Source organism: Streptococcus sp. 116-D4 (assembly GCF_009731465.1).
Classification (GTDB): Bacteria; Bacillota; Bacilli; order Lactobacillales; family Streptococcaceae; genus Streptococcus; species Streptococcus pseudopneumoniae_E.
Genome location: NZ_AP021887.1, coordinates 756,473 through 869,796 on the forward strand (window position 1 = coordinate 756,473; position 113,324 = coordinate 869,796).

Below are 113,324 nucleotides of genomic sequence, written 5' to 3' on the forward strand. Positions count from 1 at the left end.
GTCAAATTCGGTATTTGACTTTTTAGACGATTTTGCGGATGTCATGCAGGTATTTGATGGGGAAGAAGGTCTCTACGAAGCTGAAAGTGGCGTCTATGATTTGATTTTGCTTGATTTGATGTTGCCTGAAAAAAATGGCTTCCAAGTATTGAAAGAATTGCGTGAAAAGGGGATTACGACTCCAGTTCTGATCATGACTGCCAAGGAAAGTTTGGATGACAAGGGACATGGATTTGAACTGGGAGCGGATGATTATCTGACCAAACCTTTCTACTTAGAGGAACTCAAAATGAGGATTCAAGCCCTTCTCAAACGTTCAGGTAAGTTTAATGAAAACACCTTGACTTATGGAAATATTGTAGTTAATCTATCTACAAATACAGTAAAAGTCGAAGATACTCCTGTCGAATTGCTGGGTAAAGAGTTTGATTTATTAGTTTATTTCCTTCAAAATCAAAATGTTATTTTGCCGAAGACTCAGATTTTTGATCGTCTATGGGGATTTGATAGTGACACAACGATTTCAGTTGTCGAAGTTTATGTTTCAAAAGTCCGTAAGAAACTAAAAGGAACCACTTTTGCAGAGAATTTGCAAACCTTGCGCAGTGTTGGGTATATTTTAAAAGATGTTCAGTAAACTAAAAAAAACATGGTATGCGGATGACTTTAGTTATTTTATCCGCAATTTTGGTGTCTTCACTCTGATTTTCTCTACCATGACCTTGATTATTTTACAGGTCATGCATTCGAGTCTTTATACTTCGGTGGATGATACGCTCCATGGTTTGAGTAAGAATCCTCAAGCAGTTATTCAGCTTGCTATAAATAGGGCAACAGAAGAGATTAAAGATTTAGAGAATGCCGCTACAGATACTAGCAAGACTGAAGTAAAACCCAATGTCAGTTCCAATACGGAGGTTATTCTTTTGGATAAGAATTTTACCCAACTACTTTCTGGAAACCGATTTTTGGGATTGGATAAGATTAAGTTAGAGAAAAAAGAACTAGGACATATCTATCAGATTCAAGTTTTTAATAGCTATGGACAAGAAGAAATCTATCGCATGATTTTGATGGAAACCAATATCAGTTCGGTTTCAACCAACATCAAGTATGCAGCTGTCTTGATTAATACGAGTCAGTTGGAGCAAGCCAGTCAAAAGCATGAGCAATTGATTGTGATTGTGATGGCAAGTTTCTGGATTCTGTCTTTGCTTGCCAGTCTCTATCTAGCTAGGGTCAGTGTTCGTCCTCTGCTTGAGAGCATGCAGAAGCAACAGTCCTTTGTGGAAAATGCCAGTCATGAGTTACGAACTCCACTTGCGGTTTTGCAAAATCGTTTAGAGACCCTTTTTCGTAAGCCAGAAGCAACCATTATGGAGGTGAGCGAAAGCATTGCATCAAGTTTGGAAGAAGTCCGAAATATGCGGTTTTTGACGACAAACTTGTTGAATTTAGCTCGTAGAGATGATGGAATTAAGCCTGAGCTTGCAGAAGTTCCAACCAGTTTTTTTAATACGACTTTCACAAACTATGAGATGATTGCTTCTGAAAATGACCGTGTCTTCCGTTTTGAAAATCGGATCCATCGAACGATTGTCACAGATCAGCTTCTTTTAAAACAACTGATGACCATCCTATTTGATAATGCTATCAAATATACTGAGGAGGATGGTGAAATTGATTTTATGATTTCAGCGACTGATCGAAATCTGTATTTACTTGTTTCTGATAATGGAGTCGGTATTTCCGCAGAAGATAAGAAGAAAATCTTTGATCGATTTTATCGAGTGGATAAGGCCAGAACCCGTCAAAAAGGTGGCTTTGGTTTAGGTTTATCCCTAGCCAAGCAAATTGTAGATGCCTTAAAAGGAAGCATTACTGTTAAAGATAACAAACCAAAAGGAACAATCTTTGAAGTGAAGATTGCCATTCAGACACCATCTAAAAAGAAAAAATAAAAATATCGCTCCAGCTGGGGCGATATTTTGGATTTATCTTCTACGTTTTCGTTTGATAATAGATCGTTGAACTTTTAAGACAAGTAAACTGGATCCGATTGCTGCAACAAAGGCAAGAGCAGTTGATAATTTTAATGCTAAAAAGATAAAACTAAAGATAGCAACACAAATACAAAAAACAGCGATATTAACAAAAAATAGGATTTCCTTGAGGTTGGCATCAGATTGCGCTTCAGGTGTATAATCTTGATAGCGAGGAACCTGATGGTTTAATTCTTCTTGATGGTCTACCTCATAGGATTGTAATTTTCTTACGGGCATTATTCTCTCCTTAACAGCACATACCTATTTTATCATTTTTTCAGCAGAGAATTATTACAGAAAGGTTACAAAAAGAATAAAGTCCCTTTTCAAAATAACTTTTCTTGACACGATAATGTGAAAATGATAAGATGGATGGACAGCAAATATTTATTAATATTCATAATTACTTATATTCGCAAGGAAATAGAGCTACTAAATGATTTTTTTACGAAAATTTATTTCATTATTTTCTTGATTTTATTTAATGTAATTAGTGAGATTTGTTTTGAATACAGAGACAGATTTTCTGTCTCCTATTTTTATAGTAGTGGGGTGTCTGATCGATACCTCTTGGCAACGTTAAAGGAGATAAGCATGTATCTTGCTATCAAAGAAATAGTACAAAACAAACTTCGATATAGTTTGATTTTAACTACCATTTTTCTTATCACTTTCATGGTCTTTTTTATGACCAGTTTAGCTCTTGGTCTTGTGCGAAACAACCGAGCCGCTATTGATAATTGGCAAGCGACAGGTGTGGTTTTATCTGACTACGCAAATGATAATTTGACAGCATCCTTTATTCCTGAAAAGGACTACAAGGATAAGAGTTCAGAAGAGGCTGCTCCATTGGGCTATATGTTCGCTGTAACCAATCTAGTCGATGGTAGTGAAAAGGTTAATGTTTCCATTTTTGCTCAAGACTGGGACGCTTTTATCTCACCTAGTTTGACGGAGGGTCGTTATCCTGAAAGAGATGATGAGGTTGTCGTGGATCAGTCCTTTGAGAATTATGGAATGAAGCTAGGTGATGCCATTCAACTCAATGGAAGCGAGACAGGTTACAAGATTGTAGGTCTGACTCAAGGAAATAAATTTTTCACTGAGCCTGTTGTCTTTACGAGTCTGACAACTTATTGGACCTTACAAGGAACCTTGAAAGCCAATCGTTCCATCTCTGCCTTAGTATTGAAAAATGATATAGAAGTGGCTGGCGATGGACTGAAACAGATTTCTATTCCAAAAATGATATCGAAAATTCCTGGTTATACACCTCAGGTTAATGTATTTTCAGGAATGATTCTTGCTATGATTGTTATCACAGGCTTGATTGTGGGGATTTTTGTTTATATCATTACCATTCAAAAACTAGGACTTTATGGAATAATGCGAGCTCAGGGAATACAGATCAAAACCATTGTATGGTCTCTGTTCTGTCAAATCTTCCTCCTAGCTGGTATGGGGATTGCTTTAGCCTTGCTGGCTATTGGCGGAGTGATTTTAGTCTTACCAGCTACCTTCTTTTTCTACCCAAGTTGGATAGCCTATTCTGTCCTAAGCTTGGTAATTTCCTTGATGGCCCTTCTAGGTGGTGTCATTTCACTTCCACGCTTGCTAAAGGTGGACCCGATTACTGCGATTGCAGAATGATAAGGAGAATAGTATGACAGCATTGATTGAAATGACTCAAGTGATAAAAACCTACGGGGAAGGAAAGATGAAAGTCGTAGCCCTGCATGAGACGAATTTTCAGCTAAATGCAGGAGAGTTCGTGGCTATCGTCGGACCTTCTGGCTCTGGAAAGACGACCTTTCTAACGACTCTAGGTCAACTTCAGGAAGCATCGAGTGGAAAGATTTTGGTAAAGGGGAAGGAAACAGGAAGTTTGACGGAGAAGGAGAAAACAGACCTCCGTTTTAGAGAGTTTGGCTTCATTCTTCAGGCTTCTAACTTAATTCCTTTTCTTACTGTCAAGGAACAGCTGGATTTGATTGACAGACTGGACAAAGGAAAAAATAGTAAAAGTGATCGAAAAGAGTTATTTGACTTGTTGGATTTAGAAAAGGTACAAGATCAGTATCCCAAGTCTTTATCAGGTGGAGAACGTCAACGGGCTGCAATTGCTAGAGCACTTTATAACAATCCAAGTATCGTGCTTGCAGACGAGCCAACAGCCAGTCTGGATACCCAGCGTGCTTACCAAGTAACGGAGATGTTGGCTGCCATTGCCCATGAACAAGGAAGAGGAGTTGTCATGATTACACATGATACACGCCTTCTTGATAAGGTTGACCGTGTTTATGTTATGAATGATGGCCACCTAGTTGAAAAAACACATGCATAAAATAAAGTGAACGGTGCTAGTTACTGTTCACTTTTTGATTGTAATACTCTTCGAAAATCTCTTCAAACTACGTCAACTTCCATCTGCAACCTCAAAACAGTATTTTGAGCAGCCTACGGTTAGCTTCCTAGTTTGCTCTTTGATTTTCATTGAGTATAAACTTTAAAAATGACTTTGACTTTTTAGAAAACTCCCAGTATTCATAGCTGATTTTTGAGAAATATGGTATAATTTTGCTTATGGAAAAGATTATCATTACAGCAACTGCTGAAAGTATTGAACAAATTGAACAACTACTCGAGGCTGGCGTAGACCGTATCTATGTCGGTGAGAAAGATTTTGGCCTTCGTCTGCCAACGACCTTTAGTCATGACCAATTGCGTGAAATCGCTGAGCTAGTTCATAATGCTGGTAAGAAATTGATTGTTGCAGTCAATGCCCTCATGCACCAAGATATGATGGACTGTATCAAGCCTTTCTTAGATTTCTTGGAAGAAATCAAGACAGACTATATTACAGTAGGAGATGCGGGTGTCTTTTACGTGGTCAATCGCGATGGTTATTCCTTTAAAACCATCTATGATGCTTCGACTATGGTAACTAGCAGTCGTCAGATCAACTTCTGGGGCCAAAAGGCTGGTGCGTCTGAGGCTGTTTTGGCGCGTGAAATTCCATCAGCTGAACTTTTCAAAATGCCAGAGATTTTGGAAATTCCTGCTGAAGTTTTGGTGTATGGCGCTAGTGTTATTCACCATTCCAAACGTCCGCTCTTGCAAAACTACTATAACTTTACGCATATCGATGATGAAAAGACGCGTAAGCGTGATCTTTTCTTGGCTGAGCCAAGTGACCCAGAGAGCCACTATTCCATTTTTGAAGACAATCATGGTACCCACATCTTTGCCAACAATGACCTTGATTTGATGACAAAATTGACAGAATTGGTAGAGCATGGCTTTACTCACTGGAAACTAGAAGGGCTCTACACTCCTGGTCAGAACTTTGTTGAGATTGCAAAACTCTTTATCCAAGCACGTAGCTCAATCCAAGAGGGTAACTTTAGCCATGACCAAGCCTTCTTGCTGGATGAAGAAGTGCGTAAACTTCACCCTAAAAACCGTTTCCTTGATACAGGATTTTATGACTACGATCCTGATATGGTTAAATAAAATAAATGGGTAGTTGAGAGAAGGAAGGTGCAGACATTTCTTCTCTTAATTTTTCTTATTTCTTCACCTTTTTCAAAAAATCATCAGGCTAGGATGCTCTGTTTGATGGAGTTTTTAAGAAAAGTGATCTCTTTGAGTTTGAAAATTATCCCATGTTTGTAGGTGCCAAATGGCCCTTTTTTTGGTATAATTTTTTATAATGAAAACGATTGGTAATCGCTATGTTGTGGTTGATTTAGAGGCAACTAGCACAGGTAGTAAGGCTAAAATTATCCAAGTGGGAATTGTTGTGATTGAGGACGGAAAAATCGTTGATCACTATACGACGGATGTCAATCCACATGAACCCTTGGATGCTCATATTAAAGAATTGACAGGGCTAACTGACCAACGTCTGGCCCAAGCACCTGATTTTTCGCAAGTTGCCAGAAAAATCTTTGACTTGGTGGAGGATGGGATTTTTGTAGCCCATAATGTTCAGTTTGATGCTAATCTCTTAGCCGAAAATTTATTTTTTGAAGGCTACGAGCTAAGAAATCCCCGTGTTGACACGGTCGAATTGGCCCAGGTATTTTTCCCTGAACTGGAAAAATATAGCTTACCGATATTGTGTCGAGAATTAGGAATTTCTCTAAAACACGCTCATACAGCCCTTTCAGATGCCCAAGCTACAGCAGAATTACTTCTTTTTTTACGAGAAAAAATGCTTCAACTTCCTAAAGGACTCTTGGAACGCTTGCTGGAAATGGCTGACGCTCTCTTATACGAGTCTTACCTGGTTATTGAAGAAATTTATCGCAGTCAATCTATCCTGAGTGCTCCAAACTTGGTAGAAGTTCAAGGACTCTATTTCAAGAAAACTGTAGCTCCTCTGGAGCCACGAAAACTATCGCAAGATTTTTCTAAAAATATTTCTTTGTTGAACCTTGAAGTGAGGGAACGACAAGAAAGTTTTGCTAAAGAGGTTGGCTCGCTATTGAAAGATGAACCTGTCTCTCTGATTCAAGCGCCGACAGGGATTGGAAAAACCTATGGCTATCTCTTACCCGCTTTATCTCAAGCCAAAGAGCGACAAATTGTTCTTAGTGTTCCGACAAAGATTCTTCAAAATCAAATCATGGAAGAAGAAGGTAAACATCTTAAAGATGTGTTCCATATAGATATCCATTCTTTAAAGGGACCACGCAATTATCTGAAGTTGGATGCCTTTTATCGTTCCTTGCAGGAAAATGATGAAAATCGCTTATTTAGACGTTTTAAGATGCAACTCTTGGTCTGGCTGACTGAGACACAGACAGGAGATTTGGATGAAATCGGGCAACTCTACCGTTACCAACATTTTCTGACTGATCTTCGTCATGACGGGAATTTATCCTCTGAAAGCTTATTTGTGACGGAAGATTTTTGGAAACGTAGTCAAGAAAGGGCACAAACTTGCAAGCTTTTAGTGACCAATCATGCCTATCTTGTAACCAGACTGGAAGATAATCCTGAATTTGTCAGCAACCGTTTATTGATTATTGATGAAGTTCAAAAGATTTTGTTGGCTCTAGAAAATCTGCTTCAAGAGACTCACGATATCCAGTCTATTATCGATTTGCTTGATAAGGCTTTACTGGAGGAGCAAAATATGGTTCAGCAACGAATACTAGAAAGTATTCGCTTTGAGTGCCTCTACTTGATAGAACAATTTCAGTCTGGAAAATCTAGGACAACTATCTTAGATTCTCTTGCCAATCTCAACCAGTATTTTTCGGAATTAGAAGTAGAAGGCTTTGAAGAGCTGGTTCGCTATTTTACAGCTGAACGAGATTACTGGCTTGAAGCAACTGAAACGAGTCAAAAGAAAATTCAGATTTCTTCTACAAAATCAGGTCGTATTCTTCTATCTTCTTTAGTACCTAATTCATGTCAAGTTTTGGGAGTGTCGGCTACTCTTGAGATTAGTCAGAGAGTTTCTTTAGCAGACCTTCTAGGCTATCCTGAAGCCAAATTTGTCAAGATTGAAGCTCGGAGAAAACAGGAGCAAGAAGTGGTCCTGGTCAAAGATTTTCCTCTGGTGACAGAAACCTCCTTAGAAGTTTACGCCAAAGAGGTAGCTAATTTGCTGATGGATGTTCAAGCTTTCCAACAACCGATCTTAGTTCTCTTTACTGCTAAAGACATGCTTTTAGCAGTTTCAGATATGCTTTCTGTAAGCCACTTGGCCCAGTATAAAAATGGGGATGTTTATCAGCTTAAGAAACGCTTTGAAAAAGGTGAACAACAAATCTTGCTTGGTGCAGGAAGTTTCTGGGAGGGAGTTGATTTTTCAAGTCATCCTTTTGTGATTCAAGTTATACCAAGACTTCCTTTCCAAAATCCTCAAGAGCCCTTAACGAAAAAGATTAATCAGGAACTGAATCAAGAAGGAAAAAATGCCTTTTATGATTATCAATTGCCAATGGCCATTATTCGTTTAAAGCAAGCTTTGGGAAGAAGTATGCGACGCGAACACCAACGTACCTTAACTCTTATTTTGGATAGGAGGATTGTCGGAAAACGATATGGCAAACAAATTGTGACTTCTCTAGCAAAAGAAGCGACTGTTAAAACCGTCTCTCAATCCGAAGTTGATGAGACAATTGATAAATTTTTAAATGAACTTTGATAAATAGTATAGTATGAAAGTATAAGGTTAGTATATATGAAACGTTCTCTCGACTCCAGAGTCGATTATAGTTTGCTCTTGCCAGTGTTTTTTCTACTGGTTATTGGCGTGGTGGCTATTTATATAGCCGTTAGTCATGATTATCCAAATAATATTTTGCCCATTTTAGGGCAGCAAGTTGCCTGGATTGCCTTGGGGCTTGTGATTGGTTTTGTGGTCATGCTCTTTAATACTGAATTTCTTTGGAAGGTGACCCCCTTTCTATATATTTTAGGTTTAGGACTTATGGTCTTACCGATTGTCTTTTATAATCCAAGCTTAGTTGCATCTACGGGTGCTAAAAACTGGATTTCAGTAAATGGAATCACCTTGTTTCAACCGTCAGAGTTTATGAAGATATCCTATATTCTCATGCTAGCTCGTGTGATTGTCCAGTTTACAAAAAAACATAAGGAATGGAGACGTACAGTTTCCTTGGACTTCTTGCTGATTTTTTGGATGATTCTCTTTACCATTCCAGTCCTAGTTCTTTTGGCACTTCAAAGTGACTTAGGGACGGCTTTGGTTTTTGTAGCCATTTTCTCAGGAATCGTCTTGCTATCAGGAGTTTCTTGGAAAATTATTATCCCAGTATTTGTGACTGCTGTAACAGGAATTGCTGGTTTCTTAGCTATTTTTATCAGCAAGGATGGCAGGGCTTTTCTCCATCAACTGGGAATGCCGACCTACCAAATAAATCGTATCTTGGCTTGGCTTAATCCATTTGACTTTGCCCAAACAACGACATACCAACAGGCTCAAGGACAGATTGCGATTGGGAGTGGAGGCTTGTTTGGTCAAGGATTTAATGCTTCGAATCTGCTTATTCCAGTTCGAGAGTCGGATATGATTTTCACGGTCATTGCAGAAGACTTTGGCTTTATTGGTTCTGTCCTTGTTATCGCCCTTTATCTCATGCTGATTTATCGTATGTTGAAGATAACACTTAAATCAAATAACCAGTTCTATACCTATATTTCCACAGGTTTGATTATGATGTTACTCTTCCATATCTTTGAGAATATCGGTGCTGTGACAGGCTTACTTCCTTTGACCGGGATTCCATTGCCCTTCATTTCTCAAGGGGGGTCGGCTATTATTAGTAACTTAATTGGCGTTGGCTTACTTTTATCGATGAGTTACCAGACCAATCTAGCTGAAGAAAAGAGCGGAAAAGTCCCTGTCAAACGGAAAAAGGTAGTATTAAAACGAATCAAATAAGGAGAAAATCATGGTTAAAGTAGCAGTTATGTTAGCTCAGGGCTTTGAAGAAATTGAAGCTTTGACAGTTGTAGATGTCTTGCGTCGTGCCAATATCACTTGTGATATGGTTGGTTTTGAGGAGCAAGTGACGGGTTCGCATGCAATTCAAGTCAGAGCAGATCGTGTCTTTGATGGAGATTTATCAGATTATGATATGATTGTCCTTCCTGGAGGGATGCCTGGTTCTGCACATTTGCGCGACAATCAGGCCTTGATTCAAGAATTGCAAAGCTTCGAGCAAGAAGGGAAGAAAATAGCAGCCATTTGTGCGGCACCAATTGCCCTCAATCAAGCAGGGCTATTGAAAAACAAGCAGTACACTTGCTATGATGGCGTTCAGGAGCAAATCCTTGACGGTCACTACGTCAAGGAAACAGTAGTCGTAGATGGTCATTTGACAACCAGTCGAGGTCCCTCAACAGCCCTTGCTTTTGCCTACGAGCTGGTAGAGCAATTAGAAGGAGACGCAGAGAGTTTACGAACAGGAATGCTTTATCAAGATGTCTTGGCTCTTTGTCAACTGTAGTGGGTTGAAGTCAGCTAAGCTCGAGAAAGGACAAAATTCGTCCTTTCTTTTTTGATGTTCAGAGCTATAAAAATTCTTTTTTTGAAGTTTTCAAAGTTCCGAAATCCAAAGGCGTTTCGTTTGATAAGTTTGATGAGATTATTGGTCGCTTCCAATTTTGCGTTGGAATAAGGTAATTGAAGAGCGTTGATGATTTTCTCTTTGTTCTTTAGAAAGGTTTTAAAGACAGTCTGAAAAATAGGATGAACCTGCTTCAGATTGTCCTCAATGAGTCCGAAAAATTTCTCAGGGTCTTTGTTCTGAAAGTGAAAAAGCAAGAGCTGATAGATCTGATAGTGGTGTTTCAAGTCTTCTGAATAGCTCAAAAGCTTGTCTAGAATCTCTTTATTGGTCAAGTGAATACGAAAAGTAGGACGATAAAAACGTTTATCGCTGAGTTTTCGACTATCCTGTTGGATGAGCTTCCAGTAACGCTTGATAGCCTTGTATTCATGGGATTTTCGCTCAAACTGATTCATGATTTGGACACGCACACGACTCATAGCACGGCTGAGATGTTGGATAATATGGAAACGATCCAACACGATTTTAGCGTTTGGAAAAAGCTGTTTAGCCAAGTCATAGTAAGGACTAAACATATCCATCGTAATGATTTTCACTCGACATCGAACGACTCTATCATATTTAAGAAAGTGATTTCGAATGATAGCTTGTGTTCTGCCTTCAAGAACAGTGATGATATTGAGCTTATCAAAATCTTGAGCAATGAAACTCATCTTTCCCTTTGTAAAGGAGTACTCGTCCCATGACATAATTTCAGGAAGACGAGAAAAATCATGCTTAAAACGGAAGTCATTGAGCTTGCGAATGACAGTTGAAGTTGAAATGGACAGCTGATGAGCAATATCGGTCATAGAAGTTTTTTCAATCAGCTTCTGAGCAATTTTTTGGTTGATGATACGAGGGATTTGATGATTCTTCTTGACGAGAGAAGTCTCAGCAACCATCATTTTAGAGCACTGATAGCACTTAAAACGGCGTTTTCTAAGGAGAATTCTAGAAGGCATACCAGTTGTTTCGAGGTAAGGGATCTTAGACGGTTTTTGAAAGTCATATTTCTTCATTAGACTTCCACAATCAGGACAAGAAGGGGCCTCATAATCCAGCTTAGCGATAATTTCTTTGTGGGTATCCATATTGATGATATCTAGAATCTTGATGTTTGGGTCTTTAATATCGAGAAGTTTTGTGATAAAATGTAATTGTTCCATATGATTCTTTCTAATGATGGTTTGATCGCTTTTCATTATAGATGATATGGAACTTTTTTTCTACAACAAAATAGGCTCCATAATATCTATAGGGGATTTACCCACTACAAATATTATAGAGCCGATGTCTTTGGCAAAAATCAGTAAAACGGGAGTCAAACTCTCGTTTTTTATGTGCTAAACTCAGGGAAATCATCGCTTTTTTAATGAAAAAATGGTATAATGAAAGCTATGAAATATCACGATTATATCTGGGATTTAGGTGGAACTTTACTGGATAATTATGAAACCTCAACAGCTGCATTTGTTGAAACTTTAGCGCTGTATGGTATCACACAAGACCATGACAGTGTCTATCAGGCTTTAAAGGTTTCTACTGATTTTGCGATTGAGACATTCGCTCCCAATTTAGAACATTTTTTAGAAAAGTACAAGGAAAATGAAGCCAGAGAGCTAGAACATCCGATTTTGTTTGATGGAGTTTCTGATTTATTGAAAGATATTTCAAATCAAGGTGGGCGTCATTTTTTGGTTTCTCATCGAAATAATCAGGTCTTGGAAATTTTAGAAAAAACTTCTATAGCAGCCTACTTTACAGAAGTGGTGACTTCTAACTCAGGATTTAAGAGAAAACCAAACCCTGAGTCCATGATTTATTTAAGAGAAAAGTATCAGATTAGCTCTGGCCTTGTCATTGGTGATCGGCTGATTGATATCGAAGCAGGTCAAGCTGCAGGACTAGCTACCCACTTGTTTACCAGTATCGTGAATTTAAGACAAGTATTAGACATGTAAGAAAAAGGAATAAGATGACAGAAGAAATCAAAAATCTGCAGGCACAAGATTATGATGCCAGTCAAATTCAAGTTTTAGAGGGCTTAGAGGCTGTTCGTATGCGTCCAGGAATGTATATCGGATCAACCTCAAAAGAAGGTCTTCACCATCTAGTCTGGGAAATTGTTGATAACTCAATTGACGAGGCATTGGCAGGATTTGCCAGCCATATTCAAGTCTTCATTGAACCAGATGATTCGATTACGGTTGTCGATGATGGGCGTGGTATTCCAGTCGATATTCAGGAAAAAACAGGTCGACCTGCCGTTGAAACTGTCTTTACAGTCCTCCATGCTGGAGGAAAATTTGGCGGTGGCGGATATAAGGTCTCAGGTGGTCTTCACGGAGTGGGGTCTTCAGTAGTTAATGCTCTTTCCATTCAATTAGACGTTCATGTCCACAAAAATGGTAAGATTCATTACCAAGAATACCGTCGTGGTCATGTTGTTGCTGATCTTGAGGTGGTTGGAGATACGGATAAAACGGGAACAACAGTTCACTTCATACCGGATCCAGAAATTTTCACTGAAACAACAACATTTGATTTCGATAGATTAAATAAACGGATTCAAGAGTTGGCCTTTCTAAATCGTGGCCTTCGAATCTCCATCACAGATAAGCGTGAAGGTTTGGAACAAACCAAGCATTATCATTATGAAGGTGGGATTGCTAGTTACGTTGAGTATATCAACGAGAACAAGGATGTTATCTTTGATACACCAATCTACACTGACGGTGAGATGGATGATATCACTGTTGAAGTAGCTATGCAGTACACAACGGGTTATCATGAAAATGTTATGAGTTTCGCAAACAATATTCATACCCATGAAGGTGGAACGCATGAACAAGGTTTCCGTACAGCCTTGACACGTGTTATTAACGATTATGCTCGTAAGAATAAGTTACTAAAAGACAATGAAGACAACTTAACAGGAGAAGATGTTCGTGAAGGACTGACTGCAGTTATCTCAGTTAAACACCCAAATCCACAGTTTGAAGGACAAACCAAAACCAAACTGGGGAATAGTGAAGTGGTCAAGATAACCAATCGCCTCTTCAGTGATGCTTTTTCTGATTTCCTCATGGAAAATCCACAGATCGCCAAACGTATCGTGGAAAAAGGGATTTTGGCAGCTAAGGCTCGTGTGGCTGCCAAGCGTGCGCGTGAAGTCACTCGTAAAAAATCTGGTTTGGAAATTTCCAACCTTCCAGGGAAACTAGCAGACTGTTCTTCTAACAATCCTGCTGAAACAGAACTTTTCATCGTCGAAGGAGACTCGGCTGGTGGATCAGCTAAATCTGGTCGTAACCGTGAATTTCAGGCAATCCTTCCGATTCGCGGTAAGATTTTGAACGTTGAAAAGGCAAGTATGGATAAGATTCTAGCTAATGAAGAAATTCGTAGTCTTTTCACAGCGATGGGAACAGGATTCGGTGCAGAATTTGATGTTTCAAAAGCTCGTTACCAAAAACTTGTTTTGATGACCGATGCCGATGTCGATGGAGCCCACATTCGTACCCTTCTTTTAACCTTGATTTATCGTTATATGAAACCAATCCTAGAAGCTGGCTATGTTTATATTGCCCAACCACCAATCTATGGTGTTAAGGTGGGAAGCGAGATTAAAGAATATATCCAGCCAGGAGTAGATCAAGAAATTAAACTTCAAGAAGCCTTAGCCCGCCACAGTGAAGGTCGTGCCAAACCAACTATTCAGCGGTATAAAGGTCTTGGTGAAATGGACGATCACCAATTGTGGGAAACAACCATGGATCCGGAACACCGTTTGATGGCTAGAGTTTCTGTGGATGACGCAGCTGAGGCAGATAAAATCTTTGATATGTTGATGGGGGATCGAGTAGAGCCTCGTCGTGAGTTTATCGAAGAAAATGCCGTCTATAGTACACTTGATGTCTAAAAAATCGGGAGAAGTAGTTCCCTTGGTCTAAAAAATATGATATAATCATTACGATTGTTTCAAGTAAAAAAGGAGTTTAATATGTCTGGTAGACTAGTAATTTATCTTGCAATTGCAGTTGCAGTTCTCTTAGTGATTGCCTATGCTATCGCAATCTACGTACGAAAACGCAATGAAAGTAAATTAGCAATTTTAGAAGAGAAAAAAGAAGAGCTGTACAATCTTCCAGTAAACGATGAAGTTGAAGCTGTAAAAAATATGCACTTGATTGGACAAAGTCAGGTGACTTTCCGCGAATGGAACCAAAAATGGGTTGACCTATCTCTTAATTCTTTTGCAGATATCGAAAATAATCTTTTTGAGGCAGAAGGCTATAACAATTCATTCCGTTTTTTCAAGTCCAGTCATAAAATTGACCAAATCGAGAGTCAAATTACCTTGATTGAAGAAGATCTCGCGGCAATTCGTAATGCTTTGGCAGATTTGGAGAAACAAGAGTCTAAAAATAGTGGACGTGTTCTTCATACCTTGGACTTGTTTGAAGAGTTGCAACACCGAGTGGCTGATCATTCTGAAGAATATGGCCAAGGTTTAGCTGAAATTGAGAAACAATTGGAAAATATCCAATCAGAGTTTTCTCAGTTTGTTACTTTAAATACTTCAGGTGACCCAGTAGAAGCTGCTGTGATTTTGGATAATGCTGAAAATCATATCTTGGCTTTGAGTCACATTGTTGACCGCCTGCCAGCGATTGTAAAAACATTATCTAACGAGCTACCTGATCAATTGGAAGATTTGGAAGACGGTTACCGTAAACTTTTAGATGCTAATTATCATTTTGCTGAAACGGATATTGAATCTCGATTCCAATTGCTTTATGAAGCTTTAAAGAAAAACCACGAAAATATTGCACAATTAGAGTTGGATAATGCTGAGTATGAAAATACTCAAGTTCAAGAAGAAATTAATTCACTCTATGATATCTTTACACGAGAAATCGCTGCTCAAAAAGTAGTAGAAGGCTTAGTTGCAACCCTTCCTACATATTTGAAACACATGAAAGATAGTAATGCTGTTTTAGTGGAAGATATTCAACGATTAAGTAACAATTATCTACTATCTGAAACGGATATTAGTCATGTTCATAGATTACAAGCTGAGTTAGAATCTTTAGAAGAATCGGTATTGGAATTAACTTCTGAACAAGATGAACATTCTGAACCTTATTCACTCCTTGAAGATCATTTGGAAAACTTACAAGCGACTTTGAAGGAAATTGAAGATGAACAAGTTGCGGTTAGTCAACGTCTTGCTCAGATTGAAAAAGATGATATCAATGCTCGTCAGAAAGCAAATGTTTATGTTAATCGTCTTCATACAATTAAGCGATATATGGAAAAACGCAATCTTCCAGGTATTCCTCAGAATTTCTTACAGTTGTTCTTTACAGCAAGTAACCATACTGAAGAGTTGATGGCTGAGCTAGAAGAAGCTCGGGTCAATATCGAAGCTGTGAACCGTATGCTTGAAATTACAACAAATGATATGGAAGCACTTGAAGAAGGAACCTATAATATTGTTCAATATGCAACATTGACAGAACAATTGCTACAGTATTCGAACCGTTATCGCTCATTTGATGATCGAATTCAAGAAGCCTTTAATGAATCATTAGAAATTTTTGAAAAAGAATTTGATTATCATGCTTCATTTGATAAAATTTCGCAAGCTTTGGAAGTTGCAGAACCAGGTGTAACCAACCGTTTTGTTACTTCATACGAAAAAACACGTGAAACGATTCGTTTCTAACATAATAAAAAAGATTTGGTTCTGTGAGATGCAGAACCAAATCTTTTTTATTTATTCTTTGTTTTAAAAATTCCTAGTTAGCAATTGATTTTTGAACCGTATTCTAGCTCAATAAACTCTAGTAGGACATAATCATTTTTTCGTAGAGTGAGGTATTTTTAGCTGTGCAGGTAATGAAAACCAAGTGCTTAGAGCCTTTTGATTTGACATAGGGTTCAATCCCATGTGTCAGAAAAGTCCTACCCCTTACTTGCTGTATCAACAGCTAAAGTCATCAGATACCAACCAAACTCTTCTGATTGTTCTAAATGTTTTTTGAACGTTTTATAAAGTCAAAGTATTTAAAAAGATTTCGTGGTTGAATGTAGCGAAAAATGTTTGTCCCACCATTTCGTAGATAGGTTAGTATACAGAAATTTTTTTGTTACAAAAGGGTAATTGCTTGTCATTACCCTTCTTGTTACGCAATTAAACAATGTCCCTTTTTAATATAGACTCCAGTGAGCAAAATTTGTAATGTTTCTACAAAACTAGGATTATAATCAGATTTCTTTAGGATATCAATTATAATCGTTAAAAAGGGAGAGTCAAGAAAGGAGTTGGCTTGTAGATTTCCAATGTTTTCGTATTCTTCAAGTCTTGCCTCTTGATATATCATGTCTCCCAGGCTTGTCTCCTTTGTTATCTATAAAATCGTGTATGATAGAATTTCAAGATAAACAATTAGAGACGATTTAAAAATCAAAATAAACCTATTTTTGTTCCATAAGGTTCAAAAGAATTTTTAATCTCTTCAAGATTTTATTTGGTTGGAATCGAAATTCCAATTAATTTTTCTGAATAGAGGGTTTTGATATTGGCCTCATCAATAGAGTCCTTATTAATTTTACGTTTCAAGAAAAATTCTTGAATAGCTTCGATTTCAGGTTCGCGAATAGCGCGGTGTTTGTTTGAGATGAGGATTTCATAGTGAAGTGGAGCTTGGGTAAAAATAACATCTGTATTACCTGCAGAATAAACTTCAACAAGGGTTGCATCTGTACTTTCTAGCTGGCTTTTTACAAGTTGCGAGTGTGAGTTTGTTGTATTGATAAGCTTCATAACATTTCCTCCGATTTTCTAATTCTATTATAGCACTTTTTAAATAAAGTAGCTTGATTTAGTCAATCTTATGCTGTTTTTTCCAAGATTGGATTGCCCATTTATGGCTACCACGTTTGAGATTTTCAATAGCCTCGTCAATAGGGAACCAGGCGATATGATTAAAGTCCTCTAGTGGCTTTTGCACTTCTTTGAAAGAAGTCGCTTCATAGAGGTAGGCAGGATTGTAGTAGTAGGTGTCACGGTGACGAGAGTAGAAATATTCGTCAGCTTGTCCGTAATAGGTACCAATTTCAGCTGTGAAACCAAGCTCTTCAATCAATTCACGCTTTAGGGCTTCCTGATGATTTTCACCTGCTTCGATTTCGCCACCTGGTAAGAACCAAGCGCCATTAGGCGCTTGAACTAAAACTATTTGTTTTTTTTCTGGATCAGGAATAACTGCGTAGACACCATAGCGGTGCTGGTAGGTCACATTCTCTTTTTTTTCTCCGAAAGTTGGGGTTGCCATTGCATTTTCCTCATTATCTAATATCTTTATTATTATCTTAATGGACAAAGGCTGAGCTGTCAAGAACTTATTGTTATTTTAGTAAAAAAGAGTAGAAAATTTTCATTTTCTACTCTTTTTCTATAGTATTTATACTTCTTTTTCAGAAGTTTCAACTTCAGCTTTTTTGGCAGACTTAATTTGAATCTTGCCCTTGCTAGTCATAACTGCTTTTAGGTCTTTTTCGCTTGGATTTTCAAGGTAGTAATCAGTGATTGCGTCCTCAATATAGTCTTGAATAGTACGACGAAGTGGGCGTGCTCCCATTTTTGGATCATAGCCTAGGTCAACCAATTTTTCCTTGACCTTGTCAGTTACATCTAAATGAATGTTGTTGTTAGAAAGGCGTTTGTTAACATCTGCTAGCATGAGCTCGACAATCTGAAGGAGGTTGTCCTTGCTGAGAGCCTTAAATTCGATAATCCCATCAAAACGATTCATAAACTCTGGGCGAAAGAAGTTACCGAGTTCACTGAGAACAGAGTTGGTACGTCCTTCTCTAGCAGCTCCAAATCCAACGCTAGCTTCGGCTTTTCCAGTCCCAGCATTTGAAGTCATGATGATGATGGTATCCTTGAAGCTAACGGTGCGTCCTTGCCCATCTGTCAAACGACCATCATCCAAGACCTGGAGGAACATGTGCATAACATCTGGATGGGCTTTCTCTACTTCATCCAAGAGAATAAGAGAATATGGATTACGGCGGACTTTTTCAGTTAATTGCCCAGCCTCGTCGTAGCCGACATAACCTGGAGGGGCGCCGACTAATTTAGCCACACTGTGTTTTTCCATATATTCACTCATATCAAAGCGAATCATACTGTCAGCAGAACCAAAGAGTTCGATAGCTAGTTGTTTGGAAAGTTCTGTCTTACCGACACCAGTTGGCCCGACGAAGAGGAAGCTTCCGATTGGGCGGTTAGGCGTACCGAGACCGACACGATTACGGCGAATAGCCTTGGCAATCTTATCGACAGCATCATCTTGTCCAATAACATGAGACTTGAGGTCTTCGGCTAGATGGATGAGTTGAGATTGTTCTTTCTCTTTTAAATCACCAACAGGGATGTTTGTTTTCTGCTCGATAATATGCTCAATGGTTTTCTCGCTGATGATAGGAGTATCTTGGTCTGTGACCTTTTTCTTTTGCATTTCCTTATACTTGGCAATCTGGTCGCGGAAGTAGGCGGCCTTCTCAAAATCTTCCTCTCGTGTAGCTTGGGATTTGAGATTTTCAGCCTCAATCAAGCGCTGATCAATGACTTTAGGATCCACAAAATTCAAGGTCAAGTTCATCTTAGAACCAGCTTCATCTAGGAGGTCAATGGCCTTGTCAGGTAAGAAGCGATCTTGGATGTAACGATTGGAAAGAGTTGCCGCTGCTTCAATTGCAGCATCGGTATATTGAACGTGGTGGTAATCTTCGTATTTCTTTTGAATTCCTTTGAGGATAGTAATTGTTTCGTCCACAGTTGGTTCATCGACCTTAACAGGCTGCATACGACGTTCTAGGGCAGCATCCTTTTCAATAATACGGTATTCATTGAGGGTAGTAGCGCCGACCAGTTGCAGTTCCCCACGAGCAAGGGCGGGCTTGAGGATATTTCCTGCATCCATATTGCCATCGCCCGCAGATCCCGCACCGACAATTTCATGGATCTCATCGATAAAGAGGATGATGTCCTCACGTTTGCGAATTTCTTCCATGAGTTTTTGCATGCGTTCTTCAAATTGTCCTCGGATACCTGTTCCTTGTACTAGGCTAACCACATCCAGACGGATGACTTGTTTACCTTGGAGTTTGTGTGGAACATCGCCATCGACAATCTTCTGGGCTAGACCTTCGACAACTGCAGTTTTTCCGACACCTGGTTCACCGATAAGGACAGGATTATTCTTGGTTCTGCGATTTAGAATTTCGATGACACGGATAATTTCATCGTCGCGTCCAATAACGGGGTCAATATCCCCACGACGGGCAATTTCAGTTACGTTGATACCAAATTCTTCCAGCAGGCCTTTTTCTTGGTTAGGTGGCGGAGTCTGAGCAGGTCCACGATTTTTGGAACCATAACCGCCATTTCCACCGTAACCTCCACCTGATTGGGTTGGGGGAGTCGGAGGAGTGTTGTTAGAAGGTCTAAAATTGTTTAGGTCATTGAAGAAATCACCAAAGGGATCAAAATCATGATTGTTCAGATCCGTTATACCTTTAAAGAGGCTATTGTTAGGATCTGTTTTGATAATCTTATAGCAGTTTTGACAGAGGTCAATTTGTTTTTGCTTTCCATTGAGATTGGTATAAAGATGGATTGTTGAGTCGTTGATTTTACAGTTTTGACAAAGCATACATCTACCTCATTTCTTTCTTTAGCCTGACCTGTCGAAAGGTCAAAAATAGTCAAATTTCTATACTCTCATTATAACAGGATTGAGGTGTAAAGCAAGTAAAAAGATTGAAGCTTTGAGAAGTTGTTACAATGAAATTCTTTGTGAATTTGACCTATAAAAAAATCCTATTTGTGAGACAAAAAGGATTTTGGTAAGACATGCAGGGTGTACCCCAGCTTGTTTTGTACTAGTAAAGGAGTTCGTAAATCTCCATTGCAATCAAGTCAATGCTGTCAAATGTATAAGTTTCGCGAGCCTCGACATCACGGAGGGTAAAGATTGAGCCATTTTCTTCGTCGTGGCTATATGCAACTTCTGCAACAACAACTCCTTCGCGTTCAAAATTACGTTTTAAATTTCCACCGTCTTTTGTCATTGCTTCAAGGCGGTTGATGATTCTAACCAAATGTGATTCCATTTTGATTCTCCTTCATTTCTTATCGTTACTATTTTACCATAAAGGAGGTCAACTTGACTAGAAAAAACTAAGATTTCTCGCTAATTCTACCAGTTTTAAGATTTTTTGAATAAATTAAACCAAATATTTGAATTTTAATTCAATCCATGTTATAATCATACAGTATTCTATTTTAGAAAGCAGTGTGACTATGAATTTTTCTTTTTTACCTAAGTATTTACCTTATTTTAACTATGGGGCTGTTGTGACGGTTCTCATTTCTATCTGTGTTGTCTTTTTGGGAACTATTTTGGGTGTTGTCTTGGCTTTTGGACAACGATCAAAGTTTAAACCGCTTGTTTGGCTCGCCAACTTGTACGTTTGGATTTTCCGTGGGACACCGATGATGGTTCAGATTATGATTGCCTTTGCCCTTATGCACATCAATGCTCCGACTATTCAGGTTGGGATTTTGGGTGTTGATCTCTCTCGTCTGATTCCAGGGATTTTGATTATCTCAATGAACAGTGGTGCTTATGTTTCTGAGACTGTTCGTGCCGGGATTAATGCGGTTCCTAAGGGGCAGTTAGAGGCGGCCTATTCTCTAGGAATTCGTCCTAAAAATGCGATGCGCTACGTGATTTTGCCACAAGCTATCAAAAATATTTTGCCAGCATTGGGGAACGAATTTATCACTATTATCAAGGATAGTTCCCTCTTGTCAGCTATCGGTGTTATGGAGTTGTGGAATGGGGCTACAACAGTTTCTACAACAACCTATCTACCTTTAACACCACTTTTATTTGCAGCCTTTTATTACTTGATTATGACCTCTATTTTGACAGTGGCCTTGAAAGCTTTTGAAAAACGTATGGGACAAGGAGATAAGAAATAATGACAGAAACCTTGATGAAAATTGAAAATTTACATAAATCTTTTGGAAAGAATGAAGTATTGAAGGACATCAACCTCGAGATTAAAAAAGGAGAAGTTGTCGTTATTATCGGTCCTTCAGGGAGTTGGAAATCTACCTTGCTTCGCTCTATGAATTTATTGGAAGAAGCGACTAAGGGGAGGGTTATCTTTGAGGGAGTCGATATTACAGACAAGAAGAATAACCTGTTTGCCATGCGTGAGAAGATGGGCATGGTTTTCCAACAATTTAATCTCTTTCCTAATATGACTGTGATGGAAAATATCACCTTGTCTCCTATCAAGACCAAAGGTGAAAGCAAGGCCGTTGCTGAGAAAAGAGCTCAGGAACTTTTGGAAAAAGTTGGTTTACCAGATAAGGCAACTGCTTATCCACAGAGTTTGTCAGGTGGCCAGCAACAGCGGATTGCTATTGCGCGTGGTTTAGCTATGGAACCTGATGTTTTGTTCTTTGACGAGCCAACTTCAGCCCTGGACCCTGAGATGGTAGGTGAGGTGTTGACTGTTATGCAAGACCTAGCCAAGACAGGGATGACCATGGTTATCGTAACACATGAGATGGGATTTGCTCGTGAGGTGGCAGATCGTGTTATCTTTATGGCAGACGGTGTGGTTGTTGAAGACGGAACACCTGAACAGATTTTTGAACAAACCCAAGAACAACGGACTAAGGACTTCTTGAGTAAGGTTTTATAATCTATTTTAAAATTTTAAGACAAGATTAGTGAAAAGCTCGACCCGAGCTTTTTCTTATAGTATGAAACTATAGGGTTGCCTAGAAAAGAAGTGTTAGAGGATGCTGGCAGTTTTTGGTATAATGGAAGATATTTGAAAGAAAAGAGAAGTGATATGACACAGATTATTGATGGGAAGGCTTTAGCAGCTAAGTTACAAGGACAGTTGGCTGAAAAGACTGCCAAACTAAAAGAAGAGACAGGTCTAGTACCTGGTTTGGTAGTGATTTTGGTTGGGGACAGCCCTGCTAGCCAAGTCTACGTTCGAAATAAGGAACGTTCTGCCCTTGCAGCTGGTTTCCGTAGTGAAGTAGTGCGAGTTCCAGAGACAATTACTCAAGAGGAATTGTTAGACCTGATTGCCAAATACAATCAGGATCCAGCTTGGCATGGGATTTTGGTCCAGTTACCATTACCTAATCATATCGATGAAGAGGCAGTTTTGTTGGCCATTGACCCAGAAAAGGATGTGGATGGTTTCCATCCCCTAAATATGGGGCGTCTCTGGTCTGGTCATCCTGTCATGATTCCTTCTACACCTGCAGGAATTATGGAAATGTTCCATGAATACGGGATTGACTTGGAAGGTAAAAATGCGGTCGTTATCGGTCGTTCCAATATCGTTGGAAAACCTATGGCCCAGCTTCTTTTGGCCAAGAATGCTACAGTGACCTTGACCCATTCACGTACTCATAATCTTGCCAAGGTGGCTGCTAAAGCAGATATTCTGGTGGTCGCAATTGGCCGCGCCAAGTTTGTGACTGCTGACTTTGTCAAACCAGGTGCGGTAGTCATTGATGTTGGGATGAATCGTGATGAAAATGGTAAGCTCTGTGGGGATGTGGATTATGAGGCAGTTGCCCCACTTGCTAGCCACATCACGCCAGTCCCTGGAGGTGTTGGTCCTATGACCATTACTATGTTGATGGAGCAAACCTATCAGGCAGCCCTTCGGACATTGGATAGAAAATAAGAGAAACATTCGCTGAAGAGAGTGTATTTTATATAGTTATATTTAAAATGGCAGAAATGAGTATTAAATTTTAGATATAAGATTACAAAAGGAGGTCTGCGCCTCCTTTTTGTTGTATAATAAAAGAGAGAGGGAAAAACGATGAAAGTGATTGATCACGTATTATTAGAAAAAGTCATGATTGAACGTTCTCGTACCAGTCATAAAGGAGACTATGGCCGTCTGCTGTTGCTGGGTGGGACTTATCCTTATGGTGGTGCCATCATGATGGCTGCTTTGGCAGCTGTTAAAAGTGGAGCTGGTTTGGTGACCGTTGGCACAGACAAGGAAAATATCTCAACTCTGCACAGCCATTTACCTGAGGCTATGGCTTTTTCTCTTCAAGACCAGCAATTGTTAAAAGAGCAATTGGAGAAGGCAGAAGTTGTCTTGCTGGGGCCTGGTTTACGAGACGATGCTTTTGGAGAAAATCTAGTCAAACAGGTCTTTGCTAGCTTAAAAAAGAATCAGATTTTGATTGTAGACGGAGGGGCCTTAACCATTCTTGCTAGAACGAGTTTGTCGTTTCCATCTAACCAGCTTATTTTAACTCCACACCAAAAAGAATGGGAAAAGTTGTCTGGTATTGCTATTGAAAAGCAAAACGAAGATGCAACAGCTAGTGCCCTAACTTCCTTTCCTCAAGGAATAATTTTGGTGGAGAAAGGTCCAGATACTCGTATTTGGCAAGCTGGCCAGTCTGATTATTACCAGTTACAGGTTGGCGGTCCCTATCAGGCGACTGGTGGTATGGGAGATACTCTGGCTGGAATGATTGCAGGATTTGCAGGCCAATTTCGACAGGCCAGTCTCTACGAACGTGTGGTGGTAGCAACCCATCTTCATTCAGCCGTAGCCCAAGAACTAGCTCAGGAACATTATGTGGTCTTGCCAACGGAAATCAGCAGTTGTCTGCCTAAAATAATGAAAAAAATATCTCAAAAAGGCACCTGATTCTTTCAGGCGCCTTTATATCTTTTAGAAAAATCCCTTAATCTTTCCAACGAGTCCATCTAGACCTTCTGAACCAGAAATCAACTGTCGAGCTTGGGAGAAATATTCTCCAAGCTGTTCTTGATTTTCTGCAACAAATGTTTTTGCAGCTTCGACATCTTTTGTTTCGATTAGCTCTCTTACTTGGTTAAACAAATCTAATGGGGTCATCTTATCTCTCCTTTTCTGTACTCAACTATTTGACCACCTTTATGCTAAAAAACCAATCCTAGTAAGATTTCTTCGAGAATGGTTATCGGTTTCAATTTTCAGATGAATATTAAGTCTTTACATGGTATAATAAAAGTAGCTTTTTGTTTGGAGGTGTTTAAGTGGAAAATCTGAAAAAAATAGCAGGCATCAAGGCTGCTGAGTTCGTAACCAATGGAATGGTTGTAGGACTTGGAACAGGCTCGACTGCTTATTATTTCGTAGAAGAAATCGGTCGTAGAGTCAAGGAGGAAGGACTTCAAATTACAGCCGTAACGACTTCTAGTGTAACGACAAATCAGGCACAAGGATTGAATATACCGCTTAAGTCTATTGATGAGGTGGATGAGGTTGATGTGACGGTTGATGGAGCTGATGAGGTGGATCGTCAGTTTAATGGTATTAAAGGAGGCGGTGGTGCCCTTCTAATGGAAAAAGTAGTTGCGACACCAACTAAACAGTATATCTGGGTGGTAGATGAGAGCAAGATGGTTGAGAAACTGGGCGCTTTTAAACTACCTGTCGAAGTTGTCCAATATGGAGCAGAACAGGTTTTCCGTCGTTTTGAAAAAGCTGGTTATAAGCCAAGTTTTCGTGAAAAAGATGGCCAACGCTTTGTGACGGATATGAAAAATTTCATCATTGACCTTGATTTAGGTGCTATTGAAGATCCGATTGCTTTGGGGCAAGAATTGGACCATGTCGTTGGAGTCGTAGAGCACGGTTTATTCAACCAAATGGTGGATAAGGTCATCGTTGCTGGACGAGACGGGGTTCAGATTTTAACTTCAACAAAAGTAAACTAATCAACATAATAAGGAGACACACTATGCCAAAATTTAATCGTATTCACTTGGTGGTACTCGATTCTGTAGGAATCGGTGCTGCACCAGATGCTAATAACTTTGTCAATGCAGGGGTTCCAGATGGAGCTTCTGACACATTGGGTCACATTTCAAAAACAGCTGGTTTGAATGTCCCAAACATGGCTAAAATCGGTCTAGGAAATATTCCTCGCGAAACGCCTTTGAAGACTGTAGCGGCAGAAAGCAATCCAACTGGATATGCAACAAAATTAGAAGAAGTATCTCTAGGTAAGGATACCATGACTGGACACTGGGAAATCATGGGACTCAACATTACGGAGCCTTTCGATACTTTCTGGAATGGATTCCCAGAGGAAATCCTTACTAAAATCGAAGAATTTTCAGGACGCAAGGTCATTCGTGAAGCCAATAAACCTTACTCAGGAACTGCTGTAATAGATGACTTTGGCCCTCGTCAAATGGAAACTGGAGAGTTGATTATCTATACTTCAGCTGACCCTGTTTTGCAAATTGCTGCTCATGAAGACATCATCCCTTTGGATGAATTGTACCGTATCTGTGAATACGCTCGTTCAATCACCCTTGAGCGTCCTGCTCTTCTTGGTCGTATCATTGCCCGCCCTTATGTCGGCAAACCTGGAAACTTCACACGTACAGCAAACCGTCGTGACTTGGCCGTATCTCCATTTGCACCAACTGTTCTTGATAAATTGAATGAAGCAGGTATCGATACTTACGCTGTTGGTAAAATCAACGATATCTTTAACGGAGCTGGTATCAATCATGACATGGGCCACAACAAGTCAAATAGCCACGGAATTGATACATTATTGAAGACAATGGGCCTTGCTGAGTTTGAAAAAGGATTCTCATTCACAAACTTGGTGGACTTTGATGCCCTTTACGGCCACCGTCGTAATGCTCACGGTTACCGTGATTGTTTGCATGAGTTTGATGAACGCTTGCCTGAACTTATCGCAGCTATGAGAGAAGATGATCTACTCATGATTACTGCTGACCATGGAAATGACCCAACCTATGCTGGAACTGACCATACTCGTGAATATATTCCACTTTTAGCTTACAGCCCTAGCTTTAAGGGAAATGGTATCATTCCAGTTGGACATTTTGCAGATATCTCAGCGACAGTTGCGGATAACTTTGGTGTGGAAACTGCTATGATCGGGGAAAGTTTCTTAGATAAATTGGTCTAAGATGACGCGCTATGCTTTACTGGTTAGGGGCATTAATGTCGGTGGGAAAAATAAGGTCGTCATGGCGCAACTTCGTCTAGAACTGACAGGGTTGGGATTAGAAAATGTTGAAACTTACATCAATAGTGGGAACATTTTCTTTACTTCGACAGCTCCCAAAGCCCAATTGGTTGAAAAGTTAGAGGTATTCTTTGAAGTCCATTATCCATTTATTCAGAGCTTTTCTTTGTTGAGTCATGAAGATTATGAAGAAGAGCTGAATAATCTGCCAGATTGGTGGACTAAAGATTTGGCACGAAAGGATGTTCTCTTCTACACTGAGGACTTGGATGTGGATCAAGCCATCGAGAAAGTGAACAGTTTGGAACTGGTCGATGAAGTGCTTCATTTTGGGAAATTAGGGATCTTCTGGGGTAAATTGTCAGAAGCTAGCTACTCTAAAACAGCTTATCATAAGCACTTGCTTAAGATGCCTTTCTATCGCAATATTACCATTCGTAACGCTAATACCTTTGACAAAATTGGTCAATTTTTAAAACATAAAGAAGGAGATACCTAATGACATTTTTAAATAAAATCAATGAAACAGCTGCTTTCTTGAAAGAAAAGGGTGTTGAAGCGCCGGAGTTCGGCTTGATTCTGGGTTCAGGACTCGGTGAACTTGCTGAAGAAATCGACAATCCAGTTGTTGTAGACTACGCTGAAATTCCAAACTGGGGACGTTCTACTGTTGTTGGACACGCTGGAAAATTGGTATACGGTGAGCTTGCAGGACGTAAAGTCTTGGCCCTTCAAGGACGCTTCCACTTCTACGAAGGAAATCCTCTTGAAGTTGTGACTTTCCCTGTCCGTGTTATGAAAGTCTTGGGCTGCGAAGGTGTAATTGTAACCAACGCTGCTGGAGGTATTGGCTTTGGTCCTGGTACTTTGATGGCTATCACTGACCACATCAATATGACTGGTCAAAACCCATTGATTGGTGAAAACTTGGATGACTTTGGTCCACGTTTCCCTGATATGTCGAAAGCTTACACTCCAGAATACCGTGAGACTGCTCATCAAGTAGCAGACAAATTGGGCATTAAACTGGATGATGGGGTTTATATCGGTGTGACAGGTCCAACTTATGAAACTCCAGCTGAAATCCGTGCATATAAGACTCTTGGTGCAGATGCGGTTGGGATGTCTACAGTTCCTGAAGTTATCGTGGCAGCCCACTCTGGCTTGAAAGTACTAGGTATTTCATGTATCACTAACCACGCTGCTGGTTTCCAAGAAGAACTTAACCACGAAGAAGTAGTGGAAGTAACTGAGCGCGTTAAAGGAGACTTCAAAGGATTGCTGAAAGATATTCTTGCTGAATTATAATCATGGTACAAGAGTTGAGGAGTAGTCTTCAGAAAATCCCATATAACCTTAAATTAGTTCTAGCGGTCATCATGCTAGGGCTAGTTTCAGGCATATTCGGAATTCTGCTCCATTATCTTTTAGAGCTGGTTGAAGGGATTGCTTTTGGTCAGACAGAGCATAACACTGGATTCTTGACAGATGGTGTTGCCTCATCACGAATAGGCTTCAGTTTAATCATCGTGGGTGTCAGTTCTGCCTTGGTCTGGTATTCCTTGCAAAGAAAAGCAAAGATTTTTTCCATCAAAGCGCAGATGAAGGATGAAACATCGCAATACAAACTTCATTTTTTAAAACAGCTAGTTCATTCAATTTGGCAGATTGTTGCAGTTGGAGGAGGGGCACCTATCGGTAAGGAAGCTGCGCCACGGGAGATTGGAGCTTTATTTGCAAGACCTATTGCCAACATTTTTTCTCTCTCCGTGAAGGACCAAATCTTTCTCATTGCCTGTGGAGCTGGTGCGGGTTTAGCGGCTGTCTATCAGGTTCCGTTAACGAGTGTGTTTTTCGTTTTTGAAACCTTAGGAATTGCTTTATCTGTCAAACGATTTTTCTTGGTCGGTCTGACTACCTATGTATCAGCCTTTATAGCAGGCTTTGTTGTTTCAGATCATGCTCTCTACCAGATTCCAGCCATGACTTGGCCACTAGGTGATATGTGGCTTGTTCCTCTATTACTTCTTTTCCTGCCTCCACTCGCTTGGCTTTTTAGTCGCTTCAACAAACAAGTTTCTTCAAAGAGAATAAAGGATAAGCGGATACTCTATACACTGCCTGTGACATTCCTTTTCCTTGTTGGATTAGCTAGCTATTTGCCTCATCTACTTGGTAATGGGCGTATGATGGCTCAGGAGATTTTAAACGGCAGTAATGCCAAGACGGTAATCCTCTTGTTTGTCTTGAAAGCCTTGGTCGTTTTAGTCACCCTTTGGGCAGGTGCCTATGGTGGTACCTTGACGCCATCTTTTGCCTTGGGGATGGCAGGAGCTGCACTCTTGACCATGATTTTAGGTAGTGGAAACCAGCCAGCAGTCTTGCTATTAGGTTCGGTTTGTTTTTTAGCTGTGACCTTGAAGGCTCCCCTGTCTGCAACTGGATTGGTAATAGGTTTCACTGGTCAATCATTAGAGGCTATACCTTTTCTTTTGGTGACTGCTTACTTGGCATTTGGTTTTGCTAAAATGCTGGATCAAATCCCTTGGGAGAAATACTTACGCCCAAAGACAAGGATAAAAGAAACTTAATAAGAATACTCTAGTTTTTCTAATCCAAAATATATTTTAAATTTATAATCCATATCATTTAATAAAGAAAGGTAGAGCATGTGTTCAGATTTGAACACGAGCGGAAAGCTTTTCTAATTATTCAAAAAAAAGGATGAGTTAACCGTATTAGCTGAACTGAATACGGCTTACTCTCCTCTAAATCATCAAAATTAAGAAAGAAAGGAATTGAACCCACCCTAAAAGCAGTGGGGAAAAAGATAGTTGGTCTAGCGAGCATCGCTCACTGCGCCTAACTCCTATTTTCCCTTCGCTTTTTGACGGGTTTGGTATCTTATATTATGTCTATCCATATTGCTGCTAAGCAGGGTGAAATTGCTGATAAAATTCTTCTTCCTGGAGATCCTCTTCGTGCGAAATTTATCGCTGAGAATTTCCTTGAAGATGCTGTTTGCTTTAACGAAGTTCGTAACATGTTTGGTTACACTGGAACTTACAAGGGTCACCGTGTATCTGTCATGGGAACAGGAATGGGGATGCCATCCATCTCTATCTATGCTCGTGAATTGATTGTTGACTACGGAGTGAAAAAATTAATCCGTGTCGGTACAGCCGGTTCTTTGAACGAAGATGTTCACGTTCGTGAGTTGGTCTTGGCACAAGCAGCTGCAACCAATTCAAACATCGTCCGCAATGACTGGCCACAGTACGATTTTCCACAAATCGCTAGCTTTGATTTGCTAGATAAGGCCTACCATATTGCCAAAGACCTCGGCATGACTACTCACGTAGGAAATGTTTTGTCATCAGACGTCTTTTATTCAAACTACTTTGAAAAGAACATCGAGCTTGGTAAGTGGGGAGTAAAAGCGGTGGAAATGGAAGCGGCAGCGCTGTACTATCTAGCAGCCCAATACCATGTTGACGCCCTTGCTATCATGACTATTTCAGATAGTTTGGTTAATCCAGATGAAGATACAACTGCAGAAGAACGTCAAAACACCTTCACTGATATGATGAAGGTTGGTTTGGAAACATTGATTGCTGACTAAAGGTAGGCTCTATTCAGAATGATTTCTCTTGTTCTCAAAATGATAACCACCAACAATGAATCAATCCTGAAATAGGTAAGAATAAGTAAATTGAAGAAAGCCTAATCGTGTCAAAGGACCGATACTTGTCAGTTTAATGTCTAAATCATAATCAAATAAAGTTGGAAGCCTAGTTGACAAGAAATCAAGGCTTTCAACTTTTTAACTTGAAAATTCCTAGGAGTACAAAATGGATAAAATTGAACAACTACAAGGTATTATTGATCAAAGTCAGAAAATTGTCTTTTTCGGTGGTGCAGGGGTTTCTACAGAGTCTAATATTCCAGATTTTCGTAGTTCAGATGGTGTCTATAGTCTGAAGTTGGGGCGCCATTTTACTGCCGAGCAACTGGTTTCACACACTATGTTTGAGCGCTATCCAGAGGATTTTTTTGACTTCTACAAAAAGTATTTAGTCTATCCAGATGCCAAGCCGAATTTAGCACATGATTATCTAGCGTATTTGGAAAAAACAGGTAAATTAAAGGCGATTGTGACGCAAAATATCGATAGCCTCCATGAAATGGCAGGATCTCAGAAAGTTTTGAAACTGCATGGTAGTGCAGATCGTAATTATTGTTTGGGCTGTCATCGCTTTTATGATTTGACTGCCTTTTTGGCACTTGAAGGTCCAGTTCCCCACTGCTTAGATTGTGGTCAGGTGGTCAAACCTGACGTAACCCTTTATGAGGAAGCGCTAGATATGGATGTATTTAGTCGCGCAGCCCAAGCCATTCAGAAAGCAGATTTGTTGATCATTGGTGGAACTTCCTTAGTTGTTTACCCTGCAGCTAGCCTCATCAATTATTTTTCAGGGTCAAATCTTGTCCTTATCAACAAGTCCAGCACTCCTCAAGATAGCCAAGCTGATTTAGTTATCGAAGGTAAGATTGGAGAAGTTTTTTCTAAATTGAGACAATAAAAAACTGAAAGAAGTAGGACTATACTTCCTTCAGTTTTTTTGTATCACGAACTCAGAAACTATGAACAAGATTTTCTTCATTTATCGGGGAATCTCAAATTTGATTTATAAATTGCTCGAGTTATTTTTAATTGTTGAATAAAAGGAAGGCTTTCTGGATGAAAAACTTTCTTTTTTAGTCAATCAGTACATGCTGATTTTAATGAAATGCTACTATATTGTTTACTTTTTTAAAGATCGCAAAAAACAATCAATCTCTGCTTGAGAATGCAGAATATGCATCTTTTCTGGGTAAGTATTGTTTAAGTATTGGTATCTATCCTTAGCATTTTTTGTTCGTCCATCCCAGAGAATCCAACGGATAAATTCCCAATTGAATTGCTCGGGGCATCCCTTAGCCCTACTTTCTCTGACTTTTCCTCGGTATTGAAGATAACGCTTAAAGGCTCGAAGCAGACAATTCCATCGAGAGAAATTTAGAAAGATGATTTGATCTGCTTCTTTCATTCTTTCCTCATAGCAACACCAAGAGTAGTTGCCATCAATGACCCAGTTTTTGTTTTTGACTAGAAAAGTTTTCATTTCCTTATGCATCCAGTCACGGTCACTGTCTTGCCAACCAGGTTGAAATTGGAGAGTATCTATATGAAGTTTTGGGATAGAGTAGTGCCTAGCTAGTTTTTCTGCCAGAGTTGATTTTCCTGATCCAGAATATCCAATGATAGCTATTTTCATAATAACCTCCGGAAAATGTGTACAAAAAAAGCTCCGAGGAGCTCATTTTGTATGCAGTTAATGATTAACCAAGTTTAGCTGCAAGACGAGCTTTGTCGCGGCTTGCTTTGTTTTTGTGAATCAAACCTTTAGTTTCTGCTTTATCGATAGCTGAGCTGGCAGCACGGTAAAGTTCTTCAGATGGGTTTGCTTCAAAAGCTTTGATAGCAGTACGCATAGCTGATTTTTGAGCTGAGTTTTTTTCGTTTTGTTTAACGTTCAATTCAGCGCGTTTGATAGCTGATTTAATGTTTGCCAATGTTCTTACCTCCATTTTTACTAACTATACCATTATATCTGAAAACTTACGTTTTGACAAGGGAAAATTATTTTTTTAAGTAAATTTCATCGATTTCATGGTTCTTTGTTTTGTGAAGAATCACTTCCGCACGATTTCGGGTCGGTTCAATATAATTTTGTAGATTGGTGAGATTGATACTGGTCCAGACTTGATGGGCAAAATCCTTCACTTCATTAAGAGGAAGTTGAGTGAAACGGTAGTAATAGTTGCCTGGATCATCTTGAGCAAAGCTAAGAAGTTTTAAGAAACGATCCAAATACCAGCTTTCAATATCCTCGACTGCGGCATCGACATAGATTGAAAAGTCAAAGAAATCAGTGATGTAAAGACGTTCGTTTTGTGGATTTTGAAAGACATTGATTCCTTCAACAATGACAAAATCAGCGGCTTCTACTCCTTGTTTTTGACCTGGCACGATATCATAGATTTCATGGGAATAAACAGGTATATCCACATCCTGCCCATTTTTAAGTTGGTCTAGGAAATTGAGCAAAGCTTCCATGTCGTAGCTCTCAGGAAAACCCTTGCGGTTGAGAATATCTTGCTCAATTAAGACACTGTTTGGGTATAAAAAACCATCCGTAGTAACCAGTTCAACACTTGCTCCAGGAACGATACGAGAAAGCAAAATTTGCAAGAGCCGACTTGTGGTTGATTTACCTACGGCAACACTCCCAGAAACCCCAATAATAAAAGGCTGAGTTTTACCCTCTCTTTGAAGGAAAATGCCTTTTGAAAAGGCAAGGTCTTCTTTGGAACGTTTATAAATCTGAATCAGATTTGCCAGTGGCAGATAGATATCAGTAACATCTTGTAGGCTAATCTGATCATTGAAACTCTTAATTGAATCTAATTCTTCCTCGGTCAAGGGAGGGGTTGTTTTGCGATGCAAGGATTGCCAAGTTTCGCGGTTTATCTTTTCAAAATGTAAAAATTCGTTGGTCATTTGTTTTCCCCTAGATATTTTGTCTATCTTACCATAAAAAGCCAAAAAAATAAAGCGGTTTCTTGATGGTAGTAAGCTGATATAGTATAATAGAGGTAGATAGAGGTTGACCAATTTATAGATGAAGTAGGAGATAGTTTCTGCTGATTTATAAGCTAATAAAGGGGGCTTTTTAGTTCACAACTTATAGGAGGTGTACTATGAAAATCTTAAAACGTTACATACTGGAGCTCTGTTTTATTTTAAGTTTTGCACTACCTTTTTTAAAAGGAGCCAATGCGGATAATGGTAGACGCTTTGTGGAAATCTATTACGGTTTTACTTTTTTGATGGAACATGCTATTGTAACAGCTATCTTTATCTGTTCGCTCTTAATTGCTTTCTTCCTAAAAAAACGGTGGTCGAAATGGCTTGCTGCTGGTAGTTATGTCTTTTTAGTCCTATGGATTGCGACAGAGGGTTATTTCTTCCGCATGTCACTAGTAGATTTGATACGACTTTGGACAAGTTTGGAAATCCTGACAAAAACTTATCAGTTGGGCTTTTATCTAAACATCTTGTTGGGAATTTTGTTGATAATTAAGTATCTGAAGGTTAAGCAATCGTAATCAAAATGCGTCTGATTATAGATGATAAATTTATTGTTTTATTCTGACTGTGATATTTCTGGTTCTAAATGGTTTATCATTCATCTATAAGTGTTGAAAGAGATTGAAGAAAAGGTCCTCTTGACTAGCTTTCTTCAGTCTTTTTCCTTTTATTATCCATTTGTAAACGATTTACAATTTAAGGCAAATTATGGTAAAATAGTTTCATGAGTAAAATGTATTATGCAGAGAATCCTGACGCTGCTCACGACATTCATGAGTTGAGAGTGGACTTGTTGGGAGAAAAAATGACCTTTTTGACGGATGCGGGTGTTTTTAGCAAGAAAATGATTGACTTTGGAAGTCAACTTTTGCTCAAGTGTCTTGAGGTCAACCAAGGAGAAACTGTCCTTGATGTAGGCTGTGGTTACGGACCTTTAGGCTTGTCCTTGGCTAAGGCTTATGGCATTCAGGCGACCATGGTCGATATCAACAATCGTGCCTTGGATTTGGCGCGACAAAATGCTGAACGAAATAAAGTAGAAGCGACGATTTTTCAGTCCAACATCTATGAACAAGTTGAAGGGAAATTTGACCATGTCATTTCCAACCCTCCTATCCGTGCGGGCAAGCAAATGGTTCATGAAATCATTGAGAACAGTAAAGATTTCTTGGAAACTGGTGGAGATTTAACAATCGTTATCCAGAAAAAACAAGGGGCTCCAAGTGCCAAGTCCAAGATGGAAGATGTGTTTGGTAATTGTGAAATCGTCAAAAAAGATAAGGGATACTATATCCTTAGAAGTGTGAAAGAATGAGAGCAGTTGATTTAATCCAAAAAAAACGAGACGGTCAAGAATTAACTTCGAGTGAAATTGAATGGTTAGTTGAAGGTTATGTGTCAGGAACTGTCCCTGATTATCAGATGTCTGCCTTTGCTATGGCTGTTTATTTTAAAGGAATGACGACTCAAGAAATATCTAATTTGACCATGAAGATGGTCAAGACAGGTCAAGAGTTTGATTTATCCGCTATTGATGGGGTTAAGGTTGACAAGCATTCTACGGGTGGTGTTGGTGATAAGGTGACCTTGATTTTAGCTCCCCTTGTTGCTAGCTTCGGTGTGCCTGTGGCTAAAATGAGTGGTCGTGGTCTCGGCCATACTGGTGGGACAATTGATAAATTGGAGTCCATTAAGGGCTATCAAGTCGAGCGTAGTCAAGAAGATTTTATTCGTCAGGTGCAGGATATTGGTGTATCTGTCATTGGGCAATCAGACCAGCTGGTCAAAGCGGATAAGCTTCTCTATGCCCTTCGTGATGTGACCGCAACTGTTGACACGATTCCGTTGATTGCCAGTTCTGTCATGAGCAAGAAAATTGCTGCAGGGGCGGATGCTATTTTGCTAGATGTGACTGTCGGTGAGGGTGCCTTCATGAAGACGGTTGATGAGGCGCGCGAGTTGGCTCAAACCATGGTGGAACTTGGTAAGGCAGTTGGCCGAAAGACAGTAGCAGTCATTACGGATATGAGCCAGCCCTTGGGACGAGCAATTGGAAATCGTCTGGAAATCCTTGAAGCACTGGAGATTTTACAAGGGCAAGGCCGTCAGGATATTACCCACTTTATTTGTGAATTGGCTCAAATTATGCTTGGTTTAGCAAATGTAAATAAAACAGTTGAAGAAGTTCGCCAACATCTTGAAAATGGTCAAGCACTGGCTAAGTTTGAGGAGATGGTCCAAGCCCAAGGCGGAGATTTGGAAGACCTCTATCGTCCTGTAAATGTAGCCCATGTGGTGGAAATCCCTGCTCAGGAAACGGGGGTCATTTCAGCTCTTCCAGCTATGGAATTTGGGCTTTATGCTATGAGACTGGGTGCTGGCCGTGCAGTCAAATCTGATGATTTGGACTATGAAACTGGAATTGTTTTTGAAAAGAAGGTTGGAGATTCTGTTCAAAAGGGCGAAATTGTTGCAAAAGTATACACAAATGGAAAAATTCCTCCTCAGCTAGTTACAGATTTTCAAAAATATGTTAAAATAAATGATGGAGTGCAAAGTTTACGAGAAATTATAGAAATCATCTCATAAAACTAGGGAGAATCCGAATATGAAGTTAAATAAATATATCGATCATACGCTTTTGAAACAAGATGCAACAGAAAATCAAATTGATTGTTTGTTATCTGAAGCTAGAGAGTATGATTTTGCCAGTGTTTGCGTTAATCCGACCTGGGTTGAACATGCTAAAAAAGGACTTGAAGGCACAGATGTAAAGGTCTGCACAGTAGTAGGTTTCCCTTTGGGAGCAACAACTTCAGCTGTGAAAGCTTTTGAAACAAAAGAAGCTATCCAAAATGGTGCCGATGAGATTGATATGGTGATCAATGTTGGGGCTCTCAAATCAGGCGATTTAGCCTTGGTTGAGTCGGATATTCGAGCAGTAGTGGAAGCAAGTGGTGATAAGTTAGTAAAAGTCATTATTGAAGCTTGCCTTCTAACAGACCAAGAAAAAGTTGTGGCTTGCCAATTAGCCCAAAAAGCTGGAGCTGATTTTGTTAAAACATCTACTGGCTTTTCAACTGGTGGTGCGACGGTAGCAGATGTTAGATTAATGCGTGAAACAGTTGGACCTGATATGGGTGTCAAGGCTGCTGGCGGAGCTCGTTCTTATGCAGATGCTCTTGCCTTTGTTGAAGCTGGGGCGACCCGTATCGGAACGTCAGCTGGGGTAGCCATTTTAAAAGGAGAATTGGCTGATGGCGACTACTGAGTTAATTGAACTAGCAATTGAAACCAGCAAGAAAGCCTATGTGCCCTATTCTCATTTTCCTATCGGAGCTGTTTTAGTAGCCAAGGATGGTAGTATTTATACAGGTGTGAACATCGAGAATGCTAGCTACCCTTTGACTAACTGTGGAGAACGCACAGCGATTTTTAAAGCAGTTTCCGAAGGTCAAAGAGAGTTTTCAGAATTGATTGTCTATGGACAGACTGAAAAACCAATCTCGCCATGCGGTGCTTGTCGCCAAGTGATGGCTGAATTTTTTGAACAAGCTCTAAAAGTGACCTTAGTCGCAAAAGATAAATCGACGGTCGAGATGACGGTCGGGGAATTACTTCCATACTCTTTTACAGACTTAAACTAGTCTGAGTCGCTCTCTGAGTGGCACGGTCCTTGTGGCCAACCAATCCATACTTGCAACATCGTTGCACATCTTATTTAGGAGGTTCAGTAATGAACAAGAAACAATGGCTAGGCCTTGGTCTAGTTGCAGTGGCAGCAGTTGGACTTGCTGCATGTGGTAACCGCTCTTCTCGTAACGCAGCTTCATCTTCTGATGTGAAGACAAAAGCAGCAATCGTAACTGATACTGGTGGTGTTGATGACAAATCATTCAACCAATCAGCTTGGGAAGGTTTGCAAGATTGGGGTAAAGAACACAATCTTTCAAAAGATAAAGGTTTTACTTACTTCCAATCAACAAGTGAAGCTGACTACGCTAACAACTTGCAACAAGCGGCTGGAAGTTACAACCTAATCTTCGGTGTTGGTTTTGCTCTTCACAATGCGGTTGAAGAAGCAGCAAAAGAGCACACTGATATCAACTATGTTTTGATTGATGATGTTATTAAAGACCAAAAGAATGTTGCTAGCGTAACTTTTGCTGATAATGAGTCAGGTTACCTTGCAGGTGTAGCTGCAGCTAAAACAACTAAGACAAAACAAGTTGGTTTTGTAGGTGGGCAGGAGTCAGAAGTTATCTCTCGTTTTGAAGCAGGGTTCAAGGCTGGTGTTGCGTCAGTAGACCCATCTATCAAAGTACAAGTTGACTATGCTGGTTCATTCGGTGATGCCGCTAAAGGTAAAACAATTGCAGCCGCACAATACGCAGCTGGTGCAGATATTGTTTACCAAGTAGCTGGTGGTACAGGTGCAGGTGTCTTTGCAGAAGCAAAATCACTTAACGAAAGCCGTCCTGAAAATGAAAAAGTTTGGGTTATCGGTGTTGACCGTGACCAAGAAGCAGAAGGTAAATACACTTCTAAAGATGGCAAAGAATCAAACTTTGTTCTTGTATCTACTTTGAAACAAGTTGGTACAACTGTAAAAGATATTTCTAACAAGGCAGAAAAAGGTGAATTCCCTGGCGGTCAAGTGATCGTTTACTCATTGAAGGATAAAGGGGTTGACTTGGCAGTAACAAACCTTTCAGAAGAAGGTAAAAAAGCTGTTGAAGATGCTAAAGCTAAAATCCTTGATGGAAGCGTAAAAATTCCTGAAAAATAATGGATGGAAGTCATTTCTTAGGAAGCGGCCCTTGGCCGCTTTTTTAAGAGTTGAGACAAAGTCATTTTGTCTCAGTAAAGCTTGCTACTAGAGAAACTAGCAAGTTTTATTGAAATAAAATAAGACTCTGAAAGGAAGAGCACATGGCACACGAAAATGTCATTGAGATGCGTGATATTACTAAGGTGTTTGGTGAATTTGTTGCCAACGACAAAATCAACTTGCACCTACGAAAAGGTGAAATTCATGCACTTTTAGGAGAAAATGGGGCTGGAAAGTCCACGCTCATGAACATGTTAGCAGGGCTTCTTGAACCAACCAGTGGTGAAATTGTGGTCAACGGTCAAGTTGTCAACCTCGATTCACCATCTAAAGCAGCTAGCTTGGGAATCGGAATGGTTCACCAGCACTTTATGTTGGTAGAAGCCTTTACAGTGGCTGAAAACATTATTTTAGGTAGTGAATTAACTAAAAATGGTGTATTAGATATCGCTGGAGCTAGCAAAGAAATCAAGGCTCTTTCTGAACGTTATGGCTTAGCTGTTGACCCTTCTGCCAAGGTAGCAGATATCTCAGTTGGAGCCCAACAACGTGTAGAAATTTTAAAAACCCTTTATCGGGGGGCTGATATCCTTATCTTTGATGAACCAACGGCTGTCTTGACTCCATCAGAAATTGATGAGTTGATGGCTATTTTGAAAAATCTTGTCAAAGAAGGAAAATCAATTATCTTGATTACCCACAAGTTGGACGAGATTCGCGCAGTTTCTGACCGCGTTACAGTTATCCGTCGTGGGAAATCAATTGAAACAGTCGAAATTGCAGGAGCTACCAATGCTGATTTGGCAGAAATGATGGTGGGACGCTCTGTTTCCTTTAAAACAGAGAAGCAAGCTTCTCAACCAAAAGAAGTGGTCTTGTCTATTAAAGACTTGGTGGTCAATGAAAACCGCGGTGTCCCAGCTGTGAAAAATCTGTCCTTGGATGTTCGTGCTGGAGAGATTGTTGGGATTGCGGGAATTGATGGAAATGGTCAGTCTGAACTGATTCAAGCTATTACAGGTCTTCGCAAGGTTGAATCTGGTAGTATTGAGCTAAAAGGAGATTCAATTGTAGGCTTGCACCCACGTCAGATTACAGAGTTGAGTGTTGGGCACGTTCCAGAAGACCGTCACCGTGATGGCTTGATTTTGGAAATGATGATTTCTGAAAATATTGCCCTTCAAACCTACTACAAAGAACCACATAGTAAAAATGGAATTTTGAACTATTCAAATATTACTTCTTATGCTAAAAAGCTAATGGAAGAATTTGATGTTCGTGCTGCCAGTGAATTTGTTCCTGCAGCTGCACTCTCAGGAGGAAATCAACAAAAAGCAATTATTGCTCGTGAAATTGATCGTGATCCTGATCTCCTTATCGTCAGCCAGCCAACTCGTGGGTTGGATGTCGGTGCCATTGAATATATCCACAAACGCTTGATTGAAGAGCGTGATAATGGGAAGGCTGTCCTTGTTGTCAGCTTTGAGTTGGATGAGATTTTAAACGTCTCAGACCGTATTGCTGTTATCCATGATGGTAAGATTCAAGGTATTGTATCACCAGAAACAACCAATAAACAAGAACTTGGTGTCTTGATGGCTGGTGGAAACTTGGGAAAGGAGAAGAGTGATGTCTAAAAAATTACAACAAATTTCGGTTCCCTTGATTTCTGTCTTCCTAGGAATTTTACTTGGAGCCATTGTCATGTGGATCTTTGGTTATGACGCTATTTGGGGCTACGAAGAATTGTTCTATACAGCCTTTGGTAGTCTACGCGGGATTGGGGAAATCTTCCGTGCTATGGGACCTCTAATTTTGATTGGTCTTGGTTTTGCCGTTGCCAGTCGCGCTGGTTTCTTTAACGTGGGGCTTCCTGGTCAGGCTTTGGCAGGTTGGATTCTCAGTGGTTGGTTTGCCCTGTCGCATCCAGATATGCCCCGTCCCTTGATGATTCTAGCAACCATCGGGATTGCCTTGATTGCAGGTGGGATTGTCGGTGCGATTCCAGGTATTCTGAGAGCCTATCTAGGGACGTCAGAGGTTATCGTAACCATCATGATGAACTACATTGTATTGTATGTGGGAAATGCTTTTATCCATGCTTTCCCTAAAGACTTCATGCAAAGTACAGATTCGACCATTCGTGTTGGGGCTAATGCAACCTATCAGACACCTTGGTTGTCTGAGTTGACTGGTAATTCGCGGATGAATATCGGTATTTTCTTTGCTCTCATTGCCGTTGCAGTTATTTGGTTCATGCTCAAGAAAACAACCCTTGGTTTTGAAATCCGTGCAGTTGGTCTTAATCCTCACGCATCAGAATACGCTGGTATTTCTGCCAAACGAACAATTATCCTCTCAATGATTATCTCAGGTGCCTTGGCAGGTCTTGGTGGAGCTGTTGAAGGTCTGGGAACCTTCCAGAACGTTTATGTCCAGGGAGCGTCATTAGCTATCGGATTTAACGGGATGGCGGTTAGTCTGCTTGCGGCCAATTCACCAATTGGTATTCTCTTTGCAGCCTTCCTATTTGGTGTTCTCCAAGTTGGAGCTCCTGGTATGAATGCGGCACAGGTACCGTCTGAGCTTGTCAGTATTGTAACAGCGTCTATTATCTTCTTTGTCAGTGTTCATTACCTTATCGAACGCTTTGTCAAACCGAAAAAACAAGTTAAAGGAGGTAAGTAAAGATGTCTATTACAACCTTGCTCACCCTCTTGGTGTCTTCTATGCTGATTTACTCAGCACCCCTCATCTTTACAAGTATCGGTGGTGTTTTCTCTGAACGTGGTGGTGTGGTAAACGTCGGCCTTGAAGGAATTATGGTTATGGGGGCCTTTTCTGGAGTTGTCTTTAACCTTGAATTTGCAGAACAATTTGGAGCAGCAACTCCATGGCTATCCTTGCTAGTTGCAGGATTGATTGGAGGCCTCTTCTCTATCATCCACGCAGTAGCGACGATTCATTTCCGTGCAGACCATGTTGTCAGCGGTACGGTATTGAACTTGATGGCGCCGGCCTTGGCTGTTTTCTTGGTGAAAGTACTTTATAACAAAGGACAAACTGACAACCTAAGTCAGACTTTTGGACGCTTTGATTTCCCAGTCTTGGCAAATATTCCAGTAATCGGTGATATCTTCTTCAAGTCAACTAGTCTACTTGGTTATCTGGCCATTGCCTTCTCATTTCTTGCTTGGTTTATTCTCTTTAAGACTCGCTTTGGTCTTCGTCTTCGCTCTGTCGGTGAACACCCTCAAGCGGCGGATACCTTGGGAATCAATGTTTACAAGATGAGATATTTAGGAGTTATTATTTCAGGTTTCCTAGGTGGAATTGGCGGAGCGATTTATGCTCAATCTATTTCAGTTAACTTCTCAGTGACAACTATTGTTGGTCCTGGATTTATCGCCCTTGCTGCGATGATCTTCGGAAAATGGAATCCAATCGGAGCCATGCTATCTAGCCTCTTCTTTGGACTTTCACAAAGTTTGGCTGTTATTGGGTCTCAATTGCCGTTCCTACAAGGAGTGCCTACGGTTTATCTTCAAATCGCTCCTTATGTTTTGACCATTCTTGTCTTGGCAGCCTTCTTTGGAAAAGCAGTTGCGCCTAAGGCAGACGGTATCAACTACATCAAATCAAAATAAGCATACAAAAAAACGTCAGTACAGAACTGGCGTTTTATTTTTTAGGATGTTGATGGGTTAGGTTTAACCCCCAAGGGACCAAATTTTCAGTTTTATTTTTGATACGAGCGATATTGTCCTTATGGCGAATGATAATCAAGCTAGCAAGTGCTAGGATAATCAAAATAAAGAGAGGATCATAGCTGTTTAGGATAAAACCAAAAAGTGGAAGGAATAGAACCCCGATAACGGCTGCGATAGATGCTGTGACACTAGACAGTGAAATCATACTACCAAGATAAAGAGTTCCAAAGAAAACAATCGCTAGATAGAGGCAGAAAACAGGGGCAAATCCGAAAACCACTCCAGCACTAGTTGCGACAGCCTTGCCCCCTTTAAATCCTGCAAAGATAGGGAAGGTATGTCCAATGACAGCCAAAAGTCCAAAGATGAGAGGCGAAACGCCTTGCAGATGAAACATAATCGGAAGAAGCGTTGCTAGGGTTCCTTTAAAAAAGTCAATGACAAAGGTTGCCATGCCCGCTTTCTTACCTAAAATGCGGAAGGTATTAGTTGTTCCAGTATTTCCAGAACCATGCTCGCGCAGATTGATTTGAAAGAATACTTGTCCAATCCAGAGACCAGACGGAATCGAACCCAGCAGATAGGCTAGGATTAATAAAACTATTGTAATCATACTCCTATTATATCATGAAATGGAGAAGAAAGGCAGAGAATCTCTTCTGAAATTATCACACCTGAGAAAGAAAAATTTTGCAAAATCCTTGGAAAACCTGTAGAATAGTAAAGATGAATGAATAGGAGGTTCCTTGTGTCAAAAAAGGAAATCAATATTAACAATTATAATGATGACGCCATTCAGGTGCTAGAAGGGTTGGATGCGGTCCGAAAACGTCCAGGGATGTATATCGGATCGACCGATGGTGCTGGTCTCCACCACCTAGTCTGGGAAATCGTTGATAATGCAGTCGATGAAGCCTTGTCTGGGTTTGGTGATCGTATCGATGTAACTATCAATAAAGACGGTAGTCTAACGGTTCAAGACCATGGACGTGGGATGCCGACAGGTATGCACGCTATGGGAATCCCAACAGTTGAGGTTATCTTTACCATTCTTCACGCCGGAGGGAAATTTGGTCAAGGAGGATACAAGACATCAGGTGGACTTCACGGGGTGGGTTCTTCCGTTGTTAATGCCCTTTCTAGCTGGCTAGAAGTTGAAATCACCCGTGGTGGTGCAATCTACAGGCAACGTTTTGAAAATGGGGGCAAGCCTGTCACGACCTTGAAGAAAATCGGTACAGCGCCTAAGTCTAAGACAGGTACCAAGGTGACCTTCATGCCTGATGCGACGATCTTTTCTACGACAGATTTTAAATACAATACCATCTCAGAGCGTCTTAATGAATCAGCATTTCTCTTGAAAAATGTGACCTTGTCTTTGACAGATAAGCGAACAGATGAAGCAATCGAGTTCCATTATGAGAACGGGGTACAGGACTTTGTTTCTTATCTAAACGAAGACAAGGAAACCTTGACGCCAGTTCTATACTTTGAAGGTGAAGACAATGGTTTCCAAGTGGAAGTGGCCCTCCAGTACAATGATGGATTTTCAGATAATATCTTGTCTTTTGTCAATAACGTACGTACTAAAGATGGTGGGACGCATGAGACGGGACTTAAGTCTGCTATCACCAAAGTTATGAATGACTATGCGCGCAAGACGGGGCTTCTCAAGGAAAAAGATAAAAATCTTGAAGGATCAGACTATCGTGAGGGGCTAGCGGCTGTCCTCTCTATTCTAGTTCCTGAAGAACATTTGCAGTTTGAGGGCCAGACCAAGGACAAACTAGGAAGTCCACTAGCTCGCCCAGTTGTGGATGGAATTGTGACTGATAAGTTGACTTTCTTCCTAATGGAAAACGGAGAATTGGCTTCGAACCTCATCCGCAAGGCTATCAAGGCCCGTGATGCTCGCGAAGCAGCACGTAAAGCGCGTGATGAGAGCCGAAATGGCAAGAAAAACAAAAAAGACAAGGGCTTGTTGTCTGGGAAATTGACCCCAGCCCAGTCTAAAAATCCAGCTAAGAATGAACTCTACCTGGTCGAGGGGGACTCTGCCGGTGGATCTGCCAAACAAGGACGTGATCGTAAGTTCCAGGCTATTTTGCCTCTTCGTGGTAAGGTCATCAATACAGCCAAGGCTAAGATGGCAGATATCCTCAAAAATGAGGAAATCAATACTATGATTTATACTATTGGCGCGGGTGTTGGAGCAGACTTCTCCCTTGAAGATGCTAACTATGATAAGATCATTATCATGACCGATGCGGATACCGACGGTGCCCACATCCAAACACTTCTCTTAACCTTCTTTTATCGCTACATGCGTCCTCTAGTCGAGGCAGGTCATGTCTACATCGCCCTTCCGCCTCTTTACAAGATGTCCAAAGGAAAAGGCAAGAAAGAAGAAGTGGCTTACGCTTGGACGGACGGAGAATTAGAAGAACTCCGCAAGCAGTTTAGCAAGGGGGCCACCCTTCAACGCTACAAGGGGCTTGGTGAGATGAATGCGGACCAGCTCTGGGAAACAACCATGAACCCAGAAACGCGTACCCTCATCCGTGTCACAATCGAAGACCTAGCTCGCGCGGAACGCCGCGTCAATGTCCTCATGGGAGATAAAGTCGAACCACGACGTAAGTGGATTGAGGACAATGTCAAGTTTACGCTGGAAGAAGCAACAGTATTTTAAAAGATCCAAAAAGGAGAACAACAATGTCAAATAATCTGTCTGAAGATCAAGTAAAAGAAGCTCTTGAAAGTGGATATGGGCAATCTGAAGCTTTATTAAATGATAAAGATGAATTAGATAATTTTTTGTATCGTTTGGAGCAAAAAATTAACGATATGCCATTTGTTGGAAAGAAATTTTCGATGATTCCAGTCATGATTTCCTTAGTGAAACATTATGTTCAAAGGAAATACACAACGGTTCCTTATGGAACTATTTTAGCCGTTTTAAGTGCACTTATTTATTTCCTTTCCCCAATTGACATTATTCCAGATTTTATTCCGTTAGCAGGCTACTTTGATGATATGGCTGTAATGGGATTGTGTATGAAAATGGTAAATACTGATATCGAATCCTATGATGAATGGCGACGGTCACAAGGATTAATTTAAGTCAGTAAATTAGATTATTATCAGTCAACTCTTTAAAAGTGGGAATTATCAAAACATTTTAAATCCTACATTATAGACAATATTTAATTTTACTATCAGATCCCTTATTCATTTTTATAATAAACAAAGAAATGATAAACATGAGAACAGAACCCGAAATACTTGATTTAATTTTTCAAACCGCAAAAACGCTTCAAGTCGAGGCCATCGCTATGTCTGGTTCACGGACAAATTCACAAGCACCACAAGATGAATTTCAAGATTATGATGTAGTTTATGTTGTAGACGACTTAGATAATCTGACGAATGACTTTTCTTGGCTGGACCAGTTCGGTAAACGCCTCATTGAGCAAGAGGTTACTCTTGGACATCGCCGTCTCTACCTCATGCTCTTTGAAGATAGAAATCGAATTGATCTAACCCTCTGTCCAAAACAACAAATTCAAGAGTGGGTGGATAGTGAGGCTGATTATACAGTTTTGAAAGATGATAAAGGTTTGTTTGAATCTTATCCGCCTAGTCCGAGGCGCTACTGGACGAATCCAGCTAGTCAGACAGATTTTGAAAAAGTCTGCAATGAGTTTTGGTGGGTGTCTGCCTACGTTGTCAAAGGGATTTGTCGGAATCAGCTCATCTACGCGACCGACCATCTTTATGGGATTTGTCAGCAAGAGCTACTAAAAGTCTTAGCTTGGCAAGTAGCAAGTGATAGAGGAGTAGTTGACATCGGTAAAAATTACAAGTATCTTTTCCAGTATTTACCTATAGAGAATGGGGAGGAATTCTCTTCTCTCCTTGATTTTTCAAGTATAGGGAGAATCACTCAGTCTTTGTTTGCTACAATGCAACTTTTCCATCAAGAAGCTCAATCTCTTGCACAAAAAATGGGGTTTGACTACGATAAGGAAGTGGCTGAGAAGATTCTTGAGTACGTGGAGGAAAGAGTGAAGAAGTTTGGGAATAACTAGAAAAATGAAAAAGCGAGAGGAGAAGACTCATGATTGAAAAAGTGGAACGCCTCATTACAGAGATTAATCGTATTCATCTAGAATATTCTAAAGATTATTTTGAAACGGGTAAGGTGGAAAAAATCAATCTCAAGCATACCTTTTCAAAAGTTCCGACTAAAGCGATTTTGGCCTACCGTCTGAATTTACATGAGTCAATTAATGACTATCTGATGAAAGCGGATGTCCAAGATATTGCCTATGTTTATCGTGTCAAAACTTCTGAGTCTATTTTAGATAAAATTACACGTTTTTCTGAGCGTCAAGAGGGCTATCCTGTGAATTCTATTCTTAATGATATTTTTGGTGCTCGTATGATTTTAAGTTCCAAAGAGATAGCTCAAGTCATGGATAAATTAGATGATTGGCAAGAGATTTACGGACTAAAAAACTGGTATTTACGTGATAAAGATGGCTATGTCGGTATTCATATCTATTTTAAAAATAAAAGTAATTTTTACTACCCATGGGAACTCCAACTTTGGGATAGGAAAGATGTAGATAGCAATATCGCCAGTCATATCAAGTATAAACGAGGATTTGTGAAGTAGACACTTCAAGTGGAAATGACGATACAGGAATTGGGTGAAACTCACTTACTCTATATTTTTTCTTTTTCCATAGTATTTACCTCCATTCTTCGAAAGGGGTTGAACACGCCCTAAATGCTATGTGAAATTTCCTTAATACTAACCGAATTAATAAATTTTAAGTACTTTAAACTACAGAAAGGGTAGTTTGGTTACTTATAGTAACTGAAAAATGGGACTAATCCTTTCTACATCCTTTTATCATTACATACTCTACATTCTTTGAAAGGAGTTGAACACGCCCTCAATGCTGTGTAAAAAAGATAAATTCTCTTGCGAGCATCGTTCACTGCAAGAATTTCCTATTTTCACTTTGCATTTTACGGGCTTAGTATCCTATGTCTAACATTCAAAATATGTCTCTGGAGGACATTATGGGAGAGCGCTTTGGTCGCTACTCCAAATACATTATTCAAGACCGGGCTTTGCCAGACATTCGTGATGGATTAAAGCCGGTTCAGCGTCGTATTCTTTATTCGATGAATAAGGATGGCAATACCTTTGACAAGAGCTACCGTAAGTCGGCCAAGTCTGTCGGGAATATCATGGGGAATTTCCACCCACACGGTGACAGTTCCATCTATGATGCCATGGTCCGTATGTCTCAGGACTGGAAAAATCGTGAGATTCTAGTTGAAATGCACGGTAACAATGGTTCTATGGATGGTGATCCGCCTGCGGCAATGCGTTATACGGAGGCACGATTGTCTGAGATTGCCGGTTACCTTCTTCAAGATATCGAAAAAAAAACAGTTCCCTTTGCTTGGAACTTTGACGATACCGAGAAAGAGCCGACAGTCCTGCCAGCAGCATTTCCAAACCTCTTGGTCAATGGCTCGACTGGTATTTCGGCTGGTTATGCCACAGATATTCCTCCGCATAATCTGGCCGAAGTTATCGATGCCACAGTCTATATGATTGATCATCCGACTGCCAAGGTGGAAAAGCTCATGGAATTCTTGCCTGGCCCAGACTTCCCGACTGGAGGGATTATCCAAGGCCGTGATGAGATCAAAAAGGCTTATAAAACTGGTAAGGGGCGCGTGGTTGTCCGTTCCAAGACTGAGATTGAAAAGCTAAAAGGTGGTAAGGAACAAATCGTTATCACTGAGATTCCTTATGAAACCAACAAGGCTAATCTAGTCAAGAAAATTGATGATGTTCGTGTCAATAACAAAGTGGCAGGTATTGCTGAGGTTCGGGATGAGTCTGACCGTGATGGTCTTCGCATTGCGATCGAACTTAAGAAAGACGCCAATACCGAGCTGGTTCTAAACTATCTACTTAAGTACACCGACCTACAAATCAACTACAACTTTAACATGGTGGCGATTGACAATTTCACACCTCGTCAGGTTGGAATTGTCCCAATCTTGTCTAGCTATATCGCCCACCGTCGTGAAGTCATCTTAGCACGTTCTCGCTTTGATAAAGAAAAGGCTGAAAAACGCCTCCATATCGTGGAAGGTTTGATTCGTGTCATCTCTATCTTAGATGAAGTCATTGCCCTTATCCGCGCTTCTGAGAATAAGGCTGACGCCAAGGAAAACCTCAAGGTCAGTTATGATTTTACTGAAGAGCAGGCTGAGGCTATCGTAACCTTGCAACTGTACCGTTTGACCAATACCGATGTGGTTGTCTTGCAGAAAGAGGAAGCAGAACTTCGTGAAAAAATTGCTATGCTGGCGGCGATTATCGGTGATGAACGTACTATGTATAATCTTATGAAGAAAGAACTTCGTGAGGTTAAGAAGAAGTTTGCAACTTCGCGTTTAAGTTCGTTAGAAGATACAGCAAAAGTGATTGAGATTGATACTGCTAGCCTTATCGCTGAAGAAGATACTTACGTCAGCGTGACGAAGGCAGGCTATATCAAACGTACCAGCCCACGTTCTTTTGCGGCTTCCACCTTAGAAGAAATTGGTAAACGTGATGATGACCGTTTGATTTTTGTACAATCTACTAAAACAACCCAGCATCTTTTGATGTTCACTACTCTTGGAAATATCATTTATCGACCAATCCATGAATTGGCAGATATTCGCTGGAAGGATATCGGTGAGCATTTGAGCCAGACTATTACAAACTTCGAAACGAACGAAGAAATCCTTTATGCAGAAGTGGTAGATGAGTTTGATGATGCGACAACCTACTTTGCTGCAACTCGTCTCGGTCAAATCAAGCGTGTAGAACGCAAAGAGTTCACTCCATGGCGGACCTACAAGTCCAAGTCAGTCAAGTATGCTAAGCTCAAAGATGATACAGACCAGATTGTAGCAGTTGCTCCAATCAAACTAGATGATGTTCTCTTGATTAGCCAAAATGGCTATGCCCTTCGTTTCAATATCGAAGAGGTTCCGGTTGTCGGTGCCAAGGCTGCGGGTGTCAAGGCTATGAACTTGAAAGAAGATGATGTCGTCCAATCCGCCTTTATCTGTAATACCTCATCCTTCTACCTCTTGACCCAACGTGGAAGCTTGAAACGTGTCTCTTGTGAGGACATTCCAGCAACCAGCCGTGCCAAACGAGGCTTACAAGTCTTGCGTGAGTTGAAAAACAAACCGCATCGTGTCTTCTTAGCAGGAGCAGTTGCAGAACAAGGACTTGTTGGTGATCTCTTCAATACAGAAGTGAAAGAGAAAGACCAAACGCTGCTTGTTCAATCCAATAAAGGGACAATCTATGAAAGCAGATTGCAAGACTTGAACCTGTCAGAGCGGACTAGTAACGGAAGCTTCATTTCTGACACGATTTCAGATGAAGAAGTTTTTGACGCTTATCTTAAAGAAGTATTTACTGAAGCTAAATAAGTGAAATGAAGAATCAGTTCTAAGAGCTGGTTCTTTTTTATTGAAGAAATTTTCTGAAAATTACAAAATATACTTGCTATTTTAGAAAAATAGTGTAGAATAAAAGAAATAGGTTTTTAGAATAAGGAGTGGAATATGACAGTAACGATTGATTGGGAAAATCTCGGTTTTTCCTATATGAAATTACCTTATCGCTATATTGCTCATTTTAAAAATGGACAATGGGATCAAGGAGAGTTGACTGAAGATGCAACCTTGCATATTTCAGAGTCTTCTCCAAGTCTTCACTATGGTCAACAAGCATTCGAAGGTTTAAAAGCTTATCGTACTAAGGATGGCAGTATTCAACTGTTCCGTCCTGATGAAAATGCCAAACGTCTGCAACGGACATGTGACCGTCTCTTGATGCCACAAGTTCCGACAGACATGTTTGTAGAAGCTTGTAAGGCAGTTGTTCGTGCGAATGAAGAATATGTACCTCCATACGGAACAGGTGGAACCTTATATCTTCGCCCTCTTTTGATTGGAGTCGGAGATATTATCGGGGTAAAACCAGCAGAAGAGTATATTTTCACCATCTTTGCTATGCCAGTTGGAAATTACTTTAAAGGTGGTTTGGTCCCAACCAACTTCTTGATTCAGGATGAATACGACCGTGCAGCGCCAAATGGTACAGGTGCGGCTAAGGTTGGTGGAAACTATGCTGCCAGTCTCTTGCCAGGAAAAATAGCCAAGTCACGTCATTTCTCAGATGTTATCTATCTAGACCCATCAACTCATACAAAGATTGAAGAAGTCGGATCAGCTAACTTCTTTGGAATTACAGCTGATAATGAGTTTGTAACGCCGTTGAGTCCATCTATCTTGCCATCTATTACCAAGTATTCTTTGCTTTATTTGGCAGAACATCGCTTGGGCTTAACTCCTATTGAGGGGGATGTCCCAATTGATAACCTTGACCGTTTTGTAGAGGCAGGTGCTTGCGGTACCGCAGCGGTTATTTCTCCAATTGGAGGTATTCAACACGGTAATGATTTCCATGTGTTCTATAGTGAAACAGAAGTAGGTCCTGTGACTCGTAAACTCTATGATGAATTGACAGGAATTCAGTTTGGCGATATTAAAGCGCCAGAAGGTTGGATTGTAAAAGTAGATTAAAATTAACTAAAGGAGATTTTTTATGAAATCGAAAAAATGGCTCTTAACAGCAGGAGTAGTCCTGAGTACAACAGCTCTTTTAGTAGCTTGTGGAAAAGCTGATAAAGAAGCAGATGCACCGACAACATTTTCGTATGTTTATGCAGTAGATCCAGCATCTTTGGACTATAGCATAGCTACTCGTACATCTACAACCGATATCATCGGAAACGTGGTGGATGGTTTGATGGAAAACGATCAATACGGAAATGTTATTCCTTCCTTAGCTGAAGATTGGTCTGTCTCAAAAGATGGTTTGACTTATACCTATAAACTTCGTGAAGGGGTTAAATGGTACACATCAGAAGGTGAAGAATACGCAGAAGTAACAGCCCATGACTTTGTAACAGGATTGAAACACGTAGCTGACGGCAAGTCAGACGGTGTCTCTCTCATCCAAAATTCAATCAAGGGATTGGATGCCTACATGACTGGTGAAACCAATGATTTCTCTACAGTTGGTGTTAAGGCCTTGGACGATTACACAGTCGAATATACCCTAAACAAACCAGAAAGCTTCTGGAACTCTAAAGTTACAACAGCAACGATGTTGCCTGTAAATGAAGAATTTTTGAAGGCGTCAGGTAAAGATTATGGAGCAGTTACTCCAGCAGGAATTCTCTACAATGGTCCCTATATCTTGAAGACCTTGACGTCTAAATCGTTGATTGAATACGAGAAAAATCCAAATTATTGGGATAAAGAAAAGGTAAAAATTGAGAAGATTAAATTGACTTACTACGATGGTTCTGATCAAGAATCGTTGATCCGTAGTTTCTCTTCAGGTGCCTATACGACAGCCCGTCTCTTCCCAAGTAGCTCAAACTTTGCTTCAACTTTGGAACAATACGGAGATAAAATTACTTATAGCCCACAGGACTCAAGTAGTTATTACTTCACCTTTAACGTAAATCGTCAGTCATTCAATAAAACTGCGAAAACAAGTGAAGAACAAAAAACTTCTACAAAAGAAGCTATGCTTAATAAGGACTTCCGTCAGGCTATCAACTTTGCCTTCAACCGCCATTCTTATGCTGCCCAGCTAAATGGTGAAGACGGTGCGGATAAGATTATTCGTAACAGCCTCGTTCCTGACAACTTTGTGCAAGCAGGTGGAAAGAACTTTGGTCAAATCGCACAAGCAGAGTTGGTGAACTATGGCGAGCAATGGAAGGACGTGGAGTTAGTTGATGGTAAGGATTCTATCTACAACCCTGACAAGGCTAAAGTTGCTTTTGAAAAAGCGAAGAAAGACTTGGAAGCTAAAGGAGTAACTTTCCCAATTCACTTGGATGTCCCAGTTGAACAAACTGACACCATCGCCGTTCAACAAAGCAACTCTTTCAAACAGTCAATTGAATCAACTCTTGGTGCTGAAAATGTTGTCATCGACGTTCTTCAAATGACAGATAATGAAAAGGAAACAATTACTTCACAAGCGCGTGTTCCTTCTCAAAAAGACTATGATTTGAACAGTACAGGATGGGCTCCAAGTTATCAAGACCCAGCATCTTACTTGAATATCATGGATCCTAAAACAGGTTCTGCTATGAAACACCTTGGTATTACTAAAGGGAAAGATAAGGATGTTGTAGCGCAACTTGGTTTAGACCAGTATAAGAAATTATTGGATGAAGCCGATTCAGAAACTACGAATCTTGAAGAGCGCTATGAAAAATATGCCAAGGCTCAAGCTTGGTTGACAGATAGTTCATTATTGATGCCGACAGCCTCATCTGGTGGTTCTCCAGTTGTAAGTAATGTAGTACCATTCTCAAAACCATACTCACAAGTTGGTATTAAAGGTGACCCATATATCTTTAAAGGAATGAAATTGCAAAAAGATATCGTTACGACAAAAGAATATGAAGAAGCACTGAAAAAATGGCAAAAAGAAAAATTAGAGTCAAATGGTAAGTACCAAAAGGAACTAGAAAACCATATTAAATAAAGCATAAAACTCTATATCAGAGAAGTCTGATATAGAGTTTTTTCTTGCTAGTTTTAGGATTTTCTTGTAAAATAGAAAAAGTGAAGAGAGGTATGAAATGAGTAAGAAAGATAAAAAAATTGAAATTCAAGTAGCAGATGCCAAGGTTAATGTAGGAAAAGACAGTTTTGAAGGCTATACCTTGACCATTGGTAAAAAAGTTATCGGAGAAATTGCCGAATTAGATGGACAATTTGCCATCATAAAGAATGGGAATGTCGATAGTTTTTATAAAAAATTGGAAAAAGCTGTGGAAATTTTGATTGAAAATTATAATTTAGCAAAATAAGTCTTGTTTTTTTGAAATTTTCATGATATAATGATACAAGTTGATTGTAGGAGAGATAGCGAAGAGGCTAAACGCGGCGGACTGTAAATCCGCTCCTTCGGGTTCGGGGGTTCGAATCCCTCTCTCTCCATTTCATCAATGGGGTATAGCCAAGCGGTAAGGCAAGGGACTTTGACTCCCTCATGCGTTGGTTCGAATCCAGCTACCCCAGTTCTTAGGTAATGATCAAGATAAAAGGCAAAATATCTTAGGGTATTTTATTTTTATAATTGAAAGACGTGAACGATATGAACATGTTCTTGCGGGTGCTTAGGAAAAAAATTATAAGTATGTCAAGTTTAAGAAAAACTTGATTGTTGGAGGATTTTTTAGATGAACGAATTTGAAGATTTGCTAAATAGCGTTAGCCAAGTTGAGACTGGTGATGTTGTTAGTGCTGAAGTATTGACAGTTGATGCGACTCAAGCTAACGTTGCAATCTCTGGAACTGGTGTTGAAGGTGTCTTGACTCTTCGCGAATTGACAAACGATCGCGATGCAGATATCAATGACTTTGTTAAAGTAGGAGAAGTATTGGATGTTCTTGTACTTCGTCAAGTAGTTGGTAAAGATACTGATACAGTTACATACCTTGTATCTAAAAAACGCCTTGAAGCTCGCAAAGCATGGGACAAACTTGTTGGTCGTGAGGAAGAAGTTGTTACTGTTAAAGGAACTCGTGCCGTTAAAGGTGGACTTTCAGTAGAATTTGAAGGTGTTCGTGGATTCATCCCAGCTTCAATGTTGGATACTCGTTTCGTACGTAACACTGAGCGTTTTGTAGGTCAAGAATTTGATGCTAAAATTAAAGAAGTTGACCCTAAAGAAAACCGCTTTATCCTTTCACGTCGTGAAGTTGTTGAAGCAGCTACTGCAGCAGCTCGCGCTGAAGTATTCAGTAAATTGGCTGTTGGTGATGTAGTAACTGGTAAAGTTGCTCGTATCACAAGCTTCGGTGCTTTCATCGATCTTGGTGGTGTTGACGGATTGGTTCACTTGACTGAATTGTCACATGAACGTAATGTTTCACCAAAATCAGTTGTATCTGTTGGTGAAGAAATTGAAGTGAAAATCCTTGATCTTAACGAAGAAGAAGGACGTGTATCACTTTCACTTAAAGCAACAACACCTGGACCATGGGATGGCGTTGAGCAAAAATTAGCTAAAGGTGATGTAGTTGAAGGAACAGTTAAACGTTTGACTGACTTCGGTGCATTTGTTGAAGTATTGCCAGGTATCGATGGACTTGTTCACGTATCACAAATTTCACACAAACGTATTGAAAATCCAAAAGAAGCTCTTAAAGTTGGTCAAGAAGTTAAAGTTAAAGTTCTTGAAGTTAACGCAGATGCAGAGCGCGTATCACTTTCTATCAAAGCTCTTGAAGAGCGTCCAGCTCAAGAAGAAGGACAAAAAGAAGAAAAACGTGCTGCTCGCCCACGTCGTCCAAAACGTCAAGAAAAACGTGATTTCGAACTTCCAGAAACACAAACAGGATTCTCAATGGCTGACTTGTTCGGTGATATCGAACTTTAATCAAATTTAAAATTCACAAAATCCTTTGTTTACAAAACAAAGGATTTTTCTTTTGTCTGTAAGTCTTTTTTTGATATAATAGTTCTATGTTAGAATCAGAAAAACAATCACGTTATCAAACGTTAAATGAGGAGCTCTCTTTTTTATTGGATGGTGAAACCAATGTTTTGGCTAATCTTTCCAACGCTAGTGCTCTTCTAAAGTCACGCTTTTCCAATACTGTCTTTGCAGGCTTTTATTTGTTTGACGGAAAGGAATTGGTTTTAGGTCCTTTCCAAGGCGGTGTTTCCTGTATCCGTATTGAGCTAGGAAAGGGTGTTTGTGGTGAGGCAGCTCACTTTCAGGAAACTGTTATTGTTGGAGATGTAAGGACTTATCCCAACTATATTTCTTGTGATAGTAGTGCTAAAAGTGAAATTGTTGTGCCGATGATAAAGAATGGTCAATTACTTGGAGTTCTGGATTTGGATTCTTCAGAAATTGATGATTATGATGCTATGGATCGAGATTATTTGGAACAATTTGTCGCTATTTTGCTTGAAAAGACAGAATGGGACTTTACAATGTTTGGGGAGAAAGCCTAATGTATCAAGCACTTTATCGAAAATATAGAAGTCAAAACTTTTCCCAGTTGGTTGGACAGGAAGTTGTGGCTAAGACTCTTAAACAAGCAGTAGAGCAAGAGAAAATAAGTCATGCCTATCTTTTTTCTGGTCCGCGTGGAACAGGAAAAACCAGTGTAGCTAAGATTTTTGCTAAAGCTATGAACTGTCCAAATCAAGTTGGTGGTGAGCCTTGTAATTACTGCTATATTTGTCAGGCGGTGACGAACGGTAGTTTAGAAGATGTCATTGAAATGGATGCGGCCTCTAATAATGGGGTGGATGAAATCCGTGAAATTCGTGATAAATCTACCTACGCTCCTAGTCTTGCCCGTTATAAGGTTTATATCATAGATGAGGTTCACATGCTGTCTACAGGGGCTTTTAATGCCCTCCTAAAGACACTGGAAGAGCCAACACAGAATGTGGTCTTTATTTTGGCCACTACTGAATTGCACAAGATTCCTGCCACTATTCTATCCCGTGTGCAACGTTTCGAGTTTAAATCGATTAAGATAGAGGATATTAAGGAACATATCCGCTATATCTTAGAAAAAGAAAATATCAGTTCTGAACCAGAGGCTGTGGAAATCATTGCCAGACGGGCTGAAGGTGGAATGCGAGACGCCTTGTCAATTTTGGATCAAGCCCTGAGTTTGACGCAAGGAAATGAATTGACGACTGCCATCTCTGAAGAAATTACTGGCACCATTAGCCTATCAGCCTTGGATGATTTTGTGGCTGCCTTGTCTCAACAGGATGCTCCAAAGGCCCTAGCATGCTTAAATCTTCTCTTTGAGAATGGTAAGAGCATGACTCGTTTTGTGACCGACCTTTTGCACTATTTAAGAGATTTGTTAATTGTTCAAACAGGGGGAGAAAACACTCATCATAGTCCAGTCTTTGTAGAAAATTTAGCTCTTCCTCAAGAAAATCTGTTTGAAATGATTCGCTTAGCAACAGTCAGTTTAGCAGATATTAAGTCTAGTTTGCAGCCTAAAATTTATGCTGAGATGATGACCATCCGGTTGGCAGAGATTAAGCCTGAACCAGCTCTTTCTGGGGCAGTTGAACATGAAATTTCTGCATTAAGACAGGAAGTTGCCCGCCTCAAACAAGAACTCGAAAATGTAGGAACTGTAGCTAAGCCAACTAGTCCAGCGCCTAGTCGCCCAGTAGCAGGCAAGACGGTCTATCGTGTGGATCGCAATAAAGTACAATCTATCTTGCAAGAGGCCGTCGAAAATCCTGATTTAGCACGTCAAAACTTGATTCGTTTACAGAATGCCTGGGGAGAGGTGATTGAAAGTCTAGGTGGGCCGGACAAGGCTCTACTAGTCGGATCTCAACCGGTTGCGGCCAATGAACACCATGCTATTCTTGCTTTTGAGTCTAACTTCAATGCTGGGCAAACCATGAAACGGGACAATCTCAACACCATGTTTGGTAACATCCTCAGTCAGGCAGCAGGTTTTTCACCCGAAATTTTAGCCATTTCCATGGAGGAATGGAAAGAAGTTCGCGCAGCCTTTTCAGCCAAAGCCAAATCCTCCCAAACTGAGAAAGAAGCAGAAGAAAACTTGATTCCAGAAGGATTTGAATTTTTGGCTGATAAAGTGAAGGTAGAGGAAGACTAAAGAAAGATTTCATGATACAATAAGTTTATGAATAGACAACAATTTATTATTATCGCGCTGTTTACAGCTGCTGAGACCTATTTTTTCAATGAAGCCTGGATGACTGGCCGCTATATTATGGCAGCCTTTTGGGCTATTTTGCTCTTTAGAAATTTTCGAGTTAGTTACTTGATGGGCAAGATTGTAGATGTCATTGACCAGCATTTAAAAGGAAAAGACTAGTCCCCAGCTTCTAGACAAAATCAAAGCCTTTTAGGCTTTTTTTTGTTATACTATAAAAGTATATTTATTGACCTTTTATACTCTTCGAAAATCTCTTCAAACCACGTCAGCTTTGCCTTGCCGTAGATATATAGTTACTGACTTCATCAGTCTTATCTACAACCTCAAAACAGTGTTTTGAGCTGACTTCGTCAGTTTTATCTACAATCTCATAACTATGTTTTGAGCAACCTACGGCTAGCTTCCTAGTTTGCTCTTTGATTTTCATTGAGTATTATCGTATTTACTAGAGACAACTAGTATGTCTCTAGTAAGCACTGTAAAGGCCTTAAAAAAGAAAGGAACTATCATGTCAGTATTAGAGATCAAAGATCTTCACGTCGAGATTGAAGGAAAAGAAATTTTAAAAGGGGTTAACCTGACCCTGAAAACAGGAGAAATCGCCGCTATCATGGGACCAAATGGTACTGGTAAATCGACTCTTTCTGCCGCTATCATGGGAAATCCAAACTATGAAGTTACCAAAGGTGAAGTCTTGTTTGATGGCGTAAACATCCTTGAGTTGGAAGTTGACGAGCGTGCGCGTATGGGACTTTTCCTTGCTATGCAATACCCATCAGAAATCCCTGGAATTACCAATGCTGAGTTTCTTCGTGCAGCCATGAATGCTGGTAAAGAAGATGATGAAAAGATTTCAGTTCGTGAGTTTATTACTAAACTAGACGAGAAGATGGAATTGCTCAACATGAAAGAAGAAATGGCAGAGCGTTACCTCAACGAAGGTTTCTCTGGTGGTGAGAAAAAACGTAATGAGATTCTTCAACTCTTGATGTTGGAACCAACTTTTGCCCTTTTGGATGAGATTGACTCTGGTCTTGATATTGACGCTCTTAAGGTTGTGTCTAAAGGTGTCAATGCCATGCGTGGTGAAGGCTTTGGTGCTATGATTATCACTCACTACCAACGTCTTTTGAATTACATCACACCTGATGTGGTACACGTCATGATGGAAGGTCGTGTTGTCCTTTCAGGTGGTCCAGAATTGGCTGCGCGTTTGGAACGTGAAGGATACGCAAAACTAGCTGAAGAACTTGGCTACGACTACAAGGAAGAATTGTAATTCCCTCGTATCTTTTAGGAGAAGTAAATGACTAAAGAAAATATTAAACTTTTTTCAGAAATGCACGCTGAACCAAGCTGGTTGGCTGACCTCCGTCAAAAAGCTTTTGATAAGATTGAGACTTTGGAATTACCAGTTATTGAGCGTGTCAAATTCCACCGTTGGAATCTGGGTGAAGGAACGATTACAGAAAGTGAGCCATCAGCAAATGTTCCAGATTTCACTGCGCTAGATAATCACTTGAAATTGGTGCAAGTAGGGACTCAGACTGTTTTTGAGCAAATTCCAGTTGAGTTGGCTGAACAGGGTGTTGTCTTCACAGACTTCCATTCAGCTTTAGAAGAAATTCCAGAGTTAATCGAAGAATTCTTCATGTCATCTGTTAAGTATGACGATGACAAGTTGGCAGCCTACCACACAGCTTACTTTAACAGTGGTGCTGTTCTCTACATCCCTGATAATGTTGAGATTACAGAACCAATCGAAGGAATTTTCTACCAAGACAGCGATAGCGATGTGCCGTTTAACAAGCATATTATGATTATCGCTGGTAAAAATTCTAAGATTAATTATCTGGAACGTTTAGAGTCACGCGGTGAAGGAAGTGCCAAAGCAACTGCTAATATCACAGTAGAAGTCATTGCACGTTCTGGTGCTCAAGTGAAGTTTGCGGCGATTGACCGTCTAGGTGAAAACGTCACTGCTTACATTAGCCGTCGTGGTAAATTAGGTAACGATGCAAGTATTGACTGGGCCATCGGTGTCATGAACGAAGGAAATGTCGTTGCTGACTTTGATAGCGATTTGATTGGGAACGGTAGCCATGCGGACCTGAAAGTTGTAGCTCTTTCAAGTGGCCGTCAGGTGCAAGGGATTGATACTCGCGTAACAAACTATGGTTGCAACTCAATCGGAAATATCCTTCAGCATGGGGTTATCCTTGAAAAAGCAACATTAACCTTCAACGGTATTGGCCACATCATCAAGGGTGCCAAGGGAGCAGATGCCCAACAAGAAAGTCGTGTTCTGATGCTTTCAGACCAAGCACGTTCAGACGCCAACCCGATTCTTTTGATTGATGAAAATGATGTTACTGCAGGGCACGCAGCTTCTATCGGTCAAGTAGACCCAGAAGACATGTACTACCTCATGAGCCGTGGTTTAGATAAGGCAACTGCAGAACGTTTGGTTGTTCGCGGTTTCCTAGGCTCTGTTATCGTTGAGATTCCAGTCAAGGAAGTTCGTGATGAAATGATTGCGACGATCGAAGAAAAATTGTCAAAACGCTAAGGTGAAGCCTATGTTAGATGTAGAAGCAATTCGCAAGGATTTTCCAATTTTAGACCAGATTGTTAATGATGAACCTCTGGTTTATCTGGATAATGCCGCGACGACACAAAAACCACTAGCAGTTCTGGAAACGATTAATCGCTATTATGAGCAGGACAATGCCAATGTTCACCGAGGTGTTCATACCTTGGCTGAAAGGGCGACAGCATCTTATGAGGCGGCTCGTGACACCATTCGTAAGTTTATCAATGCAGGGTCTACAAAGGAAGTTCTCTTTACTAGAGGCACGACAACCAGTCTTAACTGGGTGGCACGTTTCGCTGAGGAAATTCTGACTGAGGGAGATCAAGTCTTGATTTCTGTCATGGAACACCATTCCAATATTATTCCATGGCAGGAAGCTTGCCGAAAGACTGGGGCAGAGCTTGTCTATGTCTATCTCAAGGATGGAGCTCTGGATATGGATGACTTGCGTTCTAAATTGACTGACAAAGTTAAATTTGTTTCACTAGCTCACGCATCAAACGTTCTTGGAGTGGTTAATCCTATCAAAGAAATCACTCAATTGGCCCACCAAGTTGGAGCCATCATGGTGGTAGATGGTGCTCAATCTACGCCTCATATGAAGATTGACGTCCAGGACTTGGATGTAGACTTCTTTGCCTTTTCAGGTCACAAGATGGCTGGTCCGACTGGTATTGGTGTTCTTTACGGTAAAGAAAAATATCTAGAACAAATGTCACCTCTTGAATTTGGCGGCGAGATGATTGATTTCGTCTATGAGCAATCTGCTAGCTGGAAGGAGTTGCCTTGGAAATTCGAGGCTGGAACTCCCAACATGGCAGGTGCGATTGGACTAGCAGCTGCAGTGGATTATCTTGAAAAGATTGGTATGGCTGCTATTGAAACTCATGAACAGGAATTGATTGCATATGTCTTTCCAAAACTGCAGGCCATTGAAGGTTTGACCATTTACGGTTCTCAAGATTTGGCTCAACGCTCTGGTGTCATTGCCTTTAACCTAGGTGACCTTCATCCTCACGACCTTGCGACTGCTCTGGATTATGAAGGAGTGGCTGTTCGAGCAGGTCACCATTGCGCTCAACCTTTGCTCCAGTATTTGGACGTTCCAGCTACAGCTCGTGCAAGTTTTTATATCTACAATACCAAGGCAGATTGCGACAAGCTAGTCGATGCCTTACAAAAGACAAAGGAGTTTTTCAATGGCACTTTCTAAACTAGATAGCCTTTATATGGCAGTGGTAGCGGACCATTCGAAAAATCCCCATCACCAAGGGAAATTAGAAGATGCAGAGCAAATCAGTCTCAACAATCCGACCTGTGGTGATGTTATCAATCTCTCTGTCAAGTTTGATGCAGAGAATCGTTTGGAAGATATCGCTTTTCTAAACTCAGGTTGTACCATCTCAACTGCCTCTGCTAGTATGATGACAGATGCAGTTTTAGGCAAGACCAAGCAAGAAATTTTAGAACTTGCGACTATTTTTTCTGAAATGGTTCAAGGGCAAAAAGATGAACGTCAAGACCACCTTGGAGACGCAGCCTTCTTATCAGGCGTTGCAAAATTCCCTCAACGAATTAAGTGTGCAACCCTAGCTTGGAATGCCCTGAAGAAAACAATTGAAAATCAAGAAAACAAGTAAGGCAAGTTTCTTTTGTCTTATGAATCAGTAGAAATGAAGAATGAAAGAAAGGATATTATGGCTGAAGAAAGAGTAGAACCAAAACCAATTGACCTTGGTGAATATAAATTTGGTTTCCATGATGATGTAGAGCCTGTCCTATCGACAGGAAAAGGATTGAATGAAGATGTCATTCGTGAACTATCAGCTGCAAAGGGAGAACCTGAGTGGATGTTAAAATTCCGTTTGAAGTCTTATGAAACCTTCAAAAAAATGCCTATGCAAACTTGGGGAGCAGATTTGTCAGAGATTGATTTTGATGACTTGATTTATTACCAAAAACCATCTGATAAACCAGCTCGTTCTTGGGACGACGTTCCTGAAAAGATTAAAGAAACCTTTGAACGTATTGGGATTCCAGAAGCTGAGCGTGCCTATCTAGCTGGAGCTTCTGCCCAGTATGAGTCAGAAGTGGTTTACCATAACATGAAGGAAGAATTTGAGAAGTTAGGTATCGTCTTTACAGATACGGATTCTGCCCTCAAGGAATACCCAGACTTGTTTAAACAATACTTTGCGAAGTTGGTACCGCCAACAGATAACAAATTGGCTGCCCTCAACTCGGCAGTATGGTCAGGTGGAACCTTTATCTACGTACCAAAAGGTGTTAAGGTAGATATCCCACTTCAAACTTACTTCCGCATCAACAACGAAAATACTGGTCAGTTTGAACGTACCTTGATTATCGTTGATGAAGGAGCAAGTGTCCATTACGTAGAAGGATGTACAGCGCCAACTTATTCAAGCAACAGCTTGCATGCGGCCATTGTAGAAATCTTTGCCTTGGATGGTGCTTATATGCGTTATACAACCATCCAAAACTGGTCTGATAACGTCTATAACTTGGTAACGAAACGTGCCAAAGCTTTGAAAGATGCGACAGTTGAGTGGATTGATGGAAACTTGGGTGCCAAAACAACTATGAAATATCCATCAGTTTACCTTGATGGAGAAGGGGCGCGTGGAACTATGCTTTCTATCGCCTTTGCTAATGCTGGACAGCATCAGGACACTGGTGCTAAGATGATCCACAATGCACCACATACGAGTTCATCTATCGTGTCAAAATCTATCGCTAAGGGCGGTGGTAAAGTAGACTACCGAGGACAAGTAACCTTTAACAAGAACTCTAAGAAATCTGTCTCTCACATCGAGTGTGATACCATTATCATGGATGATTTGTCAGCATCAGATACCATTCCATTTAATGAAATTCATAACTCACAAGTAGCTTTGGAACACGAAGCTAAGGTATCTAAGATTTCAGAAGAGCAACTCTATTACCTCATGAGTCGTGGCTTGTCAGAGACTGAAGCAACTGAAATGATCGTCATGGGATTTGTCGAACCCTTCACTAAAGAACTTCCAATGGAGTATGCAGTTGAGCTTAACCGCTTGATTAGCTATGAAATGGAAGGATCAGTTGGATAAAATTTGATTTTATACTCTTCGAAAATCTCTACAAACCACGTCAGCTTTATCTACAACCTCAAAGCGGTGCTTTGAGCAAACTACAGCTAGCTTCCTAGTTTGCTCTTTGATTTTCATTGAGTATTAGATTGATTCAAAATCAAGGATTTTGAAGATGAACTTGTAAAAAAAATCGCGGTTTAAAATCGCGATTTTTTTATAATTTTTCGTTGATGAAGCGGATAAACTGATTCCACCAAACTTTTAAGAAGAAGGCTTTTTCAACTTTCGTTTCTGCTACCATCTCAAAACTAGGACGTTCTGTAGTGATGTAACCTTGGCCAATCAAATCATTGTCTTCATAAGTCAAATGTCCAACCACAGTTCCGGCTTCAAGTGGTGCTGGAATTGCCTTAGAATCAGGTGTGAATTGAATAGTTTGGGACGATTGTCCTCCAACACGTTCAATTAGACTGATATCATCTTTGGCAACGGCAGTGACCATATCTTCTTTTCCATCTTGTACAGGGGCTTTACTATCTTCATAGGCATCACCTTTCTGAACGATTTTACGAAGTGTGAATGTAGAAGAGATATAATCCATTAGTGAGGATGTAGCTGTGAAGCGAGCGTAAGGATTATTGTCTTGATGATCTGCATTCAAAACAACTGTGATAACCCTCATCCCTTTTTCAACAGTAGTACCAACAAAAGATTCTCCAGCTTTGTCTGTTGTTCCTGTCTTAAGGCCATCAAAACCACCGCGATAAGCAGGCATGCCTTCTAACATGTAGTTGGTAGAGGTGATTGTCATTCCAGCAAAAGTAGAAGAAGGTTTTTTCGTGATTTCCAAGACTTGTGGGTACTTTTTGATGAGATTGCGAGCAACGATAGCAACATCATAAGCACTGAGCTTGTTTTCATCATCTTTTTTTGAGCCCGGGTAAATGTTATCCCCAAGAGTCTCATTGTTCAGACCTGTCGTATTGACAACAGTAGCATCCTGAATTCCCCATTCTAAGAGCTTTGCGCGCATCATATCGACGAAATCTTTTTCTGAGCCAGCAATTTTCTCAGCTAGGGCAATAGCCGCACTGTTAGCACTAGATACTAGGGTTGCTTCAAGTAGTTGTTCGACGGTATAATTACGAGCCTCCATAGGAACGTTACTCGCTTCAGAATTTGTCGTTAATTTGTAAGGATAATCAGAAATATCTACCGGAGTTGATAGTGTAATACTGCCGTTTTCCAAGGCTTCATAGACAAGATAAACAGTAATTAACTTTGTGATTGACGCAATTTCAACTGGCTGGGTTGCATCTTTCTCATAGAGAATTTTACCAGTATTCGCCTCAACAGCAATGGCATGTTTTGCAGTAATATTAAAATCCTGAGCAGCAACAGTAGATGCTGAGCTAATAACGAAAAGGCTTAAAATAGTTAAAATTATTTTTTTCATAGTAAGTTTATTCTATCATAAAGAAAAAAAATATTCTTGATTTTATGACGGGGGGTATCAATCTTTTTTTAAATATGGTAAAATAGGGAGAAGAGGAGGTGGCATATGTTTCGGAGAAACAAATTATTCTTCTGGACTACTGAAATACTACTGATAACCTTAATTTTCTATCTTTGGAGAGAAATGGGTGCTATTATTACACCTTTTGCTAGTGTGATAAATACAATTATGATTCCTTTCTTACTGGGTGGTTTTCTGTATTATCTAACGAACCCCGTAGTCCAGTTTCTAGAGAAAAAATTAAAGCTGAATCGAGTTATTGGAATTTTATTGACTCTTTGTGGCTTAGTATGGCTGATTGTGATAGGTGTTGTCTATCTCTTACCTATTTTAATCAATCAGTTGAGTAGTTTGATTAATTCTAGCCAAGATATATACAGTCGTATTCAAGATTTAGTAATACAATTATCCAAATACCCAGCTTTTCAAAATCTAGATGTTCAAAAGACTATTCAACAGCTGAATCTGTCTTATGTAGACATCCTACAAAATATCTTAAATGGTGTTACAAATAGTGTTGGTAGTGTCTTATCTGCACTCTTTAGTACTGTTTTGATTATTATCATGACCCCTGTGTTTTTAATTTATTTTTTGTTAGATAGTCACAAATTCTTGCCGATGCTTGAACGTACTGTTTTAAAGCAAGATAAGTTGCATATTACAGGTCTTTTAAAAAATTTGAATGCTACAATCTCTCGATATATTAGTGGTGTCGCAATTGATGCGATTATTATTGGTTGTTTGGCCTTTATCGGATATAGTGTCATTGGACTCAAGTATGCATTGGTTTTTGCTATTTTCTCTGGTTTAACCAATTTGATACCTTATGTTGGTCCAATTATCGGTTTGGTTCCGATGATTATTTCAAATCTGTTTACGGATCCTCAAAAGATGTTAATTGCTGTAATTTACATGATTGTTATTCAACAGATTGATGGGAATGTATTATATCCACGGATTGTTGGTGGAGTTATGAAGGTTCACCCAATTACGATTTTAGTATTACTTTTGTTATCAAGTAATATCTATGGTGTCATTGGTATGATTGTCGCTGTACCAACTTATTCTATCTTAAAAGAAATTTCTAAGTTCTTAGCTCGTTTGTATGAAAATCATAAAATAATGAAAGAACGAGAAAGAGAATTAGCTAAGTAAAAGTCAGGAATTCCTGATTTTTCTTTTTGTTTAGCTAAGTGATAGGAGCAGAAGTGTCGTTTAGATTAGTAGATTAAGAATAATTCACAAAAACTTTGTAAAACACTTGCAATTTAGCTGAAATTTGATAAAATAGTAAGGAAAGTTAGACTGTATTGCCTACTGTCTATCTATAAAATATATTTTATTGGAGGCTTTTACTCAAATGGCAAAAGAAAAATACGATCGTAGTAAACCACACGTTAACATTGGTACTATCGGACACGTTGACCACGGTAAAACTACTTTGACAGCAGCTATCACAACTGTTTTGGCACGTCGCTTGCCTTCAGCTGTTAACCAACCTAAAGACTATGCGTCTATCGATGCTGCTCCAGAAGAACGCGAACGCGGTATCACTATCAACACTGCGCACGTTGAGTACGAAACTGAAAAACGTCACTACGCTCACATCGACGCTCCAGGACACGCGGACTACGTTAAAAACATGATCACTGGTGCTGCTCAAATGGACGGAGCTATCCTTGTAGTAGCTTCAACTGACGGACCAATGCCACAAACTCGTGAGCACATCCTTCTTTCACGTCAGGTTGGTGTTAAACACCTTATCGTCTTCATGAACAAAGTTGACTTGGTTGACGACGAAGAATTGCTTGAATTGGTTGAAATGGAAATCCGTGACCTATTGTCAGAATACGACTTCCCAGGTGACGATCTTCCAGTTATCCAAGGTTCAGCTCTTAAAGCTCTTGAAGGTGACACTAAATACGAAGACATCGTTATGGAATTGATGAACACAGTTGATGAGTACATCCCAGAACCAGAACGTGACACTGACAAACCATTGCTTCTTCCAGTCGAAGACGTATTCTCAATCACTGGACGTGGTACAGTTGCTTCAGGACGTATCGACCGTGGTATCGTTAAAGTCAACGACGAAATCGAAATCGTTGGTATCAAAGAAGAAACTCAAAAAGCAGTTGTTACTGGTGTTGAAATGTTCCGTAAACAACTTGACGAAGGTCTTGCCGGAGATAACGTAGGTGTCCTTCTTCGTGGTGTTCAACGTGATGAAATCGAACGTGGACAAGTTATCGCTAAACCAGGTTCAATCAACCCACACACTAAATTTAAAGGTGAAGTCTACATCCTTACTAAAGAAGAAGGTGGACGTCACACTCCATTCTTCAACAACTACCGTCCACAATTCTACTTCCGTACTACTGACGTTACAGGTTCAATTGAACTTCCAGCAGGTACTGAAATGGTAATGCCTGGTGATAACGTGACAATCGACGTTGAGTTGATTCACCCAATCGCCGTAGAACAAGGTACTACATTCTCTATCCGTGAGGGTGGACGTACTGTTGGTTCAGGTATGGTTACAGAAATCGAAGCTTAATTCGATTTAGTTCCCAGAAGAACAATTATTTAAGTCAGACACTAAAAGAATCTTGCTATGCAAGGTTCTTTTTTAAAAAAATAAAAAGATAGACCTGGTAAAGTCCAAATCTATCTAATGAGTTATTTCCAAGTGACTAGTTCACTCCAAACACTAACATTCGATATAGTAGAGGTTTCACCAGCTGGAACCCATTTGTTGGTTCCTAAGTATCTAACTCCTAATTTACGAACATTTACTGTGTAAGATGCTTTTAGCCTGATGTAACCATAAGTGTAGGGTGGTACGTTATGGGAGACTGAGTAATTTAAACTTAGTCCAGCTCCAGACTCTGGGGCAGAAAAGCTAACATCTGCACTTAAAGTTAGGGTAGCTCCAGCTTTTGCACCATAAGCAGTTGAACTTAGAGCTCCTGATGTAGCACTGCTCTCATAAGAGTGAGAGTATCTAGTTCTATAGTCTGCAACACCAGTTGCATTAGAACGAGTCTGATACGTAGATTTAGACTCTAAATAGGCGTCTCTAAGTTCAGTCGTATAAAATAACAATAACTCTCCTGTGTTGATATCTTTTACAACACGATTAGATATAATTTCATAATTTGTGCCAGGATAGACATCAGCAAAAACTGTAGATGTTGAGACTAAGAATAATAGACTTGATAGAACAGAGAAAAACAATAGTTTCAGTTTAATCATAAAAAATTTTCTTTCTTCATGATTAAAAGATTATTTTTTCAACCCTTTGAAAGTCATAATGCAACCCGAAAGGATACTGAGAGTTCCTATTGGTCTCCAATATAGTTGCCAAAAGAATAAATTTATCTTTTCTTTCAGTGTCTCATCGGGCCCGGCATAATAGGGGTTGATGTGAAATAATAAAAAACCAAAACATAAAACTATGATTCCAGTTAGGAATAAAATGTCCTTATTTACTTTCCTCATAAAACCTCCTTTTATTTTATTTAAAGCGCTTTCTATTATTAGTATACGTCAAAAAAAGAAAAAAACAAGTCTATTTATTTATTTTTTTATATGGTATAATAGAATGGTTAGAGAGTTTTTCTATAGTTTTAAAACGCTGATATGAAACACCTTATATTTTACAAAAGAAAAAACTTTCTTTCAAATAAGAGTAATAGAAAAGTGAACTACATCTTCAAAATTAGATTTTTTCTGTCTGACTTCTGGGATGCAGTTCATTTTAGGAGAAACTGAAGTAAATCTTCTCACAATAAAATGCATAATATCAAGTTTTTTGCACACCTGATATTATGCATTTTTCTGATTTTAAAGACTTTTTGCCCAGCTTCAATGGGGGGCTTTATTTGATATAGAGTTCTTGATTTTTTAGGACAATTTCTCGCACACTTGTAAACTTTTTAAGTTTTTTGATTTCTTCTGGATGAGTGATGAAAGTAATAACATAACCTTCCTTACCCATACGACCAGTACGGCCAGCACGATGAGTGTAGGCTTCGATATCTCTTGGGATATCAAAGTTTATGACGCATTCTAGGCTATCGATATCAATCCCACGAGCCAGAAGGTCTGTTGCAAGAAGTAGGGTTAGCTGCTTGTCTTTAAACTTTTCTAAGATGATTTTTCTAAATTTAACATTGACATCACTAGCTAGAGAAACAGCCAAGATATCCCGATACTGTAATTTTTCCTCTGCACTTCCAAGGTCTGACAGGCTGTTAAAGAAGACCAAACCACGGAAATCTTCCACATGAGCTAGTTTTCGTAGCATATCAACACGATGACGTTGATCTACCTGCATATAGAAATGTTGGATGTTGTCCAATTTTTGGTCAGAAAGATCAATGGTACGTGTGTTAGGTGCAATCTTCTCTTGATCAAACTTGGTCGTCGCACTCATGTAGACGAGTTGGTGGTCACGCGGTGCGTAGTGAGTGATTTTCTCAACAAAGTGAATCTGAGAATCATCTAGCAATTGGTCGAATTCATCTAGGATGATGGTTTCCACATTCATCATCTTGATTTTTTTCAGTTTAATGAGTTCAAAGATACGGCCAGGAGTTCCAATCAGAATTTCTGGTCCTTTTTTTAGGCGTTCAATCTGGCGTTTCTGACTCGAACCTGATAAGAAGAGTTGGGGAGTCAAGCCGATAGCGTCTGCCCACGTTTTGCATACATCAAAAATTTGTCCAGCAAGTTCTGTATTTGGTGCTAGAATCAAGAGTTGTTGGGCTTTTTTCTTTTGTAGTCTGAGCAGACTTGGTAGAAGGTAAGCTAGGGTCTTACCTGTTCCTGTTGGGCTCACTCCTAGGAGGTTTTCTCCAGCAAGAAGGGGCTCAAATAGTTGAGTTTGAATGGGAGTGAATTCTTGGAAACCGAGTTGGTCACTTAGTTCTTGCCATTCAGTAGGTAGTTTGGTTTTCATTTTTCTGCCTCAAATCTAATGCCAGCAGTCTGGCGCATAGTATATAGTAGCTCATGAACAGAACTTGCATCTTCCAGCCAAGTTTGGTAGAGATTCAGATCTGGTTGCTGGATCATGTGTGCAAATGCAGCGACTTCCTCAGTCATCGGATGAGGAGCCTGTTGGATAGGGAGTTGGACTTGATTACCTTGATGGTCGGTAAAAATAGCCGAGCTGACATGTTCGATGGTGTTGAGCGTCAGGGTTCCATCTGTCGTATAAATCTCGCAAGGAAGATTGGAAGTGATGTTTTTCCCAGCCTTGATGTGAACTTGAAAGTCTGGGTAGAAGAGGATTCCGTCACCATTTAGGTCAATGCTATTGTCAAGCTGTTGAGCCTGATAAGCCGCGTCTTGAGCCTTTCCAAAGAGACGAACGGCAGCGTAGAGAGGATAAATTCCCAAATCCATGAGAGCACCACCAGCAAAACGGTCTGAAAAGACATTAGGTGTCTCCCCAGCCAACAAGTCAGGCATTTTGGAAGAATACTTGGCATAGTTAAAATCTGCTCCCAAAATTTGTTTTCCTGCTAAAAAGTTTTTGATAGTAGTAAAAGTTTTTTCGTGGTAATTGCGAGCTGCTTCGAATATAAAACAGTGATTTTTCTCAGCTGTATGTCTCAAATCTAGCCATTCTTGTGGTTGAGTGACAGCTGGCTTTTCAAGAATGACATGTTTACCTGCAGACAAGGCAGCTTTTGTCTGAGCAAAATGCAAGGAGTTTGGACTGGCAATATAGACCACATCAAAGGAGCTCTTGAAGAATTCCTCTGCTTGATCAAAGAGTTGAATATTCTGATAGCGAGAAGCAAAGGTTGCCGCAGTTTCTAGTTTTCTAGAATAGACTGCGACCAGTTTGTATTCTCCACTGGAATGGGCTGCTTCTATGAAGTGGTGGCTGATAGCCCCTGTTCCGATGACACCTAATTTAAGCATAGTTACTCCTTTTCCGATTTCAAATCCTTCTTTCATTATAACATAGATAGACGGGACTATCCAACAGAGGGTAAAAAATTTCAAATAAGCTACTAGGCCTTTTCCAACGAAAGTGGTACAATAATGAGATGAGTAAATGAAATGGGAGGGAAAATGAGGTTATTACCTATCAGAAAAATATCACGTCAGTCTAAGAGGCTAGCGCTTTTTTTGACTTTTTGTGCAGGTTATGTAGATGCCTATACGTTTATTGTGCGAGGGAATACTCTTGTAGCTGGACAAACTGGGAATGTCGTCTTTCTATCAGTGGGACTCATTCAACACAATGTGTCAGATGCCAGTGCGAAAGTAATGACCTTACTAGCATTTATGATGGGGGTCTTTTTATTAACTGTTTATAAGGAAAAATTGAGAATTGTAAAAAAACCGATTCTGTCACTAATTCCTTTGGCAATCTTATCCATCATTATTGGTTTTGTGCCGCAAACGGTTGATAATATCTATCTAGTACCGCCCTTAGCCTTTGGTATGGGCTTGGTGACAACTGCTTTTGGTGAGGTTTCGGGTATTGCCTACAATAATGCCTTCATGACAGGGAATATCAAACGGACCATGTTAGCTTTTGGAGATTATTTCCGGACCAAGCACACTCCTTTTTTACGTGAAGGGATTATCTTTGTAAGCCTGCTTAGTAGTTTTATCCTTGGCGTTGTCTTTTCAGCCTTTTTGACGATTTTCTATCATGAAAAGACCATTCTTGGTATTCCTATTATGATGAGCATTTTTTACCTCAGCATGCTTTTTGCCAAGTGGCGGAAAAAAGTAAAAGAAAAAGCTCCATTTTAGGTGTTATTACTTGTAAGAAAATTGGAGATATGCTATACTTGAAGAGTTGACTATGCACGTTCCTGTGCAACCGCACGAACATCGTTGCTTGATTATTCAAGTTTAAGTGGTTCGTCCCACGATGCTAGGCGAGTCTTCACAAAAAATTCGGGGAAACCCATAAAAATCATAGGAGGTGCATAATGAGCACATACGCAATTATCAAAACTGGCGGAAAACAAGTTAAAGTTGAAGTTGGTCAAGCAGTTTACGTTGAAAAATTGAACGTTGAAGCTGGTCAAGAAGTTACTTTTAACGAAGTTGTTCTTGTTGGTGGTGAAAACACTGTTGTTGGAACTCCACTTGTTGCTGGAGCTACTGTAGTTGGAACTGTTGAAAAACAAGGAAAACAAAAGAAAGTTGTTACTTACAAGTACAAACCTAAAAAAGGTAGCCACCGTAAACAAGGTCACCGTCAACCATATACAAAAGTTGTCATCAACGCAATCAACGCTTAATTTTAAGGAGAACACATGATACAAGCAGTCTTTGAGAGAGCCGAAGATGGCGAGCTGAGGAGTGCGGAAATTACTGGACACGCCGAGAGTGGCGAATACGGCTTAGATGTCGTGTGTGCATCGGTTTCTACGCTTGCCATTAACTTTATCAATTCTATTGAGAAATTTGCAGGCTATGAACCAATCCTAGAATTAAACGAAGATGAAGGTGGCTATCTGATGGTTGAAATACCTAAAGATCTTCCTTCACACCAGAGAGAAATGACCCAGTTATTCTTTGAATCATTTTTCTTAGGTATGGCAAACTTATCGGAGAACTCTTCAGAGTTCGTCCAAACCAGAGTTATCACAGAAAACTAACACGGAGGAAAACATTATGTTAAAAATGACTCTTAACAACTTGCAACTTTTCGCCCACAAAAAAGGTGGAGGTTCTACATCAAACGGACGTGATTCACAAGCAAAACGTCTTGGAGCTAAAGCAGCTGACGGACAAACTGTAACAGGTGGATCAATCCTTTACCGTCAACGTGGTACACACATCTACCCAGGTGTAAACGTTGGACGTGGTGGAGACGATACTTTGTTCGCTAAAGTTGAAGGCGTAGTACGCTTTGAACGTAAAGGACGCGATAAAAAACAAGTTTCTGTTTACCCAATCGCTAAATAAAAAGGTCCGGTGAACCTTTTTATTCCGAGCCTTGAAATCTAAAGGCGAGGAAGCTAGAAGTAGCATTAAATAAGGCTTTCCGAGTTTTCGGAGAGCCTGTTTTTTTGTTTTGGTACCCATTTTGGTACCCAAATTTTAAAAACCTATGTAAGAAGCGAATTTATCTACTACTTTATTTACAACGAAAAAATAGTTGAATGCAAAACTTTTACAATAATGAATTTTATAAGGGAATAAGATATTGTAAAAATGGCTAAGGTATGATATTATAATTATATCTAAGAGAAGAAGTAAGAAGAATGAAAGGATGTGATCCTGTATGAAAAAAATTATCACAGTTATAGTCTGTTCAATCTCTTTTCTTGTTTTATCTGCTTGTAGCAGTAAGAGAAAACTTATTCTTCCTGAACCTGAAAGGATTTCTGTAATTTCTCTGCAGAAAAGTATCTCTGAAGATGTTAAAACTATCAACAAGAGAGAAGAAATTTCAAAATTGATTAAGGAGATACAGAAACAGTCCACATCCACAACTTTGGAGAGTGTAAATGATCAACCGACAAATGTTAAAGATTACATCATTATCAAATTTACTCATCAGAATGAAGAAAAGGATAGTGTAGTCTATCTATATACTATGAAAGAAAAACAGTATATTGAGCAACCTTTTGTTGGGATTTGGCAAGTAAGTCCAGATATAGCTAATAGGATTGAAGAGACTTTTTCTAGTTGATTTATAGGGAAAAAGAAAATGTTAGAGTCTTTTTTTGTATCATATTATAAACGGTAAATCAAAAGGATTTGCTGTTTTTTGTTTGAATTAAAATGATGACTGTAAAAAGATATCATTCTAATTCTTGTATTAGAATGTTGGGTTTTCGTTTAGGTTTGAAAAGTTCCTGACTTTTTTCCTTTTTGGAAAACTTCTAAAATATGGTATAATGAAAAGATAAAGAAGTTGGGGGTAGAAGATGAACATTCAACAATTACGCTATGTTGTGGCTATTGCGAATAGCGGAACTTTCCGTGAAGCTGCTGAAAAGATGTATGTTAGTCAGCCGAGTCTGTCCATTTCTGTTCGTGATCTGGAAAAAGAGTTGGGTTTTAAGATTTTCCGTCGGACTAGCTCAGGAACTTTCTTGACTCGTCGTGGTATGGAATTTTACGAAAAAGCTCAAGAATTGGTCAAAGGATTTGATATTTTTCAAAATCAGTATGCCAATCCTGAAGAAGAAAAAGATGAATTTTCCATTGCTAGTCAGCACTATGACTTCTTGCCACCAACCATTACGGCCTTTTCAGAGCGCTATCCTGATTACAAAAATTTCCGTATTTTTGAATCTACTACAGTTCAAATACTTGATGAAGTAGCCCAAGGGCATAGTGAGATTGGGATTATCTACCTCAACAATCAAAATAAAAAGGGGATCATGCAGCGGGTTGAAAAGCTGGGTCTCGAGGTCATTGAATTGATTCCCTTCCATACCCATATTTATCTCCGTGAGGGGCATCCTTTGGCTCAGAAAGAGGAATTGGTCATGGAGGATTTAGCGGACTTACCGACAGTTCGTTTCACTCAAGAGAAAGATGAGTACCTTTATTATTCAGAGAACTTTGTCGATACCAGCGCGAGCTCACAGATGTTTAATGTGACAGACCGTGCTACCTTGAATGGTATTTTGGAGCGGACGGACGCTTATGCTACTGGTTCTGGATTTTTAGATAGTGACAGTGTTAATGGCATTACAGTTATTCGTCTCAAGGATAACCTAGATAATCGCATGGTCTATGTTAAACGTGAAGAAGTAGAGCTGAGTCAAGCTGGGACTCTCTTCGTAGAAGTCATGCAAGAATATTTTGATCAAAAGAGGAAATTATGAAAAAAAGAGGAATAGTGGCAGGCATTGTATTGCTTTTGATTGCGCTGGATCAGTTAGTTAAATCCTATATCGTCCAGCAGATTCCACTGGGTGAAGTTCGCTCTTGGATTCCCAATTTTGTTAGTTTGACCTACCTGCAAAATCGAGGGGCAGCCTTTTCGATACTACAAGACCAGCAGTGGTTATTTGCTATCATTACACTGGTCGTTATGGTAGGTGCCATTTGGTATCTACATAAACACATGGAGGACTCATTCTGGATGGTCTTGGGTTTGATCTTGATTATCGCAGGTGGTCTTGGAAACTTTATTGACAGGGTAAGTCAGGGTTTTGTTGTGGATATGTTTCACTTGGACTTTATCAATTTTGCAATTTTCAATGTGGCAGATAGCTATCTGACTGTTGGAGTGATTATTTTATTGATTGCAATGCTAAAAGAGGAAATAAATGGAAATTAAAATTGAAACTGGAGGCCTGCGTTTGGATAAGGCTTTGTCGGATTTGACAGAATTATCACGCAGTCTCGCGAATGAACAAATTAAATCAGGTCAGGTCTTGGTCAATGGCCAAGTCAAGAAAGCTAAATACACGGTCCAAGAGGGCGATATCGTCACTTACCATGTGCCAGAGCCAGAGATTTTAGAGTATGTGGCTGAGGATCTTCCACTAGAAATCATCTACCAAGATGAGGATGTGGCCGTCGTTAACAAACCTCAGGGGATGGTTGTGCATCCGAGTGCTGGTCATACCAGTGGGACCCTAGTGAATGCCCTCATGTACCATATCAAGGATCTGTCAGGTATCAATGGGGTTCTACGCCCAGGAATTGTTCACCGTATTGATAAGGATACATCAGGTCTTCTCATGATTGCTAAAAATGATGAGGCGCATCTAGCACTTGCCCAAGAACTCAAGGATAAAAAGTCTCTCCGCAAATATTGGGCGATTGTCCACGGTAATTTGCCAAATGATCGTGGTGTGATTGAAGCTCCGATTGGCCGGAGTGAAAAAGACCGTAAGAAACAGGCTGTGACTGCTAAAGGGAAGCCTGCAGTGACCCGTTTCCACGTTTTGGAACGCTTTGGTGATTATAGCTTAGTAGAGTTGCAGCTGGAGACAGGGCGAACCCATCAAATCCGTGTTCACATGGCTTATATCGGCCATCCAGTCGCTGGGGATGAAGTTTATGGTCCACGTAAGCCCCTGAAAGGACATGGACAATTTCTTCATGCCAAAACTCTAGGATTTACTCATCCGAGAACAGGTGAGACCATGGAATTTACAGCAGATATCCCGGATATTTTTAAGGAAACATTGGAGAGATTGAGAAAGTTAGAATGAAAAAGAAATTAACTAGTTTAGCACTTGCAGGCGCTTTTTTAGGTTTGTCATGGCATGGGAATGTTCAAGCTCAAGAAAGTTCAGGAAATAAAATCCACTTTATCAATGTTCATGAAGGTGGCAGTGATGCAATTATTCTTGAAAGTAATGGACATTTTGCCATGGTGGATACAGGAGAAGATTATGATTTCCCAGATGGAAGTGATTCTCGTTACCCATGGAGAGAAGGAATTGAAACATCTTATAAGCATGTTCTGACAGATCGTGTTTCGCGACATTTAAAGGAATTGGGTGTCCAAAAACTTGATTTTATTTTGGTAACCCATACCCATAGTGACCATATTGGAAACGTTGATGAGTTACTGCAAACCTATCCAGTTGGCCGTATATACATGAAAAAATACTCTGATAGTCGGATTACAACACCAACTCATCTATGGGATAATCTGTATGGCTATGATAAGGTTATACAGACTGCTGCAGAAAAAGGTGTTTCAGTTATTCAAAACATCACACAAGGAGATGCTCATTTTCAGTTTGGGGACATGGATATTCAGCTCTATAATTATGAAAATGAAACAGATTCATCAGGTGAATTAAAGAAAATTTGGGATGACAATTCCAATTCCTTGATTAGCGTGGTGAAAGTCAATGGTAAGAAAATTTACCTCGGAGGAGATTTGGATAATGCTCATGGAGCAGAAGACAAGTATGGTCCTCTCATTGGAAAAGTTGATTTGATGAAGTTTAATCATCACTATGATACCAATAAATCAAACACCAAGGATTTCATTAAAAATTTGAGTCCGAGTTTGATTGTTCAAACGTCGGATAGTTTACCTTGGAAAAATGGTGTCGATAGTGAGTATGTCAATTGGCTCAAAGAACGAGGAATTGAGAGAATTAACGCATCCAGCAAAGACTATGATGCGACAGTTTTTGAAATTCGACAAGACGGTTTAGTAAACATTTCAACTTCCTACAAGCCGATTCCAAGTTTTCAAGCCGGCTGGCATAAGAGTGCATATGGCAATTGGTGGTATCAAGCGCCTGACTCTACAGGAGAATATGCAGTAGGTTGGAATGAAATCAAGGGTGAATGGTATTACTTCAACCAAACGGGTATCTTGTTACAGAATCAATGGAAAAAATGGAACAATCGTTGGTTCTATTTGACAGACTCTGGTGCATCTGCTAAAAATTGGAAGAAGATCAATGGAAGCTGGTATTATTTCAACAAAGAAAATCAGATGGAGACTGGTTGGCTTAATACTGGCAGTCAGACCTATTATCTATCAAATGATGGGGATATGATAACAGGATGGCGTAAGATTGATGGTCAATGGTACTATTTTGCTCAATCAGGGGAAATGAAAACGGGCTGGCTAAAAGATAAAGAAACCTGGTACTATATGGATTCTACTGGTACCATGAAGACAGGCGAGATAGAAGTTTCTGGTCATTATTACTATCTAGAAGAATCAGGAGCTATGAAGCAAGGCTGGCTTAAAAAGGCAAATGACTGGTACTTCTACAAGGCAGACGGTTCACGAGCTGTGGGTTGGTTCAAAGACAAAGATAAATGGTACTTCTTGAAAGAAAATGGTCAATTAATTGTGAATGGTAAGACACCAGAAGGCTATACTGTTGATTCAAGTGGAGCCTGGTTAGTGGATGTTCCGGTCGAGAAATCTTCTACAACTAGAGTTACAAGTAATTCAGAAATAAAAGAATCCAAAGAAGTAGTGAAAAAAGATCTTGAAAATAAAGAAACGGGTCAACATGAAAGTGTTACAAGTTCTTCAACTAGTCAAGATTTGACTTCTTCAACTTCACAAAGCTCTGAGACAACTGCAAACAAATCAGAATCAGAATAGTAGTAAAAAGAAGGTTTTAGGGCCTTCTTTTTACTATCAACTCTTTTCTATTTCCTGCCATTCATGTTATAATGGATAAATATGAAGAATCGGAGTGAGAATATGAAAAACAAACGAATTGTTTTTAAAGTGGGAACTTCTTCTCTGACAAATGAGGATGGAAGTTTATCACGTAGTAAAGTAAAAGCTATTACTCAACAGTTAGCTATGTTGCATGAGGCTGGTCATGAATTGATTTTGGTGTCTTCTGGGGCTGTTGCGGCTGGTTTTGGAGCCTTAGGATTTAAAAAGCGTCCGACTAAGATTGCTGATAAGCAGGCTTCAGCAGCGGTAGGGCAAGGGCTTTTGTTGGAAGAATACACGACCAATCTTCTCTTGCGCCAAATCGTTTCTGCACAAATCTTGCTGACTCAGGATGACTTTGTGGATAAGCGCCGTTATAAAAATGCCCATCAGGCTTTGTCAGTTCTACTTAGCCGTGGTGCGATTCCTATCATCAACGAGAATGATAGTGTCGTCATTGATGAACTCAAGGTCGGGGATAATGATACGCTCAGTGCTCAGGTAGCTGCAATGGTGCAGGCAGATCTCTTGGTTCTCTTAACAGATGTAGACGGTCTTTATACTGGTAATCCTAATTCAGACCCAAGAGCTAAACGTTTGGAGCGAATCGAGACCATCAATCGTGAGATTATTGATATGGCCGGTGGAGCAGGTTCTTCAAACGGAACTGGGGGTATGTTAACCAAAATCAAAGCAGCGACTATTGCGACGGAATCAGGAGTTCCTGTTTATATCTGCTCATCCTTGAAGGTAGATGCCATGATTGAAGCGGCTGAGGAAACCAAGGATGGTTCCTACTTTGTTGCGCAAGAGAAGGGACTTCGTACCCACAAACAATGGCTGGCTTTCTATGCTCATAGTCAAGGTTCTATTTGGGTTGATAAAGGGGCTGCAGAAGCTCTCTCTCAACATGGAAAGAGTCTCCTTTTATCTGGTGTTGTTGACGCAGAAGGAGCCTTTTCTTACGGTGATATCGTGACAGTATTTGACAAGGAAAGTGGAAAATCACTTGGAAAAGGGCGTGTGCAATTTGGTGCATCTGCTTTGGAGGATATGTTGCGTTCTCAAAAAGCCAAGGGTGTCTTGATTCACCGTGATGACTGGATTTCCATTACTCCTGAAATCCAACTACTCTTTACAGAATTTTAGAGGTAAATTATGGTAAGTACACAAGAACAATTTGAACAGGTACAGGCTGTTAAAAAATCGATCAATACAGCTAGTGAAGAGGTGAAAAACCTAGCCTTGCTAGCCATGGCTGATTATTTATTAGCAGCTACTGAAGAGATTTTAGCAGCAAATGCTCTTGATATGGAAGCAGCCAAGGGTAAAATCTCAGATGTGATGCTGGATCGTCTTTATTTGGATGAAAGTCGTATAGAAGCGATGGCAACTGGGATTCGTGAAGTAGTTGCTTTACCTGATCCAATCGGTGAAGTTTTAGAAACTAGTCAGCTTGAAAACGGCTTGGTCATCACCAAGAAACGTGTAGCTATGGGGGTCATCGGTATTATCTATGAAAGCCGTCCAAATGTGACGTCTGACGCAGCTGCTTTGGCTCTTAAGAGTGGAAATGCGGTTGTTCTTCGTAGTGGTAAGGATGCCTACCAAACAGCTCATGCTATTGTTATAGCCTTGAAGAAGGGCTTGGAGACAACGACTATTCATCCAGATGTCATTCAATTAGTAGAAGATACTAGTCGTGAAAGTAGTTATGCCATGATGAAGGCCAAGGGTTATCTAGATCTTCTTATTCCTCGTGGGGGTGCTGGTTTGATCAATGCCGTGGTTGAAAATGCTATTGTGCCAGTCATCGAGACAGGAACTGGGATTGTCCATGTTTATGTCGATAAGGACGCAGATGAAGATAAGGCTCTGTCTATCATCAACAATGCTAAAACCAGTCGTCCTTCTGTCTGTAATGCCATGGAGGTTCTGCTGATTCATAAAGACAAGGAAGCAAGCTTCCTTCCTCGCTTGGAGCAAGTGCTGGTTGAGAATCGAAAAGAAGCTGGTTTGGAACCAATTCAATTCCGCTTGGATAGCCAAGCAAGTCAGTTTGTTTCAGGTCAAGTAGCTGAGGCCCAAGACTTTGATACCGAGTTTTTGGACTATGTCCTAGCTGTTAAAGTAGTTTCTAGTCTTAAGGAAGCTGTAGATCATATAGAAGCCCATAGTACCCATCATTCGGATGCCATTGTGACGGAAAATGCTGAGGCTGCAGCTTACTTTACAGATCAAGTGGACTCTGCAGCGGTTTATGTCAATGCCTCAACTCGTTTCACAGATGGATGCCAATTTGGTCTTGGCTGTGAAATGGGGATTTCAACTCAGAAACTGCACGCGCGTGGTCCAATGGGCTTGAAGGAATTGACCAGCTATAAATATGTGGTTACTGGGAATGGACAGATAAGGGAGTAAGAGATGAAGATTGGATTTATCGGCTTGGGGAATATGGGTTCCAGCTTGGCCAAGGCTGTCTTACAAGCAAAAACGAGTCATCAGATTCTCCTTGCCAACCGTAGTCATGCCAAGGTGGAGGCTTTTATTGCTAATTATGGTGGTCTGGCTTCGAGCAATGACGAAATCTTTGCAGAAGCAGATGTGATTTTTCTAGGTGTTAAGCCAGCTCAGTTCTCAGACTTGCTTTCTCAATATCAGACCATTCTTGAAAAACGAGAGAGTCTTCTTTTGATTTCCATGGCAGCTGGTATAAAGCTGGAAAAACTAGCTAGTCTTGTTCCAAGTCAGCACTGTTTAATTCGCATGATGCCCAACACTCCAGTTTCTATCGGTCAAGGAGTTATTAGTTATGCCTTGTCAGCTAACTGCCAAGTAGATGATAAGGAAGTCTTTTGTCAACTTTTACAACATGCTGGTTTATTGTTTGAAATCAGTGAAGGGTTAATCGATGCTGCAACGGGTCTTGCAGGTTGTGGACCAGCCTTTGTCTATCTTTTCATTGAAGCATTGGCGGATGCAGGAGTTCAGACAGGATTGCCAAGAGAAATGGCTCTGAAAATGGCGGCTCAAACAGTAGTCGGTGCAGGTCAAATGGTACTAGAAAGTCAGCAACATCCTGGAGTCTTGAAAGATCAAGTTTGTAGCCCAGGTGGTTCGACCATTGCTGGTGTAGCAAGCCTAGAAGCGCATGCTTTTAGAGGAACCGTTATGGACGCTGTCAACCAAGCCTATAAAAGAACTCAAGAATTAGGCAAATAAGAGGTGAGTGTTAAAACTCAACCTCTTTTTATTACAAAGAGTGAAATGAAAAAAGCTTTTCACAAATCCCTATTTTTTTGATAGAATAGAAGAGAGAAAAATAGAAATGAGTCAGACATGTCAAAAGGATTTTTAGTCTCTCTTGAGGGACCAGAGGGAGCGGGAAAGACAAGCGTTCTTGAAGCCCTAATCCCTATATTAGAGGATAGGGGAGTGGAAGTTTTAAGCACCCGTGAACCAGGCGGGGTTTTGATTGGAGAAAAGATTCGTGAAGTGATTCTAGATCCTAGTCATACTGAAATGGATCCTAAGACGGAGCTTCTCCTCTATATTGCTAGTCGCAGGCAGCACTTGGTGGAAAAAGTTCTTCCTGCACTTGAAGCTGGCAAGTTGGTCATTATGGACCGCTTCATCGATAGTTCCGTTGCCTATCAGGGTTTTGGTCGTGGCTTGGATATTGACGCCATTGATTGGCTCAATCACTTTGCGACAGATGGACTGAAACCCGATTTGACACTCTATTTTGACATCGAGGTGGAAGAAGGACTAGCTCGCATTGCTGCTAATAGTGATCGCGAGGTTAATCGTTTGGACTTGGAAGGGTTGGACTTGCATAAAAAAGTCCGTCAAGGTTACCTTTCTCTTCTGGATAAAGAAGGAAGTCGTATTGTCAAGATTGATGCTAGTTTTCCTTTGGAGCAAGTTGTGGAAACTACCAAGGCTGTCTTGTTTGATAGAATGAGATTAGCTAAATGAAACAAGATCAACTAAAGGCCTGGCAACCAGTCCAGTTTGACCGCTTTGTCCGTATCCTAGAACAAGACCAACTCAATCACGCCTATCTCTTTTCAGGTTTCTTTGGGAGCTTGGAAATGGTGCAATTTTTAGCTAAGAGCCTCTTTTGTACAGATAAAGTAGGTGTTTTACCATGTGAGAAATGCCGAAATTGTAAGCTGATTGAACAAGACGAATTTCCCGATATCACTTTGATTAAGCCAGTCAATCAGGTCATTAAGACAGAACGCATCCGGGAATTGGTAGGTCAGTTTTCCCAAACAGGGATTGAAAATCAGCAACAGGTCTTTATTATCGAGCAAGCTGAGAAAATGCATCCCAACGCAGCTAACTCTCTGCTTAAGGTCATCGAGGAACCTCAGAGTGAAGTTTATATTTTCTTCTTGACCAGCGATGAGGAAAAGATTTTACCGACAATCCGAAGTCGGACCCAGGTTTTCCACTTTAAAAAGCAAGAAGAGAAGCTCACTTTGCTCTTAGAACAAATGGGACTGGTTAAGAAAAAAGCGACTCTTTTAGCTCAGTTCGCCCAATCGCGCGCTGAAGCAGAAAAGTTAGCCAATCAGGCAAGTTTTTGGACCTCGGTCGATGAAAGTGAACGACTGCTGACTTGGTTAGTAGCTAAGAAAAAAGAAAGTTATTTGCAAGTTGCTAAACTAGCTAGCTTGGCAGATGATAAGGAAAAACAAGATCAGGTTTTGCGGATTCTTGAAGTCCTCTGTGGGCAGAACCTTCTGCAAGCAAGAGTTCAGATAATTCTACAAGATTTACTAGAAGCTAGAAAAATGTGGCTGGCTAATGTCAGCTTTCAAAATACCATGGAATATCTGGTTTTGAAAGAAATATAAACTCAAAAATGAATGATAAAGAAAGGAAAGGGCTGTTTTATGGACAAAAAAGAATTATTTGACGCGCTGGATGATTTTTCCCAACAGTTATTGGTAACCTTAGCCGATGTGGAAGCCATCAAGAAAAATCTCAAGAGTCTAGTAGAAGAAAATACAGCTCTTCGTTTGGAAAATAGTAAGTTGCGCGAACGCTTGGGTGAGGTGGAAGCAGATGCTCCCGTCAAGGCTAAGCATGTTCGTGAAAGTATTCGTCGCATTTACCGTGATGGATTTCACGTTTGTAATGATTTTTATGGACAACGTCGAGAGCAGGACGAGGAATGTATGTTCTGTGACGAGTTGTTATACAGGGAGTAGGCATGCAAATTCAAAAAAGTTTTAAAGGGCAGTCTCCCTATGGCAAGCTGTATCTAGTGGCAACGCCGATTGGCAATCTAGATGATATGACATTTCGAGCTATTCAGACTTTGAAAGAAGTAGACTGGATTGCTGCTGAGGATACGCGCAATACAGGGCTTTTACTCAAGCATTTTGACATTTCCACCAAGCAGATCAGTTTTCATGAGCACAATGCCAAGGAAAAAATTCCTGATTTGATTGGTTTCCTGAAAGCAGGGCAAAATATTGCTCAGGTTTCTGATGCGGGTCTGCCTAGCATCTCAGACCCTGGTCATGATTTGGTCAAGGTAGCGATTGAGGAAGATATTGCCGTTGTCACAATTCCAGGTGCCTCTGCTGGGATTTCTGCCTTGATTGCCAGTGGTCTAGCACCACAGCCACATATCTTTTACGGCTTTTTACCAAGAAAATCAGGCCAGCAAAAGCAATTTTTTAATTTGAAAAAAGACTATCCTGAAACACAGATTTTCTATGAATCGCCTCACCGTGTGGCAGATACGTTAGAAAATATGCTAGACGTCTATGGTGACCGCTCGGTCGTCTTGGTCAGGGAATTGACCAAAATTTATGAAGAATACCAAAGAGGTACCATTTCTGAATTGCTGGCAAGCATCGCTGAGACGCCACTCAAGGGTGAGTGTCTTCTCATCGTTGAAGGTGCCAGTCAGGATGTGGAGGAAAAAAATGAGGAAGACTTGTTTTTAGAAATCCAAGCCCGCATCCAGCAAGGCATGAAGAAAAATCAAGCTATCAAGGAAGTTGCTAAGTTTTACCAGTGGAATAAAAGCCAGCTCTACGCTGCCTACCATGATTGGGATGAACATCAGGAAAACAACTAGACAGGGAAGTTTGCCTTCTTCCCTTTTTTTGTTATACTAGTAGAAGAAAAAATTAGAAAGATTTGTGGGTGTCAAATAGTCTAGTAGCTTATTTTGATATGGACTTAGGTCTCACCCAAAGAGGTATTAGTGTCGTGTCTCAATCTTATATCAATGTTATCGGTGCTGGTTTGGCAGGTTCTGAAGCAGCCTACCAAATTGCAGAACGTGGTATTCCAGTTAAACTTTATGAAATGCGTGGTGTCAAGTCAACACCCCAACACAAAACAGATAATTTTGCTGAATTAGTTTGTTCCAATTCTCTTCGTGGGGATGCTCTGACAAATGCAGTTGGTCTTCTCAAGGAAGAAATGCGTCGCTTGGGTTCTGTTATCTTGGAATCTGCTGAGGCTACACGTGTTCCTGCAGGTGGTGCGCTTGCGGTGGACCGTGATGGTTTCTCCCAAATGGTGACCGAAAAAGTTGCCAACCATCCTTTGATTGAAGTGGTTCGTGATGAAATTACAGCATTGCCGACAGATGTTATTACAGTTGTGGCGACTGGTCCTTTGACCAGCGATGCCCTAGCTGAGAAGATTCATGCCCTTAATGATGGCGATGGTTTCTATTTCTACGATGCGGCGGCGCCTATTATCGATGTCAACACAATCGATATGAGCAAGGTCTATCTCAAGTCTCGTTATGATAAGGGAGAAGCGGCTTATCTCAACGCGCCCATGACCAAGCAAGAGTTTATGGATTTCCATGAAGCCTTGGTCAATGCGGAAGAAGCACCGCTCAATTCTTTTGAAAAAGAAAAGTATTTTGAAGGCTGTATGCCTATCGAAGTCATGGCTAAACGTGGCATTAAAACCATGCTTTATGGTCCGATGAAACCAGTCGGCCTTGAGTATCCAGACGATTACACAGGTCCTCGTGACGGAGAATTTAAAACACCTTATGCGGTTGTGCAACTTCGTCAGGATAATGCAGCTGGTAGCCTATACAATATCGTTGGTTTCCAAACTCACCTTAAATGGGGAGAACAAAAGCGTGTCTTCCAAATGATTCCAGGTCTTGAGAATGCTGAGTTTGTTCGCTATGGTGTCATGCACCGCAATTCTTACATGGATTCACCAAATCTTCTCGAGCAAACATACCGTTCTAAGAAACAGCCAAATCTTTTCTTTGCTGGTCAGATGACAGGAGTAGAGGGTTACGTTGAGTCAGCAGCTTCAGGATTGGTTGCTGGAATAAATGCTGCTCGTCTTTTCAAGGGAGAAAGCGAGGCTATTTTCCCAGAGACAACAGCTATCGGAAGTTTAGCTCATTATATCACTCATGCTGATAGCAATCATTTCCAACCAATGAATGTCAACTTTGGAATCATCAAGGAGTTGGAAGGCGAGCGCATCCGTGATAAGAAGGCTCGTTATGAAAAAATTGCAGAGCGTGCCCTTAGCGACTTAGAGGAATTTTTGACTGTCTAATTTTTTTGAAAGAATTGCTCATGATACTATAAAAATCTTAGAAATTGTGATAAAATAGGTAGGATAAAAGAAGGAGAGTGAAAATGGCGAATCCCAAGTATAAACGTATTTTAATCAAGTTATCAGGTGAAGCCCTTGCCGGTGAACGTGGCGTAGGGATTGATATCCAAACAGTTCAAACAATCGCAAGAGAGATTCAAGAAGTTCATAGCTTAGGTATCGAAATTGCCCTTGTTATCGGTGGAGGAAATCTCTGGCGTGGTGAACCTGCTGCAGAAGCAGGAATGGACCGCGTTCAGGCAGATTACACAGGAATGCTTGGGACTGTTATGAATGCTCTTGTGATGGCAGATTCATTGCAACAGGTTGGGGTTGATACGCGTGTACAAACTGCCATTGCTATGCAACAAGTGGCAGAGCCTTATGTACGTGGACGTGCCCTTCGCCACCTTGAAAAAGGCCGTATCGTTATCTTTGGTGCGGGAATTGGTTCACCATACTTCTCAACAGATACAACTGCGGCCCTTCGTGCGGCTGAAATCGAAGCGGATGCCATTCTTATGGCTAAAAATGGGGTTGATGGTGTCTACAATGCGGATCCTAAGAAAGACAAGACAGCCGTTAAGTTTGAAGAATTGACCCACCGTGATGTCATTAGCAAAGGGCTTCGTATCATGGACTCAACAGCTTCTACACTTTCAATGGATAATGATATTGACTTGGTAGTTTTCAACATGAACCAACCAGGAAATATTAAACGTGTTGTATTTGGTGAAAATATCGGAACTACAGTTTCAAATAATATTGAAGAAAAGGAATAAGAAATCATTATGACAAACGCAATCGTAGAAAAAGCAAAAGAGAGAATGACCCAGTCTCACCACTCACTTGCTCGTGAGTTTGGAAGTATTCGTGCTGGCCGTGCTAATGCTAGCTTGCTTGACCGCATCCACGTTGAGTACTATGGTGTTGAAACACCACTTAACCAAATTGCTTCTATCACAATCCCAGAAGCGCGTGTTTTGTTGGTAACACCATTTGACAAGTCTTCATTGAAAGACATCGAACGTGCCTTGAACGCTTCTGATCTTGGTATCACACCAGCTAACGATGGTTCTGTGATTCGCTTGGTGATCCCAGCTCTTACAGAAGAAACTCGTCGTGACCTTGCTAAAGAAGTGAAGAAGGTCGGTGAGAATGCTAAAGTAGCTATCCGTAATATCCGTCGTGATGCTATGGACGAAGCCAAGAAACAAGAAAAAGCTAAAGAAATCACTGAAGACGAATTGAAGGCTCTTGAAAAAGATATTCAAAAAGTAACAGACGATGCTGTTAAACACATCGACGACATGACTGCCAACAAAGAGAAAGAACTTTTGGAAGTCTAAAAATAAACAGAAAAACTCAGTTGGCATTGCTGGCTGAGTTTTATTCGAAAGAAGGAAATATGAATACAAATCTTGCAAGTTTTATCGTTGGACTCATCATCGATGAAAACGACCGTTTTTACTTTGTGCAAAAGGATGGCCAAACCTATGCTCTTGCTAAGGAAGAAGGTCAACATACAGTAGGGGATACGGTCAAAGGTTTTGCCTATACGGACATGAAGCAAAAACTCCGCCTGACAACCTTAGAAGTGACTGCCACTCAGAACCAATTTGGTTGGGGAACTGTAACGGAAGTTCGTAAGGACTTGGGTGTCTTTATAGATACAGGTCTACCTGATAAAGAAATCGTTGTGTCACTCGATATCCTCCCTGAGCTCAAGGAACTCTGGCCTAAGAAGGGCGATCAACTCTACATCCGTCTTGAAGTGGACAAGAAGGACCGTATCTGGGGCCTCTTGGCTTATCAAGAAGACTTCCAACGTCTGGCTCGTCCTGCCTACAATAACATGCAGAATCAAAATTGGCCAGCCATTGTTTACCGCCTCAAGCTGTCAGGGACCTTTGTTTACCTGCCAGAAAACAACATGCTTGGCTTTATCCATCCTAGCGAGCGTTATGCAGAGCCACGTTTGGGGCAAGTATTAGATGCGCGTGTCATTGGTTTCCGTGAAGTGGACCGCACTCTGAACCTCTCCCTCAAACCACGTTCTTTTGAAATGTTGGAAAATGATGCTCAGATGATTTTGACTTACTTGGAAAGCAATGGAGGTTTCATGACCTTAAATGATAAGTCATCTCCAGAAGACATCAAAGCAACCTTTGGCATTTCTAAAGGTCAGTTCAAGAAAGCACTTGGTGGTTTAATGAAAGCTGGAAAAATCAAACAAGACCAGTTTGGTACAGAGTTGATTTAGGTCTTATAGACATGATAAAGAAACTTGAAGAAATGAGTTTAGAGGAACTCTGGCAACTTTTTCCTATTTTTCTAGTAGAGCACAAGTCAGAGTGGAAAGACTGGTATGAATCGGAAAAAGCAAATCTGAAAATAATATTGGGTGCAAATGTTATTAAAAGAATAGAACATATCGGTAGCACTGCTATCCCTAATATTTGGGCCAAAAATATCGTTGATATTCTGCTAGAAGTAGGTAGAATAGAGGATTTAGCAAGAGTTAGGGATTTATTGGTGAAGAATGGGTGGCTAGTGATGTCGGAGAGTCCTAACAGGATTTCGCTAAATAAAGGATATACAGATCAGGGATTTGCTGAGAAAGTTTTTCATTTACATTTGCGAATGACGGGAGATCATGACGAGATTTATTTTAGAGATTATCTCTGCCAGCATCCAGATATCGCCCAAGCGTATCAGGAATTAAAACTCAGTTTGTGGAAACAATTTGAACACAATCGAGACGCCTATACAGATGCGAAAACGGATTTTATAAACCACTATGTGTCAGAGGCTAAGTCCAGTAATTTTTAAAAATCAGAAAAGTTTCATCAAAAAAAGTCTTGATAGGAGAAAGAATTGAGAAAATCATTTTATACTTGGCTCATGACCGAGCGCAATCCTAAAAGCAATAGTCCCAAAGCGATTTTAGCGGATCTTGCCTTTGAGGAGTCTGCCTTTCCAAAACACACAGATGATTTTGATGAGGTGAGTCGCTTTTTGGAGGAACATGCCAGTTTCTCTTTTAACTTAGGAGATTTTGACGCCATCTGGCAAGAATACTTAGAACACTAGCATGATTCACTGGGTTTGGGCTAGTAATTTCTCCATCCCTTTGCTATAATAAAAAGAAATAAAAGGATTAGAGAGGTTCTTTATTTGAAGGAACATTCAATAGACATTCAACTGAGTCATCCAGATGACTTATTTCATCTTTTTGGTTCCAATGAGCGCCATCTTCGTTTGATGGAAGAAGAGCTTGATGTGGTGATTCATGCTCGTACGGAGATTGTGCAGGTTTTGGGAGAAGAGGCTGCCTGTGAGGAAGCCCGCCAAGTTATCCAGGCTTTGATGGTCTTGGTCAATCGTGGGATGACCGTTGGTACACCAGATGTGGTGACAGCCATTACAATGGTTAAGAATAATGAAATCGATAAGTTTGTCGCTCTTTACGAAGAAGAAATTATCAAGGATAATACAGGTAAGCCCATCCGTGTCAAAACCTTGGGTCAAAAGCTCTATGTGGATAGTGTCAAACAGCATGATGTGACCTTTGGAATTGGGCCAGCAGGGACAGGGAAGACCTTTCTTGCAGTGACCTTGGCGGTTACTGCCCTTAAACGTGGGCAGGTTAAGCGAATTATCCTAACTCGTCCAGCGGTGGAAGCAGGAGAGAGTCTAGGATTTCTTCCGGGTGATCTCAAGGAGAAGGTGGATCCTTACCTTCGACCTGTTTACGATGCCTTGTATCAGATTCTGGGCAAAGACCAAACGACTCGTCTTATGGAGCGTGAGATTATCGAAATTGCGCCCCTTGCTTACATGCGTGGTCGGACCTTGGACGATGCTTTTGTCATTCTCGATGAGGCACAAAATACGACCATCATGCAGATGAAGATGTTTCTGACTCGTTTAGGATTTAATTCGAAGATGATTGTCAATGGAGATATCAGTCAGATTGACCTGCCACGTAATGTCAAGTCGGGTTTGATTGATGCCCAAGAAAAGCTCAAGAACATTCACCAAATCGACTTTGTTCATTTTTCAGCTAAGGATGTGGTTCGTCATCCAGTTGTCGCTCAGATTATCCGAGCTTATGAACCAACTCCAGTTAAGGTTGAAGAAAGTGAATAAGAAACAGACTAGTAAAAAAAGAGCAGTTCAGATGTGAACCGCTCTTTTTATGAGTGTCTAGCTTTAAACAAGTTCGTCGATAGAAGTATGATCTTTATCGAGTCCTTGAGCAACTGGGAGGCTGGTCAAGTAACCTTGATAAGTGGTCACACCTTGACGCAAGCCCTCATCTTCAGCAATGGCTTGTGCAAATCCTTTGCCAGCCAAAGCTTCGATATAAGGAAGAGTGACATTGGTTAGGGCGATGGTTGAAGTACGGGCAACCGCACCAGGGATATTGGCCACGGCATAGTGGAGAACGCCGTGTTTTTCATAGACAGGTTCATCGTGCGTTGTCACACGGTCAGCTGTCTCGATAACGCCACCTTGGTCAACGGCTACGTCAACGATGACAGAGCCTGGACGCATTTGTTCGACCATCTCATCAGTCACCAATTTCGGTGCTTTTGCACCAGGGATGAGAACCGCTCCAATCACCACATCCGCATCTCTCACACTTGCTTCAATGTTGAATGAATTAGACATAAGAGTTTGAATTTGGTTTCCAAAGACTTCTTCTAGAACTGAGAGACGTTTGGCACTGATATCTAAAATAGTCACTTGAGCACCGAGTCCAAGGGCAATGCGAGCAGCATGGGTCCCTACGACACCACCACCGATGATGGTTACTTTTCCTTTTGGAACACCCGGCACACCACCTAGTAGGACACCAGAACCACCAGCCTGCTTAGTAAGGAAGTGAGCCCCGATTTGAACAGCCATACGACCTGCAACCTCACTCATAGGAACGAGGAGCGGTAGTTGTCCTTGATTATCACGGACTGTCTCATAAGCAACACCAGTTGTTTTAGCTGCAAGCATAGCATCTGCTAATTCTGGGGCAGCAGCCATGTGCAAGTAGGTGAAAAGGAGAAGATCATCGCGCAAATAACCGTATTCAGAAGCCAGTGGTTCTTTTACTTTGACCACTAATTCAGCAGCCCAGGCTTCAGCAGCAGTAGCGACAATCTCAGCTCCTTGCTTTTGATAGTTTGCATCAGTAAATCCTGAACCAAGTCCAGCATTTGTTTCGATGAGGACACGATGTCCACCGTTGACTAAACTATGGACGCCAGCAGGAGTGAGAGCAACACGGTTTTCGTTATTTTTAATTTCTTGTGGGATTCCGATTAACATAGAGATAACCTACCTTTCAATTGACTAGATTGTTTTAGTTGTCACATTTCGGTTCATAAAACAAAAATGTTATAACTTTATTGTATATGAAACCGCTTCAAAATTCAAGGAAAACTTGTAAATCTAATTCTTTTATGTTATTTTTTAAGCAACCTATTTTCGGAGGTGTCATTATGGAATCACTATTTATCAAACTAGCCAAGCATCCAATTATCGAAACAGAACGCTTAGTGCTTAGACCTGTAACACTTGATGATGCAGAAGCTATGTTTGAGTATGCTTCAAATAAAGAAAATACACGCTATACTTTTTCAACCAATCAAAGTTTAGAGGAAACCAAGAATAATATTGCCCAGTTTTATCTAGCCAATCCCTTGGGACGATGGGGTATTGAACTAAAAAATAGTGGAGAGTTTATTGGAACCATTGACTTGCACAAGATTGATCCTGTTCTTAAGAAGGCAGCCATTGGTTACATTATCCATCAAAAATATTGGAATCAAGGTTTGACGACAGAAGCTAATCGTGCCGTGATTAAACTAGCCTTTGAAGAAATCGGAATGAATAAGTTGACAGCCCTTCACGATAAGGCTAATCCCGCGTCAGGAAAGGTCATGGAGAAATCAGGCATGTGCTTCTCTCACGAAGAACCATATGCTCGTATGGACCAGCATGAAAAAGGCCGTATCGTGACACAAGTGCATTATGTCTTGACCAAGGAAGACTATTTTGCAAATAAATAAGCAGTTGAGAAGAATTTTTCAACTGTTTTTTCTTCCTCTTACGAATAATCTAAGAGAGGAGAAAATATGGAAGCAATTATCGAGAAAATCAAAGAGTATAAAATCATCGTCATTTGTACTAGTCTGGGCTTGCTTGTAAGCGGATTTTTCCTGCTAAAGCCAGCTCCACCAACACCTGTTAAGGAAAGGAATCTACAAGCAGAAGTCGCAGCTGTTTCCAAGGATTCAGTGTCCGAAAAGGAAATGAAGAAGGAAGAAAAGGAAGAACCTATTGAACAAGATCTAATCACAGTAGATGTGAAAGGTGCTGTCAAATCACCAGGAATTTATGATTTGCCAGTCGGTAGTCGGGTCAATGACGCTGTTCAGAAGGCTGGTGGCTTGACAGAGCAAGCAGACAGCAAGGGGCTCAATCTAGCTCAGAAAGTTAGTGACGAGGCTCTGGTTTACGTTCCATCTAAGGGAGAAGCAGCAGCTAGTCAACAGGCAGGTTCTGGAGCGCCTTCTTCAACAAGCAAGGACAAGAAGGTCAATCTCAACAAGGCCAATCTGGAAGAACTCAAGCAGGTCAAGGGGCTGGGAGGAAAACGAGCCCAGGATATTATCGACCATCGTGAAACAAATGGGCAATTCAAGTCGGTTGATGAACTCAAGAAGGTATCCGGCATTGGAGCCAAGACCATAGAAAAGTTAAAAGATTATGTTGCAGTGGATTAAGAATTTCTCTATTCCCCTAATTTACCTGAGTTTTCTGTTACTTTGGCTTTACTACGCCATTTTTTCAGCATCCTATCTTGCTTTATTGGGCTTTGTTTTTCTGCTAGTTTGTCTCTTTATTCAATTTCCTTGGAAATCTACTAGCAAAGTTCTAGCAATTTGTGGAATCTTTGGATTTTGGTTTCTATTTCAAACTTGGCAGCAGACACAAGCTAGTCAGAACCTAGCGGATTCTGTTGAAAGGGTACGGATTTTGCCTGACACTATTAAGGTCAATGGTGATAGTCTATCCTTTCGTGGCAAGTCTGATGGACGCATTTTTCAAGTCTATTATAAACTCCAGTCCGAGGAGGAGAAAGAAACCTTTCAAGCCTTAACAGCTCTTCATGATTTGGAACTAGAAGGGAAGCTTTCGGAGCCAGAAGGGAGGAGAAATTTTGGTGGCTTTGACTACCAATCCTATCTGAAAACTCAGGGAATTTACCAGACTCTCAATATCAAAAGAATCCAGTCGCTTCAAAAGGCTGGCAGTTGGGATATAGGTGAAAACCTATCCAGTTTACGTCGAAAGGCTGTAGTTTGGATTAAGACAAAGTTTCCAGATCCTATGCGCAATTACATGACGGGGCTTCTATTAGGACATCTCGACACCGACTTCGAGGAAATGAATGAACTTTATTCCAGTCTAGGAATTATCCACCTCTTTGCCTTGTCGGGTATGCAGGTAGGCTTTTTCATGGATGGCTTTAAGAAACTTCTTTTGCGACTGGGGTTGACTCAAGAAAAGTTGAAATGGATGACTTATCCCTTTTCTCTTATTTATGCAGGTCTGACAGGATTTTCAGCTTCGGTCATTCGCAGTCTCTTGCAAAAGTTACTGGCTCAACATGGTTTTAAGGGCTTGGATAATTTTGCCTTGACAGTCCTTGTCCTCTTTATCGCCATGCCCAACTTTTTCCTGACGGCGGGAGGTATTTTGTCTTGTGCCTACGCTTTTATCTTGACCATGACCAGCAAAGAAGGAGAGGGGCTTAAGGCTGTGACCAGAGAAAGTCTGGTTATTTCTTTGGGCATATTACCCATCCTATCCTTCTATTTTGCAGAATTTCAACCTTGGTCCATCCTCTTGACCTTTGTCTTTTCCTTTCTATTTGACTTAGTCTTCTTACCGCTCTTGTCCATCTTATTTGTCCTTTCCTTTCTCTATCCAGTCATTCAACTGAATGTTATCTTTGAATGGTTGGAAGGCATTATTCGCTTGGTATCACAGGTGGCAAGTAGACCCCTGGTCTTTGGTCAACCCACCACATGGCTTTTGATTCTTCTCTTAGTTTCATTAGCCTTGCTCTATGATATGAGAAAAAATATCAAAAGACTAGCAGGATTTAGTCTCTTTATCGTGGGGCTCTTTTTCTTGACCAAGCATCCACTGGAAAATGAAATTACCATGCTGGATGTGGGGCAAGGCGAAAGTATTTTCCTAAGGGATGTAACTGGTAAGACCATTCTCATAGATGTCGGTGGCAAGGTAGAATCTGATAAGAAAATCGAAAAATGGCAAGAAAAAGCGACAACCAGTAATGCGCAGAGAACCTTGATTCCCTATCTTAAAAGTCGCGGAGTAGCCAAGATTGACCAGCTAATTTTGACCAACACAGACAAGGAACATGTTGGAGATTTGTTAGAGGTGACCAAGGCTTTCCATGTAGGGGAGATTTTGGTATCAAAAGGAAGTTTGAAACAGAAGGAATTTGTGGCGGAACTAGAAGCAAGCCAAACCAAGGTACGCAGTGTGACAGCAGGGGAGAATTTACCGATTTTTGGCAGTCAGTTAGAAGTCCTATCTCCAGGGAAGATTGGAGAAGTTGGTTCCAATGATTCCTTGGTTCTTTATGGGAAACTCTTGGATAAGCACTTTCTCTTCACGGAAAATTTGGAGGAGAAAGGAGAGAAGGATCTTCTAAAGCAATATCCTGACCTAGAGGTGGATGTTTTGAAAGCTGGCCAACATGGCTCTAAAAAATCATCAAGTTCGGCCTTTTTAGAACAGCTTAAACCGGAGATCACTCTCATCTCAGTTGGAAAGAGCAATCGAACGAAACTCCCCCATCAGGAAACCCTGACCCGACTGGAAGGTATCAATAGCAAAGTTTACCGAACTGACCAGCAAGGAGCTATACGATTTAAAGGTTGGAAGAGTTGGAAGATCGAAAGTATTCGATAGGAAGGAAAAATAGTATATATTAGTAAAATAAATCAAAAAAACTATTGCATAACAGATAAAAAAATGATATAATTAAAGCGCTTTCGAAAGTAAATATATTAGTGAGGTGAAAACCATGAAAAAATCAGCAATGGTCGTTTTATTAGCTAGTTTGTTATCTATTGGTCTTTTTCAGTCTAGTGTATCTGCTAAAAGCGTTCTTAAAAGTTATCGGTATGATTATAATCCCTACTATGACTCTAGTATGAATTTCCATGGATATAGATATAAGGACATTCCGGAATGGTCTCATTATTACAGCTATTCTGAGTATAAAGTTGGCGGAGGCTGGAACTACGGTCGTTATGAGGTCATAAACTACTACAGCGGAGGCTATTAATTCTTAAAGAGTGAGAAAAAGGAGGACTCGATATGTTGCAGCTTACTCATGTGACCTTAAAAACGCGACAAGTCATCTTGCAAGATGCGGATTTCACCTTTAAAAAGGGTAGGATTTATGGAGTTCTTGCTATCAATGGATCGGGAAAGACGACACTGTTCCGAGCTATGAGCAAGTTGCTTCTCCTTAGTAGTGGACATATCGCAGTTCCTCCTTCTTTATTTTATTATGAGAGCGTTGAATGGCTGGATGGAAACTTAAGTGGGATGGACTACCTTCGTCTTATCAAAAACATCTGGAAGTCAGACCTGAACTTGAGGGATGAAATCGCCTACTGGGAAATGTCTGACTATATCAACCTTCCCATTCGCAAGTATTCCTTAGGTATGAAGCAACGCTTGGTGATTGCCATGTACTTCCTCAGTCAAGCGAAATGCTGGCTCATGGATGAGATTACAAATGGCTTAGACGAGTATTATCGACAGAAATTTTTTGATAGGCTGACACAAATCGATAGACAAGAGCAACTGATTCTTTTGAGTTCCCACTATAAGGAAGAGTTGGTGGATGTCTGCGATAGGATAGTAACCATTCATCAGGGACAGATAGAAGAGGTTTAGTTTATGAAAGATGTTAGTCTATTTTTATTGAAAAAAGTTTTCAAAAGTCGCTTAAACTGGATTATCTTAGCTTTATTTGTATCTGTACTCGGTGTCACCTTTTATTTAAATAGTCAGACTGCAAACTCACACAGCTTGGAGAGCAGGTTGGAAAGTCCTATTACAGCCAACGAGAGAGCTATCAATGAAAATGAAGAGAAGCTCTCCCAAATCTCTGACACCAGCTCGGAGGAATACCAGATTGCTAAAAATGATTTAGAATTGCAAAAAAATCTTTTGACGCAAAAGAAAGAAATTCTGGCTTTGTTAAAAGAAGGGCGCTGGAAAGAAGCCTACTATTTGCAGTGGCAAGATGAAGAGAAGAATTATGAATTTGTATCAAATGACCCGAACTCTAACTCTGAATTAAAAATGGGGGTTGACCGCGAACGAAAGATTTACCAAGCCCTGTATCCCTTGAACATAAGAGCCCACAATTTAGATTATCCGACTCACGGGATTGATCAGATTGTCTGGATTTTAGAGGCTATCATCCCAACCTTATTTGTGATTGCTATTATTTTTATGCTAACACAACTGTTCTCAGAAAGATATCAAAATCATCTCGATACAGCTCAGTTATATCCTTTTTCAAAAGTGACATTTGCCATGTCCTCTCTTGGAGTTGGAGTGGGTTATGTAAGTGTGCTGTTTATCGGAATTAGCGGATTTTCTTTTCTAGTGGGAAGTCTGATAAGTGGTTTTGGACAGTTAGATTATCCCTACCCGTTCTATAGCTTAACGAATCAAGAGGTAACTATTGGAAAGATACAGGATGTGTTATTTCCTAGCTTGTTACTAGCTTTCTTAGCTTTTATCGTCATTGTGGAAGTTGTTTATTTGATTGCTTACTTTTTCAAGCAAAAAATGCCTGTTCTCTTTATTTCCTTAATTGGGATTGTTGGCTTATTGTTTGGTATCCAAACCATTCAGCCTCTTCAAAAGATTGCACATCTGATTCCCTTTACTTACTTGCGTTCAGTGGAGATTTTATCTGGAAGATTACCTAAGCAGATTGATAATGTCAATCTGAATTGGGGTATGGGGCTAGTCTTACTTCCTTGCCTGATTATCCTTTTGTTAGTGGGGATTCTATTTATCGAAAGATGGGGAAGTTCACAGAAAAAAGAATTTTTTAATAGATCCTAGCTTTCCTGTACAGAAAATAAGTAAAAACTAACATAGAGAGAGAATCAACTTGATTCTCTCTTTTTGGGCTCTTTGTCAACTGTAGTGGGTTGAAGTTAGCTAAGATCGAGAAAGGACAAAATTCGTCCTTTCTTTTTTGATGTTCAGAGCGATAAAAATTCTTTTTTTGAAGTTTTCAAAGTTCCGAAATCCAAAGGCGTTACGTTTGATAAGTTTGATGAGATTATTGGTCGCTTCCAATTTTGCGTTGGAATAAGGTAATTGAAGAGCGTTGATAATTTTCTCTTTGTTCTTTAGAAAGGTTTTAAAGACAGTCTGAAAGAGAGGATGAACCTGCTTCAGATTGTCCTCAATGAGTCCAAAGAATTTCTCAGACTCCTTATTCTGAAAGTGAAAAAGCAAGAGCTGATAGAGCTGATAGTGGTGTTTCAAGTCTTCTGAATAGCTCAAAAGCTTGTCTAGAATCTCTTTATTGGTCAAGTGCATACGAAAAGTAGGGCGATAAAAACGTTTATCGCTCAATTTACGACTATCCTGTTGGATGAGTTTCCAGTAGCGCTTGATAGTCTTGTATTCATGAGATTTTCGTTCAAACTGATTCATGATTTGAACACGCACACGACTCATAGCACGGCTGAGATGTTGGATAATATGGAAACGATCCAACACGATTTTAGCGTTTGGAAAAAGCTGTTTAGCCAAGTCATAGTAAGGACTAAACATATCCATCGTAATGATTTTCACTCGACATCGAACGACTCTATCATATTTAAGAAAGTGATTTCGAATGATAGCTTGTGTTCTGCCTTCAAGAACAGTGATGATAGTGAGATTATCAAAATCTTGAGCAATGAAACTCATCTTTCCCTTTGTAAAGGAGTACTCGTCCCATGACATAATTTCAGGAAGACGAGAAAAATCATGCTTAAAACGGAAGTCATTGAGCTTGCGAATGACAGTTGAAGTTGAAATGGACAGCTGATGAGCAATATCGGTCATAGAAGTTTTTTCAATCAGCTTCTGAGCAATTTTTTGGTTGATGATACGAGGGATTTGATGATTCTTCTTTACTAGAGAAGTCTCAGCAACCATCATTTTTGAACAATGATAGCACTTGAATCGACGCTTTCTAAGGAGAATTCTAGTAGGCATACCAGTTGTTTCAAGGTAAGGAATTTTCGAAGGTTTTTGGAAGTCATATTTCTTCATTTGACTTCCGCAATTAGGGCAAGGTGGGTTCTCATAATCCAATTTAGCGATGATTTCCTTGTGACTATCTCTATTGATGATATCTAGAATCTTGATGTTTGGGTCTTTAATATCGAGAAGTTTTGTGATAAAATGTAATTGTTCCATATGATTCTTTCTAATGATGGTTTGATCGCTTTTCATTATAGATGATATGGAACTTTTTTTCTACAACAAAATAGGCTCCATAATATCTATAGGGGATTTACCCACTACAAATATTATAGAGCCTCTTTTTGATGCGGAAACTAAGCCAAAATACAAACAGAAACTTTTCAAAAAAATAACTTTTTATCTTGACAAGAACTAGAAAACTTGGTATCATATAAAAGTTGAGAAAAGCAGAAGTGAGAGCTTCTCGCCTTGTGACATTAAGTTGCCTGGCCCTACGGATGAAAAGTTTCTAAGAAACGCTATCATAACGTGCGGGCTTGTATATTTACGAGTCCGCTATTGTTTTTCTCTAATAAAACAAAAGAGGTGAAAACCATAGCAAAGCAAGACTTATTCATCAATGATGAAATTCGTGTACGTGAAGTTCGCTTGATCGGTCTTGAGGGAGAACAGCTAGGCATCAAGCCACTCAGTGAAGCGCAAGCATTGGCTGATAGTGCAAATGTTGACTTAGTATTGATTCAACCCCAAGCCAAACCGCCTGTTGCAAAAATTATGGACTACGGTAAGTTCAAATTTGAGTACCAGAAGAAGCAAAAAGAACAACGTAAAAAACAAAGTGTTGTTACTGTGAAAGAAGTTCGTCTAAGTCCAACTATTGACAAGGGTGACTTTGATACAAAACTTCGCAATGCACGCAAATTCCTTGAAAAAGGAAATAAAGTTAAGGTATCTATTCGCTTTAAGGGTCGTATGATTACCCATAAAGAGATTGGTGCAAAAGTTTTAGCCGAGTTTGCTGAAGCAACTCAAGATATTGCCATCATCGAACAACGTGCTAAAATGGATGGACGTCAAATGTTCATGCAATTGGCGCCAGCGACTGACAAAAAATAATTGTCAGAAAGTGAAATAAAGGAGAAAAAATCATGCCAAAACAAAAAACACACCGCGCATCAGCTAAACGTCTCAAACGTACAGGTTCTGGTGGACTTAAACGTTTCCGTGCTTACACTTCTCACCGTTTCCACGGAAAAACTAAGAAACAACGTCGTCATCTTCGTAAAGCATCTATGGTGCATTCAGGAGATTTCAAACGTATCAAAGCAATGCTTACTCGCTTGAAATAATAGCTTGACTGTAAGTAAAGAATTCTAGGAAATATTTGGAGGAAATAAAACATGGCACGTGTTAAAGGTGGCGTTGTATCACGCAAACGCCGTAAACGTATTCTTAAATTAGCAAAAGGTTACTATGGAGCTAAACACATCTTGTTCCGTACTGCAAAAGAACAAGTAATGAACTCTTACTACTATGCATACCGTGACCGTCGTCAGAAAAAACGTGACTTCCGTAAATTGTGGATCACTCGTATCAACGCGGCAGCTCGTATGAACGGACTTTCATACTCACAATTGATGCATGGTTTGAAATTGGCTGAGATCGAAGTTAACCGTAAAATGCTTGCTGACTTGGCTGTTAACGATGCAGCAGCTTTCACAGCTCTTGCAGATGCAGCTAAAGCAAAACTTGGTAAATAATAACTGATGAGACTGGAGTAGAAATTTCCCAGTCTTTTTAAAAATAAAGGAGAAAAATATGGCTTCAAAAATGCTACATACTTGCTTGCGAGTAGAAAATCTTGAAAAATCAATCGCATTCTATCAAGATGCTTTTGGTTTTAAAGAATTGCGTCGCAGAGATTTTCCAGACCATGCCTTCACGATTGTCTATCTAGGTCTTGAGGGCGACGACTATGAGTTGGAGTTGACTTATAACTATGATCACGGGCCTTATGTGGTTGGAGATGGGTTTGCCCATATTGCCCTAAGTACACCTGATCTTGAAGCTCTTCATCAAGAGCATAGTGCAAAAGGATATGAAGTGACTGAGCCAAATGGCCTACCAGGAACTGCACCTAACTATTACTTTGTCAAAGACCCTGATGGCTACAAGGTCGAAGTCATTCGTGAAAAATAATCTCGTGAGGTCAAGTAGAATGTTCGTTTTCTACTTGACTTTTTTTAGCTGAAAGAGTATACTAGTAAAAATTTAACCTTTAAGGGGAGTCCAGAGAGACTCACAAGGTGTCAGATAAAAGAATAGTACAATTTTCTAGAGTAGACTTTTTGAGTGTGCTCTCTTGTGTTGTACGATTTTAACTGAGGCCTTGCATTAGCAAGGCTTTTTCTTTATCTGCTCCCCTTAAAATTTAAGGAGGAAAAGTCATGAATCCCACATGTAAGAAACGTTTGGGTGCTATTCGCCTGGAAACCATGAAAGTGGTTGCACAGGAGGAAATCGCGCCAGCAATCTTTGAATTAGTCCTAGAAGGGGAAATGGTTGAAGCTATGCGAGCAGGCCAATTTCTTCATCTGCGTGTGCCTGATGATGCCCATCTTTTGCGTCGCCCTATTTCGATTTCGTCTATTGACAAGGTTAACAAGCAGTGTCATCTCATTTATCGGATTGAAGGAGCTGGAACAGCTATTTTCTCAACCTTAAGTCAGGGAGATACTCTTGATGTGATGGGACCTCAGGGAAATGGTTTTGACTTGTCTGATTTGGACAATCAGAGTCAAGTTCTTCTCGTTGGTGGAGGGATTGGTGTACCTCCCTTGCTTGAAGTAGCCAAGGAATTGCATGCGCGTGGTGTGAAAGTAGTAACAGTCCTTGGTTTTGCTAATAAGGATGCTGTCATTTTGGAAAAAGAATTGTCTCAATATGGTCAAGTTTTTGTAACGACAGATGATGGTTCATATGGCATCAAGGGAAATGTTTCTGTTGTCATCAATGATTTAGACAGTCAGTTTGATGCTGTTTACTCATGTGGAGCTCCTGGAATGATGAAGTATATCAATCAAACCTTTTATGACCACCCAAGAGCCTATCTATCTCTGGAATCTCGTATGGCTTGTGGGATGGGTGCTTGCTATGCCTGTGTCCTAAAAGTTCCAGAAAGCGAGACGGTTAGTCAACGAGTCTGTGAAGATGGTCCTGTTTTCCGAACAGGAACAGTTGTATTATAAGGAGAAAATGATGACTACAAATCGTTTACAAGTTTCTCTACCTGGTTTGGATTTGAAAAATCCAATTATTCCTGCATCGGGCTGTTTTGGTTTTGGTCAAGAGTATGCCAAGTACTATGATTTAGACCTTTTAGGTTCTATTATGATTAAGGCGACAACACTTGAAGCCCGTTTTGGCAATCCAACTCCCAGGGTGGCAGAGACACCCGCTGGTATGCTCAATGCAATCGGCTTGCAAAATCCTGGTTTAGAAGCTGTTTTAACTGAAAAGCTACCGTGGTTGGAAAGAGAATATCCAAATCTTCCCATCATTGCCAATGTAGCTGGTTTTTCAAAACAAGAATATGCGGCTGTTTCTCATGGGATTTCCAAGGCAGCTAATGTAAAGGCTATTGAGCTCAATATTTCTTGTCCCAATGTAGATCACTGTAATCACGGACTTTTGATTGGTCAAGATCCTGATCTGGCTTATGATGTGGTGAAAGCAGCTGTGGAAGCCTCTGATGTACCAGTTTATGTCAAACTAACCCCTAGTGTGACCGATATCGTTACTGTCGCAAAAGCTGCAGAAGATGCGGGGGCAAGTGGCTTGACCATGATCAATACTTTGGTCGGTATGCGCTTTGACCTCAAAACCAGAAAACCAATCTTGGCCAATGGCACAGGTGGCATGTCTGGTCCAGCAGTCTTTCCAGTAGCCCTTAAACTCATTCGCCAAGTAGCCCAAACAACAGACCTGCCCATCATTGGAATGGGAGGAGTGGATTCGGCAGAAGCTGCCCTAGAAATGTATATGGCTGGAGCATCTGCTATTGGAGTTGGAACAGCCAACTTTACCAATCCTTATGCCTGCCCTGATATCATTGAAAATCTGCCAAAGGTTATGGACAAATACGGCATTAGCAGTTTGGAAGATCTACGCAAGGAAGTAAAAGAGTCTCTGATGTAAACTGCAATCAATCTGTTCTTGATTTTTTATCACTATGTGGCTCAGAATGCTAGTATCCCAGTAGCCTCTCATCTTTCTGATATGGAAGTAGGCAAGAAATATTATTCGGCAGATGGCCTGCATTTTGATGGTTTTAACCTTGAAACTCCCTTCCTTTTCAAAGACTTGACAGAGGCTACAAACTATAGTGCTGAAGACTTGGATAAGGTATTTAGTTTGTTAAATATTAATAATAGCCTCTTAGAAAATAAGGGAGCTACCTTTAAGGAAGCCGAAGAACATTACCATATCAATGCCCTTTACCTCCTTGCCCATAGTGCCTTAGAAAGCGACTGGGGACGTAGTAAGATTGCCAAAGATAAGAATAATTTCTTTGGAATTACAGCCTATGATACGGCACCTTACCTTTCTGCCAAAACATTTGATGATGTGGATAAGGGAATTTTAGGTGCAAGCAAGTGGATTAAGGAAAATTATATCGATAGGGGCAGAACTTTCCTTGGAAACAAGGCGTCTGGTATGAATGTGGAATATGCCTCAGACCCTTATTGGGGAGAAAAAATTGCTAGTGTGATGATGAAAATCAATGAGAAACTAGGTGAGAAAGATTAGTCCTATAATTGGATATGATTTGAGTATAAGCTAAAAATCCTGATTTTAAGTGAAATCAGGATTTTTTCATGGATGCGATTTTTTCTGGGTCTGGTGTGACACGGAGGGTCTTTTGTCCTGTATAGGTTACAAAACCGGGTTTTCCACCAGTTGGTTTGTTGAGTTTCTTGACTTCAATCATATCTACTTGAACTAGATTTGATAAGCGACCTTGAGAGAAGAAGGCAGCTAGCTCGGCTGCGTCTGTCTTGACTTCATCAGATGGGTCAAGATTGCCTGAGATGACAACATGGCTTCCAGGGATGTCCTTGGCATGGAACCAAAGTTCCTCCTTGCGAGCCATTTTAAAGGTTAGTTCCTCGTTTTGCAGGTTATTGCGTCCGACATAGATGATGGTCTTGCCATCGCTCGCCAGATATTGTTCTGGTTTTTTGCGTTTTTGGATTTTCTCCCGTTGCCTTCTGCGGATAAAGCCAGTTTGAATCAATTCTTCACGGATTTCAGCGATTTCCTCTAGCCCAGCTTGGTTGAGCACAGTTTCCACGCTTTCCAGATAGAGAATGGTTGCCTTGGTTTCTTCAATTAGTTCAGTCAAGTATTTGACAGCTTCTTTGAGTTTCTGGTAACGTTTAAAATAGCGTTGGGCATTCTGGTTGGGAGTCAGGGCCTTATCAAGCGCAATCGTGATAGGTTGGTTGGTGTAGTAGTTGTCCAAGGTAACCTGTTCTTGGTCATTAGGTACTTGGTGGAGGAAGGTTGTTAGCAATTCTCCTTTTTGGCGAAATTCTTCAGCATTGTCTGTCGCTAGTAACTCTTTTTCTTGTTTTTTTAGCTTATGTCGATTTTTCTGAAGTCCATTTTCAACACGGCGAATGAGTTCACTGGCTTGCTGTTTGACGCGGTCGCGCTCAGCCTTGTCCTTATAGAAGGTATCCAACAAATCAGAAAGACTGGCAAAAGGCTCTCCCACCTGATTTGCAAAAGGAACTGGACTGAAGGAAGTCTCAGTCAAGCAGGGCTTGGTTTCTTGATTGAAAAAGTTACGGAAAGTAGACAGTTTATCATGAACCAAAAGACTTTCCAGTTCGTTTGCCGTATCACGACCCAGACCTTGAAAGAGATTTTGAAGGTTTTTAGCTGTCGTTTCCTGTGTTTGCAGGATTTCAAAGAGCTTCTCATCCTTGATCGTAAAAGGATTGAGTGATTCCGTACTTGGCGGAGCGATATAGGTTGATCCAGGAAGTAAGGTACGGTAGCTATTTTGTGAAAAGCCAATGTGTTTAATGACTTCGAGGATTTTATGGCTACTTTTATCAACCAGTAGAATATTACTGTGTTTCCCCATAATTTCGATAATCAAGGTGGCCTGAATATGGTCTCCAATCTCATTTTTATTGGAAACTGTCATTTCCACAATCCGGTCATTTTCCATCTGCTCAATTGATTCAATCAGGGCACCCTGCAAATATTTTCTTAAAACCATGATAAAGGTAGAAGGTTGGGCTGGATTTTCAAAAGTCGATTGGGTCAGCTGAATGCGTCCAAAAACTGGGTGAGCAGAAAGGAGCAGGCGCTGACTTTGGCGATTGCTGCGGATTTGCAAGACCAACTCTTGTTCAAAAGGTTGATTGATTTTCTGAATGCGACCATTCACTAACTCTCTTCGCAATTCTTTAACCATGTGGTGTAAAAAAAATCCGTCAAATGACATCGTTCTCTCCTTGTGATTGTATTCCATAGTATTATATCAAAAAGGTAGAATAAAATCATGGAAATGTGGTATAATAAAGCCAAGTAAAGAGAAACGAGAAGCACATGTATATTGAAATGGTAGATGAAACTGGTCAAGTTTCACAAGAAATCTTGCAACAAACCCAAGAAATTTTGGAATTTGCATCCCAAAAATTAGGAAAAGAAGACAAGGAGATGGCAGTCACTTTTGTGACTAATGAGCGTAGTCATGAACTCAATCTGGAGTACCGTGATACGGACCGTCCGACAGATGTTATCAGTCTTGAATATAAACCAGAGTTGGAAATTGCCTTTGACGAGGAAGATTTGCTTGAAAATCCGGAATTGGCAGAGATGATGTCTGAGTTTGATACCTATATTGGGGAACTATTCATCTCTATTGATAAGGCACATGAGCAGGCTGAGGAATATGGTCACAGCTTTGAGCGTGAGATGGGCTTCTTGGCAGTACACGGCTTTTTACATATCAACGGCTATGATCACTACACTCCGGAAGAAGAAGAGGAGATGTTCGGTTTACAAGAAGAAATTTTGACAGCCTATGGACTCACAAGACAATAAACGAAAATGGAAAAATCGTGACCTGATATCCAGTTTAGAATTTGCTCTCACAGGAATTTTTACTGCCATCAAGGAAGAACGCAATATGCGAAAACATGCAGTAACGGCTCTTGTAGTTATTCTTGCAGGTTTTGTTTTTCAGGTGTCACGAATCGAATGGCTCTTTCTCCTATTGAGCATTTTCTTGGTAGTAGCTTTTGAAATTATCAATTCTGCTATCGAAAATGTGGTGGATTTGGCCAGTCACTATCACTTTTCCATGCTGGCTAAAAATGCCAAGGATATGGCAGCTGGCGCGGTATTAGTAGTCTCTCTTTTCGCAGCCTTAACAGGCGCATTGATTTTTCTCCCACGAATCTGGGATTTATTATTTTAAACAGTAAGAGGAAATTATGACATTTAAATCAGGCTTTGTAGCCATTTTAGGACGTCCCAATGTTGGGAAGTCAACCTTTTTAAACCACGTCATGGGGCAAAAGATTGCCATCATGAGTGACAAGGCGCAGACAACGCGCAACAAAATCATGGGAATTTACACGACTGATAAGGAGCAAATTGTCTTTATCGATACCCCAGGGATTCACAAGCCTAAAACGGCCCTTGGAGATTTCATGGTGGAATCTGCCTATAGCACCCTTCGCGAAGTGGATACCGTTCTTTTTATGGTGCCTGCTGATGAAGCGCGTGGTAAGGGGGACGATATGATTATCGAGCGTCTCAGGGCAGCCAAGGTTCCTGTGATTTTAGTGGTAAATAAAATCGATAAGGTTCACCCAGACCAGCTTTTGTCTCAGATTGATGATTTCCGTAATCAAATGGACTTTAAGGAAATCGTTCCAATCTCAGCTCTTCAAGGGAATAACGTTTCTCATCTAGTGGATATTTTGAGTGAAAATCTGGATGAAGGATTCCAGTATTTCCCGTCTGATCAAATCACAGACCATCCAGAGCGTTTCTTGGTTTCAGAAATGGTACGCGAGAAAGTCTTGCACCTAACGCGTGAAGAGATTCCGCATTCTGTAGCAGTAGTTGTGGATTCTATGAAGCGAGATGAAGAGACAGACAAGGTTCACATCCGTGCAACGATTATGGTGGAGCGGGATAGTCAGAAAGGGATTATCATCGGTAAAGGTGGCGCCATGCTTAAGAAAATCGGTAGCATGGCCCGTCGTGATATCGAACTCATGCTAGGAGACAAGGTCTTCCTAGAAACATGGGTCAAGGTCAAGAAAAACTGGCGCGATAAAAAGCTAGATTTGGCTGACTTTGGCTATAATAAAAAAGAATACTAAGTAGAGGTGGGCTCATGCCTGCTTCTTGTTTTTACAGAAGGAGGACTTATGCCTGAATTACCTGAGGTTGAAACCGTTCGTCGTGGCTTAGAAAAATTGATTCTAGGAAAGAAGATTTCAAGTATAGAAATTCGCTATCCCAAAATGATTAAAACGGACTTGGACGAGTTTCAAAAGGAAGTGCCTGGTCAAGTTGTTGAGTCAATGGGACGTCGTGGCAAATATTTGCTTTTCTACTTGACAGACAAGGTTTTGATTTCCCATCTGCGGATGGAGGGCAAGTATTTTTACTATCCAGATCAGGTTCCTGAACGTAAACATGCCCATGTTTTCTTCCAGTTTGAGGATGGTGGGACTCTGGTTTACGAGGATGTCCGTAAGTTTGGAACTATGGAGTTACTTGCTCCGGAGCTTTTAGAAGCCTACTTTATTTCTAAAAAATTAGGGCCTGAACCTACAGAACAGGACTTTGATTTACAGGTCTTTCAAGCTGCTCTAACCAAGTCCAAAAAGCCTATCAAATCTCATCTCCTAGACCAGACCTTAGTAGCTGGACTTGGCAATATCTATGTGGATGAGGTTCTCTGGCGAGCTCAGGTTCATCCGGCTAGACCTTCCCAGACTTTGACAGCAGAAGAAGCGACTGCCATTCATGACCAAACCATTGCTGTTTTGAGCCAGGCTGTTGAAAAAGGTGGTTCCACCATTCGAACCTATACCAATGCCTTTGGGGAAGATGGAACCATGCAGGACTTTCATCAGGTCTATGACAAGGCTGGTCAAGAATGTTCACGTTGTGGAACTGTGATTGAGAAAATCCAGCTAGGCGGACGAGGCACCCATTTTTGTCCAAACTGTCAAAGGAGGGGCTAATGGGAAAAATCATCGGAATCACAGGAGGAATTGCCTCTGGTAAGTCAACCGTGACAAATTTTCTAAGAAAGCAAGGCTTTCAAGTAGTGGATGCTGACGCTCTTGTCCACCAACTACAGAAACCTGGTGGTCGTCTGTTTGAGGCTCTAGTCCAGCATTTTGGACAAGAAATTATCCTTGAAAATGGAGAACTCAATCGCCCTCTCCTAGCTAGTCTTATCTTTTCAAATCCTGAAGAGAGAGAATGGTCTAAGAGAATTCAAGGAGAGATTATTCGTGAGGAACTATCTACATTAAGAGACCAGTTGGCTCAGACAGAAGAGATTTTCTTCATGGATATTCCCCTACTTTTTGAGCAGGACTACAGTGCTTGGTTTGATAAGACTTGGTTGGTCTATGTGGATCGAGATGTCCAAGTAGAACGTCTAATGAAAAGAGACCACTTGTCCAAAGATGAAGCTGAGTCCCGTCTGGCGGCCCAGTGGTCTTTAGAAGAAAAGAAAAGTTTGGCCAGCCATATTCTTGATAATAATGGCAATCAGAACCAGCTTCTTAGTCAAGTGCATATCCTTCTCAAGGGAGGTAGGCAAGATGACAGAGGTTAACTGGAAGGATAATCTGCGCATTGCCTGGTTTGGTAATTTTCTGACAGGAGCTAGTATTTCTTTGGTTGTGCCATTTATGCCTATCTTTGTAGAAAATCTGGGTGTAAGGAGTGATCAAGCTGCTTTTTATGCAGGTTTAGCCATTTCTGTCTCTGCTATTTCTGCGGCAATTTTCTCTCCTATCTGGGGTATTCTTGCTGACAAATACGGTCGAAAGCCCATGATGATTCGAGCAGGCATGGCAATGACCATTACTATGGGAGGCTTGGCTTTTGTCCCAAATATTTATTGGTTAATCTTTCTTCGTTTATTAAACGGTGTATTTGCAGGATTTGTTCCTAATGCAACTGCCTTGATAGCCAGTCAGGTTCCCAAGGAGAAATCAGGCTCTGCTCTCGGGACTTTGTCTACTGGGGTAGTTGCAGGCACTCTAACTGGTCCCTTTATCGGTGGCTTTATTGCAGAATTATTTGGCATCCGTACTGTTTTCTTACTGGTTGGTAGTTTTCTGTTTTTAGCTGCTGTTTTGACTATTTGCTTTATCAAGGAAGATTTTCAACCAGTAGCCAAGGAAAAGGCCATCCCAACAAAGGAATTATTTACATCAGTTAACTATCCCTATCTTTTGGTCAACCTCTTTCTGACCAGTTTTGTCATCCAATTTTCAGCCCAATCAATCGGCCCTATCTTAGCTCTGTATGTGCGCGACTTAGGCCAGACAGAGAATCTTCTCTTTGTATCTGGTTTGATTGTGTCTAGTATGGGCTTTTCCAGCATGATGAGTGCAGGAGTCATGGGCAAGCTAGGTGACAAGGTGGGCAACCATCGTCTTTTAGTTGTAGCCCAATTTTATTCAGTCATCGTCTATCTCCTCTGTGCCAATGCCTCTAGCCCCCTTCAACTAGGGCTCTATCGATTTCTCTTTGGCTTGGGAACCGGTGCCTTGATTCCCGGAGTTAATGCCCTACTCAGCAAAATGACTCCAAAAGCCGGCATTTCGAGGATCTTTGCCTTTAATCAGGTATTCTTTTATCTGGGAGGTGTCGTTGGGCCTATGGCAGGTTCTGCAGTAGCAGGTCAATTTGGCTACCATGCAGTCTTTTATGCGACAAGCCTTTGTGTTGCCTTTAGTTGTCTCTTTAACCTGCTTCAATTTCGAACATTATTAAAAGTAAAGGAAATCTAGTGCGAGTAAAAATTAATCTCAAATGCTCCTCTTGTGGCAGTATCAATTACCTAACCAGTAAAAACTCAAAAACCCATCCAGATAAGATTGAGGTTTTAAAGTATTGTCCCAAGGAAAGAAAAGTAACCCTACATCTTGAATCTAAGTAGATTTTATGGTAAAATAATAAGGATTTTAAGGAGTTTGATATGTATAACCTATTATTAACCATTTTATTAGTATTATCTGTTGTGATTGTGATTGCAATTTTCATGCAACCAACCAAAAACCAATCCAGCAATGTATTTGATGCCAGCTCAGGTGATTTGTTTGAACGCAGTAAAGCACGCGGTTTTGAAGCTGTCATGCAGCGTTTGACAGGGATTTTAGTCTTTTTCTGGCTAGCCATTGCCTTAGCATTGACGGTATTATCAAGTAGATAAGAAAATAATGGGCAGGACTAGGTCTTTGCCTCTTTTTATTTTTAAATGATATTTGAGAAGGTTTTACAGTAAAAGAAAATAAAAAATCTAGAAAGAAAATATGAAAGATAGAATAAAAGAATATTTACAAGACAAGGGGAAGGTGACTGTCAATGACTTGGCTCAGGCTTTGGGAAAAGACGGTTCCAAGGATTTTCGTGAGTTGATTAAAACCTTGTCCCTAATGGAAAGAAAGCACCAGATTCGCTTTGAAGAAGATGGGACTTTGACTTTGGAAGTCAAGAAAAAACACGAGATTACTCTCAAGGGGATTTTTCATGCTCATAAAAATGGCTTTGGCTTTGTCAGCCTAGAAGGCGAGGAGGACGACCTTTTTGTAGGAAAAAATGATGTCAACTATGCTATTGATGGTGATACTGTTGAGGTCGTGATTAAGAAAGTCGCTGACCGCAATAAGGGAACAGCAGCGGAAGCCAAAATTATTGATATCTTAGAGCACAGCCTGACAACTGTTGTCGGTCAAATAGTTCTGGATCAGGAAAAGCCCAAGTATGCGGGTTACATCCGTTCGAAAAATCAGAAAATCAGTCAACCGATCTATGTTAAGAAACCAGCCCTTAAACTAGAGGGAACAGAAGTTCTCAAGGTTTTTATCGATAAATACCCAAGCAAGAAACACGATTTCTTTGTCGCTAGTGTGCTGGACGTGGTAGGACACTCGACTGATGCTGGGATTGATGTCCTTGAGGTTTTGGAGTCTATGGATATTGTATCCGAGTTTCCAGAAGCTGTTGTCAAGGAAGCAGAAAGTGTGCCTGATGCTCCGTCTCAAAAGGATATGGAAGGTCGTCTGGATCTAAGAGATGAGATTACCTTTACCATTGATGGTGCTGACGCCAAGGACTTGGACGATGCAGTTCACATCAAGTCTTTAAAAAATGGAAATATCGAACTCGGAGTTCACATCGCAGATGTTTCTTACTATGTGACTGAGGGTTCTGCCCTTGACAAGGAAGCTCTTAACCGTGCAACTTCTGTCTATGTGACAGACCGCGTGGTGCCAATGCTTCCAGAACGACTGTCAAATGGAATCTGCTCTCTCAATCCCCAAGTTGACCGCCTGACCCAGTCTGCCATCATGGAGATTGATAAACATGGTCGTGTGATTAATTACACTATTACACAAACAGTTATCAAGACAAGCTACCGGATGACCTACAGTGATGTCAATGATATCCTAGCTGGAGACAAGGAAAAGAGACAAGAATATCAGAAAATTGTTCCAAGTATCGAACTCATGGCTAAGCTCCATGAAATTTTAGAAATCATGCGTGAGAAACGTGGAGCTCTCAATTTTGATACCAGCGAAGCTAAGATTTTAGTAGATAAACAAGGTAAGCCTGTTGATATCGTTCTTCGTCAGCGTGGTGTTGCCGAGCGTATGATTGAGTCCTTTATGCTGATGGCTAATGAAACAGTTGCCGAGCATTTTAGCAAGCTGGATTTGCCTTTCATCTATCGTATCCATGAGGAGCCAAAGGCTGAAAAGGTTCAGAAGTTTATTGACTATGCTTCGAGTTTTGGCCTGCGCATTTATGGGACTGCCAGTGAGATTAGCCAGGAGGCCCTCCAAGATATCATGCGTACTGTTGAGGGAGAACCTTATGCAGATGTATTGTCCATGATGCTTCTTCGCTCTATGCAGCAGGCTCGCTATTCGGAGCACAATCACGGACACTATGGACTAGCGGCTGACTATTACACTCACTTTACTAGCCCGATTCGTCGTTATCCAGACCTTCTTGTTCACCGCATGATTCGGGACTACGGCCGTTCTAAGGAAATGGCAGAGCATTTTGAACAAGTGATTCCAGAGATTGCGACCCAGTCTTCCAACCGTGAACGTCGTGCCATTGAGGCTGAGCGTGAGGTCGAAGCCATGAAAAAGGCTGAGTATATGGAAGCATACGTGGGCGAAGAGTACGATGCGGTTGTATCAAGTATTGTCAAATTCGGTCTCTTTGTTGAATTGCCAAACACGGTTGAAGGCTTGATTCACATCACTAATTTGCCTGAATTTTATCATTTCAATGAGCGTGATTTGACTCTTCGTGGGGAGAAATCGGGTACAACCTTTCGTGTAGGTCAGCAAATCCGTATCCGAGTTGAAAGAGCCGACAAGATGACTGGTGAAATTGACTTCTCTTATATTCCAAGTGAGTTTGATGTGATTGAAAAAGGCTTGAAACAGTCTAATCGTAATGATAGAGGGCGTGGTTCAAGTCGTCGTTCAGATAAGAAGGAAGACAAGAGAAAATCAGGGCGCTCAAATGATAAGCGCAAGCATTCACAAAAGGACAAGAAGAAAAAAGGTAAGAAACCTTTTTATAAGGAAGTAGCTAAGAAAGGAGCCAAGGATGGCAAAGGGCGAGGGAAAGGTCGTCGCACAAAATAAAAAGGCGCGTCACGACTATACAATCGTAGATACGCTAGAGGCAGGAATGGTCCTGACTGGAACTGAAATCAAGAGTGTACGAGCTGCTCGAATCAATCTCAAGGATGGCTTTGCCCAAGTAAAAAATGGGGAAGTCTGGTTGAGCAATGTTCATATCGCTCCTTACGAAGAGGGCAATATCTGGAACCAGGAGCCAGAACGTCGTCGAAAACTCTTACTCCATAAAAAGCAAATCCAAAAATTAGAACAAGAGACCAAAGGGACAGGAATGACGCTGGTTCCCCTGAAAGTCTATATCAAAGATGGCTATGCTAAACTTCTTTTAGGTCTTGCTAAAGGGAAGCATGACTATGACAAGCGGGAGTCTATCAAACGTCGTGAGCAGAATCGCGATATTGCGCGCGTGATGAAAGCAGTCAACCAGCGATAAAAAGAGGAATGAAGATGGAAAAACTAGTTGCCTATAAACGCATGCCTTTGTGGAATAAACAAACTATGCCTGAGGCTGTTCAGCAAAAGCACAATACAAAAGTTGGGACTTGGGGCAAGATTACTGTTTTGAAAGGAACTCTCAAGTTTATTGAGTTGACAGTAGATGGTGAGGTTCTAGCTGAGCACCTCTTTGAGGCAGGAGCTGACAATCCCATGGCGCAACCGCAAGCCTGGCACCGAGTGGAGGCAGCCACAGATGATGTGGAATGGTACTTAGAATTTTATTGTAAACCTGAGGATTATTTTCCTAAGAAATACAATACCAATCCGGTTCATTCAGAAGTTCTAGAGGCAATTCAGACAGTAAAACCAGGGAAAGCCTTGGATTTGGGCTGTGGTCAAGGCCGTAATGCACTCTTTTTAGCCCAGCAAGGTTTTGATGTGACAGCTGTGGATCAAAATGAATTATCTCTTGAAATCTTGCAAAGCATTGTGGAGCAGGAAGCCTTGGATATGCCTGTTGGTCTTTACGATATCAATTCAGCCAGTATTGGGCAAGCGTATGATTTCATCGTCTCGACAGTGGTTTTGATGTTTTTGCAAGCAGACCATATTCCTGCAATTATCAAAAATATGCAGGAGCACACCACAGTCGGTGGTTACAATCTTATCGTCTGTGCCATGGACACAAAGGATTATCCTTGCTCAGTGAACTTCCCATTCACCTTTAAAGAAGGGAAATTGGCAGACTATTACAAGGACTGGGAATTGGTTAAGTACAATGAAAATCCAGGCCATTTGCACCGTCGTGACGAAAATGGCAATCGTATCCAACTACGCTTTGCAACCTTACTAGCTAAGAAAATCAAGTAAACATGAATGAAGATTAGGAAATTTCCTGATCTTTTTTCTTTTTTTACGAATAGATAAGATAGAAGAATTGACAAAAATACGCATTATAAGTATAATTTTAGATAGAAAGGTGACCATAAATGTCAATCACAGGTAAGGAAATGGTAAAATTAGCTCTTGCAAATGGATGGATTGAAGTTCGTAAGAGAGGAAGTCATCATCATTTTAAGAAAGAAGGGGTCTCCTATTTTGTCACTATTCCAGTTCACGGTAATGAGGATTTAGGAAAAGGCCTAGAGAGAAAAATATTAAAAGATTTGGGATTGTAGTTGATTTGGAAATTGTGGAGGTGTATTATGCTAAAATCTTATCCTGCTATTTTTCATAAAGAAGGAACTGGGTATTGGGTTGAATTTCCTGAATTTGGAGGCGGAACAGAAGGAGCAACGATTGAACTTGCAATGAAAAACGCTCGGGAAATGCTTGAGAGTGTTTTAGCTTCTTATATTGATGAAGGACTGGCTCTGCCTACTCCTAGTGATATTTCTATGTTGAAAGCTCCTGATGGATTTGTGACTTTGATTCAGGCCAATCCCTTGCCTTTTGTAAAGAATAATAAAGCGATTCGAAAAAATGTTACGGTTCCAGAGTGGCTAGTCAGACTTGCAGATCGTGAGAAAGTGAACTATTCTGAAGTGTTGACACAAGCTCTTGAAAGTCGCTTGCAACTCTAAAATTGTAGAGTGATAAAGATTAGGAATTTTCCTGATCTTTTTTCTTTTTTACGAATAATACAGAAAAGGAGGGAAATCATGTTTGTTGCGAGAAATGCTAGGGGACAGCTGGTAAATGTGTTAGAGAATAAGCTTGAGAAGGAAGAATACACCTGCCCAGCTTGTGGAGGTCAGCTCCGTTTGCGTCAAGGTCCAAGTGTCCGGATCCATTTTGCTCATAAATCCCTAAAAGATTGTGATTATTCCTTTGAAAATGAAAGTCCAGAACACTTGGCAAATAAGGAAGTCCTCTATCACTGGTTGAAAAAAGAGGCAGAGGTGCAATTAGAATCCCCTCTTCCAGAGCTTAAACAGATTGCGGATGTATTTGTAAATGGCAATCTAGCTTTAGAAGTTCAGTGTAGTCCCTTGCCTCAAAAACTTCTTAAAGAGCGAAGTGAGGGCTATCGTAGTCAAGGTTACCAAGTACTGTGGTTGCTGGGTCAAAAACTGTGGCTCAAGGAGCGTTTGACTAGTCTGCAAGAAGGTTTTTTATACTTCAGTCAAAACATGGGCTTTTATGTTTGGGAAGTAGACAGTGAAAAACAAGTTTTAAGACTCAAATATCTCATCCACCAGGATCTCCGAGGTAAACTCCATTATCAAATCAAAGAATTTCCCTATGGTCAAGATAGTCT

117 protein-coding genes, 2 tRNA genes, 2 pseudogenes and 2 other annotated features (2 of these 123 running past the window's edge) are annotated in these 113,324 nt (G+C 40.5%); of the genes and pseudogenes, 102 read left to right on the forward strand and 19 right to left on the reverse strand.

Annotated elements, in window-relative coordinates; all coding sequences use genetic code 11:
• Both ciaR and ciaH read left to right on the forward strand, forming a co-directional pair.
• Positions 1-637 carry the 3' portion of a two-component system response regulator CiaR gene (gene ciaR / locus UKS_RS03910; RefSeq protein ID WP_000590639.1) on the forward strand. 38 nt of this gene lie to the left of the window's left edge, so only the last 637 of its 675 coding nucleotides appear in the window; the start codon falls outside the window, past its left edge; its stop codon occupies positions 635-637.
• The gene (ciaH, locus tag UKS_RS03915; RefSeq protein ID WP_156011884.1) at positions 627-1,961 is read left to right on the forward strand and encodes a two-component system sensor histidine kinase CiaH; all 1,335 of its coding nucleotides are present in this window, start codon (positions 627-629) and stop codon (positions 1,959-1,961) included. The genes ciaR and ciaH overlap by 11 nt, the downstream gene beginning before the upstream one ends.
• A 33-nt stretch (positions 1,962-1,994) precedes the next feature.
• Here the strand turns inward: ciaH and UKS_RS03920 are convergent, their stop codons facing one another.
• Positions 1,995-2,282, reverse strand: a complete 288-nt coding sequence (locus tag UKS_RS03920) for a DUF3270 domain-containing protein (RefSeq protein WP_156011885.1) — start codon at positions 2,280-2,282, stop codon at positions 1,995-1,997.
• Between the two features lie 357 nt (positions 2,283-2,639).
• On the opposite strand from UKS_RS03920, the gene UKS_RS03925 reads away from it, so the two are divergent.
• The 6 genes from UKS_RS03925 to UKS_RS03950 all read left to right on the forward strand — a co-directional run bounded on the left by UKS_RS03925 (position 2,640) and on the right by UKS_RS03950 (position 10,036).
• Positions 2,640-3,695: an ABC transporter permease gene (locus tag UKS_RS03925; RefSeq protein ID WP_156011886.1), complete on the forward strand. Its 1,056-nt coding sequence runs from the start codon at positions 2,640-2,642 to the stop codon at positions 3,693-3,695.
• A 13-nt stretch (positions 3,696-3,708) separates the two neighbouring features.
• Positions 3,709-4,389: an ABC transporter ATP-binding protein gene (locus tag UKS_RS03930; RefSeq protein ID WP_156011887.1), complete on the forward strand. Its 681-nt coding sequence runs from the start codon at positions 3,709-3,711 to the stop codon at positions 4,387-4,389.
• 239 nt (positions 4,390-4,628) lie between these two features.
• Positions 4,629-5,558, forward strand: a complete 930-nt coding sequence (locus tag UKS_RS03935; protein WP_156011888.1) for a peptidase U32 family protein — start codon at positions 4,629-4,631, stop codon at positions 5,556-5,558.
• A gap of 199 nt (positions 5,559-5,757) precedes the next feature.
• A complete protein-coding gene (locus UKS_RS03940) occupies positions 5,758-8,208 on the forward strand; it encodes a bifunctional DnaQ family exonuclease/ATP-dependent helicase (RefSeq protein ID WP_156011889.1) in 2,451 nt (816 codons plus the stop codon).
• Positions 8,209-8,244: 36 nt separating this feature from the next.
• On the forward strand, positions 8,245-9,468 hold the full coding sequence (locus UKS_RS03945) for an FtsW/RodA/SpoVE family cell cycle protein (RefSeq protein WP_156011890.1): 1,224 nt from the start codon (positions 8,245-8,247) through the stop codon (positions 9,466-9,468).
• A gap of 10 nt (positions 9,469-9,478) precedes the next feature.
• Complete coding sequence (locus UKS_RS03950) at positions 9,479-10,036, forward strand: DJ-1 family glyoxalase III (RefSeq protein WP_156011891.1); 558 nt, start codon at positions 9,479-9,481, stop codon at positions 10,034-10,036.
• A gap of 14 nt (positions 10,037-10,050) precedes the next feature.
• Here UKS_RS03950 and UKS_RS03955 read toward each other — a convergent pair whose 3' ends face one another.
• On the reverse strand, positions 10,051-11,307 hold the full coding sequence (locus tag UKS_RS03955; RefSeq protein ID WP_173020491.1) for an ISL3 family transposase: 1,257 nt from the start codon (positions 11,305-11,307) through the stop codon (positions 10,051-10,053).
• 231 nt (positions 11,308-11,538) lie between these two features.
• Here UKS_RS03955 and UKS_RS03960 point away from each other — a divergent pair, with 231 nt between their 5' ends.
• The 3 genes from UKS_RS03960 (at position 11,539) to ezrA (ending at position 15,872) form a co-directional block, all read left to right on the forward strand.
• Complete coding sequence (locus UKS_RS03960) at positions 11,539-12,102, forward strand: HAD family hydrolase (RefSeq protein WP_173020457.1); 564 nt, start codon at positions 11,539-11,541, stop codon at positions 12,100-12,102.
• Positions 12,103-12,116: 14 nt separating this feature from the next.
• Positions 12,117-14,063 carry a DNA topoisomerase (ATP-hydrolyzing) subunit B gene (gene gyrB, locus UKS_RS03965; RefSeq protein WP_049496340.1) on the forward strand — a complete coding sequence of 649 codons (1,947 nt, stop codon included), beginning with the start codon at positions 12,117-12,119 and terminating at the stop codon, positions 14,061-14,063.
• Between the two features lie 81 nt (positions 14,064-14,144).
• Positions 14,145-15,872, forward strand: coding sequence for a septation ring formation regulator EzrA (gene ezrA, locus UKS_RS03970; protein ID WP_156011893.1), 1,728 nt, complete (start codon positions 14,145-14,147; stop codon positions 15,870-15,872).
• An 801-nt stretch (positions 15,873-16,673) separates the two neighbouring features.
• On the opposite strand, the gene UKS_RS03975 is transcribed toward ezrA, so the two are convergent.
• From UKS_RS03975 to UKS_RS03990, 4 genes are all read right to left on the reverse strand, one after another.
• On the reverse strand, positions 16,674-16,973 hold the full coding sequence (locus UKS_RS03975) for a DUF1827 family protein (RefSeq protein WP_125442832.1): 300 nt from the start codon (positions 16,971-16,973) through the stop codon (positions 16,674-16,676).
• Between the two features lie 58 nt (positions 16,974-17,031).
• Positions 17,032-17,484 (reverse strand): NUDIX hydrolase, encoded by a 453-nt coding sequence (locus UKS_RS03980; protein WP_049496335.1) that lies wholly within the window; start codon positions 17,482-17,484, stop codon positions 17,032-17,034.
• Between the two features lie 129 nt (positions 17,485-17,613).
• Positions 17,614-19,872, reverse strand: coding sequence for an ATP-dependent Clp protease ATP-binding subunit (locus tag UKS_RS03985; protein WP_156011894.1), 2,259 nt, complete (start codon positions 19,870-19,872; stop codon positions 17,614-17,616).
• Between the two features lie 229 nt (positions 19,873-20,101).
• Positions 20,102-20,332, reverse strand: a complete 231-nt coding sequence (locus UKS_RS03990; protein ID WP_049515694.1) for a DUF1797 family protein — start codon at positions 20,330-20,332, stop codon at positions 20,102-20,104.
• A 190-nt stretch (positions 20,333-20,522) separates the two neighbouring features.
• Here UKS_RS03990 and UKS_RS03995 point away from each other — a divergent pair, with 190 nt between their 5' ends.
• From UKS_RS03995 to UKS_RS04010, 4 genes are all read left to right on the forward strand, one after another.
• Positions 20,523-21,206 (forward strand): amino acid ABC transporter permease, encoded by a 684-nt coding sequence (locus tag UKS_RS03995; protein ID WP_001011642.1) that lies wholly within the window; start codon positions 20,523-20,525, stop codon positions 21,204-21,206.
• Entirely contained in the window at positions 21,206-21,940 is a 735-nt protein-coding gene (locus UKS_RS04000; RefSeq protein WP_156011895.1) for an amino acid ABC transporter ATP-binding protein, read from the forward strand. Before UKS_RS03995 ends, UKS_RS04000 begins: the two co-directional genes overlap by 1 nt.
• Before the next feature lie 153 nt (positions 21,941-22,093).
• Positions 22,094-22,951, forward strand: a complete 858-nt coding sequence (locus tag UKS_RS04005; RefSeq protein ID WP_173020458.1) for a bifunctional methylenetetrahydrofolate dehydrogenase/methenyltetrahydrofolate cyclohydrolase — start codon at positions 22,094-22,096, stop codon at positions 22,949-22,951.
• Positions 22,952-23,092: 141 nt separating this feature from the next.
• Complete coding sequence (locus UKS_RS04010) at positions 23,093-23,944, forward strand: NAD(P)H-hydrate dehydratase (RefSeq protein WP_156011896.1); 852 nt, start codon at positions 23,093-23,095, stop codon at positions 23,942-23,944.
• 24 nt (positions 23,945-23,968) lie between these two features.
• On the opposite strand, the gene UKS_RS04015 is transcribed toward UKS_RS04010, so the two are convergent.
• Positions 23,969-24,154 (reverse strand): hypothetical protein, encoded by a 186-nt coding sequence (locus tag UKS_RS04015; protein ID WP_156011897.1) that lies wholly within the window; start codon positions 24,152-24,154, stop codon positions 23,969-23,971.
• A gap of 161 nt (positions 24,155-24,315) precedes the next feature.
• Between UKS_RS04015 and rpiA the strand changes: the two genes are divergently transcribed.
• The 7 genes from rpiA to UKS_RS04050 all read left to right on the forward strand — a co-directional run bounded on the left by rpiA (position 24,316) and on the right by UKS_RS04050 (position 30,877).
• The gene (gene rpiA / locus UKS_RS04020; protein ID WP_156011898.1) at positions 24,316-24,999 is read left to right on the forward strand and encodes a ribose-5-phosphate isomerase RpiA; all 684 of its coding nucleotides are present in this window, start codon (positions 24,316-24,318) and stop codon (positions 24,997-24,999) included.
• Positions 25,000-25,022: 23 nt separating this feature from the next.
• Positions 25,023-26,234 (forward strand): phosphopentomutase, encoded by a 1,212-nt coding sequence (locus UKS_RS04025; protein WP_156011899.1) that lies wholly within the window; start codon positions 25,023-25,025, stop codon positions 26,232-26,234.
• A 1-nt stretch (position 26,235) separates the two neighbouring features.
• Positions 26,236-26,793, forward strand: coding sequence for a DUF1697 domain-containing protein (locus tag UKS_RS04030; RefSeq protein ID WP_156011900.1), 558 nt, complete (start codon positions 26,236-26,238; stop codon positions 26,791-26,793).
• Complete coding sequence (locus UKS_RS04035) at positions 26,793-27,602, forward strand: purine-nucleoside phosphorylase (RefSeq protein ID WP_156011901.1); 810 nt, start codon at positions 26,793-26,795, stop codon at positions 27,600-27,602. Before UKS_RS04030 ends, UKS_RS04035 begins: the two co-directional genes overlap by 1 nt.
• A gap of 2 nt (positions 27,603-27,604) precedes the next feature.
• Positions 27,605-28,885: a chloride channel protein gene (locus UKS_RS04040; protein WP_156011902.1), complete on the forward strand. Its 1,281-nt coding sequence runs from the start codon at positions 27,605-27,607 to the stop codon at positions 28,883-28,885.
• A gap of 320 nt (positions 28,886-29,205) precedes the next feature.
• Positions 29,206-29,916 carry a purine-nucleoside phosphorylase gene (deoD, locus tag UKS_RS04045; protein WP_156011903.1) on the forward strand — a complete coding sequence of 237 codons (711 nt, stop codon included), beginning with the start codon at positions 29,206-29,208 and terminating at the stop codon, positions 29,914-29,916.
• Positions 29,917-30,145: 229 nt separating this feature from the next.
• Positions 30,146-30,877 carry an NAD-dependent protein deacylase gene (locus UKS_RS04050; protein ID WP_156011904.1) on the forward strand — a complete coding sequence of 244 codons (732 nt, stop codon included), beginning with the start codon at positions 30,146-30,148 and terminating at the stop codon, positions 30,875-30,877.
• 222 nt (positions 30,878-31,099) lie between these two features.
• Here UKS_RS04050 and UKS_RS04055 read toward each other — a convergent pair whose 3' ends face one another.
• The 3 genes from UKS_RS04055 to coaA form a co-directional block, all read right to left on the reverse strand.
• On the reverse strand, positions 31,100-31,612 hold the full coding sequence (locus tag UKS_RS04055; RefSeq protein WP_156011905.1) for a DNA topology modulation protein: 513 nt from the start codon (positions 31,610-31,612) through the stop codon (positions 31,100-31,102).
• A 64-nt stretch (positions 31,613-31,676) separates the two neighbouring features.
• A complete protein-coding gene (gene rpsT, locus UKS_RS04060; RefSeq protein WP_029689628.1) occupies positions 31,677-31,925 on the reverse strand; it encodes a 30S ribosomal protein S20 in 249 nt (82 codons plus the stop codon).
• Positions 31,926-31,977: 52 nt separating this feature from the next.
• The gene (gene coaA, locus UKS_RS04065; RefSeq protein WP_156011906.1) at positions 31,978-32,898 is read right to left on the reverse strand and encodes a type I pantothenate kinase; all 921 of its coding nucleotides are present in this window, start codon (positions 32,896-32,898) and stop codon (positions 31,978-31,980) included.
• A gap of 200 nt (positions 32,899-33,098) precedes the next feature.
• Between coaA and UKS_RS04070 the strand changes: the two genes are divergently transcribed.
• The 9 genes from UKS_RS04070 (at position 33,099) to UKS_RS04110 (ending at position 41,466) form a co-directional block, all read left to right on the forward strand.
• Positions 33,099-33,506 (forward strand): hypothetical protein, encoded by a 408-nt coding sequence (locus UKS_RS04070; protein WP_156011907.1) that lies wholly within the window; start codon positions 33,099-33,101, stop codon positions 33,504-33,506.
• A 206-nt stretch (positions 33,507-33,712) separates the two neighbouring features.
• Complete coding sequence (locus tag UKS_RS04075) at positions 33,713-34,303, forward strand: class I SAM-dependent methyltransferase (protein ID WP_156011908.1); 591 nt, start codon at positions 33,713-33,715, stop codon at positions 34,301-34,303.
• On the forward strand, positions 34,300-35,577 hold the full coding sequence (locus UKS_RS04080; RefSeq protein ID WP_156011909.1) for a pyrimidine-nucleoside phosphorylase: 1,278 nt from the start codon (positions 34,300-34,302) through the stop codon (positions 35,575-35,577). The genes UKS_RS04075 and UKS_RS04080 overlap by 4 nt, the downstream gene beginning before the upstream one ends.
• Positions 35,578-35,596: 19 nt before the next feature.
• The gene (gene deoC / locus UKS_RS04085) at positions 35,597-36,259 is read left to right on the forward strand and encodes a deoxyribose-phosphate aldolase (RefSeq protein WP_156011910.1); all 663 of its coding nucleotides are present in this window, start codon (positions 35,597-35,599) and stop codon (positions 36,257-36,259) included.
• The gene (locus UKS_RS04090) at positions 36,246-36,635 is read left to right on the forward strand and encodes a cytidine deaminase (protein WP_156011911.1); all 390 of its coding nucleotides are present in this window, start codon (positions 36,246-36,248) and stop codon (positions 36,633-36,635) included. The genes deoC and UKS_RS04090 overlap by 14 nt, the downstream gene beginning before the upstream one ends.
• 89 nt (positions 36,636-36,724) lie before the next feature.
• Positions 36,725-37,777: a BMP family lipoprotein gene (locus UKS_RS04095; RefSeq protein WP_156011912.1), complete on the forward strand. Its 1,053-nt coding sequence runs from the start codon at positions 36,725-36,727 to the stop codon at positions 37,775-37,777.
• A 143-nt stretch (positions 37,778-37,920) separates the two neighbouring features.
• Positions 37,921-39,456 carry an ABC transporter ATP-binding protein gene (locus UKS_RS04100; RefSeq protein WP_004261507.1) on the forward strand — a complete coding sequence of 512 codons (1,536 nt, stop codon included), beginning with the start codon at positions 37,921-37,923 and terminating at the stop codon, positions 39,454-39,456.
• Positions 39,449-40,507, forward strand: coding sequence for an ABC transporter permease (locus UKS_RS04105; protein WP_156011913.1), 1,059 nt, complete (start codon positions 39,449-39,451; stop codon positions 40,505-40,507). The genes UKS_RS04100 and UKS_RS04105 overlap by 8 nt, the downstream gene beginning before the upstream one ends.
• A gap of 2 nt (positions 40,508-40,509) precedes the next feature.
• Entirely contained in the window at positions 40,510-41,466 is a 957-nt protein-coding gene (locus UKS_RS04110) for an ABC transporter permease (protein ID WP_156011914.1), read from the forward strand.
• A 34-nt stretch (positions 41,467-41,500) separates the two neighbouring features.
• Here UKS_RS04110 and plsY read toward each other — a convergent pair whose 3' ends face one another.
• Positions 41,501-42,142, reverse strand: coding sequence for a glycerol-3-phosphate 1-O-acyltransferase PlsY (gene plsY, locus UKS_RS04115; RefSeq protein WP_156011915.1), 642 nt, complete (start codon positions 42,140-42,142; stop codon positions 41,501-41,503).
• Between the two features lie 135 nt (positions 42,143-42,277).
• On the opposite strand from plsY, the gene parE reads away from it, so the two are divergent.
• The 19 genes from parE to sufB all read left to right on the forward strand — a co-directional run bounded on the left by parE (position 42,278) and on the right by sufB (position 62,115).
• A complete protein-coding gene (gene parE / locus UKS_RS04120; protein WP_156011916.1) occupies positions 42,278-44,221 on the forward strand; it encodes a DNA topoisomerase IV subunit B in 1,944 nt (647 codons plus the stop codon).
• Positions 44,222-44,244: 23 nt separating this feature from the next.
• Positions 44,245-44,652: a YkvA family protein gene (locus UKS_RS04125; RefSeq protein ID WP_117304783.1), complete on the forward strand. Its 408-nt coding sequence runs from the start codon at positions 44,245-44,247 to the stop codon at positions 44,650-44,652.
• A 140-nt stretch (positions 44,653-44,792) separates the two neighbouring features.
• Positions 44,793-45,620: an aminoglycoside 6-adenylyltransferase gene (locus UKS_RS04130; RefSeq protein ID WP_156011917.1), complete on the forward strand. Its 828-nt coding sequence runs from the start codon at positions 44,793-44,795 to the stop codon at positions 45,618-45,620.
• Positions 45,621-45,649: 29 nt separating this feature from the next.
• Positions 45,650-46,210, forward strand: a complete 561-nt coding sequence (locus UKS_RS04135; RefSeq protein WP_117304780.1) for a GTP pyrophosphokinase — start codon at positions 45,650-45,652, stop codon at positions 46,208-46,210.
• A 377-nt stretch (positions 46,211-46,587) separates the two neighbouring features.
• On the forward strand, positions 46,588-49,059 hold the full coding sequence (gene parC, locus UKS_RS04140) for a DNA topoisomerase IV subunit A (RefSeq protein WP_156011918.1): 2,472 nt from the start codon (positions 46,588-46,590) through the stop codon (positions 49,057-49,059).
• A gap of 135 nt (positions 49,060-49,194) precedes the next feature.
• On the forward strand, positions 49,195-50,217 hold the full coding sequence (locus tag UKS_RS04145; RefSeq protein WP_156011919.1) for a branched-chain amino acid aminotransferase: 1,023 nt from the start codon (positions 49,195-49,197) through the stop codon (positions 50,215-50,217).
• Between the two features lie 22 nt (positions 50,218-50,239).
• Positions 50,240-52,207 (forward strand): peptide ABC transporter substrate-binding protein, encoded by a 1,968-nt coding sequence (locus UKS_RS04150; protein ID WP_156011920.1) that lies wholly within the window; start codon positions 50,240-50,242, stop codon positions 52,205-52,207.
• Positions 52,208-52,304: 97 nt separating this feature from the next.
• Positions 52,305-52,535 (forward strand): DUF2969 domain-containing protein, encoded by a 231-nt coding sequence (locus UKS_RS04155; RefSeq protein ID WP_000037113.1) that lies wholly within the window; start codon positions 52,305-52,307, stop codon positions 52,533-52,535.
• A gap of 49 nt (positions 52,536-52,584) precedes the next feature.
• Positions 52,585-52,665 (forward strand) — tRNA-Tyr (locus UKS_RS04160).
• 9 nt (positions 52,666-52,674) lie between these two features.
• Positions 52,675-52,746: transfer RNA gene (locus UKS_RS04165), tRNA-Gln, on the forward strand.
• Between the two features lie 161 nt (positions 52,747-52,907).
• Positions 52,908-54,110: a 30S ribosomal protein S1 gene (gene rpsA / locus UKS_RS04170; protein ID WP_049497665.1), complete on the forward strand. Its 1,203-nt coding sequence runs from the start codon at positions 52,908-52,910 to the stop codon at positions 54,108-54,110.
• Positions 54,111-54,196: 86 nt separating this feature from the next.
• The gene (locus UKS_RS04175) at positions 54,197-54,694 is read left to right on the forward strand and encodes a GAF domain-containing protein (protein ID WP_156011921.1); all 498 of its coding nucleotides are present in this window, start codon (positions 54,197-54,199) and stop codon (positions 54,692-54,694) included.
• Complete coding sequence (dnaX, locus tag UKS_RS04180) at positions 54,694-56,349, forward strand: DNA polymerase III subunit gamma/tau (RefSeq protein WP_156011922.1); 1,656 nt, start codon at positions 54,694-54,696, stop codon at positions 56,347-56,349. The genes UKS_RS04175 and dnaX overlap by 1 nt, the downstream gene beginning before the upstream one ends.
• A 27-nt stretch (positions 56,350-56,376) precedes the next feature.
• Positions 56,377-56,571 carry a DUF3272 domain-containing protein gene (locus tag UKS_RS04185; protein WP_001081602.1) on the forward strand — a complete coding sequence of 65 codons (195 nt, stop codon included), beginning with the start codon at positions 56,377-56,379 and terminating at the stop codon, positions 56,569-56,571.
• A 349-nt stretch (positions 56,572-56,920) separates the two neighbouring features.
• On the forward strand, positions 56,921-57,691 hold the full coding sequence (gene sufC, locus UKS_RS04190; protein WP_000114489.1) for a Fe-S cluster assembly ATPase SufC: 771 nt from the start codon (positions 56,921-56,923) through the stop codon (positions 57,689-57,691).
• 27 nt (positions 57,692-57,718) lie between these two features.
• Positions 57,719-58,981, forward strand: coding sequence for a Fe-S cluster assembly protein SufD (gene sufD / locus UKS_RS04195; RefSeq protein ID WP_156011923.1), 1,263 nt, complete (start codon positions 57,719-57,721; stop codon positions 58,979-58,981).
• 10 nt (positions 58,982-58,991) lie between these two features.
• Complete coding sequence (locus UKS_RS04200; protein ID WP_156011924.1) at positions 58,992-60,218, forward strand: cysteine desulfurase; 1,227 nt, start codon at positions 58,992-58,994, stop codon at positions 60,216-60,218.
• Complete coding sequence (gene sufU / locus UKS_RS04205) at positions 60,205-60,645, forward strand: Fe-S cluster assembly sulfur transfer protein SufU (RefSeq protein WP_156011925.1); 441 nt, start codon at positions 60,205-60,207, stop codon at positions 60,643-60,645. The genes UKS_RS04200 and sufU overlap by 14 nt, the downstream gene beginning before the upstream one ends.
• 57 nt (positions 60,646-60,702) lie before the next feature.
• On the forward strand, positions 60,703-62,115 hold the full coding sequence (sufB, locus tag UKS_RS04210) for a Fe-S cluster assembly protein SufB (protein WP_156011926.1): 1,413 nt from the start codon (positions 60,703-60,705) through the stop codon (positions 62,113-62,115).
• Between the two features lie 196 nt (positions 62,116-62,311).
• Here the strand turns inward: sufB and pbp3 are convergent, their stop codons facing one another.
• A complete protein-coding gene (gene pbp3 / locus UKS_RS04215) occupies positions 62,312-63,553 on the reverse strand; it encodes a D-alanyl-D-alanine carboxypeptidase PBP3 (protein WP_156011927.1) in 1,242 nt (413 codons plus the stop codon).
• A gap of 105 nt (positions 63,554-63,658) precedes the next feature.
• Between pbp3 and UKS_RS04220 the strand changes: the two genes are divergently transcribed.
• Both UKS_RS04220 and tuf read left to right on the forward strand, forming a co-directional pair.
• Positions 63,659-64,768, forward strand: a complete 1,110-nt coding sequence (locus UKS_RS04220) for an AI-2E family transporter (RefSeq protein ID WP_156011928.1) — start codon at positions 63,659-63,661, stop codon at positions 64,766-64,768.
• Positions 64,769-64,973: 205 nt separating this feature from the next.
• Positions 64,974-66,170: an elongation factor Tu gene (gene tuf, locus UKS_RS04225; RefSeq protein WP_001040721.1), complete on the forward strand. Its 1,197-nt coding sequence runs from the start codon at positions 64,974-64,976 to the stop codon at positions 66,168-66,170.
• Between the two features lie 122 nt (positions 66,171-66,292).
• Here tuf and UKS_RS04230 read toward each other — a convergent pair whose 3' ends face one another.
• The 3 genes from UKS_RS04230 to UKS_RS04240 all read right to left on the reverse strand — a co-directional run bounded on the left by UKS_RS04230 (position 66,293) and on the right by UKS_RS04240 (position 69,550).
• Positions 66,293-66,868 (reverse strand): hypothetical protein, encoded by a 576-nt coding sequence (locus tag UKS_RS04230; protein WP_156011929.1) that lies wholly within the window; start codon positions 66,866-66,868, stop codon positions 66,293-66,295.
• 625 nt (positions 66,869-67,493) lie between these two features.
• Complete coding sequence (locus UKS_RS04235; protein WP_156011930.1) at positions 67,494-68,576, reverse strand: DEAD/DEAH box helicase; 1,083 nt, start codon at positions 68,574-68,576, stop codon at positions 67,494-67,496.
• Positions 68,573-69,550: a Gfo/Idh/MocA family protein gene (locus UKS_RS04240; RefSeq protein ID WP_156011931.1), complete on the reverse strand. Its 978-nt coding sequence runs from the start codon at positions 69,548-69,550 to the stop codon at positions 68,573-68,575. Before UKS_RS04240 ends, UKS_RS04235 begins: the two co-directional genes overlap by 4 nt.
• A gap of 141 nt (positions 69,551-69,691) precedes the next feature.
• Here UKS_RS04240 and UKS_RS04245 point away from each other — a divergent pair, with 141 nt between their 5' ends.
• From UKS_RS04245 to UKS_RS04265, 5 genes are all read left to right on the forward strand, one after another.
• Positions 69,692-70,396, forward strand: coding sequence for a YoaK family protein (locus UKS_RS04245; RefSeq protein WP_156011932.1), 705 nt, complete (start codon positions 69,692-69,694; stop codon positions 70,394-70,396).
• Positions 70,397-70,454: 58 nt separating this feature from the next.
• Positions 70,455-70,542: a sequence feature (ribosomal protein L21 leader region), on the forward strand.
• 36 nt (positions 70,543-70,578) lie between these two features.
• Positions 70,579-70,893, forward strand: coding sequence for a 50S ribosomal protein L21 (gene rplU, locus UKS_RS04250; protein ID WP_000109141.1), 315 nt, complete (start codon positions 70,579-70,581; stop codon positions 70,891-70,893).
• Between the two features lie 15 nt (positions 70,894-70,908).
• Positions 70,909-71,253 carry a ribosomal-processing cysteine protease Prp gene (locus tag UKS_RS04255; protein WP_000613699.1) on the forward strand — a complete coding sequence of 115 codons (345 nt, stop codon included), beginning with the start codon at positions 70,909-70,911 and terminating at the stop codon, positions 71,251-71,253.
• 16 nt (positions 71,254-71,269) lie between these two features.
• Complete coding sequence (rpmA, locus tag UKS_RS04260; RefSeq protein ID WP_000916509.1) at positions 71,270-71,563, forward strand: 50S ribosomal protein L27; 294 nt, start codon at positions 71,270-71,272, stop codon at positions 71,561-71,563.
• A 319-nt stretch (positions 71,564-71,882) separates the two neighbouring features.
• Complete coding sequence (locus UKS_RS04265) at positions 71,883-72,293, forward strand: DUF5301 domain-containing protein (protein WP_049495636.1); 411 nt, start codon at positions 71,883-71,885, stop codon at positions 72,291-72,293.
• Between the two features lie 171 nt (positions 72,294-72,464).
• Here the strand turns inward: UKS_RS04265 and UKS_RS09830 are convergent.
• A pseudogene (locus UKS_RS09830) lies at positions 72,465-72,539 on the reverse strand (AraC family transcriptional regulator); the annotation flags it as partial.
• Between UKS_RS09830 and UKS_RS04270 the strand changes: the two are divergent.
• From UKS_RS04270 to UKS_RS04355, 18 genes are all read left to right on the forward strand, one after another.
• Positions 72,532-73,440, forward strand: coding sequence for a LysR family transcriptional regulator (locus tag UKS_RS04270; RefSeq protein WP_156011933.1), 909 nt, complete (start codon positions 72,532-72,534; stop codon positions 73,438-73,440). The pseudogene UKS_RS09830 and the gene UKS_RS04270 overlap by 8 nt on opposite strands.
• Entirely contained in the window at positions 73,437-73,898 is a 462-nt protein-coding gene (gene lspA / locus UKS_RS04275; protein ID WP_156011934.1) for a signal peptidase II, read from the forward strand. The genes UKS_RS04270 and lspA overlap by 4 nt, the downstream gene beginning before the upstream one ends.
• The gene (locus UKS_RS04280; protein ID WP_156011935.1) at positions 73,888-74,781 is read left to right on the forward strand and encodes an RluA family pseudouridine synthase; all 894 of its coding nucleotides are present in this window, start codon (positions 73,888-73,890) and stop codon (positions 74,779-74,781) included. Before lspA ends, UKS_RS04280 begins: the two co-directional genes overlap by 11 nt.
• Positions 74,778-76,658, forward strand: coding sequence for an MBL fold metallo-hydrolase (locus UKS_RS04285; protein WP_156011936.1), 1,881 nt, complete (start codon positions 74,778-74,780; stop codon positions 76,656-76,658). The genes UKS_RS04280 and UKS_RS04285 overlap by 4 nt, the downstream gene beginning before the upstream one ends.
• A 102-nt stretch (positions 76,659-76,760) precedes the next feature.
• Positions 76,761-77,870 carry a glutamate 5-kinase gene (gene proB, locus UKS_RS04290; RefSeq protein ID WP_232049757.1) on the forward strand — a complete coding sequence of 370 codons (1,110 nt, stop codon included), beginning with the start codon at positions 76,761-76,763 and terminating at the stop codon, positions 77,868-77,870.
• Between the two features lie 9 nt (positions 77,871-77,879).
• Complete coding sequence (locus UKS_RS04295; protein ID WP_156011938.1) at positions 77,880-79,142, forward strand: glutamate-5-semialdehyde dehydrogenase; 1,263 nt, start codon at positions 77,880-77,882, stop codon at positions 79,140-79,142.
• Positions 79,143-79,145: 3 nt separating this feature from the next.
• Positions 79,146-79,943 (forward strand): pyrroline-5-carboxylate reductase, encoded by a 798-nt coding sequence (proC, locus tag UKS_RS04300; protein WP_156011939.1) that lies wholly within the window; start codon positions 79,146-79,148, stop codon positions 79,941-79,943.
• Between the two features lie 117 nt (positions 79,944-80,060).
• The gene (gene tmk / locus UKS_RS04305) at positions 80,061-80,699 is read left to right on the forward strand and encodes a dTMP kinase (protein ID WP_156011940.1); all 639 of its coding nucleotides are present in this window, start codon (positions 80,061-80,063) and stop codon (positions 80,697-80,699) included.
• Positions 80,696-81,586 (forward strand): DNA polymerase III subunit delta', encoded by an 891-nt coding sequence (locus UKS_RS04310; RefSeq protein ID WP_156011941.1) that lies wholly within the window; start codon positions 80,696-80,698, stop codon positions 81,584-81,586. Before tmk ends, UKS_RS04310 begins: the two co-directional genes overlap by 4 nt.
• A 39-nt stretch (positions 81,587-81,625) precedes the next feature.
• Entirely contained in the window at positions 81,626-81,943 is a 318-nt protein-coding gene (yabA, locus tag UKS_RS04315) for a DNA replication initiation control protein YabA (RefSeq protein WP_049495619.1), read from the forward strand.
• Between the two features lie 2 nt (positions 81,944-81,945).
• Entirely contained in the window at positions 81,946-82,824 is an 879-nt protein-coding gene (rsmI, locus tag UKS_RS04320) for a 16S rRNA (cytidine(1402)-2'-O)-methyltransferase (RefSeq protein ID WP_156011942.1), read from the forward strand.
• 134 nt (positions 82,825-82,958) lie between these two features.
• Positions 82,959-84,293: a methylenetetrahydrofolate--tRNA-(uracil(54)-C(5))-methyltransferase (FADH(2)-oxidizing) TrmFO gene (gene trmFO / locus UKS_RS04325; RefSeq protein WP_173020459.1), complete on the forward strand. Its 1,335-nt coding sequence runs from the start codon at positions 82,959-82,961 to the stop codon at positions 84,291-84,293.
• 83 nt (positions 84,294-84,376) lie between these two features.
• Positions 84,377-85,114 carry a UMP kinase gene (gene pyrH, locus UKS_RS04330; RefSeq protein ID WP_049495615.1) on the forward strand — a complete coding sequence of 246 codons (738 nt, stop codon included), beginning with the start codon at positions 84,377-84,379 and terminating at the stop codon, positions 85,112-85,114.
• 9 nt (positions 85,115-85,123) lie between these two features.
• On the forward strand, positions 85,124-85,681 hold the full coding sequence (frr, locus tag UKS_RS04335) for a ribosome recycling factor (protein WP_156011943.1): 558 nt from the start codon (positions 85,124-85,126) through the stop codon (positions 85,679-85,681).
• 59 nt (positions 85,682-85,740) lie between these two features.
• Positions 85,741-86,595, forward strand: a complete 855-nt coding sequence (gene cvfB, locus UKS_RS04340; protein WP_156011944.1) for an RNA-binding virulence regulatory protein CvfB — start codon at positions 85,741-85,743, stop codon at positions 86,593-86,595.
• An 11-nt stretch (positions 86,596-86,606) separates the two neighbouring features.
• Entirely contained in the window at positions 86,607-87,164 is a 558-nt protein-coding gene (locus tag UKS_RS04345; RefSeq protein WP_049495610.1) for a GrpB family protein, read from the forward strand.
• 45 nt (positions 87,165-87,209) lie between these two features.
• The gene (locus tag UKS_RS04350) at positions 87,210-87,425 is read left to right on the forward strand and encodes a YozE family protein (RefSeq protein ID WP_001232084.1); all 216 of its coding nucleotides are present in this window, start codon (positions 87,210-87,212) and stop codon (positions 87,423-87,425) included.
• An 84-nt stretch (positions 87,426-87,509) separates the two neighbouring features.
• Entirely contained in the window at positions 87,510-88,484 is a 975-nt protein-coding gene (locus tag UKS_RS04355) for a PhoH family protein (protein ID WP_156011945.1), read from the forward strand.
• 63 nt (positions 88,485-88,547) lie between these two features.
• On the opposite strand, the gene ald is transcribed toward UKS_RS04355, so the two are convergent.
• Positions 88,548-89,660, reverse strand: coding sequence for an alanine dehydrogenase (ald, locus tag UKS_RS04360; RefSeq protein WP_156011946.1), 1,113 nt, complete (start codon positions 89,658-89,660; stop codon positions 88,548-88,550).
• Between the two features lie 173 nt (positions 89,661-89,833).
• On the opposite strand from ald, the gene UKS_RS04365 reads away from it, so the two are divergent.
• The 6 genes from UKS_RS04365 to UKS_RS04390 all read left to right on the forward strand — a co-directional run bounded on the left by UKS_RS04365 (position 89,834) and on the right by UKS_RS04390 (position 95,531).
• Positions 89,834-90,403, forward strand: a complete 570-nt coding sequence (locus tag UKS_RS04365) for a GNAT family N-acetyltransferase (protein WP_156011947.1) — start codon at positions 89,834-89,836, stop codon at positions 90,401-90,403.
• 66 nt (positions 90,404-90,469) lie between these two features.
• Complete coding sequence (locus UKS_RS04370) at positions 90,470-91,120, forward strand: helix-hairpin-helix domain-containing protein (RefSeq protein ID WP_156011948.1); 651 nt, start codon at positions 90,470-90,472, stop codon at positions 91,118-91,120.
• On the forward strand, positions 91,104-93,344 hold the full coding sequence (locus UKS_RS04375; RefSeq protein WP_156011949.1) for a DNA internalization-related competence protein ComEC/Rec2: 2,241 nt from the start codon (positions 91,104-91,106) through the stop codon (positions 93,342-93,344). The genes UKS_RS04370 and UKS_RS04375 overlap by 17 nt, the downstream gene beginning before the upstream one ends.
• Before the next feature lie 130 nt (positions 93,345-93,474).
• Positions 93,475-93,723: a hypothetical protein gene (locus UKS_RS04380; RefSeq protein WP_332066893.1), complete on the forward strand. Its 249-nt coding sequence runs from the start codon at positions 93,475-93,477 to the stop codon at positions 93,721-93,723.
• 32 nt (positions 93,724-93,755) lie between these two features.
• Complete coding sequence (locus tag UKS_RS04385) at positions 93,756-94,343, forward strand: ATP-binding cassette domain-containing protein (RefSeq protein ID WP_156011951.1); 588 nt, start codon at positions 93,756-93,758, stop codon at positions 94,341-94,343.
• Positions 94,344-94,346: 3 nt separating this feature from the next.
• Entirely contained in the window at positions 94,347-95,531 is a 1,185-nt protein-coding gene (locus UKS_RS04390; RefSeq protein WP_156011952.1) for a hypothetical protein, read from the forward strand.
• Positions 95,532-95,630: 99 nt separating this feature from the next.
• On the opposite strand, the gene UKS_RS04395 is transcribed toward UKS_RS04390, so the two are convergent.
• A complete protein-coding gene (locus UKS_RS04395) occupies positions 95,631-96,887 on the reverse strand; it encodes an ISL3 family transposase (RefSeq protein WP_173020495.1) in 1,257 nt (418 codons plus the stop codon).
• A gap of 225 nt (positions 96,888-97,112) precedes the next feature.
• Positions 97,113-97,244 (forward strand) — a sequence feature (ribosomal protein L20 leader region).
• 15 nt (positions 97,245-97,259) lie between these two features.
• Between UKS_RS04395 and infC the strand changes: the two genes are divergently transcribed.
• The 7 genes and pseudogenes from infC to lytB form a co-directional block, all read left to right on the forward strand.
• A complete protein-coding gene (infC, locus tag UKS_RS04400) occupies positions 97,260-97,790 on the forward strand; it encodes a translation initiation factor IF-3 (RefSeq protein WP_000848184.1) in 531 nt (176 codons plus the stop codon).
• A 32-nt stretch (positions 97,791-97,822) separates the two neighbouring features.
• The gene (gene rpmI, locus UKS_RS04405) at positions 97,823-98,023 is read left to right on the forward strand and encodes a 50S ribosomal protein L35 (RefSeq protein WP_049496086.1); all 201 of its coding nucleotides are present in this window, start codon (positions 97,823-97,825) and stop codon (positions 98,021-98,023) included.
• Between the two features lie 51 nt (positions 98,024-98,074).
• Positions 98,075-98,434, forward strand: a complete 360-nt coding sequence (gene rplT, locus UKS_RS04410) for a 50S ribosomal protein L20 (protein WP_000124834.1) — start codon at positions 98,075-98,077, stop codon at positions 98,432-98,434.
• A 58-nt stretch (positions 98,435-98,492) separates the two neighbouring features.
• Positions 98,493-98,873: a lactoylglutathione lyase gene (gloA, locus tag UKS_RS04415; protein ID WP_000157153.1), complete on the forward strand. Its 381-nt coding sequence runs from the start codon at positions 98,493-98,495 to the stop codon at positions 98,871-98,873.
• A gap of 248 nt (positions 98,874-99,121) precedes the next feature.
• Entirely contained in the window at positions 99,122-99,922 is an 801-nt protein-coding gene (locus UKS_RS04420) for a dihydroorotate dehydrogenase electron transfer subunit (protein WP_156011954.1), read from the forward strand.
• On the forward strand, positions 99,885-100,871 hold the full coding sequence (locus tag UKS_RS04425; RefSeq protein WP_173020460.1) for a dihydroorotate dehydrogenase: 987 nt from the start codon (positions 99,885-99,887) through the stop codon (positions 100,869-100,871). The genes UKS_RS04420 and UKS_RS04425 overlap by 38 nt, the downstream gene beginning before the upstream one ends.
• A gap of 24 nt (positions 100,872-100,895) precedes the next feature.
• A pseudogene (gene lytB / locus UKS_RS04430) lies at positions 100,896-101,483 on the forward strand (endo-beta-N-acetylglucosaminidase); the annotation flags it as partial.
• Positions 101,484-101,538: 55 nt separating this feature from the next.
• Here lytB and pavA read toward each other — a convergent pair.
• On the reverse strand, positions 101,539-103,194 hold the full coding sequence (gene pavA, locus UKS_RS04435; protein WP_156011956.1) for an Rqc2 family fibronectin-binding protein PavA: 1,656 nt from the start codon (positions 103,192-103,194) through the stop codon (positions 101,539-101,541).
• 104 nt (positions 103,195-103,298) lie between these two features.
• On the opposite strand from pavA, the gene ybeY reads away from it, so the two are divergent.
• From ybeY to UKS_RS04505, 14 genes are all read left to right on the forward strand, one after another.
• A complete protein-coding gene (gene ybeY, locus UKS_RS04440) occupies positions 103,299-103,796 on the forward strand; it encodes an rRNA maturation RNase YbeY (protein WP_156011957.1) in 498 nt (165 codons plus the stop codon).
• On the forward strand, positions 103,777-104,172 hold the full coding sequence (locus UKS_RS04445; RefSeq protein ID WP_000378166.1) for a diacylglycerol kinase family protein: 396 nt from the start codon (positions 103,777-103,779) through the stop codon (positions 104,170-104,172). Before ybeY ends, UKS_RS04445 begins: the two co-directional genes overlap by 20 nt.
• 16 nt (positions 104,173-104,188) lie before the next feature.
• Complete coding sequence (gene era, locus UKS_RS04450) at positions 104,189-105,088, forward strand: GTPase Era (RefSeq protein WP_156011958.1); 900 nt, start codon at positions 104,189-104,191, stop codon at positions 105,086-105,088.
• A gap of 48 nt (positions 105,089-105,136) precedes the next feature.
• Positions 105,137-105,961, forward strand: a complete 825-nt coding sequence (gene mutM / locus UKS_RS04455; protein WP_156011959.1) for a DNA-formamidopyrimidine glycosylase — start codon at positions 105,137-105,139, stop codon at positions 105,959-105,961.
• Positions 105,961-106,566, forward strand: coding sequence for a dephospho-CoA kinase (gene coaE, locus UKS_RS04460; RefSeq protein WP_156011960.1), 606 nt, complete (start codon positions 105,961-105,963; stop codon positions 106,564-106,566). The genes mutM and coaE overlap by 1 nt, the downstream gene beginning before the upstream one ends.
• The gene (locus UKS_RS04465; protein ID WP_156011961.1) at positions 106,553-107,752 is read left to right on the forward strand and encodes a multidrug efflux MFS transporter; all 1,200 of its coding nucleotides are present in this window, start codon (positions 106,553-106,555) and stop codon (positions 107,750-107,752) included. The genes coaE and UKS_RS04465 overlap by 14 nt, the downstream gene beginning before the upstream one ends.
• Entirely contained in the window at positions 107,752-107,901 is a 150-nt protein-coding gene (gene rpmG, locus UKS_RS04470) for a 50S ribosomal protein L33 (RefSeq protein ID WP_001809104.1), read from the forward strand. The genes UKS_RS04465 and rpmG overlap by 1 nt, the downstream gene beginning before the upstream one ends.
• 39 nt (positions 107,902-107,940) lie before the next feature.
• On the forward strand, positions 107,941-108,174 hold the full coding sequence (gene secG / locus UKS_RS04475) for a preprotein translocase subunit SecG (protein WP_000282517.1): 234 nt from the start codon (positions 107,941-107,943) through the stop codon (positions 108,172-108,174).
• A 100-nt stretch (positions 108,175-108,274) separates the two neighbouring features.
• Positions 108,275-110,629: a ribonuclease R gene (gene rnr, locus UKS_RS04480; RefSeq protein WP_156011962.1), complete on the forward strand. Its 2,355-nt coding sequence runs from the start codon at positions 108,275-108,277 to the stop codon at positions 110,627-110,629.
• Positions 110,592-111,059: an SsrA-binding protein SmpB gene (gene smpB, locus UKS_RS04485; protein ID WP_001051750.1), complete on the forward strand. Its 468-nt coding sequence runs from the start codon at positions 110,592-110,594 to the stop codon at positions 111,057-111,059. Before rnr ends, smpB begins: the two co-directional genes overlap by 38 nt.
• Before the next feature lie 14 nt (positions 111,060-111,073).
• The gene (gene tehB, locus UKS_RS04490; protein WP_156011963.1) at positions 111,074-111,934 is read left to right on the forward strand and encodes an SAM-dependent methyltransferase TehB; all 861 of its coding nucleotides are present in this window, start codon (positions 111,074-111,076) and stop codon (positions 111,932-111,934) included.
• 119 nt (positions 111,935-112,053) lie between these two features.
• Positions 112,054-112,242, forward strand: coding sequence for a type II toxin-antitoxin system HicA family toxin (locus UKS_RS04495; RefSeq protein ID WP_156011964.1), 189 nt, complete (start codon positions 112,054-112,056; stop codon positions 112,240-112,242).
• A 27-nt stretch (positions 112,243-112,269) separates the two neighbouring features.
• Positions 112,270-112,647 (forward strand): type II toxin-antitoxin system HicB family antitoxin, encoded by a 378-nt coding sequence (locus UKS_RS04500; protein WP_156011965.1) that lies wholly within the window; start codon positions 112,270-112,272, stop codon positions 112,645-112,647.
• 78 nt (positions 112,648-112,725) lie between these two features.
• A protein-coding gene (locus UKS_RS04505) for a competence protein CoiA (RefSeq protein WP_156011966.1) crosses the window boundary here: on the forward strand, positions 112,726-113,324 show its 5' portion. It continues 355 nt past the right edge of the window; the window shows 599 of its 954 coding nt (coding positions 1-599); its start codon is at positions 112,726-112,728; the stop codon falls past the right edge of the window.

What these genes read in the sequence shown, in the direction of transcription:
- UKS_RS04500 (WP_156011965.1), top strand. Translation starts at nt 112,270, where the DNA reads ATGCTAAAATCTTATCCTGCTATTTTTCATAAAGAAGGAACTGGGTAT.
- coaE (WP_156011960.1), top strand. Translation starts at nt 105,961, where the DNA reads ATGGGAAAAATCATCGGAATCACAGGAGGAATTGCCTCTGGTAAGTCA.
- UKS_RS04110 (WP_156011914.1), top strand. Translation starts at nt 40,510, where the DNA reads ATGTCTATTACAACCTTGCTCACCCTCTTGGTGTCTTCTATGCTGATT.
- rpsT (WP_029689628.1), bottom strand. Translation starts at nt 31,925, where the DNA reads ATGGAGGTAAGAACATTGGCAAACATTAAATCAGCTATCAAACGCGCT.
- pbp3 (WP_156011927.1), bottom strand. Translation starts at nt 63,553, where the DNA reads ATGAAAAAAATAATTTTAACTATTTTAAGCCTTTTCGTTATTAGCTCA.
- UKS_RS04285 (WP_156011936.1), top strand. Translation starts at nt 74,778, where the DNA reads ATGAAAAAGAAATTAACTAGTTTAGCACTTGCAGGCGCTTTTTTAGGT.
- UKS_RS03975 (WP_125442832.1), bottom strand. Translation starts at nt 16,973, where the DNA reads ATGAAGCTTATCAATACAACAAACTCACACTCGCAACTTGTAAAAAGC.
- UKS_RS03950 (WP_156011891.1), top strand. Translation starts at nt 9,479, where the DNA reads ATGGTTAAAGTAGCAGTTATGTTAGCTCAGGGCTTTGAAGAAATTGAA.
- tuf (WP_001040721.1), top strand. Translation starts at nt 64,974, where the DNA reads ATGGCAAAAGAAAAATACGATCGTAGTAAACCACACGTTAACATTGGT.
- gloA (WP_000157153.1), top strand. Translation starts at nt 98,493, where the DNA reads ATGGCTTCAAAAATGCTACATACTTGCTTGCGAGTAGAAAATCTTGAA.
- frr (WP_156011943.1), top strand. Translation starts at nt 85,124, where the DNA reads ATGACAAACGCAATCGTAGAAAAAGCAAAAGAGAGAATGACCCAGTCT.
- UKS_RS04235 (WP_156011930.1), bottom strand. Translation starts at nt 68,576, where the DNA reads ATGAAAACCAAACTACCTACTGAATGGCAAGAACTAAGTGACCAACTC.
- tehB (WP_156011963.1), top strand. Translation starts at nt 111,074, where the DNA reads ATGGAAAAACTAGTTGCCTATAAACGCATGCCTTTGTGGAATAAACAA.
- UKS_RS04010 (WP_156011896.1), top strand. Translation starts at nt 23,093, where the DNA reads ATGAAAGTGATTGATCACGTATTATTAGAAAAAGTCATGATTGAACGT.
- UKS_RS04005 (WP_173020458.1), top strand. Translation starts at nt 22,094, where the DNA reads ATGACACAGATTATTGATGGGAAGGCTTTAGCAGCTAAGTTACAAGGA.
- deoD (WP_156011903.1), top strand. Translation starts at nt 29,206, where the DNA reads ATGTCTATCCATATTGCTGCTAAGCAGGGTGAAATTGCTGATAAAATT.
- UKS_RS03980 (WP_049496335.1), bottom strand. Translation starts at nt 17,484, where the DNA reads ATGGCAACCCCAACTTTCGGAGAAAAAAAAGAGAATGTGACCTACCAG.
- UKS_RS04395 (WP_173020495.1), bottom strand. Translation starts at nt 96,887, where the DNA reads ATGGAACAATTACATTTTATCACAAAACTTCTCGATATTAAAGACCCA.
- pyrH (WP_049495615.1), top strand. Translation starts at nt 84,377, where the DNA reads ATGGCGAATCCCAAGTATAAACGTATTTTAATCAAGTTATCAGGTGAA.
- UKS_RS04270 (WP_156011933.1), top strand. Translation starts at nt 72,532, where the DNA reads ATGAACATTCAACAATTACGCTATGTTGTGGCTATTGCGAATAGCGGA.
- coaA (WP_156011906.1), bottom strand. Translation starts at nt 32,898, where the DNA reads ATGACCAACGAATTTTTACATTTTGAAAAGATAAACCGCGAAACTTGG.
- UKS_RS04000 (WP_156011895.1), top strand. Translation starts at nt 21,206, where the DNA reads ATGACAGAAACCTTGATGAAAATTGAAAATTTACATAAATCTTTTGGA.
- plsY (WP_156011915.1), bottom strand. Translation starts at nt 42,142, where the DNA reads ATGATTACAATAGTTTTATTAATCCTAGCCTATCTGCTGGGTTCGATT.
- UKS_RS04240 (WP_156011931.1), bottom strand. Translation starts at nt 69,550, where the DNA reads ATGCTTAAATTAGGTGTCATCGGAACAGGGGCTATCAGCCACCACTTC.
- UKS_RS03920 (WP_156011885.1), bottom strand. Translation starts at nt 2,282, where the DNA reads ATGCCCGTAAGAAAATTACAATCCTATGAGGTAGACCATCAAGAAGAA.
- UKS_RS04035 (WP_156011901.1), top strand. Translation starts at nt 26,793, where the DNA reads ATGACATTTTTAAATAAAATCAATGAAACAGCTGCTTTCTTGAAAGAA.
- UKS_RS04280 (WP_156011935.1), top strand. Translation starts at nt 73,888, where the DNA reads ATGGAAATTAAAATTGAAACTGGAGGCCTGCGTTTGGATAAGGCTTTG.
- UKS_RS04080 (WP_156011909.1), top strand. Translation starts at nt 34,300, where the DNA reads ATGAGAGCAGTTGATTTAATCCAAAAAAAACGAGACGGTCAAGAATTA.
- UKS_RS04425 (WP_173020460.1), top strand. Translation starts at nt 99,885, where the DNA reads ATGGTCCTGTTTTCCGAACAGGAACAGTTGTATTATAAGGAGAAAATG.
- UKS_RS04095 (WP_156011912.1), top strand. Translation starts at nt 36,725, where the DNA reads ATGAACAAGAAACAATGGCTAGGCCTTGGTCTAGTTGCAGTGGCAGCA.
- rplT (WP_000124834.1), top strand. Translation starts at nt 98,075, where the DNA reads ATGGCACGTGTTAAAGGTGGCGTTGTATCACGCAAACGCCGTAAACGT.
- UKS_RS04465 (WP_156011961.1), top strand. Translation starts at nt 106,553, where the DNA reads ATGACAGAGGTTAACTGGAAGGATAATCTGCGCATTGCCTGGTTTGGT.
- smpB (WP_001051750.1), top strand. Translation starts at nt 110,592, where the DNA reads ATGGCAAAGGGCGAGGGAAAGGTCGTCGCACAAAATAAAAAGGCGCGT.
- era (WP_156011958.1), top strand. Translation starts at nt 104,189, where the DNA reads ATGACATTTAAATCAGGCTTTGTAGCCATTTTAGGACGTCCCAATGTT.
- UKS_RS04420 (WP_156011954.1), top strand. Translation starts at nt 99,122, where the DNA reads ATGAATCCCACATGTAAGAAACGTTTGGGTGCTATTCGCCTGGAAACC.
- UKS_RS04030 (WP_156011900.1), top strand. Translation starts at nt 26,236, where the DNA reads ATGACGCGCTATGCTTTACTGGTTAGGGGCATTAATGTCGGTGGGAAA.
- UKS_RS03990 (WP_049515694.1), bottom strand. Translation starts at nt 20,332, where the DNA reads ATGGAATCACATTTGGTTAGAATCATCAACCGCCTTGAAGCAATGACA.
- rpsA (WP_049497665.1), top strand. Translation starts at nt 52,908, where the DNA reads ATGAACGAATTTGAAGATTTGCTAAATAGCGTTAGCCAAGTTGAGACT.
- UKS_RS04055 (WP_156011905.1), bottom strand. Translation starts at nt 31,612, where the DNA reads ATGAAAATAGCTATCATTGGATATTCTGGATCAGGAAAATCAACTCTG.
- UKS_RS03940 (WP_156011889.1), top strand. Translation starts at nt 5,758, where the DNA reads ATGAAAACGATTGGTAATCGCTATGTTGTGGTTGATTTAGAGGCAACT.
- lspA (WP_156011934.1), top strand. Translation starts at nt 73,437, where the DNA reads ATGAAAAAAAGAGGAATAGTGGCAGGCATTGTATTGCTTTTGATTGCG.
- UKS_RS04345 (WP_049495610.1), top strand. Translation starts at nt 86,607, where the DNA reads ATGATAAAGAAACTTGAAGAAATGAGTTTAGAGGAACTCTGGCAACTT.
- UKS_RS04220 (WP_156011928.1), top strand. Translation starts at nt 63,659, where the DNA reads ATGTTTCGGAGAAACAAATTATTCTTCTGGACTACTGAAATACTACTG.
- rnr (WP_156011962.1), top strand. Translation starts at nt 108,275, where the DNA reads ATGAAAGATAGAATAAAAGAATATTTACAAGACAAGGGGAAGGTGACT.
- rplU (WP_000109141.1), top strand. Translation starts at nt 70,579, where the DNA reads ATGAGCACATACGCAATTATCAAAACTGGCGGAAAACAAGTTAAAGTT.
- pavA (WP_156011956.1), bottom strand. Translation starts at nt 103,194, where the DNA reads ATGTCATTTGACGGATTTTTTTTACACCACATGGTTAAAGAATTGCGA.
- UKS_RS04090 (WP_156011911.1), top strand. Translation starts at nt 36,246, where the DNA reads ATGGCGACTACTGAGTTAATTGAACTAGCAATTGAAACCAGCAAGAAA.
- tmk (WP_156011940.1), top strand. Translation starts at nt 80,061, where the DNA reads ATGTCAAAAGGATTTTTAGTCTCTCTTGAGGGACCAGAGGGAGCGGGA.
- sufB (WP_156011926.1), top strand. Translation starts at nt 60,703, where the DNA reads ATGGCTGAAGAAAGAGTAGAACCAAAACCAATTGACCTTGGTGAATAT.
- UKS_RS04185 (WP_001081602.1), top strand. Translation starts at nt 56,377, where the DNA reads ATGAATAGACAACAATTTATTATTATCGCGCTGTTTACAGCTGCTGAG.
- UKS_RS04050 (WP_156011904.1), top strand. Translation starts at nt 30,146, where the DNA reads ATGGATAAAATTGAACAACTACAAGGTATTATTGATCAAAGTCAGAAA.
- sufU (WP_156011925.1), top strand. Translation starts at nt 60,205, where the DNA reads ATGGCACTTTCTAAACTAGATAGCCTTTATATGGCAGTGGTAGCGGAC.
- UKS_RS04135 (WP_117304780.1), top strand. Translation starts at nt 45,650, where the DNA reads ATGATTGAAAAAGTGGAACGCCTCATTACAGAGATTAATCGTATTCAT.
- UKS_RS04070 (WP_156011907.1), top strand. Translation starts at nt 33,099, where the DNA reads ATGAAAATCTTAAAACGTTACATACTGGAGCTCTGTTTTATTTTAAGT.
- UKS_RS04075 (WP_156011908.1), top strand. Translation starts at nt 33,713, where the DNA reads ATGAGTAAAATGTATTATGCAGAGAATCCTGACGCTGCTCACGACATT.
- dnaX (WP_156011922.1), top strand. Translation starts at nt 54,694, where the DNA reads ATGTATCAAGCACTTTATCGAAAATATAGAAGTCAAAACTTTTCCCAG.
- UKS_RS04370 (WP_156011948.1), top strand. Translation starts at nt 90,470, where the DNA reads ATGGAAGCAATTATCGAGAAAATCAAAGAGTATAAAATCATCGTCATT.
- UKS_RS04155 (WP_000037113.1), top strand. Translation starts at nt 52,305, where the DNA reads ATGAGTAAGAAAGATAAAAAAATTGAAATTCAAGTAGCAGATGCCAAG.
- UKS_RS03930 (WP_156011887.1), top strand. Translation starts at nt 3,709, where the DNA reads ATGACAGCATTGATTGAAATGACTCAAGTGATAAAAACCTACGGGGAA.
- UKS_RS03985 (WP_156011894.1), bottom strand. Translation starts at nt 19,872, where the DNA reads ATGCTTTGTCAAAACTGTAAAATCAACGACTCAACAATCCATCTTTAT.
- UKS_RS04265 (WP_049495636.1), top strand. Translation starts at nt 71,883, where the DNA reads ATGAAAAAAATTATCACAGTTATAGTCTGTTCAATCTCTTTTCTTGTT.
- UKS_RS04390 (WP_156011952.1), top strand. Translation starts at nt 94,347, where the DNA reads ATGAAAGATGTTAGTCTATTTTTATTGAAAAAAGTTTTCAAAAGTCGC.
- UKS_RS04245 (WP_156011932.1), top strand. Translation starts at nt 69,692, where the DNA reads ATGGGAGGGAAAATGAGGTTATTACCTATCAGAAAAATATCACGTCAG.
- UKS_RS04385 (WP_156011951.1), top strand. Translation starts at nt 93,756, where the DNA reads ATGTTGCAGCTTACTCATGTGACCTTAAAAACGCGACAAGTCATCTTG.
- UKS_RS04040 (WP_156011902.1), top strand. Translation starts at nt 27,605, where the DNA reads ATGGTACAAGAGTTGAGGAGTAGTCTTCAGAAAATCCCATATAACCTT.
- UKS_RS04105 (WP_156011913.1), top strand. Translation starts at nt 39,449, where the DNA reads ATGTCTAAAAAATTACAACAAATTTCGGTTCCCTTGATTTCTGTCTTC.
- mutM (WP_156011959.1), top strand. Translation starts at nt 105,137, where the DNA reads ATGCCTGAATTACCTGAGGTTGAAACCGTTCGTCGTGGCTTAGAAAAA.
- UKS_RS04130 (WP_156011917.1), top strand. Translation starts at nt 44,793, where the DNA reads ATGAGAACAGAACCCGAAATACTTGATTTAATTTTTCAAACCGCAAAA.
- yabA (WP_049495619.1), top strand. Translation starts at nt 81,626, where the DNA reads ATGGACAAAAAAGAATTATTTGACGCGCTGGATGATTTTTCCCAACAG.
- UKS_RS04200 (WP_156011924.1), top strand. Translation starts at nt 58,992, where the DNA reads ATGTTAGATGTAGAAGCAATTCGCAAGGATTTTCCAATTTTAGACCAG.
- ald (WP_156011946.1), bottom strand. Translation starts at nt 89,660, where the DNA reads ATGTTAATCGGAATCCCACAAGAAATTAAAAATAACGAAAACCGTGTT.
- cvfB (WP_156011944.1), top strand. Translation starts at nt 85,741, where the DNA reads ATGAATACAAATCTTGCAAGTTTTATCGTTGGACTCATCATCGATGAA.
- UKS_RS04100 (WP_004261507.1), top strand. Translation starts at nt 37,921, where the DNA reads ATGGCACACGAAAATGTCATTGAGATGCGTGATATTACTAAGGTGTTT.
- sufC (WP_000114489.1), top strand. Translation starts at nt 56,921, where the DNA reads ATGTCAGTATTAGAGATCAAAGATCTTCACGTCGAGATTGAAGGAAAA.
- proB (WP_232049757.1), top strand. Translation starts at nt 76,761, where the DNA reads ATGAAAAACAAACGAATTGTTTTTAAAGTGGGAACTTCTTCTCTGACA.
- sufD (WP_156011923.1), top strand. Translation starts at nt 57,719, where the DNA reads ATGACTAAAGAAAATATTAAACTTTTTTCAGAAATGCACGCTGAACCA.
- UKS_RS04380 (WP_332066893.1), top strand. Translation starts at nt 93,475, where the DNA reads ATGGTCGTTTTATTAGCTAGTTTGTTATCTATTGGTCTTTTTCAGTCT.
- UKS_RS03925 (WP_156011886.1), top strand. Translation starts at nt 2,640, where the DNA reads ATGTATCTTGCTATCAAAGAAATAGTACAAAACAAACTTCGATATAGT.
- UKS_RS04230 (WP_156011929.1), bottom strand. Translation starts at nt 66,868, where the DNA reads ATGATTAAACTGAAACTATTGTTTTTCTCTGTTCTATCAAGTCTATTA.
- UKS_RS04025 (WP_156011899.1), top strand. Translation starts at nt 25,023, where the DNA reads ATGCCAAAATTTAATCGTATTCACTTGGTGGTACTCGATTCTGTAGGA.
- rpmA (WP_000916509.1), top strand. Translation starts at nt 71,270, where the DNA reads ATGTTAAAAATGACTCTTAACAACTTGCAACTTTTCGCCCACAAAAAA.
- UKS_RS04015 (WP_156011897.1), bottom strand. Translation starts at nt 24,154, where the DNA reads ATGACCCCATTAGATTTGTTTAACCAAGTAAGAGAGCTAATCGAAACA.
- UKS_RS04255 (WP_000613699.1), top strand. Translation starts at nt 70,909, where the DNA reads ATGATACAAGCAGTCTTTGAGAGAGCCGAAGATGGCGAGCTGAGGAGT.
- UKS_RS03955 (WP_173020491.1), bottom strand. Translation starts at nt 11,307, where the DNA reads ATGGAACAATTACATTTTATCACAAAACTTCTCGATATTAAAGACCCA.
- UKS_RS04150 (WP_156011920.1), top strand. Translation starts at nt 50,240, where the DNA reads ATGAAATCGAAAAAATGGCTCTTAACAGCAGGAGTAGTCCTGAGTACA.
- UKS_RS04445 (WP_000378166.1), top strand. Translation starts at nt 103,777, where the DNA reads ATGGACTCACAAGACAATAAACGAAAATGGAAAAATCGTGACCTGATA.
- UKS_RS04295 (WP_156011938.1), top strand. Translation starts at nt 77,880, where the DNA reads ATGGTAAGTACACAAGAACAATTTGAACAGGTACAGGCTGTTAAAAAA.
- ezrA (WP_156011893.1), top strand. Translation starts at nt 14,145, where the DNA reads ATGTCTGGTAGACTAGTAATTTATCTTGCAATTGCAGTTGCAGTTCTC.
- UKS_RS03960 (WP_173020457.1), top strand. Translation starts at nt 11,539, where the DNA reads ATGAAATATCACGATTATATCTGGGATTTAGGTGGAACTTTACTGGAT.
- UKS_RS03995 (WP_001011642.1), top strand. Translation starts at nt 20,523, where the DNA reads ATGAATTTTTCTTTTTTACCTAAGTATTTACCTTATTTTAACTATGGG.
- proC (WP_156011939.1), top strand. Translation starts at nt 79,146, where the DNA reads ATGAAGATTGGATTTATCGGCTTGGGGAATATGGGTTCCAGCTTGGCC.
- secG (WP_000282517.1), top strand. Translation starts at nt 107,941, where the DNA reads ATGTATAACCTATTATTAACCATTTTATTAGTATTATCTGTTGTGATT.
- rsmI (WP_156011942.1), top strand. Translation starts at nt 81,946, where the DNA reads ATGCAAATTCAAAAAAGTTTTAAAGGGCAGTCTCCCTATGGCAAGCTG.
- UKS_RS04145 (WP_156011919.1), top strand. Translation starts at nt 49,195, where the DNA reads ATGACAGTAACGATTGATTGGGAAAATCTCGGTTTTTCCTATATGAAA.
- UKS_RS04310 (WP_156011941.1), top strand. Translation starts at nt 80,696, where the DNA reads ATGAAACAAGATCAACTAAAGGCCTGGCAACCAGTCCAGTTTGACCGC.
- UKS_RS04125 (WP_117304783.1), top strand. Translation starts at nt 44,245, where the DNA reads ATGTCAAATAATCTGTCTGAAGATCAAGTAAAAGAAGCTCTTGAAAGT.
- UKS_RS03935 (WP_156011888.1), top strand. Translation starts at nt 4,629, where the DNA reads ATGGAAAAGATTATCATTACAGCAACTGCTGAAAGTATTGAACAAATT.
- ybeY (WP_156011957.1), top strand. Translation starts at nt 103,299, where the DNA reads ATGTATATTGAAATGGTAGATGAAACTGGTCAAGTTTCACAAGAAATC.
- rpmI (WP_049496086.1), top strand. Translation starts at nt 97,823, where the DNA reads ATGCCAAAACAAAAAACACACCGCGCATCAGCTAAACGTCTCAAACGT.
- UKS_RS03945 (WP_156011890.1), top strand. Translation starts at nt 8,245, where the DNA reads ATGAAACGTTCTCTCGACTCCAGAGTCGATTATAGTTTGCTCTTGCCA.
- UKS_RS04175 (WP_156011921.1), top strand. Translation starts at nt 54,197, where the DNA reads ATGTTAGAATCAGAAAAACAATCACGTTATCAAACGTTAAATGAGGAG.
- gyrB (WP_049496340.1), top strand. Translation starts at nt 12,117, where the DNA reads ATGACAGAAGAAATCAAAAATCTGCAGGCACAAGATTATGATGCCAGT.
- UKS_RS04495 (WP_156011964.1), top strand. Translation starts at nt 112,054, where the DNA reads ATGTCAATCACAGGTAAGGAAATGGTAAAATTAGCTCTTGCAAATGGA.
- UKS_RS04365 (WP_156011947.1), top strand. Translation starts at nt 89,834, where the DNA reads ATGGAATCACTATTTATCAAACTAGCCAAGCATCCAATTATCGAAACA.
- parC (WP_156011918.1), top strand. Translation starts at nt 46,588, where the DNA reads ATGTCTAACATTCAAAATATGTCTCTGGAGGACATTATGGGAGAGCGC.
- UKS_RS04375 (WP_156011949.1), top strand. Translation starts at nt 91,104, where the DNA reads ATGTTGCAGTGGATTAAGAATTTCTCTATTCCCCTAATTTACCTGAGT.
- deoC (WP_156011910.1), top strand. Translation starts at nt 35,597, where the DNA reads ATGAAGTTAAATAAATATATCGATCATACGCTTTTGAAACAAGATGCA.
- ciaH (WP_156011884.1), top strand. Translation starts at nt 627, where the DNA reads ATGTTCAGTAAACTAAAAAAAACATGGTATGCGGATGACTTTAGTTAT.